Source organism: Dyadobacter jiangsuensis, from assembly GCF_003014695.1.
Lineage (GTDB): Bacteria > Bacteroidota > Bacteroidia > Cytophagales > Spirosomataceae > Dyadobacter > Dyadobacter jiangsuensis.
In genome coordinates this window covers 173,015-288,357 of record NZ_PYAS01000007.1, presented here as the reverse complement: position 1 = coordinate 288,357, position 115,343 = coordinate 173,015, and the positions used below count along the sequence as shown (strand labels likewise).

Here is a 115,343-nt window from a genome sequence, read left to right as displayed (position 1 = left end):
TCTGCATTTCGGTAGGCATGACGCTCATCGTGCTCACGGCGGGGATCGATCTGTCCGTTGGTTCGGTATTGGCCTTATGCGGTGCGATCACGGCGGGTTTGCTCAAAAACGGCATCGAAATACCTTCCCAAAACCTGTACATCGGTTTTACCGTGCTCGGTGCGATTCTCGCAGGCGGTCTGACGGGTTCGGCCCTGGGTGCGTTCAATGGATGGGCTATTACGCGGTTCAATGTGCCGCCGTTTGTGGCCACGCTCGCTATGCTGACCGTCGCGCGGGGATTGACCATGCTCTGGACCGGCGGTTTCCCGATCAGCGGATTGGGGGATACGTTCCTGTTCATTGGTACGGGTTGGTTTTTGGGTATCCCGGTACCGGTTTGGATTTCGATTATCGTGGTGGCATTAGCCGTTTTCCTGACCGAAAAGACCCGGATCGGGCGCTACATTTACGCCATCGGAGGGAACGAAAGTGCTTCTCGCTTGTCGGGGATCAATGTCAATAAGGTTAAAATCATCGTCTATACCATTGCCGGAGCGCTCGCAGCGGTGGGCGGGATCATGGTCACATCACGCCTCGATTCCGCCCAACCCAACGCGGGTATCAGCTATGAACTGGATTCGATCGCGGCCGTCGTGATCGGCGGCACCTCGCTCTCAGGCGGACGCGGGAGCATCCTTGGCACCGTGCAAGGGGCGATTATCATTGGGGTATTAAATAATGGATTGGTACTGTTAAACGTCTCGCCGTTCTGGCAGCAGGTAGTGAAAGGGCTGGTGATTTTGCTGGCGGTGATTATTGATAAGTCGAATGGGAAGGGGGAGTAGGAAGAGTACGTAAAAGCATTGTGCTTAATGCGAGACATGTAAATCTCTTAATCCGATTATCAGCGGCAGCAAGTCAAAATACATGGATCGAAAGCCGTCAGCAGGAACAGGTTCTTCCTCATTGACATATTCAAATCCGTATCGTGAGTAGTATACAGACATGTCATAATGCGGCTCAACATCGGCATCATATAGCGCATCTACTGTCAGGAACCGGGCTCCTATTTTATCAGAAACATTTGACGCTACATATTCCATTGCCCATTTGATCAGCTTCTGGCCCATTCCCTTGACACGCCTGTCTGCTGCCAGCCAACCGATTTTAATGGCTGGGAAAGTGGACCGGGCTACGCCCTCGTTAAGCAGAATCGGGTCTTTTACAACCAGTTTGTCTGCGAGTAGTGTCACGTAGCCAGCCAAATGGCCATCATATTGTACTATAAAACACTTACTCAATATGCTTTCCGACTCTGTTTTTATGAGGTTACCTCCGATATAGCTTTGAAACTCCGGCCTTTTGCACTTGAAACCCCGACACAGGTTTACTATATCGGGGTTCATTTCAACAACGGGAATATCATCGAAGTTTACGCCTTCAAACCTGGTTTTTTGCGGCATCTGGTGTTATCTGCTGTCTTTTGTGATCAAGGATTTGTTGAATAGTTTCCCGGGCAGCCTTATTGGAAACATAGGTACCAGACTTGACAGCTTCTGCGAGCTTTTCCGCCGATTTTCCTGTTACTGGTTTCGATATGGTATTTCCTGTGTACTTCATGTTAGCCCAATTTTGAAATGCATTCTCAAAAATACTTCATATTCAGCTAATCTGTTCGATGATATTAGAGGGAATGAGCAACAAGTAGTCCTTGATGTCTCTGTGGCTAAGTTAAATGTTCAATCGTTTATCAAATTCGTAGATGAGTAATGTTCGCCTGTTGATTACATTTTTAGTTGTTCTTTCCTCCTGCCATAAGCAATCCTACCTCTTCACCTCCTTTCGCGAACCGGCAACCGACGGTCTGCATTTGGCGTACAGCAACGACGGATACCATTGGACCGACCTGGGCGGCGGTTACCTCAAACCGGAAGTGGGCGGTAAGCTCATGCGCGACCCCTCGATTGCCCGTGGGAAAGATGGGATGTTTCACCTCGTGTGGACGACCAACTGGAAAGGCGATAAGGGCTTTGGTTATGCGAGTTCGAAGGATCTGGTGTATTGGTCGGCGCAGCGGTTTCTGCCCGTGATGGAGCATGAGCCGGATGTGGTGAACGTGTGGGCGCCAGAGCTGTTTTATGATGATGAAAACGACCGTTTTGTGATCATATGGGCCTCCACGATTCCTTTTAAGTTTCCGAAAGGAGAGGAGGATGAGCGGAATAACCATCGTATGTATTATGTGACAACGAAGGATTTTCAGACGTTTTCGAAGGCTGCATTGTTCCTCGATCCGGGTTTTAGTGTGATCGACTGCGTGATTGCCAAGCGGAAAAAGAATGATTATGTGCTGGTTTTGAAAGACAATACCCGCCCGCAGCGGAACATCAAAGTCGCATTTGCCAGGGATGTTCTGGGGCCTTACCAACAAGTTTCCGACCCGTTCACGGGTTTCCTGACCGAGGGCCCGACAGTTGCACACGTCGGAGATGAATGGCTGATCTACTTCGATCAGTACCGCGACAAGACCTACGGGGCCGTAAAGACCAGGGATTTCAAAACTTTCACCAATATTTCAAAAGAAGTAACCGTCCCCAAAGATCACAAGCATGGAACGATCGTTCCGATAGATGCCGGTACACTGAAAAAATTGAAGCGGCAGGCAAAACACGATTGATGTTTTTGCATTGATTATCTGTAAATTATCGCATTCACTCAAAATTTGCGTAATGCGAGACCATGAACCCCTCATCGACGAGCTCCTGGGACGATTCAGGCAGGAACTTGGTACCGACTTTGAAAAGTATGCTAACCATGTTCACCGGGTTTTCGAAACCTGCGTCATGCGTGATACCGACCCGGCCAATCGTCATAAATACGCGATCGCAGCCGTGTTTCACGATATCGGCATCTGGACAGCCCACACCATCGATTACCTCCCGCCGTCAATCGACCAGGCCGAACATTACCTGAATACCATGCAGGGCGGCGCGGGTGTTGCGGAAATCACCGCCATGATCTACTGGCACCATAAGATCCGACCCTACCATGGTGCATTTCCGGTAACGGTCGAAACCTTCCGGAAAGCGGACTGGACCGATGTATCGCTCGGATTACTCACATTCGGGGCTGATCCGAGAATGCTTCGAAGCCTGCGCCGGAAGTTCCCGAATGCGGGGTTCCACTGGTTTTTGATTCGGAAGATCGGCGCCAACTTCTTGCGCCATCCGCTGAACCCGCTGCCGATGTTTAAATCCTAACAAACGTTGTTGGCGTATAGGGTTGGCGTTAGTTTGTCGGGTATAATTGTTTGAAGATTAAATGAGATGGATAGTAGTAAGAATGCGCTCGGGATTGCTTTTTGTCTGCAAACCTGGCTAAAATTCATCCATTTTCATGAAGCCTTTAACCCGTTCGGAACTCCGCCTGAGCTTGTATTTGGAAGAAGAGCAGAAGCTGTGGCGGGAAATGCTGGCGGGGGATGTCACCGCTTTTGAACACCTTATCGATCGGACCTACGATCTCCTTTTCCACTACGGGACGAAGTTCAACAGCGACCGCGAGTTGATCAAGGACTGCATTCAGGATGTTTTTCTCGGTGTTTGGGAGAAAAAAGATGCATTGAACCCCGAAATTCCGCCGAAACCTTACCTGCTCGCCTCACTGCGCCGCCGCCTGCACCGGCTTGCGTCGCGCCTGCGTATGGATTGCATGGATTACTACACTGAAACCGACATTGTTTTCGACCTGGAATTCAGCGCCGAATATCAGTTGATTGAGTCCGAAAACGATCGCCTGCTGGCCTCTCGGATGACGGAGATGCTTAATGAACTTCCCAAACGGCAGAAAGAAGCTGTTTTCCTGCGTTTTTACAATGATATGGAGCGCGAAGAGATTGCGCTCGTGATGGACATTCAGCCTCAGTCCGTTTCCAATTTGCTGCAAGAAGCATTCAAGTTTATCAAATTGCATTGGAAGGCCATTGTTTCGCTCGTCCTGGCCCTGCCATTTTGAATTTGAAATACCTCATTTAAAAAATTTCAAAAAAAATCGGAAAAATACAGTATCCCGTTGCGGGGATGGTCTAATGGTGTTTGAAAAGCTAAATTTTAAACATGGACCGTTACCGCGATTTCAGTTTGGGAGAGTTTGTCTGGGATAAATCGTTTCGCAACTGGGTGCTGAACCCCACGCGGGAGGACGACGAAACCTGGCAAAACTGGCTTGCTGCCCATCCGGAAAAGCGCGAAACGGTGGAGCGGGCGAGGCAGCTGGTCCTTTCTATTCGTCCAGCGAACGCATCGCTCAGCAACCCCGAAAAACGAAAAGCAGTGGAGCGGATCGTGGAGAGGCTGGAAGCAAGGAACGCCGACCGCTCCGAAGAAAGACAGTTGCCCTGGTACACAGGCCGTATGGTACGCATTGCCGCGATGCTGGTGCTGTTAGCCGGATTCGCCTGGTTATTCTGGCTGCATCATCAAGAGCCTAAGGTCATCGGGTACGACCAACTTGTAGCCGGCGTGAAAGAGGAAATGCGCGAAACGGTGAACACCACTGGCCGACCGCTGATGATTAACCTCGAAGATGGGAGCAGGATTACGCTCGATCCGGGTAGTAAAATGAGTTACCCGGCCCATTTCAATGGCGGGAGCCAACGGCAAGTGTTTCTTTCGGGAAAAGCATTTTTTGACATCGCCAAAGATCCTTCAAAGCCTTTTTTTGTATATGCCAATGAGTTGGTAACCAAAGTTTTGGGTACGAGTTTTACGGTCAGGTCCTTTGCCAATGAGCAGGAGGTTTCGGTAGCTGTGAAAACCGGTAAAGTGGCCGTTTTTTCGAGGGAAGATCCCGAAGCGGCGGATAAGCAAAGTTCCCGCGAGCTGACAGGCATGGTCATCGAGCCCAATCAGCAGGTGGTATTTGTTCGCAAAACCGTTAAAATCACGAAAAGCCTCGTTCCTGAGCCGGAGGTTGTAGCCGACGCTGGCACAGCACCCAATTTCGAATTCGACGAAGCGCCGGTTTCAACTGTATTCAGCGCGTTGCAGAGCGCTTACGGCATCGATATTATTTACGACAAAAACGTCATGGATGAATGCCCCATTACAGCTACACTCACCGAAATGTCGCTGTATGAGAAGCTCGATCTGATTTGCAAAGCCGTGGATGCGAGCTATAAGAGCATCGACGGGCGGATCGTAGTGGAAGGAAAAGGTTGCAGAAATAACTAAATAAAAAGCCGGCCCATGCGCCAACATGGCCGGCTCAGATATCCTCAGTGGTTAGCAGACCGTCACATCTCATGTAAATGGGATGAGGAGGAAGATTTTGCCAAGTTTCAATTAACAAAACCGTTCAAATTTATGAAAATACCGGTACAGTTCCATCGTAAATGGTTAGTTCTTATGCGGATAAGCGTCGCGCAATTGGTAATGTCGGTTTGGCTGGTCGGGAATGCGTTCGCGGCGGACGTGCGCGCACAGGAGCTGCTTAATAAGCGCATCAGCCTGCAAGCCCAGGACCTGGAAGTGAAGAAAGTCCTGCACCAGATCGAGAAGCAGGCCGGTGTCCGGTTCATTTTCAGTTCCAAGATGATCCAATCAGGCAGGAAAGTGACGATCCAGCAATCGAACCAGGAGCTTTCTAAAATACTGGAAGAATTTCTGGTGCCGCTGGGCCTAACCTATGAAGTTTCGGGAAAAAATATCGTGATCCGCCCGTCGGAAACGCCGAAATGGACTACGGGCGAGCCGGAAGCGTCTGTTAAAAACGGCTGGCAGGCTGGTACGGAGATTACCGTCAAAGGCCGGGTGACGGATTCGGAGAGCAAGGAGCCTTTGCCCGGCGTGAATATCCTTGTCAAGGGTACGCAAACGGGCACGTCCACGGACGCTGGCGGTAACTATACGCTGGCTGTCGAAAATGCCAATATTGTGTTGATATACAGCTTCGTAGGTTATGAGCCGCAGGAGGTGCCGGCAGGTGGCCGGACGGAGATCGATATCGCTCTTAAAACCGATCAGAAATCGCTGGAAGAAGTGCTTGTGGTTGGTTATGGTACCGTCAAGAAAAGCGATATTACCGGCTCGGTTGCGTCCGTCAAGTCGCAGGAGCTGACGGCTTATCCGGCGCTCGGGACCGTGCAGGCATTGCAGGGCCGCGCGGCGGGTGTGCAGATCCAGGCCAACAACGGGGAACCCGGGTCGTCATTCAAGGTACGGATCCGTGGTGGTACTTCCATCAATGCCAGCAGCGACCCGATTTACGTGGTCGACGGGTTTGTAGGCGGCACATTGCCACCGCCCGAGGATATCGAATCCATCGAAATTCTGAAAGATGCCTCGGCAACAGCCATTTACGGATCACGCGGCGCCAACGGCGTGATTATGGTAACCACCAAAAAAGGGACTTCCGGGAAACCGCGTATCGATTTTAACACGTCATTTTCCAGCCAGAAGGAGATTAACCGCCTCGATTTGCTGAACGCCAAGCAGTTTATCGACTACATACAGGAGGCACGGCCGACGGTCGCGCCGCTTGGCGGCGACACCGATTGGCAGGACGAGATTTTCCGTCGCGGTGGTATACAAAATCACCAGCTGTCGGTAGCAGGCGGCAGCGAGGCGGTGAAATATTATGTATCGGGTGCCTATTACGATCAGAAGGGGATTATCCTCAATTCGGGGTACAAGCGGTATTCGGTGACGAGCAATATTGATATTAATGCCACCAAAAGACTGAAACTGGGCCTGAATCTCTTCGCGCAGCGCGTGTCGCGCCAGCAGTCGCGTACACAGGAGGGCTCGGGGGGCCTTACCCCCGGGGTGATGTCGGCGGCCCTGAAATTCGAACCCGATCAGCCGATCCGCGATGCGAATGGCCGCTTCACGGTAGGTCGTCTCAGCGATCCGATCGACAACCCGTACGCGATTGCCACGCAGCTGCAAAACGAGTCGCTGGCCGACCGTATCCAGGGTAACCTTTATGCTGAATACAATATTCTCAAAGACCTGAAGTTCAGAGTTACGTTGGGCGCTACGACCAATAGCGGTCGTACGGGTACATTCACTCCCACCACTTTAAACGACGGCCGCAACGTGGGCGGAGCCGCGACGGTGAATGGTTCGAAAAGTACCTTGCTTTTGAATGAGAACTATTTGACTTACAACAAAAAAATAGGAGCGTTACACGATTTGTCGGTGATGGCAGGGTATTCCTACCAGAAATCATCCAGCGAGACCTGGGGCGGTTCGGGACAGAATTTTATCACGGACGCGGTTTCTTACTGGAACCTGGGTGGTTCGTCGGTGTGGCAAAGCCCGAATTCCGGCCTGACAGAATGGGTACTGGCATCGTACTATGCCCGGTTGACCTATGCTTTGGCTGACAAATACCTTTTTACGGCCAACATTCGCCAGGACGGCTCGTCGAATTTCAGCAAGAACCACAAATGGGCGACTTTCCCTTCCGGCGCATTTGCCTGGAAAATGTCGAGCGAACCATTCATGCAGAACATTTCGGCGATCAGCCAGTGGAAATGGCGCGTGAGCTACGGATTGACGGGTAACCAGGCCATTGAGCCGTATCAAACCATGGCCCGCTTCTCGAATGTGTACGCGATTATCAATGGAACGCCGGTGAATGCGGTCCGTCCAACGACCGTCGCCAACGACGACCTTACCTGGGAAACGACGCATCAGTTCGATGTGGGTGCGGATGTGAGCCTGTTCAACAACCGCATTAACCTCGTTGCCGATTACTATCGCCGTGTGACCAAGGACCTGTTGTTCAGCGTGCAGCTGCCGCAGTATTCGGGTTATACCAACCAGTTGCAGAATATCGGTGAAGTAGAGAACAAGGGTATCGAGTTCACACTGAATACCCGCAATCTGGTGGGGGTTTTCAAATGGAGCACGGACATTAATTTTTCTTTAAACAGAAACAAAATCCTGAAACTGCCGGCTGGAACCGACATTCTGTACGGCTCGGCACCGGGCCACATGGTGGGAATGGGGCAAACGCAGGTCCTGCGTGAAGGTTATCCAGTAGGGAGTTTTTATGGTTGGATCTACGACGGCGTGTACCAGGAAGGGGATAGCTTCATTCCGGGCGGAGGCTTCGAAGTGGTAGCCGGCGGGGAGAAGTTCAGGGATATCAATGGTAAAAAGGACTCGAATGGCCAGCTTACCGGCCAACCCGACGGCATGCTGAACAGCGACGACCGCACTATTATCGGTAACCCGCACCCGAAATTCACCTGGGGAATGAATAACGATTTCAGCTGGAAGGGATTTGACCTGAATGTATTCTTCCAGGCTTCGAAAGGCAACGACCTGCTGAGCTATACCTTAATGGAACTCAACCTGCTTTCGGCGATCAACAATGCTACTACCGAGGCATTGAACCGCTGGACGCCGACCCACACGAATACCGACGTTCCCAAAGCCGCAGTGGGCCGTACGCGCCGGGTATCGACGCGGTGGGTGAAGGACGGCAGCTTTGTCAGGATGAAAAACCTTGCCATCGGCTATAATTTCCCTAAACCCGTGCTCGAAAAGCTCAGGATCAGCAAGCTGCGCATTTACGCCAGCGCCCAGAATATCCTGACGTTCACCAAATACAAAGGTTACGATCCCGAGGTGAACTACTCGTCGGACGGTAATACCGACAGCAACCGTAACCTCGGCCTCGACTACGGTAGCTACCCCAACGCGAAATCGTACACCATCGGCCTGAACCTGGGTTTTTAAAGCATTAAACGGACATCAAAATGAAGCATTTATTCAATAGATCAATATTCCTGACCGCAGCGGTTTCGCTGCTGCTCGGCTGCGCGGACCTGGACGAAAAGCCGGTGGGACTGCTGGCACCCGAGTCGCTGTTCAGGACTTCCAAAGATGTGGAAACGGCCATTATGGGCGCATACGGCTGGATCGCCACGGAACGCCTCTACGGTCGCCAGTTTGTGTCGGCGCTCATGCTGCGCAGCGATATGGAGGACATAGGCGACCGCGGTACGCCTGCCGAGCGCCAGCAGGTGAACGACTTCAATATGGATGATAACAATAACATGGTCAACCAGTTCTGGCCGGTTTGGTATCAGGTGATCAGCTCCACAAATGCGGCCATTTTCGGTGCACAGCAGCTCAATCTGCCTGAAAATACCGGTAACCCGCTCATGGCGGAGGCCCGTTTCATCCGTGCATTTGCCTATTTCCATCTCGTGCAGGTATTCGGCGATATTCCTTACATCGATTATTTCATCAGTAATCCGGAGTCCGTCAAATCGATTTCCAAAGCGCCTGCGGCTACCGTTTACGCCAGCATTATTGCCGACCTGGAATTTGCCAAACAATGGCTGCCGGATAAGCAGCCGTCGGAAGTGCGCAGCCGCGCTACCAAGGGCACAGCTGGTTCCTATCTCGCTTCTGTATACCTCACGATGGGGCAATACCAGAAAGCCTATACCGAAGCTAAATGGGTGATTGATAACAAGGATAAGTTCGGCTACGCGCTTGAAGCGGACTTTCAGACGCTGTTCAAAGCCCCGCAGGCACCGAACATGAAAGAGCACATTTTTGACGTAGACTTCCTGGGGCTGAAATCGGGCGACGGCGGTGCCAACGACGACATTATGGCGCCTATGACGGGCGTACGCGGAGGCGATGCGCCGCGCAGCGGTTGGAGTGTGATCGTGCCGTCGCTGAAAGTATACAGCACGTGGGACGACCGCGATTACCGGAAAGAGGTGAGCTTCGAAGATTCGCTGCTGATCGGCGGCAAACTGGTGCCTTATACCGAGTTTACGAACACCAAACGCCCGCATATTGCCAAGTATGCCCGTTTTGCAGGTAATTCCAATTCCGAAGGGCGCTATTCCGATCACAACTATGCAGCCATGCGCTATGCGGAAATCCTGCTCATTGCCGCCGAGGCCTCTGTGGAAGTGAACGGGCCGAATGCCGAGGCGCTCGGGTATATCAACCAGATCAGGGCGCGGGCCAGAAACTGGGCAGGGAAGCAAACCAATTTCCCGGAAGACGTGAAAGCGGGCCTCGCGAAGGATGCGATGATCGATCTGATCCTGGATGATCGCCGTCTCGAACTTGCGTTCGAATACAAGCGCTGGTACGACATCAAACGGCGGAACCTGGGAGAAAAGGTTTTCAAAGGACCCAACTCGCTGGAACCTCACGAAACATTCAATGCGACCAGGGATTACTTAATGCCCCTTCCGCGCGTGGAATTGCAAGTGAATCCGAATCTGGCGCCGCAGAATCCGGGGTATTAACAATGACTGAATGGTTGAATGATTGAATGATTGACCGGGTCGCCGGAGCGATGTGTGAATGACTGAATGCGGGGGGAAATCGCGTAGCGATGCAACATTGGTAGAAATGGAACGGGTTACGGTTGGATGAAAATCCCGTCAGGGATGTAACAACAGTGCAGTGGCGATGTGGCATGCGATGCAATTGTAGTTGCATGCCCAACGGCATTTGTCTCGTTGTTTACTCTCTGATGAAAATTTTCTTGATTTTATCACTTTCGTTCCGTGATAAAACGAACACGCGTTCATCAAGCTGATCCGTAACTACATTGTCTGAAAGCAGCAGAACTGAAACGCGTTATGGTTAGATGAAAATCCTGTCAGGGATGTAACGACAATGCCAAAACAATGTGCCGGCGACGCATTGTTGTTACATGCCCAAGGGCATTCCCGCGAACACTTATGTTTTGGTTGCTACCGATATTACATGCCTGACGGCATTGTTTTGGCTTTCGACAATTCAAAAACTTTCCGGATTTCATCGCTTTCATTCTTTGCGAGCAAAAACGCCCGCTCTGTCACCCGATCTGTAATTACATTATCGGCGAGTAATAGTCTTAGTTGAATGGGTTGTTGATCGAGCCAGCCTCGCTCGCTATTTCTCAACTCAGCAGGAAGAAGCGGTTCGCTGAAATCGTAGAACGTGCTTTTGAATTGAAATACCAAAACCGGAATCCTGTCTGTCCATTCAACGCGGCATTGGACCTGCGAGGCTTCGCTCAGAAGACCGTCGGGGAAATGGGTGTTTTTAAGGATGATGTCGAGCGAGTTCGCGCTTGAGAGCACGCGTATGTAAGGCGACCTTTCGGGGAGTGACATAATTTTCGGAATTTCTTTAAACGACGAACAAAACCCGTCCTGAAATGATTCAGGGCGGGTTTTTGTGCTTTTGTGACTGCGTTTTGATAATTGTGACGTTTTTGTGACACCGTTTTTTAGGCCTTCGGTGACATCTCATACTTTATTTGTCAACATCCGGGGCGGTATTTTCAGCACCCGTTCAGCCAAACCGGATTTTATACATCTTCTATCATTTACCTATTCAAAAACCTTTCACATTATGGAGAGTTTCGTTGGAGAAATCCGCCCGTTCGCCGGTGAGCGCGTACCAGAAGGCTGGCACCTTTGCGATGGTACCGAATTACCGGTGAGTAAGTATGAGGCTTTGTTTGCATTGATCGGGTTTACTTACGGCGGCAGCGCCGGGGATACCATGTTTCGCCTGCCCGATCTGCGGTCGAGAATCCCGCTGGGCGAAGGCGCCGGCTACAACCTTGGAAGGCCTGGCGGGGAGGAAGGAGTGGCGCTAACCGTCTCAAATTTGCCCAAACACAGGCATCCGGTCGCATGCAGTACCTCTAATGCCGCTAATCTCCCCGATGCCGCGACCGGGCTTTGGAGCGCCTCCGACACGAAGGGGTTTTTGTACAATTCCACTCCAGGAAAGATCGAGATGAACAACGAGAGCATTCAGCCCGAAGGAAAAGGAGAGAAACACGAGAACCGTATACCGATGTTCGCGGTGTCGTTCATCATTGCACTACAAGGCATATTCCCCAGCCGCGGTTGAAATCTTCAAACCTTTAACACAACACTCTTATGTCTCAATTTATATCTGAAATCAGGCTGTTCGCGTTTCCCTTCGCTCCCAGGGGCTGGGCCAAATGTGACGGCGCAACCTATTCCGTTTCGAACAATATTGCTTTGTTTATGATGCTGGGTTACAAGTTCGGCGGCAGTGGGGATAATTTTAATCTCCCCGATCTGAGGGGCAGGGTAATGATCGCCAATGGAAGCCCCCTCCGGCCGGACTTTCTTCGTGCAGGCACGGAAAAACACGCCCTTACCATCAAGGAAATGCCTGCCCACAATCATTCTGCCGTCGCAAGTTCAAATGGGGTAGATACATTCGAACCCCTGGGCCACTTCTGGGCCTCGAATGTAGGTTATGTGAAGGACTCGAATAATTTGATGCACCCTAACACAATCAAAGAGGAGGGCGGTGACCAGGCACACAACAACATGTCGCCTTATTTGCCACTCAACTATTGCATCGCGGTTACGGGTGAGCATCCCGACGGCAGTTACCGCGAGGTAAACGAGTTTACCGGAGCCATCAGGCCATTTGGCCGTGGCGTAGATGAAGGCGTGTGGATGAAATGTGATGGGCGGGAGTTGCCGCTTAGCCAGTATATTGATTTGTTCAAAGTCCTCGGCTACACCTATGGAGGCGTGGAAAACAGGACATTCCGGCTTCCTGACCTGCGTGGTCGCGCGCTGGTTTCCTGCGGCACGCCACCAGGCCTCAGCGCTTACAAGTTGGGGGAAAAAGCGGGCGAAGCGTCTGTGACACTAACCAAAGAGCAAATCCCGACGCATAACCACAAGGCATTGGTGAACGCGCTTTGCAATTCGCAGCAGCCTAACAATTGCGGCTGGGCGGTCAATTCAAATACACGTCCATCCTCCAACAGCTACGCAAAAGAAAAGGGTAATGGATCGGTGATGGGTGTAGGTGCAATCGGAATAATGGGGAACGACGAAGCCCATAGCAATATGATGCCGTACCAGGCAATGGAGTTCATGATCTGCTCACGCGGGGATGATCCGACGATCGGATAGACGTTTGCGCTGCCGGAAAATCTCCGGCAGCGTACCCTCCTTTTATTTCCCTTTTTGAACATTCCTATGAAATTGATATTTACCAAACGACTGCGATGGTCGGCCATCATGTTGGGACTGCTTTTGACCAGCCTGGGCTTACCGGTTGCCGCCGATACCTTCAATGTAACTCAGACGACCGATGGTACCGCCACTTCTCAGCTGCGCGGCGCTATACTGGCCGCTGACGCCTTGGGTGGGGGACCGCATACGATCAACCTTGCGGCCGGCACCTACGATCTTACGCTCGGCCCGATTGTATTCGGGACGCAAGCAGAGAACATATCGATCGTCGGTGCGGGTGCGGGTTCTACCGTCATCAACATGACGACCACGATGCAAGACCGCATTTTCCTGATCAATCCGCCGGGAACAATACACGATGTGCAGGTTTCGATTTCAGGCATCAGATTTACCAATGGCAAGAACCCCGCCGATCACTATGGCGGAGGGGGCATTCTCTGTGGAGGACCAGGCAATGCCATCAGCATAACCAATTGTGCATTTGAAAATAACATGACCAACTTCCTTGGCGGAGGCGCATTAGCGATGTCGGGAGGTGGTACGATGACGGTCGAGAACTGCACATTTACCAACAATGCGGTGCTCATTGATGCGTCGAGCGACGGGGGTACAGGCGGTGCCATTTCCATCGACTACTTTGGAAGCGGATCGGATCCCGTGGCAGGCGGTGTGACGATTTCAAATTGTGTTTTTTCCAATAACACGGTAAATGCTTCTTTCGCGACTTCCGGTGGGGCTATCGGACTAAAAGCGAGCTATTCGGCGGCCAGTCCGTCGTTTTACACGAAAATTGAGAAAAACCGGTTCATCGGCAACAGCGTTGGAGCCAGTGTGAGCGGCGGCGAGGGTGGCGCTATTTCAATATCCAGCAGCTTTGTGGCAGATATTCAGTATAATGCGTTTGCGGGAAATACCATCGATGGAACAACGAAGGAGGCGTTGTCGATTCGCAAGTTCAGCGACGGGGCAATTAATGCCACGAACAACTGGTGGAGCTGCAACACCGACCCACAGGCGGGAGGGACATGCAGCGAAGCCGCGCGGATCGTGGGTGCCGTGGGAGGTGGGACACTTACAACGAGCCCCTGGCTGGTGTTGAAGCCCGCTGTCACGAATGCGGTGCTCTGCGTCGGCTCGCAGACACAGACCCAGGTAGCAGCCAGCTTTTTGACCAACTCGGCAGGGGGAGCCGTTTCAGTCGGCAACCTTACCGCCGTGCTGGGCTTGCCTGTTAGTTTCAGCGCAGTGAACGGCAGTATGTCGTCGGCACAAAGTACGATTCAGGCGGATGGAAGAGCCACCGCCATTTACACAACCAGCGGCCTCGGGAACGGAAGCGTAAACGTCATGGCAGGCTACCTGACCAGCGGGGACGCCAATGCGCGGGCCTCGATCCTGACCGGGACAGCTCCGAGTATCGGGACGCATCCTGTTAAAATCACCACTTGCGCAGGTTCCTCTTCCGTGGCATTCAGTGTGGCTGCTACCAGTCTCGAAACGCCCACCTATCAATGGTACCGCGGTAACACACCGCTTTCGAACGACGGTAAATACGCCGGGACTCAAACAGCAACTTTAACTGTCCACAATATCGTCGCGGGAGACCAGGGTAACCAGTTTAAGGTAAAAGTGACCAATTCCTGCGGGGACGCGACCTCCAACAGCGCAACGCTGAATGTGATCGCCGGCCGGCTGTATGTAGCGCAGGGATCAGCGGGCGAGGGTGCGGGCTGGGACGACGCGCTGGGAAGCCTCAGTGCAGCATTGAACGCGGCCTCGGGCTGCTCAGGAATTACGGAAATATGGGTAAAAGCCGGGACTTATGTCCCGACCGGTACGCCTTATAATACGACTCTTTTCGGGGTGCGGCATTATGCATTCTACCTGCTGGATAATCTGGCGATTTACGGCGGCTTTGCGGGGAATGAAACGGCATTGTCGCAGCGGAATCCCGGGCTTAACCAAACGATCCTCTCCGGAGACCTTGGGGCGGGTGGCAATAGCGATAATTCCTACCACACGGTGGTGTCGGTGAACAATGGCCCCACTGCGCAGTTGGATGGCTTCATTATCCGCGATGGAAACGGTAACGGCACGGGAATCAGCCCCACCATACGCGGCGCTTCGATTCCCGCAACCCAGGGAGGCGGGGTGGTCTTGTACTTTTCTTCGGCAGTGATTTCGAATTGCGCGATCACCGGAAACAGCGCCGAGCAGGGCGGTGGGGTATTCCTGGCTGGTGAAGGAATTGCTCCCGCATTCCGTAATTGTGTTATGAGCGACAATGCCGCTACCAATGGCAGCGGCGGAGGTGTTTTCAATGCATATAAAACCGGAGCCACTTATCTGAACTGCACCGTCGCGCGTAATTCTGCTTCGACGCAGGGAGGGGGCGTTTTTAACTTTCTGTTGTCAAACCCGGTTTTCGTCAATAATGTAATTTGGGGGAATAGCGCTTCGGAAGGTGCCGGGATGTTCGATCAGGTGGCAAATCCGACGGTTTCTTTTAGTTTGGTGCAGGGCGGGCACGCCGGGATCGGCAACCTGAGCTCGGATGTTCTTTTTGCCAACCAGTCGGACCCGAATGGAGACGACAACAAATGGATGACTGCCGATGATGGCCTCCGGCTTTCGCTTTGCAGTCCGGCTGTTAATGCGGGGTTCAACCTGGTCGACCCGCCGATCGATATTACCAGTCAGCCGCGCACCTTCGATCTTACGACCGATATGGGCGCCTATGAGCTGCAATCCTACCGCGACGGAAGTAGTTTGTCCCAAAACGGTGATCAGGTTTTTCAACCCATCACAGCTGGCACAACCAACGGATTCGTGGCCACAGGTTGCCGGGTGATCGCGCAGGTAACGCCGGCGGGAGGCGCACCCGTGAGCGGGAATGTACGCGCGAAGGCGTTTGTGGATGCGGGCGTGCTCACGGCCGGACCTGTAAAATTGGTACAGCGCCATTACGAAATACTGCCTTCTGATAACGCAGCCAATGCAACCGCGCGGGTTAAGCTGTTTTTTAATCAATCCGAATTTGATGCTTTCAATCTGGAAGTCAGCGGGGCAAAACTGCCCTCGTCACCGTCGGACGGCACCGGCGTCGCTAATCTGCTGGTCGTTCAGTACCACGGCACTTCGGCTACCGGGCAGCCCGGATCGTACAGCGGCGATACCACGACGATCAACCCCAACGACGGAGATATTGTCTGGAACGGCAGCCTGAACCGCTGGGAAATCAGTTTCGACGTGACCGGTTTCAGCGGATTTTTTATCAGTAATGCCGATCCGCTGCCTTTAAAACTGGTCAGTTTTTCGGCCAGAGCGGTTGAAAATGCTACGCAGATGGAATGGTTAACTGCGGAGGAAGTCAACACGAGCCATTTCGAAATCCACCGCAGCGCTGACGCCCGTCATTGGGAAATGTTGCCGGAACAACCGACGGCGATGGGAAGCGGAGGGCATCGTTACTATACAACCGACAATGCGCCGATGGCTGGTCTGAACTATTATCGTTTGAAAATGATCGACCTCGATGGTTCGTTTGCATTTAGTCAGATCGTCGTTGCGGAGCATCGCAATGTTGTTCGAATGCAGGTGTATCCTAACCCGGCGAGTACGGTATTGCGAATTGAAACCACGGGCAGCGATCAACTTACAGGCAATGCGGAGTTGTTGAATGCACAAGGGATGGTGATGGTACGCCGAAAGCTCGTAAATGGAAAAGCAGATTTTCCCGTCGGTGATTTAACGAAGGGCTTGTATCTTATGCGTGTTGAGGGCAATGCGGGTATTCCAACTCAAAAAGTGGCGATCGAATAGGTCATATGTGCATGACTACCTCTTCCAGGCTACGGTCGTCGGGCACGTCGATTTTTTTCAGCAGCCGGTACTTGGTGGTGCGCACGGCGTGGCTGCTGATGCCTAGTGTAGCCGACATTTCCTGGTAACCAAGACCCAGTTTGGCCAGTGCGATGAAGCGCATTTCGCCCTGGGTTAGCTCCGGGAATTTTTCGCGCAGCCGGTGAAGATAATCACCATGCACTTTACCGAACAGTTTTTTGAAATAATCCCAATCCTCTTGTGTCAGAATTGTGCTTTCGCGCAGTTTCGTCAGGGCCTCGGCATCGGGGCCCTGCTTGTTTTCAAGCATCTCGATCTGCCTGCTTTTTTCAGAAATATTACGGGCAAATTCATTGAGCTGCAATGCGGCGTTTTCGAGCTCCTGCTCTTTTTGTTTGATTTTCAGCTCTTTCAAATGTTGCTCCTGACGGTGTCGCTTTCGCTGGGTAGTGTACACATACACCGAACCGGCCGCGACGATCAGTACCAGCAGAAGTGAGAGGTTGCGTTCGGTGGTTTTGAGTTTTTTCTCCGAATCGGCTTTCTCCATTTCCGAGCGATGCTCCTGCAAATCGATTTTCTGATGGGCGCGCATCATCAGCTTGGCATTGTACTTGGTAGTCAAGCTGTCGCGGGCAAACAATGCAGAGTCCAGGTAAGCTCCGGCAAGCCGTGCCTCGCCGCGCGCTGCATGTACTTTCACAAAAATCGGGTAGAGATCCTGGAAGTGCCGGTAACGATCGGGGTAGGTGTCGCTCAGGTACCGGCGGGCGAGAATAGCCAGCTGTTCAGCTTTGTCGAATGCGTTGTTTTTCAGGTAGATATTGGCCTGGATAATGAGGGATTCGGCAGCCAGACCAAAGTCCTTTTGGGCGACAGCCTCATCGATGTTGGCCTGCAATAATGGCAAAGCGGTTGCGTAATTGCCTTGGATATAGGCGTTTTCGCCTAGTCCGCCCTTCGCGATAGCTGCCCAGAATTTGTAGTTGCCCTCCGATTCCCTGCGGATCACCCGCCTGAAATAGTGATCGGAAGAGTCGAGATTACCCTGCTGGCGAAAAATAACGCCGATCGTGTAAAGTGCCGAATTGTGCCCGGCGTGCATGTCCGGGTTGATTTTCAAAGTCAAAACCTGCCTGAACATCGACAGCGCCTTTTTGTAATCCGAAAAGTTATGGTAAGCATGGGCAATGTTCGTCAAATGGTAAGTCTTGTCGGGAAGCTCTTCGCTGCTGACTGTGTTCAGCAGCGCTTCCTGTTTGATGAAGGTCTCAAACGCCAGCTCGTAATTCTTGACGTCCGCCCAGTAGTAATCCCCCAACACTTTGTGCGCCCGTGTGTTGATCTGGACGTTGTTTTGTGCGGCAGCTCTTGCCGAGAGATCTTGCAGCATCGCAGTGATGCGTTCCGTCTGGCCTTTGTACCAATAGGTAAGGTAGTAGGCTTTGAGCAGATCGGCCTCCAATTCGAGGTCGCTGTCATGATTCTGCACCGCAAATGCCCGCATAGCGGCAACCGACGCGAACGCGGATGCCGTATCCCGCATATTGAGGGTATTGATATAGACGGTATCCAGGCTTCTGAAACGCTGGGGGTAGGTTCTATGAAGTAAATGATCCCATTGAGCGAATGCAGGGACCGCATTCAGTGCCATCGGTACCAGCAAAAACAGGAGGGGACGGAAGAGCTTCATGATTCATTAAATGCGAATGCCTTAAGGCAGAAAGGCGATCAGCGAGTAAAGGTTTATCGGAGTAAATCTAATACTATTCACTTTCGGATACATGCATGTCTGTTATAGAATTAGTTTGCGGATATGACCTCGGTCGGATAAGTTTTTCAAAACGACCGCTGTAAAAGGGATTATTTATGGATTGATTTAAATGAAATGAATAATTGCTACAACGAATGATGCGGTATTCTTGTAGATTTAAGGTACATCTCCCTGTCTATGAAAACCGTTGCCAGCCTTGGCCTGCTAGTACTGCTGCTATCCCACTCGCTGGGATGGTCGGTGGCTGTGCTCTTTGCAGGTAAAACGGCCGGGGCGACAGAACGAAGCGAGGCTTTACAGTCGGAAGCGTCAGCCTGGCACCGGTTTGCCGAATTGTCGGAGCGTGTGCAGGAAATGCAGCTTGCCAAAACGCCGCTCACGCCCCTCGGAAGCGTGTTGAAAACGCTGGGTGACCTGGCGAAGACTTATTTGCCCGGAGCGAATATCCACAGTAAATGGGTTGGGGAAATCGATCTTCCTCGCGGGAAGGTCCGTTTTGCGGAGCCGCTGCTCATTGCCACAACTGGCTCGCCCAACTTCATCACGCCCCCACCGGAAATGATTGGTTAACACATTTTGTAATGCATTGCCACGGCCGGCTACCGTACCGGCGGTGGTAGCGCGTATGTATGTACCTAATCATTCACCATATCATTTCCGCAAAATGGCAACTATACCTACCGAGCCGATCGGAAGCATTCCGCGGCCCGCTTACCTGCAGCAAGCCATGCAGGCATATACCAAAGCAGAGATTTCCTCCGACGACCTCTCCCGGCTTTTTTCGCAGGCTACCCGCGAGACCATCATATCCCTGGAAGGCACAGGCTCGCCGGTCATTTCCGATGGGGAACAGAGCAAGCCCAGCTTCGCCACATACCCGATCCACGGTTTACTGAACCTGGGTAGCAGGGGCGTCGTGATCCCGTTTGAGGATGGGCATACGAGGCAACTGCCAGTATTGACGTCAGGCCCGTTCCGTTACCGTAACTTCGCTGTGGATTACCTTCGGGAGGCGCGCAAGCATACCGCATTGCCCGTCAAGCAAGCCGTTATCTCAGCTTCGGCGATGAGCCTGTTATACCCCGCCTCCGGCATCGACGGTTACCCGCAAAGCCAGTTCATTTCCGATTTGCTCGATCAGGCCGAGGCCGATATCCGCAAGTGCCTCAACGAGCAGGCCTACAATGTCCAGATCGATTTTACAGAAGCAAGGCTTGCGCTGAAACTCGATCCCAGCCAGGGGCTTTTGCAACAGTTTATTTCGCTTAACAACCAGGTACTCGATCGCTTCACGGCCGGGGAACGGAGCCGGATCGGCATCCATACCTGCCCGGGAGGCGATCACGATTCGACCCACAGCGCCGATGTGCCTTATTCGGATCTGTTACCCTTGTTTTTCCAGCTGAATGCGGGCAACTTTTACCTGGAATATGCAGGGGAGAAGGATAAGGTGTCCGTTCTGGAATCGATCCGGCAGAATATCAGGCCGGGGCAGCGCGTATTTCTGGGGGTGACGGATGTTTTGAATCCCAGAATCGAAACGCCGGAAGAAATCCGCGATCTGCTCCTGCAAGCCGCGGAGTACATTCCGCTCAATCAACTCGGCTCCACCGACGATTGCGGCTTTTCCCCTTTTGCCGACGATATCTCAACGGCCCGGGAAATTGCATTCGAAAAGATCCGCGCGCGCGTGGAGGGGACGAAGCTGGCGGGAGCGAAGCTTTAATCTTTGATTGTCATGTGTTGTCAAGTATTGTCATGTTTTGTCATGTTTTGTCAAGTATTGTCAGGTGTTGTCATGTCTTGTCAAGTATTGTCATGTCTTGTCAAGTATTGTCGGATCCTGATTTGACGCTACGTCTGACAATGCCTGACCACACCTGACCATTAATGACAATGCCTGACCACACATGACCACATCTGACCTTATCATTCAATCATTAACTTTTACCAATGCCACATATCGAATTTGAGAAAGGTTTCCCGGGCATTTTGGGTCCGATGCGGTTCAGCCCTCACACGGCCGAGCCGATGAATGCGCTGGCTAATGCGCTGATGTGTTCCGACGAAGGGTTGAGCCGCGGCGAGCGTGAGCTGATCGGGACTTACGTATCATCCCAAAACGACTGTTACTTCTGCCAGACCATCCACGGCGCCATTGCCAGTGCTTACCTGGAAGACGAGGACTGGTCGTTTGTCAAGAGTGTCAAAGAGAATTTTGGCGAAACTGCGCTTTCGGAAAGAATGAAAGCGCTGCTATCCATCGCGGGCAGCGTCCAACGGGGAGGCAAGCACGTGACACCCGAGCAAATCGCCCGCGCCCGCGAGCACGGTGCCGACGATCGCCAGATCCACGACACCATCCTCATCGCCGCTGCATTCTGCATGTTCAACCGCTACGTCGACGGGCTTGCCACCACCGCCCCGACCGACCCGGATGTGTACCGGGCGCGGGCCGTGAATGTGATGAAGAATGGGTATTCGGCGGTGAAGGGGTATGAGTGATGAGTGAAATGTAACCGAGCGACCTGATCAGGACGCTCGGTTAACTATCTGATATCAGATTTGCTACAACAACTGTTTAAGCGAGTTTTCATCCACATATATATGCGAATAATGGTAGAATTTAGGATGCGATTGATTGTATTTACTATCGCCAATAGGGCTAATAAAGACTCGGACTTCGTCCTTTGTAGGTTCGAAAAATATTGTTGTACTTACCCACTCCGCCTCTTTTTTGTCCAAATCAATTTTTGTGTGACTGGGATTAGTTGTGTTGTCGAAAAAAATATCGATGGCTCTACCATACTGCGTAGTATTTCCATTTAGAGAAGCAATGGTGGTCGCTCCATAGAGCTTAATGGAATATTTTTTTCCGGGAATTAGGTTCTTAATAGTCGTGTATACTTTTGATTGGGTTCCATTTGCAACAGTGAAGTTTTTCTGCAGCGTGAATGTTAATATACTTGCCGCGTTGGGTGTTGGCTGGGGCAATGGTTTCAGCCATGGCTTGGATGGATCGCCCCATAAATAGGTTAGGGAAGAAGTACCAATCGCGTGCCCTGCGGGATCGTAGGGGACGGGGTTGTTGTAATCAAGCCAACCGGTTGGTAAAGAGTTACTTCCCTTGCTTCCGAATGTGCTTGGAAATATGGGAACAGTAGATATTCCATGAGCCGAACTAAAACCGTTACTTGTCTTTTCCTTTTCCGGCTCCGCCGCATCCTCCTGCGAACAGCTACTCATCATCATGCAAGCAGCAAGCGCCAATCCCAATGGTAATTTTTGAATTAAAGTCATTTTTTGAAAATTGATTTACGTGAAAAAATTGATTTTAACTGGCTGCAAAACAATGCTCTTTCGATGATAGTGATCGTACGGAATGAATGGGCGGTAGGGTATGGTTATTGAGCGGAAGGTGGTCGAGCTTTGTAGGTATTACAACCCTAATTACTTCTGTGATCTGCATGAAAAGAAGTTTAGTATGCTTTGATTTTCGTATCTTTAACCTATGTCATTATTCCTCGAACTCAAATCATTTTACAAGCATATCAACCGCGCGCCGGAGAGTGGGGAGAGCGGGGTGGGGCATTTTAATATTTTCAAGGTTGAGGATCTGATGATTTCCCGGGACAGGCCGGCAACGTACAGCAGAAGGAATTTCTTCAAAGTGAGCTTGGTGAACGGGCATAGCAGGATCCATTATGCCGATCAAAGCATTGAGGTGACGGGCTCGGCATTGGTTTTTACAAATCCGTTGATCCCCTATCACTGGGAGCGAATGGATGAGCAGCAGAGTGGGTACGTTTGCATTTTTACGGAAGCGTTTTTCAGTCGGTTCGCGAGTGTAAAAGACTATCCGGTGTTTCAGTCGGCGGATGCGGCAGTGGTTAATCTTAGGGCCGACGACGTTTTGTTTTTTAATGAATTGTATGAGAAGATGTTGGCAGAGCTAAATGGGGATTATGCATTTAAATACGACTTCCTGCGGACAATGCTAATGGAACTCGTACACAGCGCCCAGAAGATGGTTCCCGCTGCCGGCCAACAGCAGGCCGGATCAAATGCAGCCGAACGCATTACCGCTTTGTTCGCCGAGCTGCTGGAAAGGCAGTTCCCGATCGAGCTGAGTAATCAGGTGATCCGGCTGAATTCTCCCTCGGCGTTTGCAAAACAACTTAATATTCACGTCAATCACCTCAATAAGGCATTGAAGGAAACCACCGGGCAAACTACTTCACAGCTCATCAGTGAGCGCATTGCGCAGGAGGCGCGGATACTCCTGAAAAGTACCAACTGGACGGTCAACGAAATCGCCTGGGGACTCGGCTTCGAGGAGCCCAACCACTTTTCCAGCTTTTTCAGGAATGCGGCCGGTATGACGCCCCGGCAGTTTCGGCAGGTAGATGTGGATTGATTTTTGTAGGTTTTGACTTCGAAATAGTAGCTGTCACCGGCAGCTTTTCCTGAATTTTGTCCCATTAATCATTCGTATTATGTGGACAAAAAAGAACATCGGCGATCAGACTGGCAAGACGGCGATCGTAACCGGGGCAAACACCGGAATAGGGTATGAAACCGCATTAGCACTTTTCGAAGCTGGCGCACACGTCGTGCTTGCGTGCAGGAGCGAGCGCAACGCAAAGGATGCGGAAGCGCGTTTGCGTGTGCATGGAGGCACGGGAAGCCTGGAAACCGCCATTCTGAATCTCGCTAACCTGCAAGCAGTGCACGATTTTGCTTATGCATTTATCCAAAAACACAACAAGCTCGACATCCTGATCAACAACGCAGGCGTGATGACGCCGCCCGCTTCCCAAACCGACGACGGTTTCGAGCTGCAATTCGGGGTGAATTTTCTGGGGCATTATGCATTGACGGGTCATTTGTATCCGCTCTTGAACGCCACGCCCGGTTCGCGCATTGTTACCGTGAGCAGCATGGCGTACCTGCGTGGACAAATCGATTTCTTGAACCTGCGTTCGGAGCATTCCTATGATGCATTTCGGGAATATTGCCAAAGCAAGCTGGCGAATGTCCTTTTCGCGGTGCAGTTGCAGCGTCGGATAGAGGCGGCGGGCGATCAGGTGATTTCAGTTGCTGCGCAGCCGGGGGCCAACAAGACGGACCTTTCGCGCTTTATGAGTGAGAGCGAATACAATGCGGCGATCGACCGTATCGGCGCGTTGATGGATCCGTGGCAGGGTGCATTGCCGTCGTTGTACGCGGCTGTGGCTGATGATGTTAGCGGAGGTGATTTTTATAGTCCGGATGAGCCAGGCGGATACCGGGGTTATCCGGGTAAACTGGGCCTCGAGCCGCACGCGATGGATAAAGCCACGGCAGAGCAGCTATGGCACTGGGCTGAGGATGCTGCAAAAGTTGTTTATCCGGCTAACAATCCGTGAATGTTATGAAAATAGCTGGTTTTTATAGATTTTGGGCGATTCATTTAGTACTTACATCAAGAACCCTTAACAATTTAACCAGTTATGAAAAGACATTTCTCCGCAATGCTCCTGGCCGCTTCGATGCTGACGGCCTGTGGAACCCCGGAAACCCAACAAGGCGCCAAAGAAACTCCCAACGCACTCGAAGGTACGTGGAAACTCCTGAGCGGTACATTGATCGAGAAGGGTGACACCACAGTAACCGATTATACGCAGAAGGTTTCCTTCATTAAGGTGATCAACGGCAGCCATTTCGCCTTTTTGCAGCATGATTTGAATAAAGGCAAGGATTCTACCGCAAGCTTTTCCGCGGGTGGCGGCGCATACACCTTGAAAGACAGTGCCTACACCGAAAAACTGGAATATTGCACCGCGCGCGATTGGGAGGGGAACGAGTTTCACTTCACGATTTCGATTCAAAACGATACGCTGGTGCAGCGCGGCGTCGAAAAGGTAGAATCGGCTGGTGTGGAGCGATTGAATATCGAGAAGTACGTCCGGGTGAAGTAGTATTGAAATAAAAAGCCGGAAGCAGTGATGCTTCCGGCTTTTTGAATGATTTGCCAAACTGCTATTTCGCGGGCTCTTTGGTAGCCGTGATCGGGAATTCGCCGTCTTGCGAGACGATTGTGCCGCTCAGCTTCTCGCCGTCCTGCGTCATAGTCACGGTGAGGATGCCGCCCTGGAAGTCGAGTTTGAAGGTTACTTTACCCTGGTCGACGGTCAGCTCCTTCATTTCCATACGTTCCTGCTGGCCGAGGTAACCGGTGGTTTTGTCGTCTTTTTGTTCGAACGTCATGAAGCCGGTTTCGTACTCGGGCGGTACGTTGGAAACCGTATATTTCCAGGTTCCGATAAGATCGTTGGCTGTTTTAAGGTTTTTGGCAGTTACGGCAAAGATTGTAACAGCCAGGATCATGGTTAGCAAATACTTTACTTTCATTGTGTTGATGGTTTTTGCGATTGGTTACTAAATGGAATGGCTTCAAATTTAGAAAAAAGCAAATAGGTTGTGATCCCGGCAATGTTATATTTTCAGTAACTAAATTACCATCGGTATTAACGGCTGATTAACGGTAATACGTTACTTACTTGTCGTGAATTTGTTTTTGCCTACCTGTTGCATCCGCATTTCACCTACTTTTGATGCATGAAGGTCATCGTTGCATATCTGTTGGCGTTTTACGTGCTCGCGCTCTCCTGCATTCCTTGCGGGGACGAGGCTCGGCCGCTGCACGATGGCAACGGTACGAAAGCCGTTGCGACCGAAGTGGCGTCTGCCGCAGGCGCGCATCAGGAGGCGATAGACCTGTGTTCGCCTTTTTGCATATGCGCATGCTGCGCGAGCGTGACGATCAGCGCCACCGTCGCCGCCCTGCCCGAAAATGCCGTGTCCCGGCTGATACCGCCGGCAGGTTTCTCCTATCTCCAAATTCTGTACACCGGCGACATGGCCGGGATCTGGCAACCGCCGAAGCACAGGGTATAATCCGCGCCCGTTATGGGCAATTTATCGGACAAGTCGTTCACCAGGTGCAGTCAAGCATCCGGTGTAACGCGGTATATCCATTCTTTTTAAATCAAAAATGTTAGATAAAATCATTCATTTTTCGATCCACAATAAGCTGGTGGTCGGAATATTCACGCTTGCACTGGTGGTCTGGGGGGCTTACTCCCTCACCCGGTTGCCCATCGATGCGGTGCCCGATATTACCAATAATCAGGTGCAGATCATCACCACAAGCCCGTCGCTGGCTGCCCAGGAGGTGGAGCGGCTGGTTACTTTTCCTGTCGAAACGGTGATGGCGACCATCCCGCATACCGAAGAAATCCGTTCAATCTCGCGTTTCGGACTGTCGGTAGTGACCATTGTTTTTGAAGATGATGTGGACGTTTACTGGGCACGTGCACAGGTATCGGAGCGGCTGCACAGTGCGGTGGAACAGATTCCGCCTGGCTCGGGAACGCCCAGTCTGGCGCCGGTTACCACAGGTTTGGGGGAAATCTACCAATATGTTTTGCACACCAAACCGGGTTTTGAAAACAAATACTCACCTATGGAGCTGCGCAGCATTCAGGATTGGATCGTGCGGCGGCAGCTGCTGGGTACTTCCGGAGTAGCGGATGTAAGCAGTTTTGGTGGTTTTCTGAAACAATATGAAATCGCTGTCGATCCGTTGAGGATCCGGAGCGCGGGAATTTCCATTGCCCGCATTTTCGAAGCATTGGAGCAAAATAACCAGAACACCGGCGGCGCGTACATTGACAAAAAGCCTAATGCCTACTTTATCCGGAGCGAAGGCTTGGTAGGTTCCCTGGACGATATTCGCAAAATCCAGGTCGGAGAAACTGAGACAGGCCTGCCGGTACTCATTCGCGACATTGCAGAGGTAGGTTTCGGCAGCGCCGTGCGGTATGGCGCCATGACGCGCAACGACGAGGGCGAAGTGGTAGGAGGGCTGGTATTGATGCTCAAAGGTGCCAATTCGTCGGAAGTGATCGGTAATGTGAAAGAGCGCATTGCACAGATCCGCAAGAGCTTGCCCGAGGGTGTGGTGATTGAGCCGTTTTTGGATCGTACCAAGCTGGTCAACAATGCAATAGGTACAGTTTCGAAAAACCTGATCGAAGGTGCGCTGATCGTCATTTTTGTGCTGATACTATTGCTGGGAAACATGCGGGCCGGACTTGTAGTAGCCTCGGTAATACCGCTCGCGATGCTTTTCGCCGTCAGTATGATGAACCTTTTCGGCGTTTCGGGGAACCTGATGAGCCTGGGAGCGATCGATTTCGGGCTGATCGTCGACGGTGCGGTCATTATCGTAGAAGCCACCCTGCACCACATCGTTTCCAAACGTTACACGCACCGTCTCACGCAGGACGAAATGGACCGCGAAGTGTACGAATCGGCTTCCAAAATCCGGAATTCGGCCGCGTTCGGGGAGATGATCATCCTGATAGTCTACCTGCCGATATTGGCGCTGGTCGGAATCGAAGGTAAAATGTTCCGGCCGATGGCACAGACGGTTAGTTTCGCCATTCTTGGCGCATTTATCCTGTCATTAACTTACGTTCCTATGATGTCTGCGCTGTTTTTGAGCAAGAAAAACGAATACAAGCCGGGTATCTCCGATCGGATCGTCGGCTTTTTTCGTCGCATTTACCTGCCGGTGCTGGATTTTTCGCTGCGCAAAAAATGGCTGGTTTCGTTGGTGGCAGTCGGGCTGCTCGGCGGAAGCTTCTGGCTCTTTTCCCGGATGGGGGGAGAGTTTATCCCGCAGCTGGATGAAGGTGATTTCGCGGTCGAACTCCGGGTTTTGACCGGCAGTTCACTTTCCGAAACGATCGACGCCACGCGAAAGGCAGCCGCCGTGCTGCAAAAGAACTTCCCCGACGAAATAGTGGAAGTGGTTGGTAAAATCGGCTCTTCGGAAATTCCTACGGACCCGATGCCCGTGGAAGCCGGAGATATGATGGTGATCCTGAAAGAAAAATCACTTTGGAAAAAGGCGGAAAACCGGGAAGAGCTGGCCGAGAAAATGCAGGCGGTGCTCAAGGAATCCATTGCCGGGGTTACGTTTGGTTTTCAGCAGCCTATCCAGATGCGTTTCAATGAGTTGATGACGGGTGTAAAGCAGGATGTTGCCGTTAAGATCTTTGGCGAAGACCTCGACGAACTCGCGCGTCAGGCTGCGCGTATCGGCAAGCTGGCGGGTGCGGTGCGTGGTGCGGAAGATGTTTACGTGGAGTCCGTAACAGGCCTGCCGCAGATCGTCGTCCGCTTCGACCGGGACAAACTGGCGCAGTTTCACATTCCGGTCGCCGACGCGAATCGCACGCTCAATGCCGCTTTCGCCGGTGCGGGTGCCGGGCTGGTTTATGAAGGCGAGAAGCGATTCGACCTCGTAGTCCGCTTGCAAAAAGCCGATCGCCGGAGTATTGATGACGTCCGGGGCCTGTTCGTTACCAATGCGGAGGGCCAGCAAGTGCCGCTTGGGCAGATTGCTGACATCGAAATGCAGGCCGGTGCCAACCAGATCCAGCGGGAGGATGCCAAACGCCGCATTACTGTCGCATTCAACGTGCGGGGCCGGGATGTGGAAAGTATTGTGAATGAGCTGCGCGGGCGCATCGATCGGGAGATCAAATTGCCGCCGGGGTATTTTGTGACCTACGGCGGACAGTTCCAGAATTTGCAGGAAGCCAACAGCCGCCTGGCCGTAGCCGTACCGGTGGCATTGTTGCTGATTTTCGTACTGCTCTATTTTACATTCCACTCGCTGCGGCAGAGCTTACTGGTACTTACGGCCATTCCGTTTTCGGCGGTTGGCGGTGTATTGGCGCTATGGGTACGTGACATGCCATTCAGTATTTCGGCCGGGATCGGCTTCATCGCATTGTTCGGGGTGGCAGTGTTGAACGGGATCGTGCTGATCGCGGAGTTTAACCTGCTTCGTAAATCGGGCGAGAAGGATTTACGTAAAGTGATTTTCGAAGGGACCGATACGCGTCTTCGGCCGGTATTGATGACGGCCCTGGTGGCGTCACTCGGGTTTTTGCCGATGGCGCTGTCATCGAGCGCGGGAGCGGAGGTGCAGCGCCCGCTTGCGACCGTGGTGATCGGCGGGCTGGTGTCGGCTACCTTGCTGACGTTGCTGGTGCTTCCGGTTTGGTACGGGATCGTCGAAAGGCGCTGGGGATCGGGACGCGGTGGTAAAATGGCCGCAGCGGCAGCAGTTATTGCCCTGCTAATGCTGCTGCCCGATCGCGCGAGCGCTCAGCAAGTACCAGCACGAAAGATCACGCTCCGCCAGGCCGTCGACGAAGCATTGGATCATAATCCGTTGATTAAAGGCGATTTGTATCGCATAGGCTATCAGCAAGCGCTGATGAAAACGGCCGGCGATCCGGGTAAAGCGGATTTGGCCTGGATGGGCGGGCAGTACAACAGCGTCAAGTTTGATAACCATTTCCTGTTATCCCAAAACCTGCCGAATCCGGCGGCCGTGGGAAAACGTAAGGCGCTGTTGTCCGAGGAAGTGAATGGGGTAAAGGCGGCCATGGAAGTTACCAAAGCGGAACTGGTGAAGGAAGTTAAAATCAATTACCAGCAGCAGGTTTTGCTCAAATCGCGGCAAAAACTGCTGGATGCGGAACTCCTTCGTGCCGAACGATTTGTGAAAGCAGCCGAAATGCGTTTCAAAACCGGAGAAACGAATCAACTGGAATATGCCACCGCGCAAAGCCAGCTGGGGGACGTCCGTGCGCAGCGGATACGGAACGAGGGCGACTTGCGCAATTTGCAAAGGGCATTGCAGACTTTGACAAACAGCAGCTCGCTGGCCGAAGCCGAAACCGATTCGCTTATGCGCAGGGGCCTCGCAGTACCCGCTCCCGACACAGCCGCATTGAGCGCCAATCCGTATCTGCGCTATCTCGTACAGCAGGTGGCAGTAGGTAGCAGACAAACTGCCGTGCAAAAGGCCGCCCTGCTGCCGGAGTTTAATATCGGGTATTTCAATCAGTCGCTCACGGGCTTCCAGAACACGGGTAATGGTGAAGTTTTCTACGGCTCCGGCAAGCGCTTTCAGGGCGTGCAGGTAGGCGTGCAGCTGCCGATTTTCAATGGTGCGTCCAAAGCGAGGATCAAGGCCTCGCAAATAGGAGAGCAGGTGGCGAAAAACGAAGTTGAAACGGCGCGTTTACGGCTGGGCAGCGACCTGGAACAGGCTATCCGAAGCCTGGAAACAGCCCGGCAAAACCTCGACTTGTACGAGGCCAGTACGCTGGTGCTGGCGGGTACCATTCAAAGCAATGCTACCAAAGCCTATGAATCAGGTGAGATCGGGTATATCGAATACGGGCAGGCGTGGAACCGCGCATTGAGCATTCGCCTCAACTGGCTCGATTTGCTGAGCGTTTACAATCAGTCGGTTGTCCAAATAGAATATCTTTTAAATGAGCAGTAATCTGAATAAATCGATGAAAAATATAGCATTAGGCCTGGTACTTTTCCTTGGAATAGTTGCCTGCAAGCCGGGGAACGAAAATGGGGCCGCTGAAAACGCGGCGGAGCATGCCGAGGAGGAAACCAATCACGTAGAACTCACAGCTGCCCAATATGAAACCGCGGGCGTTGAAACAGGCGGGTTTTCGGTCCGGAAACTGAGCGGGACGGTAACAGCGAACGGGGTAATTGATATTCCGCCGCAAAATCTGGTGAGTATTTCAGCGCCGCTGGGCGGGTTTGTCCGCAAATCGGAGCTGTTGCAGGGGATGAAGGTGCAAAAAGGAGAAGTGCTCGCGGTTATCGAAAACCCCGATTTTATCCCTATTCAGCAGGATTATCTCGAAACGCGCAGCAAACTGGAATTTGCCGAGCAGGAATACCAGCGCCAGAGCGATCTCAGCAAGGAGAATGTGAATGCGCAAAAAGCATTGCAGCAATCTGCTTCGGAGCTGAAAATGCTGCGGGCAAGGCTGGCAGGTTTAAAGGAGCGCGTCCGCACAGCGGGGGTGGATCTGGCCGGTTTGGAAAAGGGGAGTATTACGAGTGTTGCGTCCATTCGCTCACCTATTGCAGGTTCGGTGACCGTCGTGAACGTGAACCTGGGCAAATACGTGAATCCTACCGACGTGATGTTCGAGATCGTGGATACGGATCACCTGCATGTGGAACTGTCTGTTTTTGAGCAGGATATTCCAAAGGTTAAGCTGGGGCAACTGGTGCGGTTCCGCGTGAGCAACAACCCGGGGCAGGAAGATCTGGCCAAAGTTTACCTTATCAACCAGAAAATCAACGACGACCGCACGGTGCGGGTACATTGCCATCTCGAAAAAGAAGACAATGATTTGCTGCCGCAGAATTTCGTCAAAGCCATTATCGAAACCGGCGCTAACCCGGTGAATGCCTTACCGGACGAAGCCGTGGTCGATTTTGAGGGGAAATCTTATGTTTTTGTAAAAGACTCCAAAGGCGAAAGGAGTTTCGACATGGTGGAGGTTACCAAAGGCATTTCCGAAAATAGTTTTACCGAAGTGAAAATGCCGTCCGGAGGCAGTGAAAGTCCTCAATTCGTGCTGAAAGGCGCCTATGCATTGCTCTCGAAGCTGAAAAACTCGGAAGAAGAGGAAGGACACTAGGTTATTGGTCAAAGGGTAGTCGCAACTGTGACTGCCCTTTGGTTATGCCTTGATAACCCTCACGAGTGCCTGCACCGTCGCCAATACGTGGTCCATATTACCGTAGTCATTGGTGACCTTTGAAAACATGACCCCGCCCTCGATCAATGCAATAATGGAAACGGCCATTTGCTCGGCATTGACGCCCTGGCGGAATTCACCCGCTTCGGCCCCTTTTTCGATGATATGGACTATGCTTTTTTTCCAGCTGAAAAGCGCTTTGGCCGCGCTTAGTTGCAGCGGGACATTGGTGTCGTCGGCTTCCACGGCCGTATTCAGGATTGGGCAGCCGCCGCGATTGCCCACACTCGCGATCACATCCCTGTACACGTGGCCGTACACCATCAGTTTTTCAAAATAAGTCTCTGCTTTTTCCAGTTGCGCCTGAACGGTATTGAATACCAGTGACCGGTTATATTCAAATACGGCCAGGGCAACTTCTTCCTTATTCTCGAAATTTCCGTAAATGCTGCCCTTCGTCAGGCCGGTCGCTTCGGTAATGTCCGACATCGAGGTGCCCGCATAGCCCTTCCGATTGAAAATCTCGGCAGTTTTTTCGATGATGAAGTTCCGGGTGCGTTCGGCTTTGGTTGTTCCTACGTTCATATAACAAATATACCAATTGGTATTTATTTTTACAAACATGAAGGGCAGGTATTTTACTTTAACATGTCAACTGAAAAAAGCTAGCTGAGTGCGGGGAGTATTTTTCCCCTCAACTCCCCGAATCCGACGCGTATGTCGCCCCTTTGCCCAAAACCGCGCATGATTACCTCATCGTGATCTTCGAGAAATCGCCTCTCGATGCCCTCGCCGAGCTTTACAGGTTTCGTACCATTGAGGGTGGCTTCGAGCAGGCAGCCTTTTTGGGAAATGCCGCTTCCGCTGATGGTTCCGGTGGCCAGCAGGTCGCCGGTTTGCAGGTTGCAGCCGGTTATAGTGTGATGAGCGATTTGCTGCGCGGCTGTCCAGTAAATGCCGCTCGCATTGGTTTGGCATATCTGAAACTCCTCCGAGCCCTCGGGTTTAATACTGACCGAAAGCGAAAGGTCGAAATTCTGCAGTGGGTGGTGGGTAAGGTAAGGAAACGGTTCGGGATGTTGTGCCGGCGCGGGTACGCGGAAATGCTGCAATGCCTCCCACGTAACGACCCACGGCGAAACGCCGGAAGCGAAGTTTTTGCTCGTAAATGGCCCCAGCGGCTGGTACTCCCATCGCTGGATGTCGCGCGCCGACCAGTCGTTCAAAAGCAATGTGCCGAAAATGTAATCTTCTGCTGCTTCGACCGAAATGGGCTGGCCAATAACGGAGTCCTTGCCAATCACAAATGCCAGTTCGAGCTCATAATCGAGTGCGCGGGTCTGTTTGAAAGCCGGTGTACCATCCGGTTGGCCGGTTTGGCCCGAGGGCCGTATTATGGGTGTGCCCGAAACCACGATAGAAGACGCGCGGCCATGGTAAGCGACGGGCAGATGCTTCCAGTTGGGAAACAGCGGATTATCGGGCCGGAAAAGCTGTCCGACGCTGAATGCATGCTCCTCGCTTGAATAGAAATCCGTGTAATTGCCGACTTTGACCGGCATATGCATTCGTACTTTTTCTTGCGGGATCAGCAGGTGGTCGGCAAGTTGTCTCAGGTCCGACTGATGATCACACAATGCCGTTTGAATGATTTTACGCACGTACTCCGAAAAACCGCGGCCGAGTACCATCACGTCATTCAATGCTGCCTTGCGGAATGCATTCCCAGCCTCGGGATATTGCGGAAACATATTCAGCGCATAAGCAGCGGCCAGGTCCACGACCCAGTTGCCAATGGCCATGCCCACGCGGGCAGGACGTTCGTCACTGAATATGCCAAAGGGCAGGTTATAGATCGAAAAATCGGAATCAGGCGGGACCGGAAGCCAGGATTGTAGCATTGTGGCGGAGATTTTAGGCTTGTTGTGCCAGATAGGCTTCCAGCAACGGTTCTATACCGGTTACCGACTCATAAAGCTGGTCGTACGACTGGATCACGAAATAATGGTCCTGGTAGCGATCGATATGGTACGGCGTGTCGAGAACGAGGGAAAGGTCGAAATCGATTTTCGGCACATCACGCCCCAGGCAGTAGCGGCTTTCACCCGAAGAGGAAATAATGCCGCCGCCATAAATCTTTAACGCACTATTTTCGCGGATCAGCCCGAATTCGACGGTGTACCAATACAGCCTCGAAATGCGTTGCAGAATTTCCTCCTGATCGATATGCTTCAATGCGACCTCGCTCAAATGCGCCATAAAGTCGCAAAATGCCTGGTTACTCAGCAGCGGTACGTGCCCGAATGTGTCATGGAACATGTCGGGTTCTTCGAGGTAATCGATCTGTTCGGGCTTTCGGAGCCAGCTTGTCGCCGGAAATTGCCGGTTGTACAAATGGGTGTAAAACTCGCGGTGGGGAATGAGGCCGGGGACGACATACACTTCCCAGCCAGTCAATGCGCGCAGGGCCGGATTGGTTTCCCGTTCAAAATGGGGGATATGATCGGCCACGAACCGCACCTTGTCAATCCCGTCGAGGTAAGCCCTGCTGGCGATGGTAGGTAGTTGCTCCATTTGCCTTTCAAAAAGCTGTTTCCACATCCGGTGGTCAGCTTGAGTGTATTGCTCATACGCCTGGTTCATGGTTGAAGAAGGTTTGTATTAAAGTGTACCCCTGAGCATCTGCTCGCGTTCGATCGCCTCGAACAATGCTTTGAAATTGCCTTTTCCGAACGATTGCGCCCCTTTTCTTTGAATAATCTCAAAAAACAGGGTAGGGCGCGGCATCACCGGCTTGGTGAAAATCTGCAAGAGGTAGCCCTCGTCGTCGCGGTCTACAAGGATGCCGAGTTCGCGCAAACTGGCAAGGTCCTCATCAATATGCCCCACGCGGCGGAGCAAATCGTCATAATAGGCAGTAGGCACGCGCAGAAACTCCACGCCCCGGTCGCGTAATGCACGCACAGTGTCGACGATATGGTCCGTGGCAACGGCAATATGCTGCACGCCGGGCCCGCCGTAAAAGTCGAGGTATTCTTCCACCTGTGATTTCTTTTTACCCTCGGCAGGTTCGTTGATCGGGAACTTGATCCGCCCGTTGCCATTGCTCATGACTTTGCTCATCAGCGCTGAGTATTCGGTAGAAATGTCCTTGTCGTCGAAGGAAACCATCATTTTGAACCCCATCACATCCTCGTAAAATTTCACCCACCGGTTCATTTCGTTCCAGCCCACATTTCCCACCATGTGATCGATATACCGCAGCCCGACAGGCTCCGGGGAATGTTCGGGCTGCCAGGCCACGAATCCGGGAAGGAAAATACCGTCGTAATGCTTTCTTTCCACGAAAATGTGTACGGTATCACCATAGGTACATATGCCCGATCTCACGGTCTCGCCATGGTGGTCTTTTTCCGTAACCGGTTCGAGAAATGGTCGCGCGCCACGGGTGACCGTCTCCCGGTAAGCCGATTTAGCGTCGTCTACCCATAATGCAATGGCTTTTACACCATCGCCATGGCGGTCGATATGCGCGCCGATGGCCGTTCCGCCGTGTAATGGCGAAGTGAAAACGAGCCGGATTTTGTCTTGCACGACCACATAGGATTCGCGGTCGGTAAGCCCGGTTTCGAGCCCCGCCATGGCGAGCGGCTGAAATCCGAATGCATTCCGGAAATAGTGCGCCGATTGCAATGCGTTGCCTACGTAAAGTTCTACATAGTCCGTACCGTTAATCGGCAGGAAATCGGTCGCGATGTTGGGAGTAATGGGTGCTGTTAATGTGGACATGGTGTGGTTATTGATCGGTTGTCAGTTGTTGTCAAGAGTTGTCAGGTGTGTTCAGGTGTTGTCAGGTATGGTCAAGAGTTGTCAGGAGTAGTCAAGAGTTGTCAGGAGTAGTCAAGAGTAGTCAGGTCTTGTCAAGTATTGTCATTTTGGTCGGGAATAGGCATTGAAATGGAATATTTGGTAACTATATGACAGTCCCTGACTACTCCCGACTATTTCTGACCACACTTGACAAAATCCGACCACTTCGTTACCCCTCCGCCCAACTCGTAAAGTACCGCCCGTCGTCGATCGCTATTGCTTGTTCGGTGAGCATCAGGGGCCGGAAGGTATCGACCATTACGGCCAGCTCCTGGGTTTCTTTTTTGCCGATGCTCCGCTCATATGCGCCCGGGTGCGGGCCATGCGGGATTCCGCCCGGATGCAGCGTAATGTGCCCCTGCGCGATGTCGTTGCGGCTCATAAAATCGCCGTCGACGTAATACAGCACCTCGTCGGAGTCGATATTGCTGTGATTGTAGGGCGCCGGGATGGCCAGCGGATGGTAGTCGTACAGCCTGGGACAGAACGAGCAGACCACGAATGCATCGGTCTGGAATGTCTGGTGCACGGGCGGCGGCTGGTGAATGCGGCCGGTAATGGGTTCGAAATTATGGATCGAAAAAGCCCACGGATAATTGTATCCATCCCAACCGATGACATCGAACGGGTGGGTTTCGTAGGTTACGGGGTGGATATGGCTTTGTTTCTTGATTTTGATGATAAATTCTCCGTGCTCGTCATGGGTTTCCAGGTCGCGCGGGAGAATGTAATCGCGCTCGCAATACGGCGAATGCTCGGTGAGCTGCCCGAAATGGTTGCGGTACCGCTTGGGCGTGTAAATCGGTGTGTGCGATTCGAGGTAGAGCAGGCGGTTGTCGGGCCCGTCGAATTCGATCTGGTAAATAGTACCCCTGGGAATCAATACATAATCACCATAGGTAAATGGCACCTGCCCGAAAGGTGTCCGCAGCTTGCCGGAGCCCCGGTGGATGAAAAGCAGCTCGTCGGCGTCGGCATTCTTGTAAAAATAGGACATAGGCGCCCCGGTAGGAGCAGCCAGGCCCAGAATGAGGTCGCGGTTCACGAGCAGGGGCGTGCGGCTGTCGAGGTAGTCGGCAGCAGGCTTTACGTCGAAGCCAATCAGCTTCCGCATGGTCATATTGTTGGCCACCGCAATGCGCGGCGCCACGTCGTAAGGCTCGCCGAGCGATTTCACTTGCGTGGGCCGCCAGGTGTGATAGAGGAGGGAAGACATGCCTTCGAAACCGATGGTTCCAAAGAGTTCTTCATAGTAAAGCCCGCCGTCGGTTTTGCGAAACTGCGTGTGCCGTTTGGGCGGGATGGTTCCTAATTGTTGATAGATCGGCATGTGCTTCGCGATTGTAAGTTAGCCAATAGTTGTTTATGCAATTATAGGAAAAACAAATCAATATTTAAATAAATTTTTGCATTATTTTTAAAATGAAAAAAGTCTTTCCGGTTAATAAATTCTATGCTATACTCTTATTTGTTCTATAAAATATTAGGAATAAATTTGAATGCATTTCGGCTCCACCTGCGCGGAAGACGCTGAAAAAGACTCCCATCCTAGTTGAAAAGGGCATTTTGTCCGCTCTGTTGCTATTCCTGACACAGCATTTTCATTCAAATCAAACCATTCAGCCATGAGGAAACATTACCTCCATTTACCTGGGAAGGGTATTCTTGCATTTTTACTATGCCTGATGCTGTCCGTGCGGGGAGTCGCGCAGGTCAGTCCGTTTATTCACGTCGATCAGTTCGGGTATGCACCGGCGGCGGAAAAAGTAGCGGTACTCAGTAACCCGGTCGTGGGATACAATGCCGCATTGAGCTATACACCGCCCGCGACAATGGAAGTACGCAATAGTATCACCAATGCGGTGGCGTTCACCGGGCCGATCGCCGTTTGGAATAGCGGCGGTACCCAGGCCAATTCCGGTGATCAAGGCTGGTGGTTCGATTTTTCGGCGCTGACGGCCACGGGCAGCTATTATGTATTCGATCCGGTCGGTAACCAGCGTTCCGCGGTTTTTGAGATTACCCCCAATCCATACGGCAATGTGATGCTGGCGGCTGCAAAAATGTTTTATTACAATCGCTGCAACATGGCCAAAGCTGCGCCGTACGCGCAAAGCAAATGGACTGACGGAAATAATTTAATGCATGCATTGCAGGATCAGCAATGCCGGTACGTGTACGACCAGGGCAATGCCGCGATGGAAAAGAACCTGACCGGCGGGTGGTTCGATGCCGGTGATTATAATAAGTATGTGTCCTTTACGCACAGCCCTTTGCACGACCTGTTGTATGCCTACGAAGATAATCCGACTGTTTTTACAGACAATTTCAATATCCCCGAAAGCAAAAACGGGATTCCCGACCTGCTCGATGAAGTGAAATGGGAGCTTGACTGGCTTTTCAAAATGACGAATGCCGATGGCAGCACGCATAACAAAATGGGGAGCCGGAATTACAGCGAGAACATTTCTTCGCCTCCGAGCGTGAATGTAGACGGCCGCTACTATGGCCCCACGTGTACCTCTGCCTCGGCCACGATTGCATCGGTGTTCTCGCACGCTGCCCTCGTGTATGCGGGTATTCCCGCGCTCGCGGCCTACGCGGGACAGTTGGAAGCGAAGGCCGTGAGCTCCTTCAATTATGTACTGCCGTTTTTTAATGCCAATACCCTGCAAACCAATTGTGACGACGGAAGCATTGTTTCCGGTGATGCCGACGTGGACGTTGGTCCGCAGCGGAGCATGATGGTGATCGCCGCTATTTACCTTTTCGAACGAACCGGCAATCCCGTTTATAATCAGTTTGTGGTTAATAACTACTCGGGTACCGATGTCATGAGTTCCGGTTTCTGGGGAGTGGATGCTACCGAATTGCAGGATGCACTCCTGCGCTACGCAAAGCTGCCCGGCGCTAATACGACCGTGGCCTCTGCCATCCTGAACTCGGCGGGAGCAGCCGTGAATAACAACTGGAACGACTTCTTCGGTTGGACAACGGCCGATCTCTACCGGGCATTCATGCCCGACTGGTCGTACCACTGGGGCAGTAATATGCCCAAAGCCGATTACGCCAACGTGAACCGCAGCATGCTCAAGGCCGGGTTGGGCAATGCGGCCAGCCTCACGCGCAAGGCCGCGGAGCAGATCCACTATTTTCACGGGGTTAACCCGCAGGGAATGGTGTATTTGTCGAATATGTACGGGATAGGCGGTGACCGGTGCGCCAATGAAATTTACCACACCTGGTTCAATGACGGCACTATTTACGATAATGCTTTGACGTCGCCCAATGGTCCTGCGCCTGGTTACGTGGTGGGCGGCCCCAATGCCGACTACACGATCAGCGGCCAGTCGCCGCCATTTGGTCAGCCGCGCCAGAAAAGCTACCTCGATTTTAACACGGGCTGGCCGACCAACAGCTGGGAAATCACCGAGCCGGCCATTTATTACCAAGCCGCCTACATTCGTTTGCTTGCCCATTCGACGTTACCCGTCGAGGACCCGCTGCCCGTGGAACTGGCCGATTTTTATGTGAAGGATCTGGGCAAAAGCCAGGCGCAGCTTTATTGGAAAACCGTATCGGAAACAGACAATGAGCGTTTCGAGGTCGAGCGTTCCACCGACGGTGCCGATTTTCGCATGATAGGGGAATTAAAGGGGCAAAATACCACCGCCGCGGCACATTATTATACCTTTACCGATACCGAAGCGCCGGCGATTACCGCCTATTATCGTTTGAAACAGGTTGATTTCGACGGGCAGTTTGAATATTCCAAAATCATCGCATTGTATCGCAATGGCGATGTCGCATTCCGCATCGCACCGAATCCGCTGAGCGATTACGTGGATTTGCAAATGCCTCCCTACACAGGTGTTGCGACCGTGAAACTGATCAATATGGCCGGGGTGGAAGTAATGCGCCGCGATATGGATGGCGGCGGCCGGGTGCCGATACCCAATGTGGCCAGAGGGCTTTATCTCCTTCAAGTGGAGAAGGGGAGTGAAAGGCTTTTTACGCAGAGGATTTTTAAAAACTAATGCGGGTAACGGGCGGCTGCAAACGAATGCAGCTGCCCGTTGTTTTTCGCGCAGGATTAATGCTGTCCTGGTGCGGGATTTCTTTTCGGCATGACGAGGCTGTCGGCCGGATATTTCGCCTTAAGCGTATCCATTTGTGCCTTCGCCCATTGAATGAGGCGTTCGCGTTGCGCTGTGGTCAGTTTTGCCTCTGCATGCATGCCCAATGCGGTGTACGATTTGAGCGGCATTGCGTCGTCTTCCACCATTTCCACCGTCTCTTCCAGCTTGTGGTTTTGCCGCGCGATGGACAGGCTTGTGAATGTCGAGAAGTTCAGGTGCCGCTTGCCGTCTTCGACATGCTCATTCATCCACCATGCCACAGGCTGGATGTTGTAGTACCATGGATAAACGGTTTTGTTACTGTGGCAGTCGTTACAAGCTACTTCCAGGATGTTCTTCACATCCACCGGGACGTCATACTTCGTCGCGATGTTCATCGACTGGTCGTCGGAAAGGTTTTTTTCGGGGCGGATGAACTGAATGATGATGAAAACAGCCAGGAGGGCAAGCAGGATTTTTTTTAACATGTCCGATGGTGATTAGATTAGGTCTTAATATGTATAATAATTCTGATATGGCCGCTTTTTACTGCCGTTCGATGCCCTTATTTTTTCGGTAATGTGCCGGCGACAGGCCCATTTGCTGTTTGAAGAGCCTCGAAAAATAGAAAGGATCGTCGATTCCGATGGCGGAAGCCACCTCATTGATCCGCCAGGTATTGAAATGGAGCAGCTGGCAGGCCTTCTGAATGCGGAGGTAATTGAAATACTCGATCGGCGCATAACCTGTATCTTTTTTGAATTTCCGGGAAAAGAAAGAGACGGATAAATTTACCGAACGGGCAATATTATCCAGCGAAAGGGAATTTGACAGATTGGCCTGCATATACCTGATCGCCTTTTCGGTGGGGCTTGCGCCCGATACCGAAGGTTGATGTGAGCCGAAATGTTCGGGCGCGATGAACGAGGATAGGTAATGTGGTAATGCGAGGTTGGCTTGCAACAAGTTAGAGGCGCTGTATCCTTTAAGAAGAGTGCTCGCAATGTGGGTGAAAAGTGCGTTGCGTTCGTCCGAAAACCCCACCTGGATGGCCCTGAATGCTTCGCTGTCGCGTTCCATGACCGTCGTTGCCGCCGCGCCGCAATGGGTTCCGTTGAGATGAAGCCAATAAATACTCCAGGGATTTTGCAAATCAGCTCCATAGGAATGGGGCATGTCAACAGGCAGAATAAACACCTCGCCCGCGTGTACCTGCGTGACGTTACCATTGAGCTCTATCCATCCCTGACCATCAGTACAATACAGCAGAATGGCCTGCGAAATGCCGTTGGGCCGCTGATAGTAATGATGCAATGCTTTGGGGTAATAACCCATCCGGGAGATGAACAAATGACTGATCAGCGGCAGCTGCTCGCAATGGGACGTGGCCACTTTGGGTATTTCGATGATAAGCTCGCCTTCGAAGCCTCTGCTTTTGCGCATAATGTGTGTTTTGAAGAAATGTAATGAATAGAATAAAGGTAAAATAATCCATGTTTTGGACAAAATCGTTCATTCGTTTATTTCCCGGAATAGCTGAATTTTGAAAGGTTAAAGTACTATTCCTAATCCCATTCTCATGACTAAGCAACTTTTGACACACGCGCAAATTCAGCAGTATCATACGGACGGCTACCTGATCGTCCGTGGGTTTTATGACAAAGAAGAGGTTTCAAAGCTGTACCGTATCGCGCTCGATGATGCCATGATCAGCAAGCATGCGATCGACGTCAACGATAGTACCGGCAAGCGGAGCAAGCTTTCGTTATGGTATAAGCCGGGTGACGATGTTTATGGCTTGCTGACGAGGGGTAAAACGCTCGTAGGCTCGGTGGATCAGCTGTTGGCCCGCCAACCTGGCGATGACGGTCATTCGGTTTGTCATTACCATTCCAAACTCATGCAAAAAGAGCCGCGTGTGGGCGGGGCTTGGGAATGGCACCAGGACTATGGATATTGGTATAAAAATGAATTTCTCTATCCAGAACAGCTGATGTCGGTGATGATCGCCATTACGGATGCCAATGTTGAAAACGGCTGTCTGCAAGTGATCAAAGGCTCTCACAAAATGGGCCGGGTGGAGCACGGTTTCTCGGGCGAGCAGGTAGGCGCGTCGCAGCGTTACGTGGATTTGGCGCTGAGAACAATGGAGCATGTGTTTGTAGAACTCAATGCGGGCGATGCGCTTTTCTTCCATAGCAATATCCTGCACCGGTCGGAGGCTAACTTGTCGGAGCATCCCCGCTGGTCGCTGATTTCATGCTACAACCGATCGACCAATATCGGTTATCACGAATCGTCGTCGTCGTCATCCAGCATCACGCCGATCGATATCGTCCCGGACGAAGCTTTGCTCACCTGGGACACCGCCGGTCTGACGGAGTCGGAAGCTGATTTTCTGAGTAAAGAGGCAGACGTATCACTAAAATAGATACCCATCATGGCACAAGCCCCAGGTACTTTTTCCAATTTGGACAAAACAGGACTGAATACCTCCGGGCTGAGTGGTCCCGGGCTTGTTCAGATTAATAAGGGGTATGTTTACCTGCTCAGCGCTATTGCGGCGCTGGGCGGGATATTATTCGGGTTCGATCTGGTGATCATTTCCGGGACGGTCGGGTTTTTTCAGGCGCATTTCGGGCTGAACGAACTGGAAACGGGCTGGGCCGTGGGTTGCATCAATCTGGGCGCTGCCATAGGCGCCGTCCTGGGAGGCTGGCTCTGCGAGCGGCTGGGGCGTAAGAAACTGCTGATGATCTGTGCCATACTATTTGCAGTTACCGGCGGCGGCACCGGCTGGGCCGAGAACTTTCCGATGTTTATTGGTTTTCGCATGCTGAGTGGTGTGGCGGTAGGAGCGGCAGCACTTGTTTGCCCGATTTACCTGGCCGAAATTTCTCCCGCACCCATGCGAGGCACCACAGTGTCGTTTTACCAGCTTTCCATCGTGGTGGGGATATTGCTGGCCTACTTTTCAAACTATATGCTGCTGGACGTCGAGGATAACTGGCGATGGATGTTTTCTTCTCAGTCGATTCCGGCACTGCTCTTTTATTTTAGTCTTTTCATGGCCTCCGAAAGTCCGCGATGGCTGATACGTGCCGGTCGGGAGTTTGAAGCGCATATCGTTCTCGAACGTGTGGGCGGGCTGGATTATGCATTGGCGGAGCAAGAACAGATTGAACAAAGTTTCGCAGATAAAGCCGAATACAACGTCACCGACCTGTTCCGCAAGGATGTCGTGCATATTGTGTTTATCGGGGTGATGATTGCCGTATTTTCGCAGATAGTTGGGCAGAATTCGATCTTTTCCTATGCGCCGGAGCTTTTCAAAAAGGCGGGTATGGCACAGAACTCAGCGTTTTTGCAGTCGATTATCATCGGTGTAACCAATTTCGTATTCACATTTGTCGCCATCGGCGCGATCGACAAGGCTGGTCGCAAAAAACTTTTGCAGTACGGTTCATTTCTCCTGTTTCTGGATGCCCTGGCATTGTCGGCGGCATTTTACCTGCAATGGTCGGGCCTGTGGGTACTGGTTTTCGTGCTGGCATTTGTGGGAATTTACTCGGCTACGCTCGGTCCTGTGACGTGGGTGGCACTTTCCGAAATCTTCCCCAACCGCATCCGCGGTAATGCTATGGCGGTGGCTACACTGGCGTTATGGATTGCCAATTTCTTCACCACGGCGCTGTTTCCGGTCATGAATCAGTATTTTGGCATACCGGTCACCTTTTTGATCCACGCGGCGGTATGTCTGGTCTACTACTTTTTTGTCCGCACCAGCGTCCCCGAAACCAAAGGCCGGTCTTTGGAAGAAATTGAAAAACTATTGCAAAAAAGCTGACTACCTATCCAATGACAATCCAATTTTACGCGCCGGAGTGGGGGAACACCCTTCCGTTCGATACCTTTTGCAAAAATGTAAAAGCTGCTGGTTACGATGGTGTTGAAATGGCATTGCCGTTCGATCCGACAGAAAAACGGGTTATCCTCGATACGCTGGCAGCCCATGATCTTCGGCTGATTGGTCAGTACTGGCAGTCGTTTGAAAAAGATATTGACGAGCACGCGGCGAATTATGAAAAGTATTTACGAAACCTGATCGAGGCCCGGCCGGTGTTGATTAACTGCCAGACGGGCAAGGATTATTTCAATACCGCACAAAACCAGCGGCTCTTTGCGCTGGCGGCCAAGCTTTCGGCCGAATCCGGCGTACCCATCATCCACGAAACACACCGTGGTAAGAGTTTCTTCGCAGCCCATGTCACGATGGGCTATCTGCAATCCGATCCCGGCCTCCGCATTGCGCTCGACATTTCGCACTGGTGCGCTGTTCACGAATCACTGCTTGCCGACCTCCCTGACGAGGTTGCGCTCGCTGTTTCGCGTACCGATCACATTCACAGCCGGGTAGGTCATCCTGAAGGCCCGCAGGTGAACGACCCTCGTGCGCCCGAATGGGAGGAAGTGCTGAACGCACACCTCGGCTGGTGGGACCGTGTGGCGGCATCTCACGCGCAAAACGGAACCACGCTCACCATTACTACCGAATTTGGCCCCGCACCTTACATGCCCGCGATGCCCTACACACAAATGCCGCTCGTGAGCCAATGGGATGTGAACGTACACATGATGAAACTTCTCAAAGACCGCTATCAGCGGATTTAAGCGGCGGCTCTAATTATTTTTTAAGAATTTAGGTGAAATAGGTTTTACCGTTAAATAAAATTTTTGTCATTAAAATACTGACAATGAGTTGGTTTTAGCTACACGGGTGTGAAATGTGATACCTTTGGGAATTTGACAGGGCTTTCGGTTGTTCTACGCAGTCCGGGATTTTGTTCCGGGTAATGAGTTAATTCATAAATTTGCTTTGTAGTAACCCCGATCGATCTAATAACTATGAGCATCCTTTATGTTGACCATGAAATTAATAATCTGAATTCCTTTAAAGCGACTTTCCGGAGAGACGCCCAGATTTATCTGGCCAATTCAACCGAAGAGGCGTTGAAAATCCTCGACGAACATAAAATCGACGTCATTTTCGCTGATCACCAGATGCCCGAAATGACAGGCCTTGAATTTCTCAAACTGGCTTCCAATCAGTATCCTTCCAGTATGCGTGTGCTGCTCACGGGCAATGCGTATACGGATGAGTTTCGTTGGGCCGCCGGGAAGGGATATTTTCATAGCTATGTCAACAAACCCTGGGACGAACAGCAACTGCGTACGCTGATGATATCACGTTTGTATTAGGTTAAGATTATCAAAATACCATATGGGACGCAGTGTTCTGTATGGCCCGAGTGCATTGCGGTCCGCGATCGCACCAGAAGAGCGCCGAAGTTCCGATAACTTCCGGCGCTCTTTTGTTTGGTACAAAAAAATTGCCACACGAATATTTGTTGAGGATATATTGACTACATTGGAGATTCAATATCCGACCTTTTAACCAAATGAAAAGAAGACACTTCATGCAGATGTCGGGCCTTGGCTTGGGCGCAATGATGCTCTCCGAGGTTCCGGTCGTCGGGAGTCCTGTGGCCGAAGCGCAGCTGCTCGCCCCGTGGCTCGATGCCGCTACCAAGAAAAAACTCGCCGAAACTGCGCTGAATGCCGCCCGCGACAAGGGTGCTACCTACACCGATGTCCGTATCGGCCGCTATTTGCAGCAATACCTGTTTACACGTGAGAAGCAGGTGCAGAACATCGTCAATGCAGAATCCTACGGCATCGGTATCCGCGTGATCGCCAATGGTACCTGGGGTTTTTCGGCTACGAGCGATGTGACGCCGGATGGTATTGCCAAATGTGCCGCCACGGCCGTTGCGATAGCCAAAGCGAATTCGAAATTCCAGAAAGAGCCGGTGATGCTTGCCGCGCAAAAAGGCGTAGGCGATAAGACCTGGAAGACGCCGATTGTCAAAAACGCTTTTGAAATACCGGTCAAGGAAAAAATTGACCTGATGATGAAGGTCAACGGCGCAGCCATGGATAATGGGGCCAATTTTGTAGCGTCGAGTCTTTTTTTCATCAACGAACAGAAATATTTTGCTTCTACCGACGGTTCGTTCATCGATCAGGACGTTCACCGGATCTGGCCGACTTTCACGGTAACGGTAACCGATAAGGCGTCCGGTAAATTCAAAACCCGCGACGCGATCAGCTCTCCGATGGGCATGGGCTATGAGTACCTGGATGGCCTGGCCAGTGAGAAAATCGCCGGCCCGAACGGCCTGGTGGGCTACCGCAACTCGTACGATATGGTGGAGGATGCGATTATGGCCGCCAAGCAGGCGAAGCAGAAAGTCACTGCCAAATCGGTAGAGCCGGGCAAATATGACCTTGTTCTGGATCCCAACCATTTGGGACTCACTATCCACGAATCGGTGGGACACCCTACCGAGCTCGACCGTGTGCTGGGTTATGAGGCCAATTACGCCGGTACCAGCTTTGCGACGCTGGACAAATGGAAGACGAAGAATTTCAATTACGGCAGCAAGCTCGTCAATATCGTAGCCGACAAGACGCAGCCGCATACGCTCGGTGCGGTGGGGTATGACGACGAAGGCGTGCCCTGCAAGGAATGGGACATTATTAAGGATGGTATACTGGTCAATTATCAGGCGATCCGCGACCAGGTGCAGATTTTGGGTGAAAAAGAGTCGCATGGCTGCTGCTATGCCGATGATTGGAGTTCCGTTCAGTTCCAGCGTATGCCGAACATCAGCCTCAAACCCGGAACTGAGAAACGGAGCGTGCTGGACATGATCAAAGGCGTTGAGAAGGGCATTTATATTATCGGAAGAGGTTCTTATTCGATCGACCAACAGCGCTATAACTTCCAGTTTGGAGGCCAGGTTTTCTATGAGATCAAAAACGGCGAAATCACCGGCATGCTTGACGACGTCGCCTATCAGTCGAATACCCAGGAGTTCTGGAATTCGTGCGTGCAGCTTTGCGATAAGGACGATTATCGGACATTCGGTTCGTTTTTCGACGGAAAGGGTCAGCCCTCGCAGATCAGCGCCGTTTCACACGGTAGTTCGACGACGCGGTTCAACGGGGTGAATGTTATTAATACTGGTAGGAAGATTTAGGATGAAAGGGAGAAAAGGATGAAAGGGAGGAAGGAGGAAGGGGAGGAGGGGAAATCCTTTGTCCCTTTCCTCCTTCCTCCATCCTCCCATTGACAAACGATCATAATCAAGGTTCAAATGGCTATTTTAACAAAAGAAGAAGCTAAAAAAATCATAGATAAAGTCCTGGCGTTTTCGAGGGCTGATGAGATCAGCGCGTCGCTTTCGGGGAGCCGGACAGGTAATATCCGTTATGCGCGCAATTCGGTGTCGACCAGCGGTGAAACCACGGATATGTCGCTCTCTGTCACAGCTGTTTTTGGTAAAAAATCGGGGACGGCTACGATCAACGAATTCGACGATGCCTCGCTCGAAAAAACCGTGCGACGCGCCGAGGAAATCGCGAAGCTAGCTCCCGACAATCCTGAATACATGCCGGTGCTCGGTGCGCAGCAATATGTGAATACCAATGCGTTTGTGGCCGGCACTGCGGATATCAACCCGGAGTATCGGGCAAAAGCGGCATTCGGCAGTATTGATCCTTCTTCCAAAAAGAACCTGACCGCCGCCGGTTATATGGAAGATACAAGCGGTTTTACAGCATTGGGGAATAACAAGGGTCTTTTTGGTTATAACAAATCCACTTCCGTAGACTTTTCCGTAACTGTCAGAACGGCTGACGGCACAGGCTCTGGCTTCGTGCAGCGGGACTACAACGACGTTTCCAAGCTGAATACCAGCACCGCTACGGAAATCGCGATGCAAAAAGCATTGGCGTCGGTGAATGCGAAGGCCTTGGAGCCGGGTAAATACACGGTCATCCTGGAACCTACGGCTGCACATGATCTCATTCTCAATATGATGCGGAATATGGACGGGCGCAGCGCCGATGAAGGCCGGAGCTTCCTCGGGAAGAAGGGCGGACAGACACGCCTGGGCGAGAAGCTTCTGGATGAGCGCGTTACCATCTATTCCGATCCTGCGAACACGGAAGTGCCCGGTTCGCCATTTGCCGCCGATGGCCGCCCGCAGGAAAAGGTAACCTGGTTTGAAAACGGCGTGGTGAAAAATATGTATTACTCGCGTTTCTGGGCTGATAAGAAGGGGGTTAAGGCGGTGCCCTCCCCGGACGGCATTATTTTTCAGGGCGGTAACGACTCGCTGGCCGACCTGATCAAGAGCACCGAGAAAGGTATTCTCGTGACCCGCTTCTGGTACATCCGTACCGTCGACCCACAAACGTTGCTCTATACGGGCCTCACGCGCGACGGTACTTTTTATATCGAAAACGGGCAGATCAAATATCCGGTCAAGAATTTCCGGTTCAATGAAAGTCCGGTAATCATGCTCAACAACGTGGAGGCTATCGGGAAACCGGTGCGCACCAACGGCAGCCTGATACCGCCATTGAAAATCCGCGATTTTACGTTTACAAGCCTTTCAGACGCGGTTTAGCGGAAAACGTAATCCATTTAAACCGCTATCCTGCCATCCATAACAGGTGAGTTGAAACAAGTGCAGCCATTCATTAACTTATGAATTGCACTTTTTTGACTCACCCAATCAATTCTATTAGCTAAACATCTACACTTTGAAACGACGAGATTTCATTCAAATGGCCGGGCTCGGAACGGGAGCGTTCATGTTGCCGGGCTTTGCAACGGGCCGTCCCGTATCGCCGGAGGCATTTCTGGCGCCTGGCGACGATGTGGCGGTTAAGAAACGGCTTGCCGACGCAGCTCTCAATGCCGCCAAATCCAAAGGCGCCTCCTATGCCGATGTGCGGATTGGCCGCTACCTTAATCAATATGTGACGACCCGGGAAGACAAGGTCGAAAATATCGTCAATACCGAATCCTATGGCGTGGGGGTACGTGTCATTGCCAACGGCTGCTGGGGATTCGCTGCGGTGGTGGATGCTAAAAGTGAAGCGCAACTGGCGAAAGCAGCGGAGGAAGCCGTAGCCATCGCCAAAGCCAATGCGAAGCTCATGAAAGAACCTGTGCAGCTTGCACCACAAAAGGGCTTCGGGGAAGTGAGCTGGAAAGCGCCATTCAAGAAGAATGCATTTGAAGTGCCTATCAAGGAGAAGGTGGACCTGCTGCTTTCGGTGAACGACGCGGCCATGAAAAATGGGGCAAATTATGTCAATTCGATCCTTTTTCAGGTGAATGAGCAGAAATATTTCGCCTCGACCGACGGTTCCTATATCGACCAGGACGTTCACCGTATCTGGCCGCTTTTCAACGTGACGGCCATTGATCCCAAAACGGGCAAGTTTGAAACACGTCGTTCGCTGAGCGCGCCGATGGGCATGGGCTATGACTATTTGCAGTCGAACCCGGCCGACAAAGTGACCGGCGTGACGACCCGTTATAACAAAGGTTACGACATGCTCGAAGATGCCACTGCGGCATCTCAACAAGCCAGGGAAAAGCTGACGGCCAAATCGGTGGAAGCGGGTAAATATGATTTGGTACTGGATCCTTCGCATTTGTGGCTGACGATCCACGAGTCGGTGGGGCACCCGCTGGAACTCGACCGGGTACTGGGTTATGAAGCCAATTTTGCCGGAACCTCGTTCGCAACGCTCGATAAATGGCAATCCAAAAACTTCCAGTATGGCAGCAAACAGGTGAATTTGGTCGCCGATAAGTTGCAACCGGGGTCGCTGGGTGCCGTAGGTTGGGATGATGAAGGGGTTAATACCAAACAATGGGACCTCGTGAAGGACGGTGTGCTGGTGAACTACCAGGCCATCCGGGACCAGGCACATATCATCGGCGCCAAGGAATCGCATGGCTGCTGCTATGCCGACAGTTGGAGCTCGGTGCAGTTCCAGCGTATGCCGAATGTCTCACTGGCGGCAGGCAAAACGCCGTTGTCTGTGGAGGAAATGATCAAGGATGTTAAGAAGGGCATTTATATTATTGGTGACGGTTCATTCTCGATCGACCAGCAGCGCTATAACTTCCAGTTTGGTGGCCAATTGTATTACGAAATCAAGGATGGAAAGATCGCAGGGATGCTGAAAGACGTGGCATATCAGTCGAATACCCAGGAATTCTGGAACTCGTGCGTGCAGGTGTGCGATGAGCGCGACTACCGCCTGGGCGGCTCGTTCTTCGACGGCAAGGGTCAGCCTATGCAATCCAGCGCCGTATCGCACGGAAGTTCGACAGCAAGGTTTAACGGCGTGAATGTTATTAATACCGCGAGGAAGATATAAGGAGGGAGGAAAGGAGGAAAGGGAGGAAGGAGGAAGGAGAGAGTGATGAATGAGAAGAATCCATCCTCCCTTTCCTCCTTCCTCCACTTCTCCTAAAATAAAAACGACCATCAAAAAAGCATTACGCAAATGGCCATCATACTAACAGAATCAGAAGCAAAGGCATTGTTGCAAAAAGTGCTGAGCTATTCCAAAGCAGATGAATGCGAGGTGAATATCCTGGGTGAAGAGCGGGGGAACCTGCGCTATGCCCGCAACGAAGTATCGACGAGCGGCTCGCTCATTAACCAGAATTTGCAGGTGCAATCCGCTTTCGGCAAGAAAGTGGGCGTTGCCACGATCGATGAATTCAGCGACGAGTCGATCGAGAAGGTCGTCAGAAGATCGGAGGAGCTGGCCCGGCTGGCGCCCGAAAATCCGGAATATGTAGGGGTACTGGAACCGCAGACTTATTTGAAATCCAACGGTTTCTTCGAATCTACGGCCGGTGTTAATCCCGCCTATCGTGCCGACGCCGTCGCCAAGAGCCTCGACCTGACGCGCACCCAGAACATGACCGCCGCCGGTTTTCTCGAAAACCAGAAGGGCTATTCGGCCATGATGAATTCCAAAGGGTTATTTGCCTACTACCCCAGCACGAGTGTCAATTTCTCGCTCACCGTGCGCACGCCGGACGGTAAGGGCTCGGGTTACGTGGCCAAGGGTTATAGCGATGTGGCTAAACTCGACACGGCCGCTGCTACGAAAATTGCCATTCAAAAATCCAAAGGTTCTGTCGATGCGAAGGCATTGGAACCCGGTAAATACACGGTAATCCTCGAACCGACCGCCGCCGCTGTGCTTTTGGAAAACATATTTTTCAATCTCGATGCGAGAAGTGCCGACGAGGGGCGCTCATTTCTGAGCAAAGCGGGCGGGAAAAGCAAACTGAACGAGAAGATCGTCGACGAGCGCGTCAATATCTACTCAGATCCTACCCATCCGGACTTGCCGGCATCACCCTGGGCAGGAGATGGCCAGGCTGCAAACAAGATCAACTGGATTGAGAAGGGGGTGGTCAAAAACCTTGTTTACTCACGCTATTGGGCGCAAAAGAACAATGTGAAACCGGTGCCGTTCCCGACGAACGTAATCATGGCGGGCGGTACGGCGAGTATGGAAGAGCTGATCAAATCCACGCAACGCGGGATATTGGTCACCAAGCTTTGGTACATCCGCGAAGTAGACCCGCAGACGCTCCTGCTCACGGGCCTTACGCGCGACGGTACTTTTTACATTGAAAACGGCGTGATCAAACATCCGATCAAAAACTTCCGTTTTAATGAAAGCCCGGTAATTATGCTCAACAACCTCGAGACGCTCGGCAAACCAGAGCGCGTAGTAAGCACCGAAAGCAACAGCAATTACCTGATCCCGCCGATGAAAATCCGGGAGTTCACATTCTCATCGTTATCTGACGCAGTTTAGTATTGAAACCTTTTTTCTTCACCAGAATCCAATACACCTCCGGTAACTGGGATACCGACCAGCGAATGCCGTCCAATTTGCTGCATTCGCTGGTTGAGTACACCACAATACCGGTCGACGAGAAGGAAAAAGTAGTCCAGCTGAGCAGCAACGAAATATTCAAAAGCCCGTTCTGTTACCTGAGCGGGCACAAACTGGTGGAATTTTCGGCCCAGGAGCGTGACCATTTCAAAAGGTACGTGCAGAACGGCGGCTTCGTGTTCGTCGACGATTGCAACCACGACATCGACGGGCTTTTCGCCAAATCGTTCGAGCAGGAAATGGCCCGGACATTCGGCCCGAAAGCTTTGCAGAAAATCCCGAACAACCATCCTATCTACCACAGTTTTTTCAAATTCGACGACGGCCCCCCAACCACCTCCTTTGAGCTGAATGGCTGGGGTGACGATCTCGTGCATGATTACCTCAAAGCCATCACCGTCAACGGCAGGATCGGCGTTCTGTACAGCAATAAGGATTACGGCTGCGAATGGGACTACGATTTCCGGAACAAACGATTCCTGGCGGTTGATAATACGCGGTTTGGGGTGAATATTGTGGTGTATGCATTGACGGGGTAGGGGCGCCTGCGGCGCGACCGCCGACCATGGACCGCCGACCGCCGATATGGTGGAGTTTGGGTGTGGAATTGGATAAGAAAGAAGGAAATTATTGTAAATGATCGCAAATAGGTGATCGGCCGTCGGCGGTCAGCGGTCGGTGGTCAAAAAATATTCAAACCTTGGAAACCTCAACGACAACGTCCCATTACCGGGCATTAGTAGCCAAACTCCCACTCCTTAAAGCCGAAATAGCGAAAGTGATCGTCGGCCAGCAGGATGCGATTGAAGAAATATTAATTGCATTGTTGGCATCGGGCCATTGTCTTTTGGAAGGCGTGCCGGGTTTGGCTAAAACATTGATGGTCAAAACCATGTCGGAGGCGTTGCATATGAGCTTCCGGCGGATCCAGTTTACGCCTGATCTGATGCCCGGCGATATTGTGGGTACGGAGATATTGGAAGAAGACCATGAAACCGGCAGGAAGTTTTTCAAATTCAACAGGGGGCCGCTGTTCGCGAACGTGGTACTGGCCGATGAGATCAACCGGACGCCGCCGAAAACGCAGGCTGCATTGCTTGAAGCGATGCAGGAGAAAAGCGTAACCTATGGCGGCGAGAATTATCCGCTGCCTGATCCGTTTCTGATCATCGCCACGCAGAACCCGATCGAACAGGCGGGTACCTATCCGCTCCCGGAAGCTCAGCTCGACCGTTTTTTGCTTTACATCAAGCTCAGCTACCCCAGCGAGCAGGAGGAACTGGACGTTTTACGGACTACTACGGGCACCGCGCGGCCGGAAATCGGGCGGATATTGTCGGATACGGAAATGGCCGACCTGCAAAAGTTGACGCGCCAGGTGCATATTGCGGATGACTTATTGGTGAAAATTAATGCGTTGGTGCGGTCCACGAGACCCGAAACGACTACTTCCGACTACGTACGGGAATGGTGCGACTGGGGTGCCGGCCCTCGCGCAGGGCAGGCGCTCGTATTATGCGCGAAGGCACGCGCGGTGCTGCACGAGCGGTTTTCGGTCGTGCCGGAGGATATCCGTTCGCTGGCGTTCCCGGTGCTGCGGCATCGTATCGCCATGAATTTCCGTGCCGAGGCCGAAGGTATTACCAGCGATCATGCCATTCAGGAATTGTTGAATGGCTTGTAGTTCGATTTAACAAATGACGCCTGATGGCAAAAACAATAGCATAAACAATGCAAAAAACAACCGGCCTGCTGGCGTCCAGCCTGATCAAGCTCAAAAACCTGCAACTTACCGGGAAACTGGTAAGCGAGGAGCTGATGCTCGGGATCCATTCCAGTAAACGGTCGGGAATAGGCATTGAATTTGAACAATACCGACATTATGAACTCGGCGATGATCCGAAACGGATCGACTGGAAATTGTTCGCGCGGACAGATAAACACCTCGTCCGCGAGTCGTCGACGGAAAGCGACCGGCAAATCAGGTTTGTGCTGGATTTGTCGGGATCGATGAATTATACCGAAAACGGTGTGAGCCGGCTGCAATATGCGCAAATCCTCCTGGCGTCGTTGGCGTACTTGTGTTACATTCAGAACGATCAGATGAGTTTGTACGGGTTGACGCAGGGGCGCGTGGAGACGATCAGCGGAACGGGTTCGGCGTCATCGGCGCGGCAGGCATTTCAAAAGATATTGGTTGGATTAGAAAAAGCTACGGCAGCCGGTCCCTGGGGAGCGTCGGGGATTCGCTACTCGGAATTTCAGTCCAAAAAGAAAGAGCAGCTGATTTTTGTCAGCGACTTGCTTCAAACTGACGACGAATGGCTGTCATGGATACGCTCACTGGCCGGGCCTCATCGTGAGATCGTGATTTTCCAGATACTCGGCGACCAGGAAATGGAATTTGATTTGAAAGGGTTTTATCGCTTTAAAGATTTGGAAAGCGGCAGGGAAATGGAACTGGACGCGGAAGCCGTGGATACCCAGTTCAGATCATCGATGCAAAGTTACCTGGCGGATTTAAAAAACGCATTGCAAATCCCGCACGTGCGTCTGGTACGGGCGCGCATGAGCGACCCCGTGGGAATGGTATTGAAAGCATTTTTAACGAGAAGAAAGGGCTGATGGCATTCTTGCAACCATATATGCTTTGGGGAATGCTGACCGTGGCGGTGCCGGTAGCGATTCACTTCTGGTATCAAAAACGGGGCAAAACCATGGAATGGGCTGCCATGCGCTGGCTTGGCGAGCAAACCACCCTGCAACACCGGGGTCTCAGGCTGCACGAAATGTGGCTGATGATCCTGCGCTGCCTGCTGGTGATACTCCTCGCCCTGATACTGAGCAAACCGGTTGTCGACTGGCTCGCCAATGCGGGCAAGCCGGAAGTAGTGCATCTGGTCCAGGCTGACGGGCTGGTTACGGAAACCTTTCGTTTCGAGCTCGAAAGAGCAGAGCGCCGCGGAGAACCCGTCTACTGGATGGGCACGACGCCGGAAAAGGCCGGTAATCTTGCCCGGCCGGAGGGTGTTACGGCCTCGATAGCGTATTTACAGCAGAATATCAATGCACTGGCAGATGGCAATGCCAGGGATTTCAGAATGTATTTCCTGAATGACGGTAGCCTGAACGCCCGGGTGTACGTACCGGGCACATACCAGCTTTTCCCGGCCACTGATTCGTCGGGAACAAGGCCGATCGACCTTTTCAAAAACAAGCCGGCTTATAAAGGTACTATCCAAGTATTGCTGGATTACAGGAATGCGGCGGAAGCGCAAACCGTAAGGGCAGCGCTGGCTGCATTGGCAGAGGTTTACGGCTTTGCATTTGAAATACAGGAGAAAATTAATCCGGCAAGCCACTATGATTTGGTTTTTGCCGATCACGCGTGGACCGCTGCGCAACCGGGAACGACTTATGTGATTTCTGGTAATGCGCCGCAGTGGAATATGCCCGCACAGGTCATTCAACTGCGCGACACGCTGCGGATCGCGGATTCGGAATGGGTTGAAAACGGCAGGCTGCCGGAATGGCTGGGAGATTTGGTTGTGAAACAGCTGGGTTTACAGACCAACGCTGCACCTTTAAGCAAAAGCCAGTTGAGTACATTTTTTGAAAAAATAAAGCCGCCGCGTGGACAGGAACAGGTCGCATTACGCCCCTGGTTGGTGCTGGTTTTCATATTGTTAATGGCCGCGGAACGCTGGTGGGCACTGCACAAAACGGTAAGGAGCGATGGCTGATGTAAGAAAACTGGTCAAATCGGTTAATACGCATTTGCAATGGCTGGCCATTCTCAAATCGTTTTTGCTGACCCTTGCATGGGATCTGATTGCTAAGGCATTTGTTCCCGATAACCGCTGGCTGAGTTCTGCCATTGGTTTGATCGGCTGGTTTGTCGCATTTTGGATCACAAAGGCCTTTACCGATAAGCGAAAGGTTGCTATTTCGTTGATTCACACCCATAGTGCGGACGTAGAGTACAGTCTCGACCTGCTCGACAGGGACGACCTGAACATAGCCGAGCAAATGCAGCTCGAACGCATCAGCGCACGGAGCATCACATTTCCGCGCCACGTATTGTACCGAGGTATTTGGGTTTATTTCGCCGCGGTCGTATTCGCTGCCTTTATTTACCGCGGCACGCTTGCGATTCGTGACCGGAATGCCGTGCCAGGTAAGCCTCTGCCGGCAGCGGAAATAGGCGCGAAGATTCCGGCGAAGGTTATTCCGAAGTTTGCGTCCTCGGCGGTGAAAATAGTGCCGCCCGACTATACCGGCTTGCCAGAAAGACAGTCGGGTGATCTGAATATCAGTGCGATCGTCGGATCGCAGATTGAATGGTCGGTGTGGTTTGATCAGCCGGAACAACTGTCGGTCAGGATTGCCAACAGCCGGGGTGAAGAGGTTAGTATGCGGGAGGTGAACGGGGTATTCAGGCACCAGGACCGCGTTTCCGGTTCTGGTTTGTATGCTATTAAAGGATATTTCAAGGATTCGCTGATATACCAATCCGATTTTTACAAACTCGAAGCATTACCCGATCTCGCGCCCCGCATTGAGCCTGGTTCGAAGGAACTGTATCGTTACCATTTTCTCAAAGACTCGCAAAGCATCACCGTATCGGCCAGAATATCAGACGATTTCCGGGTGAAGCAGGCATTCATTGTTGCAACCGTCGCACGTGGCTCCGGCGAAAATGTAAAGTTCCGTGAAATACGCATGCCGCTTAGTCAGGCCAATTTTGAGGAAGCAAACATTCGGAAAACCATCGATTTAAAAGCATTGAATTTTACACCTGGCGACGAGCTTTACTACTATTGGGCGGCGGTCGATAACCGGCAGCCGGAGCCTAATTTTAGCAAGTCGGATACGTATTTTATTGTGTATAAGGATACTGCGAAAATCGAGGAGGCTGAACTCGCAACCATGGCGGTGAACATTATGCCCGAGTATTTCCGCAGCCAGCGGCAAATCATCATCGACACCGAAAAGCTGATAGCCAAACGCAAAAAGCTCAATACCAAGGATTTCAATGCAACTTCGAACGAGATCGGGTTTGACCAGAAAGTGCTTCGGCTGCGTTACGGGCAATACCTGGGCGAGGAGTTTGAGACCAGCATTGGTGGGGCGCCCCATGGAGGTGACAGTCCGGCAACGGATAACGGCAATATCATCGACGCATTCACGCACCATTCGGACGGCCAGGGCGAGGGGGCGGAGTCGCGTGCAGGAGAGCCCGCACACGGGGACGAACACGCGCACAAGCACGAGTCCGCAGGAGAAAAAGACCCATTGGCCGCGTTGATGGAGCAATACACGCATGCGCACGACGATGCGGAAACGAATACATTTTACGAACAATCGACGCGCAGCTTGCTGAAAATGGCTTTGGAGCAAATGTGGCAATCGGAGCTGCATTTGCGTATGTACGAGCCTGAAAAAGCGCTTCCATTTGAGCATAAAGCATTGGAATACCTCAAAACTGCCCAGCAAAAGGCGCGAACGTACGTGAAGAAAAGCGGTTACGACCCGCCGCCGATCAAGGAAAAGGAAAAGCGACTTACAGGGGAACTCAAAGACCTGGCAACAAAGTGGGAATTTGAAAAGGAGTTTAAACAAAAACAAACGGCCTCGCTGGTCGCTGCATTGTTGGGTTGCTTGGAAAACAGTAAGTTAACGAAAGTAGAGCAGGCCAAACAGGCTGCCTTGAGTGCGGAAATAGCACAGCGACTGGCAGAAAGCGGGCCGTTTAATGGCGGGTTGCAAAACTGGAACATGCTCGCGGCATTGCAAAAGCTCGCGGGGAGAAGGGCATTGAGCAATGCCGAAATGGCCGGTTTGAAGCGCGATTTGTACAAACGTACCGATGCGTCGTTGCAAAGCCGCCCGACGTGGTCGGGAGAGAAAAAGTTGGAGGCGGCGTTCCAAAAAGCATTGCGCCAGCCTCTTTAAGATTTTAGCAAGAATAAAACACCTGAATGATCCATACCGATTTCAACTGGACCGAACCTTTGAACATTCTGCTGCTGGTAGCGGCACTGGCGTTGTTCGCGCTGCAATGCGTATTGCTGTATACGCGGCATCGCCATTCGGGAAGGTTTGGTATCCGGTTGATTTTGAATGTTTTGCTTTGGGTTAGCCTGGTGATGTGGCTTCTGGATCCCTATTTTCAATCCAATGCCACGGCGAAAGCCGGCCTGCTGATCGCCGGAAATGTACCTTCCGGGGTTGCCGGGCGCATCAGGGATAGTCTGGCCGGGGTGGAACTGATACGTGCAGACGAAATCGCCGACCGGCCGGTGGATACACTGGTGATAGTAGGGCAGGAGTTTAGCGAACAGACTTTTGCTGCCATCGGGCAATTGAAAATTGCACCCTTTTTGCATTGGGAGCCTTGGTTTGCACCGGATGCGCTTCGCGACCTGTATTGGAAAGGCGTACTGCGAAAAGGTGAAATGCAGCGGATCGACGGGAGCATTCAAATTGCCGGTAACAGGACATTGCACGTGCGGTATGCGGGCCAAACGCTAGATAGTACGGTACTGAAAGCAGGTGAAAACCGTTTCAGGCTTGCATTTCCCGCATTCAGCGAAGGCAGGACGACAGTGACCGTTGACCTGGATGGGCAGACGATCGATACACTCCGGTTTTTTACCCAGCCTGAACAGCCGCTGACGGTCCGTTTCCTGCTCGATAACCCCGATTTTGAAACGCGAAACCTCGCTACATGGCTTGGAAAGCAGGGCCATTCCGTGCTGTATGAGTCATCATTGTCAAAAAACATCCGGAACAAGTTGAATATCAACCGCGCTACTGAACCGGATTTGCTGATAACAACCGCTTCAAATGCCGGGAACCCGGCGGTGAGAAAGGCCGTGAATGCGGGAAAAAGTGTGCTGTTTCTACAACTTGGCGACCCGGCTACCGAACTCCGGGCAATCAATCATGCGTTGGGTACGCGTTTTCAGGTGGTGAAAATTTCCAATGAAGAATCGGTTGCGGTTTCGAATTCATTGACCGCATTGCCTTTCCGTTTCGAGCCGCATAGCTTCCAGGTGCAGGCGCCGCATTATCCGGTGGTAACGGAAAAAGCGACCGGCAAAGTCGCTGTGAGTTTACTGAACGAGACGTTCCCGATGCAACTGTCGGGTGATAGCGTTGGTTACGGGAAGGTCTGGAACGAAATCCTCGCATACGCACGCCCCGCACTGGCACCCGTGATCGAATGGGATGCACCTGTTTTTCAAAATGTGCCGGTGGGCATACATTTGAATAACTTTCAGCCGGCTCCGCGGTATTTGGTAGTAGGGCAGGATACTGTCTGGACAGTGAATTCCGCATTGAACGACCGTTCGGCTACTGCTGCTTTTTTCCCGGACAAAAACGGCTGGTTGCCTTTACACGATTCCTCGCAAACAGCGCTTTATGTGCAGGACTATTCTCCGCTGCTGTATGCTTCGCGGATGCAGCAATTTATCCAATCAACCCAAAACACAACCCGCATTGTCAGTCCGAAAGAACACGCAGTTGCTACCAGAAAGTTGCCCGGCTGGGTATGGTTTGCCTGGCTGATGGTTGTGTTCGCAGCGCTGTGGATCGAGCCGAAATTGTAATGGCCTGTCGGGCCTTATCGAAATAGGTTTGTTCGCGCTGATTATCAGTGATTTTTATCATCATGAGTAATTGGCCAAGGGGGTTTTACTCAAATAATTGGAAAATTACTCCGATTGCAACGATTGCGTGGGGTTTGTCAGTGCCGCGCGAACGGATTGGAAACTGATGGTGGCCAGCGTGATAACGATTGTAGCTAACGCGGCTCCTGCAAATATACCGGCTCCAATGGTGGCACGGTACGCGAAGTGGTCGAGCCAACGCTGTGTGAGCCACCATGCCAGCGGGCAACCCACAGCAATGGCAACTGCGACGAGCACGAGAAATTCACGCGAGAGCATCGCTACCACGCTGCCGGTGGAGGCTCCCAACACTTTTCGCACCCCAATTTCCTTGCGGCGACGCTCCGCAGTGAATGCAGCCAGGCCGAAAAGACCGAGGCAGGATATCAATATAGCCAGCACGGCGAAATACCTGGCTAGTTGCGCCACCAGTTGCTCCGATGCATACTGAATCTGATAGTCGCGGTCGAGGAACTCGTAGTCGAATGCGTAGCCCGGATTGAAGCTGGCGTAAAAGTCCTGTATCCGGGCAAGAGTGGCAGGTACCTGCCCGGCCTGGATTTTGACAGTCGCGAGCATGGTTTCTTGTGGTGATAGTTTGAAAATGAATGGTTTGATGGCTTCGTGTAAGGAATTGAAGTGGAAATCCTGCGCGACGCCGACGATATTAGCCTTAAAACCGTCGACCATGATCTGTTTGCCGATCGGGTCGGCGATGCCCATCTGCCGGATGGCCGTCTCATTCAATATCACCGCTGCCGTATCCGAACCGAAGTCCTTTGAAAAGCTCCGGCCCGCGACCATCTGAATGCCTAACGTTTCGGTGAGGCCGTAGTTGACGGGCATTTTGAAAAAGCGGATCTCGTCTTTCCCGTTTTTGCCGTCCCAGCGCACGCCGGCGGATGGCAGGAATGCCGGCAGAATGATTTTTTGCTGGATACTCGATGCGTTCACGACTCCCGGCACCGTTTTCAGCCTTGCCAGAAAAGCCTCTGTTTGCGTTGCCGCGCGCCCCTCCATTTCAAAATACACGATGTTATCTTTTTCGTAACCCGGATTTTTGGCCTGCACGTAATCGATTTGCTTGTACACCACCACGACCGAAATGATGAAGATCACCGAAACGGCAAACTGGAACACTACAAGCCCTTTGCGGACCCAGAGTTCACCCATCCCATGCAATAGTTTGCCTTTGAGCGTGAGGGCAGGGTTGAAGCGGGAAAGGTACAATGCAGGGTAGCTGCCTGCGAGCAAGCCGGTGAGCAGCAGAATAGCGGCCAACGCGGTGATGAACTGCCCGCTGAAGTGCAATGCCAGATGTTTGTTGGTGATAGTATTAAAATAGGGTAATGCAAGCCAGACGACGCCTAATGCGATGATCAAGGTAATAAAACTCATCAGGGTGGATTCGCCGAGGAACTGAAATACCAGCGTTGCGCGGCCAGCCCCTAATGCCTTCTTGACACCCACTTCTTTCACCCGAACCGACGCCTTGGCCGTAGAAAGGTTCATGAAATTGATGCAGGCAATGAGCAGGATAAACACGGCGATCGCGCTGAACAGGCGCACATACTCGATTCGCCCGCCCGATGGTACGCCGTTTTCATATTGACCGTAGAGGTAGCCGTCGGCGTATTTTTGGATAAATAATGTTGCATTCGGGTCATTGAAGCGCTTTTTCGCATAATCGGCCAGCTTCGCTTCCAGCAGATGCGCGTCGGCACCGGGTTTCAGGACGAGGAAGTTGCGGAACGGGCCGGTCGCCGTGTTAGGCATGCTGCCCTGGGGTAATAGCTCGTCCCAGGCGCTCAGGGGGATTAGTAGCTCCGATTGTTCGCTGGAATTGTGCGGCTGATCTTTGAAAACGCCGGTTACCAGGCACTTCCGTGAAAATGCCTGCCATTTCCATTCTACGAGCTGATTCGTCGCCTTTTCGGCCGATCCGAACAGGCGGACGGCCATTTGCTCCGATATCGTAACCGTGTTTTTGTCGGTCAGTACCGATTGGGCATTGCCTTGTATCAATGGAAATGAAAATGCTTTGAAATAATCAGTACTCACGAAATTTCCCGCCGCGCTCACAGTGCGTCCTTCTGCCGAAAGGCTGAATTTCTGAAACCAGGCAGGAGGTGTGGTACAAACCGCCATTTCCACTTCGGGCATGTCCTTCGGCAGCATTTCCCTTAAAATTCCGCCGGTGCCGTCCGATGTTACCAACTTGTCGCCGCCTTTTTCGTGGACCATTACTTTATAAAGACGGGCACTTTTTTCATGAAACCGATCGAAAGCCAGCTCATCGGCTACCCATAGGTAAATGAGCAGTGTGCAAATGAGGCCGGTAGTGAGCCCGACGGCATTGAGGAATGTAAACTGGCGGTTTTTGGCAAAATGCCGCCAGGCATAGGTAAGGTAATGGTTCATCATGGCTGGGCTCAGGTTAGAAACGGTGGGGTATGGGCTGGGACTTTTTTTCGTGAAATAGGGTGTGAGGTGCCGCACGGCCGCCCATGCATACTCGCGCCGTGCCCGCGCTACGCCCGCCTCCCGTACGCGGCGCAGGAAGACCTCTTCCAGGTTGCCCTGAATGTCTTCCAGGAAACGCGGGTTTACAAACTTTTCGAGCAGATAATCGGCCCAGCGGGGCGGACGGTGTTCAGGCATTTCCGGTTTGTTTGAAATGATCCAATAGTCAACAAGGCATTATTCAGACCGCAGGCTGCGAATGGGGTTCATCGTGGCCGCTTTAATGGCCTGGAAGCTCACCGTCAGCAAGGTGATGAGCAGTGTGCCGAGGCCCGTGAGGGCGAATATCCACCACGAAATGGTCGTATGATAGTCGTATTTCTGCAACCAGCTATTCAGGAAATAATAGGCGCCGGGTGTGGCAACCAGGAATGCAATGCATACCAGGATGACAAAATCGCGGGAAAGCAAACCCCATACATTAATCACAGTCGCACCCAGCACTTTCCGGACGCCGATTTCCTTGGTCCGTTGTTCGGCGATGAACGACGCTACCCCGAACAGTCCCAGGCAGCTAATCAGCACGGCCAGTATGGAGAAGAACGTCGTTAGCTTGCCGATGCGCACCTCGTCAAAGAATTTCCGGGCGTATGCTACGTCGTTGAATTCATATTCGAACGGGGAGCCCGGATCGTGTTTTTCGAAAACGGATTTGATTTTTTCGAGCGAAGCCGACGAGCCGGCGGCTGGGTTGAGCCGGATATTGATCACATTGCCCTGGCCGGGTGAAAGGCAAAAGAACTGCGGCCTGGCAGGAGCATAGGGCGAATTCACGACGATGTCCTTGATCACCCCGATGATTTTATAAGGTTTTTTGAACCAGGTCATCGGCTCGTCGACGGGGTGTTGCAGGCCCATGAATTTTACCGCCGTTTCGTTCACGACCAATGCTACTGAATCCGTTGCAAACTCGCGGGAAAAATCGCGGCCCTGTACGAACTGCCAGCCGACGGTTTTGCCATAATCATGCGAAACTTCATCGAACCAGAAATCGACCGACTGCTCCGGGTCTTTGCCTTTCCATTCAAAACCGCTTGTGGACGACCAGGTTTCGGTAGTAGGACTGCCCGATTCGGCCATTTCGGCAATGGCCCCGTTATTTTTCAGTTCCTGACGAACAGCTTCAAAATGTTTGTGAATATCGCCTGTGGCCATAAAAACGGAAACGAGCCCGTCGCGGCTGTAACCTACCGGGCGGTTTTTGGCGTGCTGGATCTGCCGGAATACCACGGCGGTTCCGATGATGAGGATGATTGACACTGCAAATTGCACTACTACCAGCACTTTTCTGGGTACGGCTGCGAAGCGGCCTGCCCGGAATGTTCCTTTCAATACTTTCACTGGCTGGAAAGAAGAGAGGTACAATGCAGGATAGCTGCCCGCGATAATGGCTGTAATTATGCTGAAACCAACGCCGGCCAGCCAAAATTCCGGCCGCGACCATGGCATGGAAATCTTCTTGTCTGCCACCTCGTTGAAAACCGGTAGGCATAGTATGACCAGCACGATCGAAAACACGAATGCAAAACCGACCACCAGAAATGATTCGGAGAAAAACTGCGTGATCAGCTGGTTACGCACCGAGCCTACTGCCTTGCGGATACCCACTTCTTTTGCACGCTTTTCGGAACGTGCCGTGCTGAGGTTCATGAAGTTGATGCAGGCGAGCAGCAATACGAACACGCCGATGGTACCGAATAACCATACGAATTCGATGCGCCCACCCACACGGTGGCCTTCTTTGAATTCCGAATAAAGGTGCCATTTGCTCATCGGATTCAGGAATACGTCGGGCTTGTATTTCAGCTGTTCCTTATTAATGTTCCTTTTTTTGATGTCTTTAATGCGCGCCGTAGCGTGGTCGATATCGGCTTTGTCGATCAGCTGCACGAAGGTCATGTAGGCATTGGGCCGCCATGGATCTTCCATCGTTTTGAGCCATGGATTAGCGATGATCATCAGTTGCCAGGGCATCAGGAACGACGCCTCGCGGAAAGTGGTATTGTTCGGGAAATCTTCATAAACGCCTGTGACCTTTACATTCAGGTTGTTATCGACCTTCATGGTTTTGTCGAGCGGGTTGGCATCGCCGAAATAAGCCTTCGCGACCGATTCGGAAAGCATGATTGAATACGGATCTTTCAGGCCCGCCCTGGTGCCGTGGATCATACGCAGGCTCAGCATTTCAGGGCCGTCGGGCTCGATGTAGCTGCCGTTTTTGTTGAAATTACGGTCACCGGCTGCAAGGATATGCTTGTTGGTCCACGAAGCCATCACCACATATTTGAAATCCGCCCCGTAGTTCCGCCTGATCTCGTCGCCGATGGGGAAGGGCAGGGATGTCTGCGTGCCGACCTGCCCGTTGAATGTCTGGTGCTGCCATACCTGGGCAATGCGGTCGTGGTTTTGGAAATACCTGTCAAACGAAAGCTCGTCGTAGATCCACAGGCCAATCAGGATGGCTACGGCCATTCCCATGGCCAGTCCGGTGATATTGATGAAGCTGTAAGCCTTGTTTTTGCCCAGCGTTCGGAGCGAGATTTTGAGATAATTTCTGATCATGGCAGGACTGAAAATATAGGTGGGGGAATAGGTGCGGGGTTTGCGCTTCATGAAATAGGGCCTTATGTAGCGCACGGAGGCGAGCAGGTAACGCATGCGCGCCGTGCGGGTGTTGCCTTGGCGGGCGTGCAATGCATATATCTCATGCAGATCCCCCAGTATATCTTCCAGGAAATGCGGCGCGATGATGATCGTCAGCAGCCGGTCGATCCAGCGGGGCGGGCTATGGTGTTGCGGTGCCTTTTCCATATCACGAAAAGCTGAGTTTAGGTTGCAGCTTTTCCGCGGGGATGGCTTGCCAGAGCTGCTGGCGGATCTCGTTGATTTCCTGCAATGCACGGTTACCGTAGTTGGTAATGCTGAAAAACCGTTTTCGCCGACCGCCACGCTCGGCGGTGGCGCCGCCCATTTCGGAGGTCAGGAATCCTTTTTCTTCGAGGCGGTACAAAGTCGCATGCACCGCGCTCAGCGATACCGACCGGCCCGTGTATTCCTGCACGCGCTCCCAGATCGTGACGCCGTAGGCTTCTTCGGTGCAGCCGGCTACCACCAGCAGGACGATTTCTTCAAATTCCCCAAGAAAAGTTCTTTTCATAACCAGCAAGCTTATTAGTTATAATAATGCAAAACAAATACTTTGCCAAAGCTTCGAAATGCTGTTTGCGAGCATTAAGGGTATGTTTTCGATCCGGCTGCTTGTCCGAAAGCGAACAGTTTTGTCCGGCGCTGGACGGAATAGGAAAATTTTTTCGTAAATCCTGTAACGTTTCCGCAAGCGGGTCGTCTATGCCATTGAATATGGATTTACAAGCCTTCAACCAACGCATTCTGCCCGTTCAGGGGCGCCTGTTCCGACTGGCGCAAATGTTTCTTCGCGACCGCGAGGAGGCAGAGGATGCCATTCAGGATGTGTTCCTGAGGCTTTGGACTAACCGGCAGCAGCTGGAAAGTTACCAGAGCGTGGAGGCGCTGGCGGTGCAGATGACCAAAAACCTTTGCCTCGACAGGCTGAAATCCCATCACAAACAGAAGACGAGTCACGAAACGGATATGTTAGCTATGCAGGCAGCGGACGTATCGCCCTACCGGCAGGTCGAGAATAGCGACAGCGCCGGCCTGATGCACCGACTCATCGGCGAGCTGCCCGAGCAGCAGAAACTGGTGTTGCACTTGCGTGACGTGGAGGAATATACTTTGGAGGAGATCGAGGAGGTAACCGGGCTGAGCAATGCGAATATCCGTACCATCCTTTCGCGGGCAAGGCAGAAGTTGCGTGAGAATTATTTAAAAGCAGAGAATTATGGCACTGGATATTGAGAAGCTGTTAGAAAAATATTACGAAGGTGAAACGTCGCTGGAGGAGGAACGCGCTTTGAAGCAGTTTTTCCAGCACGGCGAGGTGCCGGAGCATCTGCAAAGCCACGCGGCACAGTTTGGCTATTTTGCGAATGCACGGAAGGAGCAGCCTTCATTGAATTTTAACCATGAGCTGGCATTGATGCTCGACCCGCCCAAGCAGGGGCCGGTACGAAGGCTGGGGACCTGGCTAATGCGCATTGCAGCAGGCTTGGCGCTGTTGATTATCGGGTTTGGTGCGGGCTGGATGTTTCAGGCTAAATCGGAAAATGGCGCCGCTATGGCGGCCTTCAATGCAAAAGAGGACGGTGAGCTGGCGGAAATGAAAAAGGTGCTTGCATTCGAACAAATGAACAATACCTCGGCAAGTGAACGCATTCAGGCTGTGAATCATAGCTACGAAATCACGGATGCCGACCGCGATATTACGCAGCTGTTGATCAATACGCTCAATTTTGATCCTAACGTGAATGTAAGACTGGCGGCTTGCCAGGCATTGACGCACTTTGCGGAGGAAACGGAGGTGAAGGAGGCATTAATCCAGTCGCTGGCGATCCAGACGGATCCTAATATCCAGATCTCGCTCATCGAAACGCTGGTGGCGATCAAGGAGAAACGGGCGGTGGATCAGTTTCAGCAGCTCGCGCGCAACCAGGAGGTGCTCGATGTCGTACGGCTGAAAGCGACCGAAGGCATGGACCGTCTAAAGGCCGACGTCTGACAGGGCCTTGTACCAGGGAATGAATTCCCTGGTTGGAAATATGGTTCGGGCCTCTGGCCCTGGCGCAACGATATTTTGGCCAGGGATTTCAATCCTTATTTTGGCCAGGGATTTCAATCCCTGGTTCCCGGGCCTTTTAAAAAGCAATTAGTTAATTTTTATATATCAAAACCATGAAAAAAGTACTGTTAATCAGTGCGGGCTTCCTTTGGAGCCTGAGCATTGCGTGCGCCCAAAACCTCGAATACAAAACCAAACTGGCCAATTCGAAAGATAAAAAGGTAGTGTTCGAGCTTTCGGCCAGCACGGTGAAGATCGAGGGCTATAATGGCGACGAGGTCATTATCCAGGCATCGTCCGGTTTCGAGGCGCCGCCGGATAGGGCGAAGGGGCTGAAACCCTTGTATTATACGGCGGTTGATAATTCCGGCATTGGCTTGTCGGTAACGCCCGATGCGTCTGGGCTGAAAATCGAGAAGGCGACTCGCAAATCGATCAAATACACGGTTAAACTGCCGCGGCAGGTTGCGGTGAAGTTCGTGGAAACCAACTGGCAGGGCGGATCGGGGCTTTCGATCTCGAATATGGACGGCGACCTGGAAATCAAAACCAACAATACGAACATTGTCCTCAACAACATTACCGGTCCCGTGGTGGCGAATACCACGAGCGGAGAGGTAACTGCTACGTTCACGAACCTCGCGCAAGGCAAGCCGACGGCCATTTCGTCGATCAGCGGAGACGTTGATATTACCTTACCTGCGACGGCGAAGTCGAACCTGAAACTGCGGTCGATCAATGGGGAAATGTACACGGATTTTGATCTAGGCGTAAAAAACAGCAAAGACGGCATGTCGAAAGTAGGCGGTATGGCCAATGTCGACGGGGCGATCAATGGCGGGGGCGTAGAAATGACGCTCAACACGATCAGCAGCAACATTTATATCCGCAAGCAGAAATAACACCCAAACCTGCATCTATTACCATGAAAAAGATATTGTTATCAGCCATTCTGGGCGTGATATGCGCGCCCTCTTTTGCCCAGAAAATCATCGATAAAAGCCTGCCGTACCAGTCGGGCAAGACCGTGAACCTCAATTTGCGCTTCGGCGACAGCATTCGGGTGCGTTATTGGGACAAGCAGGAAGTTTCGGTGCATATGTCCGTGAAAATCAATCAGAACAAACTGAATGATGCATTCCGGGTTACCGATATGACTACGGCCGACGAAATTGTCCTTAAAACGGATATTGATAAGGAAAAGATAAAAGAGGGCAAAGGCGAGGACTGTCCGGGAGAAAAAAGCACATGGAGCTCCGATGACGGCAAGAACCGCTACTACGTTTGCAGCGAGATCAACTATCAGGTAACCCTTCCTCGCAACGCCAAGCTGAAACTCGAAACCATCAATGGGAATATCGATATTCAGGGCGCTACTGCGGCGGTGGCCGCCAAAACGATTAGCGGGTTTGTGGATATGAGCTGGCCGAAATCCAAAGGCGCCAATGTTGCCGTGAAAACTGTTACCGGTGAGGTGTATTCCGACCTCGATATCGACTTCGGTAACAAAAAGGAGAAAAACCCGATCGTGGGTTACCTGCTGGAAGGCAAAATCAACGGCGGTGGACCGGACGTGAAACTGGAATCGATCAGTAACAATGTGTACCTGCGCAGGAAAGACTAATCAGGAATGTTGTAGTGAAGGGCGTCGCCGGATTCCGGTGGCGTCTTTTTTTGTCAGGTGTAGTCAGGAATGGTCAGGTGTTGTCAGGTGTTGTTGGGTATGGTCCAGGTTTGTCTGGTGTTGTCAGGTGTATTCGATATATTATTTCAACTATTTTATAAAAATCATAATTATACTAATGTATTTATTTGAATTGCAAAATTAATATCGTATCAAATTTTAAAACCTTGAAATTTTAATGAATATGTGCCTAAATTAGGGAAACGATATTTGGCGGTATAAAAGACAACCTCAACGATGGACGCGCTCGAAGAAACTGTTTTGCTGAAAGACCTCGCTTCGGGAGACAGCAAGGCTTTCGACGAGGTGTACCATTACTATCGGGGAGAAATAAACCGTTATGTTTTCAAATTTGTCAAATCGACCGAGCATACCGAAGACCTGTGCCAGGAGATCTTCCTGAAAGTATGGGAAAAGCGGGAGACGCTCGCCAACCTGCACTCATTCCGGGCTTACCTGTTTACGGTGTCCAAAAACCGTGTGCTCGATTTCCTGCGTCATGCGGCTACTGAGCGCTCGGTGCGGGAAGAGGTAATCCGAGCGTCGCTGCAACATGCCAGCCATGTGGAAGAAGCATTGCAATCGGAAGAATATCAGCATTATCTGCAAAAAATACTTCACCAGCTCTCCCCGCGCGACCAGGAGGTGTTCCGCCTCTGCCGGGAAATGGAGCATTCCTACGACGAAGCCGCCGAAGTACTGGGCGTCTCGCGCAATGCGATCAAAAAGCACATGGTCAAGGCGATCAAATTCCTCAAATACTCGGCACATAAGAGCTTTGGGTTGTCGTTCAACTCGATCGTTGTTTGCGTAATGGTGGTTTGGTGAATAAGGATGGTCATGTGTGGTCAGGAATTGTCATGTATTGTCAATAGTAGTCAGGAGTAGTCATGTATTGTCATTTGTAGTCATGTATTGTCATATGGTGATTAACCCTGACCACACCTGACCACACCTGACAATTCCTGACCAAAAATGACAAAAAATTTTTGACCGAGGGGGTACCCTAACACCCGCCTCGCCCGTCTTCACCATAAATAGCCGGAAAAATGGAGGACAAGAGATTCCTGGAAGAACTCGTCAAACGTTATGTTGCCAATGCGTTGAGCAGGGAGGAGCTGGATATTTTCTTCCGTTTGATGGCCGAAGGTAAACTCGACGAACCGCTTGCCAAGCAACTCGACCAGGAAGCCGGGGCGGAAACGGAAAGTGTGATACCGCTGCGGCGACAGCCGTGGATAGCTGTTTCCCGGACATTCCGCATTGCGGCATCGGTATTGCTGGTGCTCACATTGTCGTTCTTCATTTGGAAACATAATGCCTTTCAGCTCTTTGGAAATACGATTTCAGTAACCACTGATAAAGGCGAGCGTAAGGAAATAAAGCTTCCGGACGGTTCGACGGTCTGGCTCAACGAATCGAGTAAAATGGAGTATCCAAGGCATTTCGCGGAGCACCAGCGGAAAGTTGTCCTGCTCGATGGTGAGGCTTACTTCGATATCAAAAGGGACGAGTCGAAGCCATTCTTCGTGGGAGCTTCCGGTACTACGACCCGCGTTTTGGGAACGGCATTCAATATCCGGTCCTATCATTTTTTGAAAAGTATATTGGTTACCGTTACTCGCGGAAAGGTGGAGGTGGAACGGGCGGGAGGTGCGGCCGCGCCGGAGCGGAAGATATTGTTACCCAATGAGCAGGTGTCTTACGATGTGAGGACCCGCGAGATTAAAAAAGTGAACGTAAACAGCGCCAATGCCGTGGCGTGGAAAGAAGGCAGGCTGCTGTTCGACAACGAGAGCTTCGCCAACGTGATCGCCATTCTGGAAAACAAATTCGATGTAAAGATTCAGGCAGAGGAATCGATACGGGAATACCATATGTCTGCCGAATTTGCCTCTACCGACTCCCTCCCTCGCATACTCGATCTGCTATCGCTCGCCAACAACCTGGAATACCGTTTGGAGAACAATCAGATAACGCTTAGCAAAAAAAGAAGACCCATTTGAACCCGGTGCCTATGTAATGAACGACTGCCCTTCAATGCAAAAAATCCGGCAAGCCTGAGCCTGCCGGACCGAGTGATAGTGAAAATCAGAACGTAACGCCAATCACTGACTGATCTTGCTATCCGGAAGCTGGAATTAATGTTTCACGATTAACCCCAACTCATTCAAAGGTATGAAAAATTGTACCAGAAGTTTACTGTCCATGCACAAATGGACACGCCTGACCACGTTCTTCTTACTTTTCGTGCTGCTGGTAACACTGCCCACCGTGCGGGCGGGAGTGGATGCCAGGCAAAGTCTTCAGGAAGTGACGATCGACCTCACACTCCGCGACCGGAGCCTGAAAGAGGCATTCAATCTGATCAAGAAAAAGACCGGCTTCAAGTTTGTGTATAATGAAGAACTCGTGGCGCCGTACCGCGTCAATATCGCCGTGAGCCGAAAGCCGGTGGACGAGGTGCTCGACGAACTCCTCGGCCCTACACGCCTCGATTACCGCGAGCAAAGGGGCACGGTGGTGATCGTGGAAAAAGACGCGAAGACAACCGGCCAGATCCAGAAAACGGAAATCCTGCTGGCGTCGCTTGTGCGCCCTGCCGACCGCGAAATATCGGGTGTGGTTACCGACAACGACAATGGCGAGGCATTGCCGGGTGTGGCGGTGTTGGTGAAAGGAACGTCCACCGGTACGATTACCGATATGAATGGCAAGTATATCATCAAGGTCTCCGATTCCGGTGCACCGGTGCTCGTGTTCTCGTACGTGGGTTACGTGGCGCAGGAAATGGCCGTAGGTGGCCAGTCGGCGATCAATATTAAGCTGGCGAGCAGTACCAAGCAATTGAATGAGCTCATGGTTGTCGGGTATGGTACGCAATCCAAGGAGGAATTTACCGGTTCGGCGGCGCGGGTTTCGGGGGATAAATTGAAGGATATGCCGGTGCAAAGCTTCGACCAGGGACTGGCCGGACGCGCTACGGGCGTGAGTATCGGTCAGCCGAACGGCGTGCTGAACAACCCGCCGGTGATCCGGATACGAGGCATTAACTCCATTTCGCTCAGCTCGTTTCCGTTGATCGTGGTAGATGGTATTCCTATTAACACCGGTGACGTTTCGGCTAACTCCACGGTAGCGAATAACCCGCTGGGGGATATTAATCCGGCTGATATTGAATCCATCGACGTGCTGAAAGACGCTGCCTCCACTTCCATTTACGGTTCACGTGCGGCTGCGGGTGTGCTCCTGATCACGACGAAAAGCGGCAAAACCGGGAAGGCGAAAGTGACCTACGAAGGCTGGACGGGGATGACCAAAGCTACCCGGCTGCCTACGATGCTGAATGCGCAGCAGTTTATGGATATTAAAAACGAAGGTGTGATGAATGCCAAGATCCTGGGCGGCAATGCGAACAACGACGCCGTGGCTTCGGCGCTTTTCTTTCCGATTATCCAGGAGGACGGCTCCATTGTGAATACCAACTGGTACGACAAAGTGTACCAGACCGGCGTTTCGCAAAACCACAGCATTAGTGTTTCCGGCGGCTCGGAATCGACGAAGTATTACTTTTCCACGAATTACAGCAATCAGAAAGGTATCCTGAAAACCAATCAGTTTACACGGAAAGCGGCCCGTTTCAATATCGATCACAAGCTCAATTCGTGGTTGTCATTTTCCGGAAATATCAACTATAATACAAGCCTGAACGCATCGCCGAACACCGGTTCGCTGAGCGGTAATGCATTTGGATTGGTAGGTTCCGCCCGTCTGGCCTGGCTTTCGGCCCCGAACGTGTACGCGGTAAATCCCGACGGCTCTTACAACCTCAGCGCTTCCAACACGCTGGGCATGGGCAACAACAAGGTGGCGAGTAACTTTTACAACCCGGTTCCATTGCTGGATTTGAATAAATACACCTCCGAAAACGATCGCATTATTGCCAATTTCGGCGCTACTGTCAAGATTTTCAAAGGCTTGCAATACAAAATGAGCTACGCCATGGACCGTCTGAAAGTCGAGAATGTGAGTTTCAACAGCCCGGTACATGGCCCCGGAAACTCTTCCAACGGCAGCGCGACCAATAGCAGCAGGCTGATCAGCAACTGGAACTGGACGAATACATTGAACTACCAGACCACGATTGCGACCAATCACAACATTTCACTACTGGCCGGTTATGATGTGCAGAAATTCGGTACATCGAGCTGGGGCGCGACGCGCACGCAGCTCTCGGACCCGTTCTTCGACGAGTTTCAGGGTAGTTACGGACAAATCTCGCCGACTGCGAATGTGTTGACGGAGAGTGCATTGGTTTCGGTATTTTCCCGGTTTACCTATGATTTTAGCAAGAAATACTTTTTCACGCTGAACTACCGCCGCGACGGTAACTCGGCGCTGGGTAGCGGCAAGAAATACGGGAATTTCGGCGGTGTATCGGCGGGATGGAGCATTTCGGAAGAGGATTTTTACAAACAGTCCAAACTGGCCGATATCGTGAGCAGCGTGAAACTGCGCGCCAGCTGGGGACGCGTGGGTAACTCGGGCGTGAGCGCATACGGCTCGCTCGCATTGTACGAGTCGAACCTGTATGCCGCCGTGCCTACGTGGAATTTCAGCCAGGGCGGTAACCCCGATCTGGGCTGGGAAACGAGCAACCAGACCAACGTAGGGGCCGACGTGAGCTTCCTGAGCGACCGTATTACCCTCGAAGCGACTTATTATGCCAATAGTGTCAACGGGTTGATCCTCAACGTGCCGCAGTCGCCTTCCAAGGGTATCCCGGGCGATGCGATATTCATGAACATCGGCGCGATGTACAACCACGGTATCGAGCTGGGCCTGAATGCCAACATTATCCGTAAAGGCAAGCTGAGCTGGAATGCGAGTCTCAATTTTACCCATAATAAAAACAAGGTCACCGAGCTGTACGGGCAGGGTACCGAGCTGGTGGGAACCACTTCCACGGCAGCGGAGGCGACCAACATTACCCGCGTGGGCTATTCGGTAGGGAGCTTGTACGGGGCGAAAACGGACGGTGTGAATCCTGAAAACGGTCAGCGCGTCTTCATCAACAAGGCGGGCGAACGTGTGCAGTACAGCCACGTGGTACCTGCGGGGGGCAGCCGCTGGACTTATCTGGACGGCTCTCCCGCACCTGCCATTGCGGTGGACGATTACTACTTGCTCGGTAATGCACTGCCGACCTATTATGGTGGTTTTATCAATAATGTCAAATATGGGCAGTGGGACTTGGGCGTGAACTTCACCTATTCCGGTGGTAACCTCGTGATGAATGGTACCAAAGGAACCTGGCGCGACCAGCGCTTCTGGAATAACACCACCGAGGTGCTCGACCGCTGGACTACGCCGGGGCAGGTGACCAACATCCCGCGCGTCGTGTACGGCGATTTGCTTTCGAACGGCTCGTCGTGGCCGATCTCGGAAAATGCCGAGAAGGGCGACTTCCTCCGGTTGCAGTCGGTTTCGCTGGGTTACCGCGTGCCGGGGCCGGTGCTGAGCAGGCTGGGTCTGAGCTCGGTGCGGTTGTATGCGCAGGTTTTCAATGCATTCATCCTTACGAAATACACCGGAACCGATCCCGAGATTTCGGTCAATGGTAATTCCAACACGACCCCGGGTGTGGAGAAAAACTCCATTCCACAGGGCCGCACATTCACATTTGGTTTAAACCTCGGTTTCTGATTATGAAAAATATCCTCAAAAACACTCCTATGAAGCCTGTGAATACGCTGCTGTTCCGGCTGGCCTGCATGGCATTGCCACTGGCGGCCCTGATGACCTCATGCGATGAAAAGGAACTGTTGAACCCGGTACCGAACATTGCCTTGCAGGATGCCTACATTTTCGACACGCCCGCCCGCGTGCTGGGGCAGGTGAATGGCTTGTATGGTGCGATGAAAATTGGTGGCCTGTATGGCGGCCGTTACCTGATGCTGGCGGACATTCGCGGGGAGGAGTTTATCAACCGTACGCAGAACGTCTTTACGGGTTATGATGCGTGGAGCCATACCGTTACTTCCGGTTCGAATGATGCTTCTTCTGCATGGGGCACGTCCTACACCGCCATTAACTCGGCCAATCTGCTGATCGACGGCCTTCCGAAACATCCCGATGTGGTGGATGCGGCTACGGCTGCGCAATACATAGCCGAAGCGAAGTTTGTGCGGGCATTCTGCTATTTTGGATTGATTACCCGCTATGCGCAGCCTTATGTGAAGGACAAAGGTGCCTCGCCGGGTATTCCGCTACGCTTGCAGGGCGAGAGTACACCGGCCAACAATGATCTCGCGCGCAGCACGGTGGCCGAAGTGTACGGCCAAATCCTCAAAGACCTCGATGATGCGGAGGCCAGCTTGCCCGCCAACTATTCGACGGCGCTTCTGAATACCACCCGTGCGCACAAAAATACCGCTGTTGCCCTGAAAACGAGGGTCTACCTAACCATGGGCGATTACGCCAAAACGGTTACGGAAGCGAAGAAGATCGTATCGGATGCTGCGCCATTCAGTGCACCGGCCGGGGTGAAACACCAGTTGCAAGCGAACATTACCACGGTGTTTTTTACGGATTATACCACTGCCGAGTCGATTTTTTCAATGCCGATGACCGCCCTCAACCTGGTAAGCGGCCAGAATTCGCTTGCCTACGAGTATAACCTCAATTTGGAATACAACCTGAACCCGACGGGCATTCTGGGTGAACCGACCTGGCCGGCTACCGACGTGCGCAAGTCCGCATTTACGCGGGTAGCGGGCGGACTGACGTATTTGAAAAAATACAACCAGACCAACCCGACGACTGATTATGTGCCGCTGCTTCGCTATTCGGAAGTGTTGCTGAACTATGCCGAGGCGCTTGCCAAAACAGGGGACCTGGCCAAATCGGCAGAGCTGCTGAAAGCGGTACGTACGCGTTCGGATGCTGCCTATGTATTTCCGGCAGCAGATATCGCCACCGCCGACGCATTGGTGAAAACGATCTGGACCGAACGCCGCATCGAGTTCCTGGGCGAAGGCTTGCGCTCGAACGACTTGCTGCGCAACCTGCTCACCATTCCCGCGAAAGGCAGCGGCGGACTTTCGGCTCCGTCCATAGCTCCCTCGCAGCCGGAGTACATCTTCCCGATCCCGAATGCGGAATTGTCAACCAATAAATTAATCTAGTACTGTGATAGTGTCGTCAGACATGCCCTTCGACTCCGCTCAGGGTGACAATGCTTTTTGTCACGCTGAGCGCAGCGGTCCGCCGCAGCGGTCGAAGCACGGTGCAAAAACGTAACACGCAATGAAGACATATAGATACATAACCAAATGCCTGGCAGCGTTAGCATTGCTCCCTGCCCTGGCAAATGCCCAGGTAAAACTTACCCCTGCCAAAATCGACGCACTAAAAACCGAGCTCGCCAAAGACATCGATGGCCAGAAGAAGTTCACGCAGGAAATGGTCGACATGATTTTCAGCTTTGGTGAGCTGGGTTTTCAGGAAACCGAAACTTCGAAATACCTGACAGATATTCTCCAAAAGAACGGATTTACGATCGAGCAGGGCATTTCGGGCATTCCTACTGCCTGGACGGCCAAATGGGGATCGGGGAAACCGGTGATCGCGGTAGGCAGTGATATTGATTGTATTCCCAAAGCATCGCAGAAACCCGGCGTGGCTTACCATGACCCGATCATTGAAGGTGCTCCGGGGCATGGTGAGGGGCACAACTCGGGTCAGCCCCTGAATGTGACAGCGGTACTGGCATTGAAAAAGATCATGGAACGTGAGAAAATCCCCGGTACCATTATGCTCTGGCCGGGTGTGGCGGAGGAGCAATTGGCTACCAAAGCCTACTTTGTCAGAGATGGTTATTTCAAAGACGTCGACGCGTGTATTTTCACGCACGTAAGCAGTAACCTCGGTACTTCCTATGGTGATGGGGGCGGCAATGGGATGATTTCCGTCCGCTTCGATTTCGAAGGTCAGGCCTCGCACGCAGGTGGCGCACCCTGGCGCGGGAAGAGCGCATTGGATGCGGTGGAACTGATGAATATCGGCTGGAACTACCATCGGGAGCACATGGAAACCACCCAGCGCTCGCATTATGTGATCACCGACGGCGGCGACCAGCCCAATGTGGTGCCGTCCAAAGCATCGGTATGGTACTATTTCCGTGAGCGCAGCTATCCGAAGATCACGCAGATGTACAAAGACGGCATTCGCATTGCCGAGGCGGCAGCGAAAATGACCGAAACCAAAATGACCTACGAAGTGCTGGGCAGCGCCTGGCCGGGGCATATGAACCAGCCGATCGCAGAGGCGATGTACGAAAACATTAAAGGTGTGGGCCTGCCGCAATGGAGCGAGGAGGACCAGAAACTGGCCCGCGCATTGCAAAAAGAGGTGGGGAGCCCTGCTGTCGGCTTCGGTGGCGAGCGGGCGAACGATGGGTTGAGCACTTCGCTCAGCCAGTTGAGGAAGCCGATGGCGACCGCGTCGTCGGGCGGGGGAGGGTCGGATGATATTGCTGATATTTCCTGGAATTTGCCGACAATTGTCCTTGGTTACCCGGCCAACATTCCGGGTTTGCCCGGACACCATTGGGCCAATGCCATCGCCATGGCAACGCCTATCGCGCACAAAGGAGTTACCGCAGGCGCCAAGGCGGAGGCCATGACTTTGCTCGACCTTTTTGTAAAGCCCGAAATCCTGGCGAATGCCTGGAAGTATTTCAATGAGGTACAAACCAAGGATACGAAGTACACGGCCCTGATTTCGAAGACCGACAAACCGGCTGTGCACCTGAACAAGAAGATCATGGAGGAGTTCCGGCCGGAGATGAAGAAATATTATTACGACCCTGCCAAATATCCCACCTACCTCGAACAGTTAGGTATTAAATATCCGACGATTCGCGGGGAAAGTAATTCAGGTACAGGTAAATAGGTTAATACTCAAACGCTTCCAGATATGCTTTTAAAAACAAATGGTTTGTTCCGGAGAATGCGGCATTGGGGATTGGGCTGTGCGGCATGTGCGATGCTGGCTTTACCGGCGGAAACGAGGGCGCAGGTAAAAATGCACCCCGCCAAAATAGACGCGCTGAAAACGGAGATGGCCAGGGAGATCGACAGCCAGGCGAAGTTCACCCAGGAGATGATCGATATGGTGTTCAGCTTTGGTGAGCTGGGTTTCCAGGAGTTCGAAACTTCGAAATACCTGACGGATATTCTGAAGAAAAACGGCTTCACCATCGAGCAGGGTATTGCGGGCATTCCTACGGCCTGGACGGCCAAATGGGGATCGGGCAAGCCGGTGATCGCCGTCGGCAGTGATATTGATTGTATTCCAAAGGCTTCTCAGAAGCCCGGTGTCGCTTACCACGACCCGATTATTGAAGGCGCGCCGGGCCACGGCGAAGGGCACAATTCAGGGCAGCCGCTCAATATTACCGCGGTGCTGGCATTGAAGAAGATCATGGAGCGCGAGAAAATACCGGGTACCATCATGCTCTGGCCGGGTGTGGCCGAAGAGCAGCTCGGTACCAAGGCATATTATGTTCGTGATGGCTTTTTCAAAGGTGTGGATGCCTGCATTTTCACCCACGTGGCCAATAACCTCTCGGTTTCGTATGGCGACGGCGGGAACAACGGGATGGTGTCGGTGCAGTTTAACTTCGAAGGACAAGCCTCCCATGCGGGTGCGGCACCCTGGCGCGGGAAGAGCGCGCTCGACGCGGTGGAGCTGATGAATATCGGTTGGAACTTTCACCGCGAGCATATGGAAACCACGCAACGGTCGCATTACGTGATCAAAGACGGCGGCGACCAGCCGAATGTGGTGCCTTCCAAGGCGTCGGTGTGGTACTATTTCCGGGAGCGGACCTACCCGAAGATTACGCAGATGTTCAAAGACGGTATCCGCATTGCCGAAGGCGCTGCGCAGATGACCGAGACCAAAATGACCTATGAAGTGCTCGGGAGTGCCTGGCCGGGGCATTTTAATCAGGCCATAGCCGAAACAATGTATGAGAATATCAAGCGGGTAGGCTTGCCGAAATGGTCGGAAGACGACCAGATCCTCGCCAAAGCGGCCCAAAAGGAAATGCAAAACCCGGAAGGCGGCGCGCTGGAAACCAATGGCCTGGCTACTACATTGAGCCAGCTCTCCAAACCATCGGCTACACCCAACACGGGTGGCGGTGGCTCGGACGATATTGCCGACATTTCCTGGAACCTGCCGACGGTCGTATTGCGCTACCCGGCCAACATTCCGGGTCTGCCGGGCCACCATTGGGCCAATGCAATCGCCATGGCCACGCCCATCGCTCACAAGGGCGTTACCGCAGGGGCCAAAGTGGAGGCAATGACCTTGCTGGACCTGCTCGTGAAGCCCGAAGTGCTGCGCTATGCCTGGGATTATTTCAATAATGTCCAGACCAAAGACGTGAAATACAAAGCCCTCATTTCCGACACCGACAAGCCGGCGATCCATCTCAACGAAAAGATCATGTCCGAATTTCGTCCGGAAATGAAGAAGTACTATTACGATCCGACGAAATACGCCACCTACCTCGAACAGCTCGGGATCAAATATCCGACGGTGCGGGAAGCGGGTGGGACGGGGAAATAGGTTTCGGTATTGCCGGAAGCGATCGACGTTAGTCGATAGGCCAAAGCCAGCCACGGAGTGGCTTCCTGTTTGTAGCAAGAGATTTAATGCCAAAGCGCCAGACTCCGTCAGGAGTCGCCTGATGACGCACCGCCTGTGCCAAGGAGGCACCTACGGAGCCTGGCGATTGATTTGCAATGCAGTTTCTATAAACAGAGTGCTCCTCCGGAGCCGCGGCTTGTGTTTTGATTGATCATTTAAAATACATTTCCTGTTGACTAGCGCCTAACAGCCAAGCCGGATAGGGCCTGACCATACTAGACCACATCTGACCATTCCTGACTACTAATGACAACACCTGACTAAACTGCCCAATGCTGCAAACATCCCTTTTGACCAAAACCTTCGCGAACGGTACCACGCTCCGCTTCCCCGACTGGAAAGTCGCTCGCGGCGAGCAATGGCTATTGCTGGGCGAATCTGGTAGCGGAAAAACGACTTTGCTGCATCTGCTCGGCGGATTGTTGCGGCCCGCATCGGGACGCGTGACGGTGAATGGAACCGATTTGTACGCACTGCCCTCGCGGACGCTCGATCGCTTTCGAGGGCGGCATATCGGGATCGTTTTCCAGCAGCCGCATTTGATCCGCAGCATGACAGTGGAGGAGAATTTGCTTCTCGCGCAAAGTTTCGCGGGAATCGGGAAGGACGTTGTGAGAATCAGGGAGGTGCTGAATGCGTTGGATATGGACCACAAGCGGCGAGCCTACCCGCAGGAGCTCAGCCAGGGGCAGGCGCAACGCGTGGGCATCGCGCGGGCGCTCGTGAACCGGCCGGCATTGCTGCTCGCGGATGAACCTACGAGCAGTCTGGACAATCGCAATGCCGATGCTGTGATTCGCCTGCTGTCGGACCTGGCCGCTTCGCAAGGTTCCACACTCATTATTTCCACGCACGACGACCGGGTTAAGGAGGCTTTTTTCAGGGATTTTATGTTTGAACTCCACCATGAACGCATTTCAGATCAGTTGGAAAAATCTTAAAGCCAATCGGCTGACGCTCGTATTGAACCTGCTGCTGATCGCATTTGGTACGGGCATGCTGGCGATGCTTTTACTGGGCATGAACCAGGTGGGCGAGCGGCTGCGCGACAATGCGCGGGGTGTGGATCTCGTGGTAGGGGCGAAGGGTAGTCCGTTACAGTTGATATTAAGCAGCATTTACTTGATCGATTTCCCCACCGGCAATATCAGCGAAGAAGACGCGCATTCGCTCTCCGCTCATCCGATGGTGAAAAAGGCAGTACCGCTGGCATTGGGCGACAACTACGCCGGGTTTCGCATTGTGGGGACCGATACAGGTTATGTGAGCCTGTATGGCCTGGAACTGGAAGCAGGGCATTTCTGGGTAAAACCGTTTGAAATCGTCATCGGGGCCGAAGTAGCCCGGGCTCAAGGACTGAAAGCCGGCGACCGCATTTACGGGTCGCACGGGCTGACGTCGGACGAGGATCTGCACGACGACCATCCTTATGTGATCACAGGGGTATTGAAAAAGAAGGGGAATATTGCGGACAATCTGGTGCTTACCAGTCTCGAAAGCGTCTGGGAAATGCACGGGACGGACGGGGCGCGCGAGATTACGTCCATGCTCCTGCAATACCGGTCGAGAATGGCGATGGTGGCGTTGCCGGCGATGATCAACCGCTCGACGGCCATGCAGGCGGCCTCCCCGGCAAAGGAAAGTGCGAGGCTGTTTGCCTTGATCGGCGTTGGTGTGGACGCGGTACGCTGGTTCGCGGTCGCACTAATGCTGCTGGCGGGCGTAAGCGTTTTTGTGAGCCTTTACAACTCCCTGCGCGAGCGTGTGTATGACCTCGCGGTCATGCGGGTAATGGGGGCGTCACGAGAGGCGATTTTTGCTATGATCATGCTCGAAGGGACGTTGCTGACCACTTTGGGCTCTCTTGCCGGGATATTGTTGGGGCACGTTGCATTGCATGCGATAGGCCATTGGCAAGGCTCGCCGCAGGCACGGATGGACGGACTCTATTTTTTACCGGAAGAAGCCTGGCTGCTGGCCGCGGGCCTGCTCATCGGGCTAGTGGCGGCATTGTTGCCGGCCATACAAGCCTACCGGACCGATATTTCTGAAACCATGTCGAAAATTTGAAATGATTTTTACAAAAAAATGGCTGTTGTTGATTTTATTGCTGTCGGGATACGCCGGTGTGGCCCAGCCGCCGGCGCATATCCCGCTGATGAACGACACGTGGAAGCTCATCGCACAACGTACCTACAAGAAGAACGCCGACTTTAAGATGGTCCCTGCGTTTCCGGCCCGGCTGGAAGCATTGCAGAACAAGGCCGTCGAACTGCCCGGCTATATGATCCCGATCAATGCCGACCTGAACCACAATGAGTTTATGCTCGCCGTGGTGCCTATGGACCAATGCCCTTATTGCGGGCAGGGGGATATTCCGTCGATGGTAGAGGTCAAAATGGTGAAAGGACTCGGCTATACCGACAAGCCGGTGAAGATCAGGGGTAAACTGATGCTGAACAAGACGGGCGACTACCGGTCGGAAGTGTTCCTGCTTCAAGCGGAGCAGGTGAAATAGTATTTAAATCATTCATCCATAACCCGATTCCTATGAAGTTGAGATTCTATGCATTGGCTGTATTAATGGCAGCCGGTACCCTCGGTTTTGCACAAAATCAAGGCGGATCACCCGGTCAGCGAACGGCCGCCCCCGCCACGAGCATCGCATCTGCCACCCAGGGCATGAAGAAGTATGAAGGCTTTTTTAATTTTTATTATGATGAAAAAACCGGGAAAGTGCTGCTCGAAGTGGACAAGCTCGACAAGGAGTTCCTCTATTTCGCCTCGCTTTCGGAGGGGGTAGGGAATGGCGGCCCCGAGCGCGGGCAGGCGTCGTCGGCACTGGCTAAATTCGTTAAAGTCGGGCCGAAGGTATTGCTGGTGGAGCCGGTAACTAACTACCGGGCCATTACGCAGAATGCCGACGAGCAAAAAGCCGTGGAGAACGCATTTGCCAAATCGGTGATCTGGGGTTTTGCGCCGGTAGCCGTGGAAGGAGAAAAGGTACTGGTGGACCTTACGCCGTTCATTATCCGCGATAGCCAGAACATCGCTGCGCGCCTGGGTGTGCGGCGTGTGAGCGGGCCCGTGAGCGTAGCGCAGCCAAGCGGCGGAGGCGGTACTTACCGGCTCGACGAATCCCGGTCGGTAGTGTACCTCGAAAACACCAAGAACTTTCCTAAAAACACCGAGTTCGAAGCGATGGTCACTTTTACGGGCGGCTCGCCGAATGTGAACCGTTTTGGCGGAGGGGGCAGCAGCCTTGCGCCGGACCCGACCGCCGTGACGATCAATATGCACCAGTCTTTCGTGGAGCTGCCCGATGGCAATTACAAACCCCGGCGTTTCGATCCGCGCTCCGCATTCGGGATGTTCAGCTACATGGATTTTTCGGCGCCGATGACCGAGCCTATCGTGAAACGGTTCATTCGCAGGCACCGCTTGGAAAAGAAAACCCCCGGTAATGCGCCGAGCGAAGCGGTAGAACCCATTGTGTATTACATTGACCGCGGCGCACCGGAGCCGGTGAAAACTGCATTGATAGAAGGCGGGGCATATTGGAACGAGGCATTCGAAGCGGCGGGTTTCAAAAATGCATTTCAGGTGAAAGAATTGCCGGTGGGCGCCGACCCGATGGACATCCGGTATAATGTGGTGAACTGGATCAACCGCACCGGTTCGCCGCGCGGGTTCTCGTCCGGCGCTTCGTATATCGACCCCCGGACAGGTGAAATCATCAAAGGCGTGGTGACACTCGGCTCGGATCGTCACCGTCAGGATTACCTCATCGCCGAGGGACTTTTGCAACCTTACGAGGATGGCAAGAAAACCACCAACGCCATGCAGGAACTTGCTCTGGCGCGCGTGAGGCAGCTTTCCGCGCACGAAATAGGGCATACGCTCGGTTTCAACCACAATTTTGCCGCCAGCCCGAAAGACCGCGGCTCCGTCATGGATTATCCGTTTCCGAGATTTTCCCTGAAAGCGGATGGTACGGTCGATATCTCGGACTCGTATGCGAAAGGCATTGGCGCCTGGGACAAGCGCGCCGTGATGTGGGGTTACACCGAGTTTCCGAAAGGGGCCGACGAAGAAGCCGGGCTTGAAAAAATCATGCAGGAGACGCTGAAACAGGGCTTCTTGTACATTCCAGACATTGGCGGCAATGCACATCCTACGTCGCACCAGTGGGACGATGGTGCGAACCCGATCGACCAGATGACGAACATCATGAAGGTCCGCAGAAAGGTGCTCGACAATTTCTCTGAAAAGGCTATTCAAAAAGGCGAGCCGATGGCGACCATCGAGGAAGTGCTCGTGCCGATTTATCTCCTGCACCGTTACCAGGTAGAAGCCGTGGCGAAGTCGGTAGGCGGTCTGTATTTTACCCATGCGGTGAAAAACGATGGCCAGGTGACGACGCGCATGGTGGAACCGAAGGAACAATGGCGTGCCCTGGAATCGCTGCTGGGTACAATTACCCCGGAGGCGCTGGCATTGCCGGAGGCGCTGATCAGCAAAATTCCGCCCCGACCGAGCGGCTATCCGGCCAGCCTGGAAACTTTCACCGGGCACACCGGCCCGACATTCGATCCTATCGCGGCAGCCGAAACCGCGGCCGGTACTACGCTTTCCTACTTGCTCAATCCCGAGCGCGCAGCACGCCTGATCGAGTACAATGCACGCGATGCGAAGCAGCCCGGACTGATGCCGGTGATCGACAGGCTCTTTGAGAAAACCTGGAAATCATCCCCGCTGGACGGCTATAAGGGCGAATTGCAAACACTGGTCAATAACCTTTCACTGAAATACCTGCTGATGCTCGCAGCGGATTCCAAAGCACCCGAAAATGTGCGTGGCGAGGCGTTGCTGAAAGTAGGGGAGCTGAGCGACTGGCTGAAAGGTCAGCTTGCCGCTGCTGCGCCCAAACAGAAGGCGAATATGCTGTTCGCATTGGCGCAGATCGACGAGTTTGGCAAGAACCCGATCAAGTTCGAACCCGGCTCGGTGCTGGACATGCCTCCGGGCGCGCCGATCATGGGCCATATGGATTTCATGGGATGTTCGCAGACGCATTCCGGCGACATTTCAGAGTAAAACTGATACCTTCATGACCCTTCGTCGACGGCATTCGAGCCGCTCTCCGGAGGGTCATTTTTTTGTGCTTGAACTCAGCTACAAGCCGGTATCGTAAATGCTATAAGTTTCCGGTAGCGTGCCTTGGGTAGTGCTTTGTAGTAAAAATTTAGTGGCCACTGAAGGGATTTGATAGGGCGATTTCCTCCCCCCATCGAGGGCTCGTTACACCCTAGAATTCAGCGTTCTCACCCCAAAAGCGAAAACGGAATAATGGGAAAGGGTTATGTTTGCACAGTGATACGAAAATCACGCACTTGATTGAGTATCAGAATAATTCTTTATTTGTAAAAACACAAAAATCCTCTCATGAAGACGCAAAGCAAATATTTGGAAGAGATCAACAGGCTTCTGGCTGATTATCTTCTCGAAATCGAAAAATCGGATTTGAAACCTCTGTCAGCCCAGGTCTATCAGGTACAATCCAAGAATTTTGTAAGGTGGATTAACGGGGAGTTTACGCCAGGTGAAGTGAAGAAATCCAAGAAGCAAACGCAGGACAAACCGGGTAAGTAATACCAGGTCCACACAACCCACAAGTCGTTATTTACCACGTTCCTCTTTTTCATCATCATTCAGGCCAGCGGCCAACCAGATTTCCCATTAAAAGCATTGATAAACAAAACACCTTCTCGGCAGAACCGGAAGGTGTAAGTTATACTCAACGTTTATTAACGTACTTCATACGTTCAAGTCCAGGGATCCTGCACACGGCTCCGCAATCATTCATTTGCAGGATTTTACAAATGTAGCATCGGCCTCAAAAAGCCATTGTAGATTGCCATTGTTTTGCTTGTGGCAATTTCTCTACACCATCTGTTGCGTATTTTAGGTAGATTTGGATCTTATCGCATCGTCCGACCCCGAAGACGAACGGCGGTTTAGAAAACGTGAATACATGATCCGATCGATTCTGGAATGGCCTGTCCGAAAACAGTTAGTAGGTGAAACGAGTATCCTTAACCGGGCGCGCATCAAAGTACTTTCTTACGCACTTAATCTGAAAATTCTTACCACAACGCTGCTGCTGATTTTCTACCAGTTGGAGCATTACCGTTTGCAAGCGATACGGGCCGCTGTTTTGCTGGGTATTGTTGTGATTTATTATATCGCCGTAGCGAACGGGTTTCAGTGGCGTAAAGCGGCCCACTCAGCTATGCTGATCTTCATGGCCATTATCTGGACCAACCTGTATTACTTTCAGAAAGGCTTCGACCTGGTGACTTTGCAATACCTCGTGGTGGTCACGGTGGCTGCCTTCTACGGACTGGGTAACCGCTGGGGCGTTATTTATTCATCACTGGCTGTGGTGCCGTTCATTGCGTATGTGCTGCTGGGGCACCATCTGGCGGGTTACATTTCATGGGGGCCGCAAGGTTCCGGGCGGATCACGATTGCCATACAACTGTTCCAGAATTTTACACTGATCGTGTTGATCAACTACTTCTTTTTCAGTTCATTCTACGATACGATCAACGACCTCGATTCCAAAACGGTTGAGCTGCGATCAAGCCTGGAGTACCTGGAAGATTCCCGGAGGAAGCTGGAAAGAGAGCATACGCATCAGAAACATCTGATTGCGAGTATTTCGCACGACATCAAGAGCCCGCTGCGCTTTCTGATGACGACCACGGGCCGCCTCGCACGGAACCATCCCGATCTGTCGACGGTGCGGGCGATCAGCCAGTCGAGCTACCGGCTGTATCACTTCATGAAAAACCTGCTGGAATACACCGAGTTCCGTTACAAGAATACCAATGTTCATTTCACGTACCTCGATGTGAATGAAATGGTTGAGCAAAAGTTCGCGATTTTTACGCAGGATGCGGAGGTGAATGCCAACCGCTTTGTGAATGGGGTCACGCCGGGGGTGATCATCAAGAACAACGCGCAGCTGGTGAGCATTATCCTGCATAACCTGATCGACAATGCGAACAAGGCAACCAACGGCGGCACGATCAGCGTTACCTATCAGGATTTCCGGGAAGAGCTGCACCTGATCGTGAACGATACCGGACCGGGTATGGAGAGTACCGTGAGCGACTGGATCAACAGCGAGGCCAAGCAGCTTCCTGCCAACGAAAATGCATCCCAGAACTTCGGAATGGGGCTATTGATCGTCAAAGAAATCAGTACGCTCATCCGCGCGCGCCTGCACGTGAAGCCCAACCAGCCCATCGGGACTTCCGTTCACATTATTTTTTCAAAATAATTTAAGTGTAGTCAATTTTCTACACAAAATTTCATTTATATTAAACTACTTTTAAAACTGATTTGAAGTAAAGGTATTATTGAATGAAAACAGTTTTGCTGGTAGAAGACCATTCCATTGTGCGAATGGGCGTTAAAATGCTGATTGAAGATTTTTTACCCTCGGTAACGGTTATCGAGGCAGCTACTTTTAGTGAAACACTCAAACTTCTCCAATCCAGATTCTTTGATCTTGTTATCCTGGATATCAAAATTCCGGGTGGGGAAGCTTTTAATATGATCGGCAGGATCCGCGACATTCAGAACAAGGTAAAGATCCTGATATTCTCCTCGCAGGATGAAGAATTGTACGCGATTCACTATGTTAAGGCCGGCGCAAACGGCTATTTGCCCAAAGATACCTCGAACGAAGAACTGGAAAAGGCGATCACTTCGGTGCTCGCGGGTGGGACCTATATCAGCAATGTAATCCAGGACCAGCTCGTCAATAACACGCTTCTCGAACGCGAGAGCAAGGAAAGTCCATTGGAAATCCTCTCGAACCGTGAGCTGGAAATCATGGACATGCTGCTCACCGGCAAGTGGACGAAAGACATTGCGATCGATCTCAATATTAAAGAAAGCACGGTGTCGACTTACAAGGCGAGGATCTTCGAAAAACTGGAAGTGACGAACATTCTGGAGCTGTTTAAGAAGGTCGAAATATACAAGCGACGCAAGACCGGATTCAGCTGAGTAAATCGCTGATTGAAATTGTACTATATGTGCGTAGAAGTGCTACTAAATGCCGTCGATATATTAGTAAACTACAATTAAAGTCAGACTACTTACCATTTCATTTTGAATATTTACTTTTACTGATGGAACTGCAACAGGCATGTCGCAGGGCTTAGACCTCTATCATAAAAAGTTGTTATTTAGAATGGAAAGATCGGTAAAACTTTCAAAATCAGCTGAATTGCCGTTTCTGTGTGGTGTTATCATTACCATTACCGCGGGTTCGCTACTCTGGAGCTCACTTATTTATTGCATTTCCCTGCTTTTCTGACGAAGGCTGGCTGCTCAGGTTCGTGTCCTGTTAAATAAAGTTAAAGCTTCATTATCAGCTACTTTTGTTAACTTTTTTTAAGAGCGGCGGCGCAACGCCCGTGTATCGTGTTGAATAGTTTTGGTCCTTCATCCAAAACACCTTCAAACATGATTTCCTTAAAAAAATGGAACGATCTGGCGGGGTGGGCCGTGTTGGCTGTCAGCCTGATCACCTACGTCCTCACCATGGAGCGGACCGCCAGCTTCTGGGACTGCGGCGAGTTCATCGCCTGCGCATTCAAATTGCAGGTACCACATCCACCCGGCGCACCGCTTTTCTTATTGATCGGACGGCTGTTTGCCTTGCTGGCCCTCGGCGACGTCATGAAAGTGGCTTACTGGGTCAATATGGTTTCCGTGCTGAGCAGCGCGTTTACCATTTTTTTTCTCTTCAAAACGATCAGTTTGATTGCTTGGAAACTGGTAGGGAAGAAGCCAGAGGATGGTAACACCGCAGACGTCTTGCTCGTGACGGGCGCAGCGGTGGTGGGCGCGCTCGCCTATGCGTGGTCGGATTCGTTCTGGTTCTCGGCCGTGGAAGCTGAGGTTTACGGCTTGTCGTCGTTTTTTACCGCCATTGTGATCTGGGCCGTGTTTAAATGGGAATCCATCGACGACCCCGCAGCGGCAAACCGCTGGTTGATCCTCACCGCTTACCTGGTGGGGCTTTCTATCGGTGTTCATTTGCTGAACCTCGTGACCATACCGGCGTTGGCATTGGTGTATTATTTCAAGAAATACCCGAAACCCCGCTTTTTGGGTGCGTCAATCGCATTTCTATCCGGTCTTTTGATTCTGGGCATCATCAATGCCGGTATTATTCCGGGGCTGCCCGAGCTTGCCGGGAAATTCGAGATTTTCTTCGTCAACTCGCTGGGCCTGCCTTACAACACGGGCATTGCATTTTTCACGATCCTCTTTTTGGGCGGGCTTGTTTGGGGGATACGTTTTTCGCACCGCACCCACCGCGCATTGTTGAATACGGGACTGCTTTCGCTTGCGTTTATCCTCATAGGTTATGCCTCCTACTCGCTGGTATTGGTGCGGTCGGGCTACAACACGCCCATCAATGAGAACAATCCCAGCGATGTCCTCCGGTTTGTGTACTACCTCAAAAGGGAACAGTACGAGAGCCGCCCGCTGCTGTACGGGCCTTCGTTTGTTTCGAGGCCCGTCAGCCAGAAGCGCGGGGCGCCTGTTTACGCCAAAAAAGATGGTAAATATGTATTGATCGACTACAAGCCGGTATATGAATATGAGCCGGGCAGCAAAATGCTCTTGCCAAGGATGTACAGTTCCAATCCGGGGCATCCGCAGTTGTACCAGCAAATGACCGGCGTGGCAGAGGGGCAGAAGCCTACCATGCGGCACAACCTGTCCTACCTGTTTTCGCATCAGCTTGGCCACATGTACTGGCGGTATTTTCTGTGGAATTTCGTCGGGCGCGAAAGCGACAGGGAAGGGGCAGGTATTCTGATGCCCTGGCAAACCAGCCATTCGTTCCCGAAAAGCATTGGGCACAACCGCGGGCATAACAACTTTCTCATGCTGCCGTTCCTGCTGGGGATCGCAGGTATTATGTACATGTACTATCACCGGCGTAAAGACCTGCTGGTGCTGGGATTTCTGTTCATTCTCACAGGCGTAGCGCTCGTGATCTATCTCAACTCTCCGCCGACCGAGCCGCGCGAGCGCGATTACATTTACGTGGGGTCGTTCTATGTTTTCTGCATGTGGATTGGCTTCGGCGTGATGGCCGCGGCGAAGTTTCTGGAAAAGCTTATTCAAAAACCAGCATTGCGTGCCGGAATCGCGGGGCTTGTGTGTTTTTCCGTTCCGGCAATCATGGTGGCGCGTGGCTGGGATAATCACGACAGGGCCGACCGGTACCATTCCGTAGATTTTGCCCGTAACCTGCTCAACTCCTGCGCACCGAATGCGATCCTGTTTACCGGTGGGGATAATGATACCTTTCCATTGTGGTACGTGCAGGAAGTGGAGGGTTTCAGGACCGATGTGCGTGTGTGCGTGCAGACGTTCCTGGGCGCTGACTGGTACATCGAGCAACTGAAACGGAAGATCAACCAGTCGGATGCATTGCCGCTTTCGCTGGATTCGGGGAACTATCAGTTGGGTAAAAATGAATATCTGCCCTTCTACGAGATACCTTCTGTGAAAGAGGGTATTAACCTGAAAGAATACCTCGACCTGATCCGCCAGGACAACAAGGCGATCCAGGTACCGCTCACCAGCGGTGATATGACTTCGATCCTGCCATCGGCGACGCTGTTTCTGCCCGTGGATACGAAGGAGGTGAAGAAAATGAATATTGTCAAAAGTGAGCTGGTGCCGTATCTGAGTGACTCTATGAGCTGGAAAATCGGCGAAACCGACTTGCTGAAAGGCGATCTGGTGATGCTGGATATTATTTCGAGCAATAACTGGAAACGACCGGTGTATTTCTCGTCGACCATGGGTTCGTCGCATAACCTTGGATTGCAGAAATACCTTCAGCTCGAAGGCTATGCCTACCGCTTGCTGCCCGTGCGAGTGCCGGGAGCGTCGGACGGTTACGTCAATTCCGACATCATGTACAACAACATGATGAACAATATGCAATGGCGGGAAACGGACAATCCCGAAGTGTACTACGATGATACCTACCGGGGGGCGCCGGTGATTACGGCGAGGCTTTCGTTCCTGCGGCTCGCACAGCAGCTCATTGCCGAGAACAGGATCGACAAGGCCCGGAAGGTTGTGGACAAGGGGATGGCCGTCATGCCCGACGACACCATTCCGTACGATCAGATTTCCGCGGGTTTTATCGGGGTGTTGTTTGATGTGGGAGAAAATGAAAAGGCGCTGGATTCCGCGCGTGCGATGGCCATCCGTTCGGATGAGAATCTTTCATGGATCAGGGAAAAGGACAATGGGCGTAGCCGCGATGTGAATACCGATCTTTTCATCCTGCAAAGCATCGTCCGGGAATGCCGGAGGGCAAAGCAGGACAAGGACGCCGACCGCTTCGAAGCGATTTTCAAGAAGCATCTGGTCGCTTTTAATGTATACGGAGGATGAAATTCTTTGGGCAAGGCGGGTTCTTGAGAGTGACCGCTTAGTAGAAACTCTTCTGCCTCAATGTGAAGCGATTGTTAACTTTTTATATTTATATATTAATAAATCATTAAGTTAATCAACGTTCGTTTATGGCCTCTATTCTACAAGCTCTCCGGATCCGTTGCACCGGCTGTTTAATGCTGATACTTTACGGAGTCACCAGCCTTGCCCAAACCTCTATCACGTCGAACCTGCCCATTGTTGTGATCAATACGAATGGCGCGGTTATCGAGAACGACAACAAAATCACCGCATCATTCAAGATTACCCAACCGAACGGCAGTGGTATTCACTCGTACGACATTAACTCCGGCTCGAACGTGTTCCAGTTTCAAAGTGATATCGGCATTGAAATCCGTGGGAACACCTCTATTTTCTGGGACAAAAAATCTTACAGCGTCGAAATCAGGGACGCCGGCGGCAATGGCGTGGACGCTTCGTTGCTCGGTATGCCCGCCGAATCGGACTGGGTACTGAATGCCTGCTATGGCGACAAATCGTTCATCCGTGATGTGTTTGCGCATGAAATGTACACGCGCACGGGCCGCTACTCGCCGCGGACGCGTTATGTGGAGGTGTTTAAGAATGAAATCGGCGGAATGTCCTACCACGGGGTGTATATTCTGATGGAAAAGGTCAAACGGAATTCCAATCGGATCAATATCAAAAAGCTATCCGAAACAGACACTGATCCCACCAAAATCAACGGAGGCTATCTGTTGCAGGTGGGGGAAGATGAAGACATGAAATGGACATCGGGTTTTGCCGGCAACAATGCGCCTGCACAGCCGCATCCTTTTTTCCATGTTGAATATCCCAAGCTGCACAACTATACCAACATTGCGAACCGGGATTTGCAGTTCAACTACATCAAAAACCACATTGATAATTTCGAGCAGATACTGGCAGGGCCGAATTACAAGGATGCCGTAAACGGTTACCGTCCGCTCCTGGACGAAGATGCGGCCATCGATTATCTGCTGTTGCAGGAAATCACCAAGAACTCCGACAACTGGCGGGCGAGCACGTTCCTGTACAAACAGCGGAACGACGAAGGCGGCCAGATCGTCATGGGGGCCCCCTGGGATTTTGACAAATCAATGGGGAACCAGCAGTGGTGCTACGAGCTTTCGGTGCTGCCGACGGGGTCCTGGGCCTGGCAGTTCAATATCTATTGTACGGATCGTCCGCCTATGACTGTTTTCTGGCCTGCGCGCCTGCTTACCGACTGTTACTTCAAAGGTAAACTCATGGGCCGTTACCAGCAACTCCGGCAGACGCAGTGGAGCGACGCATCGATCTCCGCTTTTATCGACCAGAAGCAGGCCGAATTGACGGCACAGAATGCTATGCAACGTAATTTTTCGAAGTGGAATATCCTCGAAACGGCCGTGATGTTCAACGAGCATTATACATTGCCCGGTAATACCTATGCGAAGGAGGTCCAGTACCTGAAAACCTGGCTGCTCGGTCATTTGGCCTGGATGGACGCCAACATCACCTCCATTTCAACGGAAGATTGTGCAGTACTTCCTGTGACATTTAAAGAATTGGAATTGAAGGAAGTGGAGCAATCCGCAGTGCGTGTGGGCTGGTCTACGTCCGAAGAGGTACGCAACGATTACTTTGAAGTCGAAAGAAGTGCCGACGCACGGAATTTCAAAGCTTTGGGTAAGGTAAAAGGAAAAGGTGATGCATCCATCGAGCAGCATTACGACTTCCTGGACACCACACCGCTTCCGGGAATTTCCTATTACCGGATCCGCCAGGTTGATACTGATGGTACAATCAGCTTTTCCTCGATGAAGTCGATCACAAGGGCAGGAAACGAGGCAGCCATTGTATTTCCGAACCCGGCACGTGAGCGCGTCGTCCTTAAAAACATCCAGCCCGGCGCAATCATTCTGATCCGTGATAGCGCCGGACGAACCGTGAAGCGCACCACCGCCACCGGTAAACAGATGGAAGTGGCGACGAACGCGTTGCCGCTTGGCAGTTATGTGCTCACGGTCACTGGCCCCGACGGGAAGGTTGAAATGCAAAAACATATCACCGTAGACAGATAGATAGGCCTTAAATGGTCGTTCGTGGTTCGGTGAATCAGGAAGCGGCAAAGACAATGCGAGAAGGCACTGGTCCGTTCAAAAGGCCGGTGCCTTTTCTGATTTCAGATGCGTGGAAGCAATGCGGATACGGTCAGTAACCGGATTTTGTATTTTATTCAAAAACACACTAATTGTCTTATGTTTCAGCTGCTACCAAACCGAACTTATGAACACGACCGATATCATCCCTCTCACAACCGATCCGGCCCCGGAATATTACGAAAAGCAAGCCGCGGCGTTGGCAGATGCCTGCCGGTCCGTCCATAAAGATTCTGTTAAATACATTCGGAAATACCATCCCGAACCGGAGCGACTAACGCAGCTAAACCGCCCGGATACCAATTTCGGTCTTGATGATGCCCGGGCAGTGGTGGCCAGAGAGCATGGTTTCGAGGACTGGCCGGCGTTTCTGCGGCATATGGCCGACCTGAAAGAGCCCGGATCGCAGATTGCGAAATTCGAACAGGCAGTAGACGCCGTTGTGCAGGGAGATTTGCCCCTGCTGAAATCCCTTTTGGAAGCGAATCCTGCCATTGTACACGAGCGCTCGTCGCGCGGGCACAAGGCTACGTTGCTGCATTATGTCGCTGCCAACGGGACGGAGAATTTCAGGCAGGTAACCCCGCAGAACGGGCTCGACGTTGCAGAGACGCTACTCGCGGCAGGGGCAGTGCCTGATGCCCTGGCGAATACCTACGATACCAAATGGGGTACGACGCTGGAATTACTAGTATCGAGCGCGCACCCCTCCCAGGCAGGCCTGCAAACGGCGCTGGCGGAAAAGCTGCTGGATTATGGTGCGGCGATCAACGGTGTCCGCGACGATTGCGGGCCGCTGATGACGGCCATTTACTTTCATTATCCAAAATCGGCGGAGGTGCTGGTGAAGAGAGGCGCCAGGGTGGATAGCGTGGTAACTGCCGCCGCGATGGGAAAAACGGCTCAGCTCGCGGGCTATCTCGGCGACGACGGCAAACTGAAAGCCGACGCGCCGCTAACCCGCGTGGAATGGCTGAAAATCGCCCCGACACCCGAAGCCAACCTCGCGCTTGCATTTGTGTGGGCCGCTATGCTCAACCGGGTGGAAACCGTTCGCTTCCTGCTCGAAAAGGGCGTGAGCCCTGCTTCTAAAGACCATCGCGACTGGACTGCATTACATTGGGCGGGCTATTTCGGCTACCCCGAAGTGATGGACCTGCTGCTCTCGCGCAAAGCCCCGCTTGAAGCCCGCAATGAGTTTGGCGGCACGGTGCTTGACCAGACACTTTGGGCCACGGCTCACGAGGGCGCACGCGAACACCATCTCGAAGTAGTCCGGAAGCTGGTCGATGCCGGTGCCAAAATACATACCTGGTGGCTGCTTGCCGATTTGCATCCACCGTTACAGGAAAGCGTGGTGAAGATTTTGCAGGAAAAAGTGTCATAAAAGGCAAAATAACGTTGCTTGATAATTCATCCCGGTTACTTGATCATCGGCGTTCCCTTCCCAATTGGTTTGAAAAAAATATCCATTTAATTCGAAGAACAATGGTCGGCGTATAGCCGGGCACATACCTACTCCGTTCCTGCCGTGGCTCGCTACGGGTCCTTCTCGATATGTTTTTTCTGGAACTTAAACAGAACAGGTATGCGTATGGACTTTCTTCGAACAAATGATTGCGTATTGCGTTTCCGCGTTTTTGCGGTATGGCTGGGCTGCATAACCATTGCGTGCGCATCGCTCACACGCGCCTGGGCGCAGGAATCCAAAGATCTGCTATTGCCGGGGAAGCCGGATTATGAAAGCCTTTCCAGAAACGGCAAAGAGCGGTACGACGGCCTGACTAACAACAGGCGGTATTCGGGAGAAACGATTATAGTGCAAATGCGGCCCATTGCGGAAGCGCTATCCAATAATCGCCTGACGATTACGATCCCGGGCACCGGGGAGCAATATGAAGTCCACATCAAAACCATTGAATACTCCGATGCGGAGAATTACAAGGTGTACGGAACGGTTGGGGAGAGCCTGCTATCCGTACTACTCACCTCCCGCAGCGGCATGAAGGGAGGCATAATCCAGGGACCGGAGCGTTCCTATGAAATCTGCGACCTGGGCGATGATGGTCAGCTTTTGCTGGGACATGAAAACGATGCCGGTAAAGCAAACTTTTGCGGATCTGGGATTGGCTCGGCAATGCAAAAAATCCAACCCGAGGTTGATCCAGACAAAAGTGGAAGAAAGCCGGGCGACAATGCGAAGATCGAGCCGTGTACGAGTAGCATTCGGGTGCTCTTTCTGTATGGCAACAATGTGAGCCCGGTTTCGGCCAGCAACCATGCGTACAATACCATTGATGTTTTCAATCAGACGGTAACAAATAGCGGGGTGGCGGGTACTGCGCTTATAGAACTGGCTGGGGTGGCACAGACTACTTTCTTAAGTAAGGATAATAATATTCTAATTGACGCCCTGGCTCTGAGTAATACCGCTTCCGTGCAGAACTTATGCAATCAACATAAAGCAGACCTTGTATTATTGTTCTGCTGGGAGGGACACAAAGAAGCGGGAGGAGTTCCGGACCCAACCATTTATCACCATCCTAATAGTAGCCGAAGTTTTGCAATTGTAGGCTTGTCGAACCCAAACATCCCGGTAATTGGAGCGCATGAGCTAAGCCACTTGTTTGGGTGTAATCACGAGAATGAAAATTTCGGATTACCGTATGCGCAGGGATATATATTCTCTGGCGTCAATACGCTAGTAGCGAGCGGGACTGCGCCGGGAAGTAAAATCTTCTACTATTCTAACCCGAACAAAACCTTTGCAGGTTCACCAATGGGGGATGCCACCCACAACAACGCGAAGGTGATGAATGACAAAGCCTCGATTGTGAAGGCGTTTCGCCCCGAGCCCAATGTCCTGAACGGTTGGGTTTATGGGCCGTCGAGCGGGTATGAATATCAGGTCTATACGTATGAGGCCGTTGCAAGGTGTGGAAAGGCACCTTACACCTACTTGTGGAAGGAATCTACCGATGGTATTAACTACTCGGGCAATGATACGGGAGAATTTCATAACGTCGGATTGTACCACAATGGAAACCATCAGTTTTATCTGAAATTGAAGATTACTTCTTCGGACGGACAGACCGTCGAGAACTGGATGCAAATCTGGGTAGACGACGATCCTAACGGCGGATATCGAGAAGGACAAAAGGAGAATGATTCACTTGAAATTGAAAGTGGAGAAGCTGTCGTGCAACCCAATCCCACTTCCGGTCGGGTGGAGCTCATTTTTAGTGCCGAAAAAGCTACGGAGGTTGGTGTTAGCTTAGTAGACCTTGGTGGACGAGTGCACGTTCAAAGGCAAATTTTTCGGTGTTCTGCGGGGCGAAATGTGATTGCGCTCGATTTGGCGGACAAGGGGCTGGCGCAAGGAGTATACATCGTAACCGCACAATTTGGGAGTCAGGTTATTCGAAAAAAGGTCATATACCAACCCGCATCAAAGCCATGAAACGATACAGCTATCTACTTACACTATTGCTTTCAGGCCTACTGTCCTGTGAAAAGCAGCCCCCTATGGATCCATGGATGGTGAATCAAGTATTTATGGGCGAAGTAAATGGGGTGCCTTTCAAAATCGGGATGACGGTTTCTCATGGTGCTTCTATAACGACGGATATGTGTGATAAGCACGTGATAGGCATGAGTTTGGTTAGGAAAATTGATGACGACGAATATGCGATCGTGCATTTGAATTTTTTTCATACCAAACCAGGAAACTACGTATTAACTGACAGTGCCAATAGTCATCGCGACAAGCAGGTTTGCACCTTGGATTCGATCACAACCAGTTTAAGTTTCGATTCATTCCCGGGAGACGATGTCTCGATGGACAGTTATCGGCTTCTCGAAGGACCATGGAACTACTTAAAGGTTTTGTACTATGACTCCCAAAAGAATGAGATGCAGGGGTTGTTCGGAGCAAGGTTTGTGCGGATTAATAAACGCCAGCATGCGAGAGAGGCAGTAGACACGATTACGTATACAAACAGCAAATTTATTCTCTCAAATATCCACGTCCAAGAAGTCTTCACCGAGCCACGGTAGGGGATTTACATAGGAGATACAGTCGCCTGAACCCAAACGGGCGACTGTTACTAGCTTTTTCAAACCATTATAGATTCGTTCCGACATTCAGGTCTTAAATGACCCGTTGCATGGATATAGCCTATTAAAATGATGAAACGACACAGTTATATTCTTATACTATTTCTTTCCGGCTTGCTATCCTGTGAAAAAGAGCCACCCATAAAGCCACATATGGTAAATCAGGTGTTTATGGGCGAAGTAAATGGTGTGCCCTTCAAAACGGGGATGGCGGTTTGGAATGGTGCGATCGTGCGGCAAGATCTTTGTGAGGGCGACGTGATAGGGCTGGCTTTGGTGAGAAAAATTCAAGAAGATGAATATCAGCTTTTGTATCTGAATTATTTTCATACCAAATCCGGTAGTTATTCGCTGACCGACAGCACGGTTAGCCATCGCAAAAACATGGTATGCGCTTTGGATTCAATCACTGCCAGCCTGAATGTTAGCTCTTATCCCGGGGACGATGTCCGGATGGATATTTACAGGCTTGTGGAAGGCCCGTCGAACAATTTCAAAGTCTTGTACTACGATTCCAAGAAGAATGAGATGCAGGGGCACCTAGCGGCAAGATTTGTGCGGATCAATAAGCGCCAACATGGTAGGGAGTCAGTAGACACCATTACCTACACTAACTGTAAGTTCATTCTCTCAAACATCTACGTCCAGGAAGCTTTTACGGAGCCGCGGTAGCGCATCTTAGAACAACAGCCGCCGCCCGTTAACGCCGGACGGCGGCTGCTTTCAAATTCCCGAAAACCTACAATCCAAATCCAACCGCCAGCCCCTTAACCGGCCCGCTGAATGGAAACTTATGCGTAGTGGCGCCGGATGAAAGGTCGATGGTGTAGAAGCTGGTGGTGCCTGCTACGGTGAAAAGACCGTACCCTTTGCCGGAAACATTACCGATGTCGAAGCCGATGCCCGGGGCCACGTCGATGCCGAGCGGCTTAGGATCGGTTTGAACGCCGTTGTTTGGTGGTGTCTGTATGTATAGCGTGTTGGATTGGCTGTCAATGTCGAAGAGTGTCGTGGCGGTTGTGCCCGGGTAGCTGTTGGTGTATGCTACCGCAGTAATGAACGGGGTAGGACCGGCCATACCGATTTTGAGCGGTTGATCCACGATTGTGACACCATCATTCACATTGATGCGCAGGTTCTGCCCATTGTCGCTCACCACACGCAGACGGTCGGCTACCGGATTGAAATCGACGCCGAAATAGGTTCCGCTGAGCATTACGGGGGTGTTGTCTGCCAGTTTCAGACTTGCCAGTTCAGTAATAGCTCCGCTGCCGAGGTCGATGCCGTAAATTTTGCTGTTGTCGCCCAATGCGTACAACCTGCCGTTGGCCGGCCGGATGTCGATGCCTTGTAATGTTACGCCAGGAATGGCCGGGATTGCCTTGGTGCCGTACTCCATGCCGTTTTCCGGGTTGAAGATTTTCAGCATGCCGCTGTCGGTCAATGCATAGGCCACCGGTAGCGGCGGAATGGCGATTCCTGTTATATTCACATTGGTCGGGAAATCCCCCAGCTTCTGGAGTTTTCCGGTAGCCAGATCTACGAAATCCAGTTCCCATTTATCGCCGAATTTTACGGAGGCAATAGGGTAAACGTCCGAAGGGCTTACGTCGGGAGAAATATCAAAACCGCCTATTTCCTGGATGTTCAATCCCAGCGGGCCAACCGGAACCAAACCACCGGGATTGGGCGGGTTTTGTATATACAGCATATCGGTATTCGGGTCAATGTCATAAAGCGTCGTCCCAGCGCCCCCGGGAGCGGCCGTAACGCCTGCGCGACTGTTAGTATAGGCTACCGCGCCGATCATCGGGTTAGCGTAACCATTCAATGGCGAATCACCCGGAACAATGGCGCCGGTTTCAGGGTGCAGACGTAGATTTTGGGCGGAAGTCGTCACCACGCGGATGCGGTCGACGGTCGGATTGAAGTCGAAACCCACGTGGCCGTTCAGCACGGCGGCAATGGGTGCACTACCGATGCGGGTGGCTTTCCCTTCCTGATCGCCGGATTTGGTATTTACCTGGTAAAGGTTGTTCATCGAACTGATCGCGTACAACTGTCCTGTTGCGGGTCGAAAGTCGATCCCTTTGAGCATATCGCCCTGTTCGAGGCCGGTTATGGCAAATGAGCGCAACGGTGCAGCGGTGTTTCGGATGTTGATCTCGTGTAGCTGGTTGTTATCCGACAATGCGTAGAAAATCCTGTCGGGAAGTGATGGGCCGGCGGGCGGTACGCGGTGATCGTCGCAGGAATACATCGAGAGCAAAAGGATGAAGGCAAGGGCAGTAACTACCGGCCTCGGGCAAAAGTCGAGTAATTTCATAGGAACGTGATTGAGTTATGTAGTTTGATACACCACTTACGTCCAGGACAGCCCTTTGGATTGACAGTTATTAAAAAACGGATGGCGTGATTCAGATCGCGAGTGGGCACGAAACGTTTTGGTAAAGGACATGCCATAAAAAAAACAGCATCAGCCGTAAACTCTTCCTGATGAGGAAAAATAATGCAGGCATTACATTTAATTAATAATCAATTACTTAGTTTGATGTTGCAGACTTTTGACGCGCTGGATGGTAAGATGTGGAGATAAACTTGAACTATCCAGTTAAAATGTGAACTGTGCGCCAGGATCAGTGGGCGCCTTCATTCATAAATGATATATTGCCGGCACTTGTCTCAACGTATCTTAATTTTCTACACATGCTAACATGCTCATTATCATCATTAAGGTCGGTGCTCACATGCGTTCTCATCGCCGGCTCCGTCAGCACTTCCCTCGGCCAGGGGGCGAATGTGCTGAGTACCTACGAGCTGGTTCAGGACGGTGTCAATAACAGCTATCCGCTGCCAGTTCCGAAAGGGCCTACTTCCATTCCTCAGACCATGTCTTTCTTTTACAATAAAAATGGAAGTACCGACGAGGGGATTTATTTCCAGAAGCTGAAATCGGAGTTGTCGGTCACGTTCAGTTTCGATGATCAGCTGTACATTAATGTGCCCCAGCACGTAACGGGCATGACTTTCGGTGCAGCATCGGGCGCTAGCAGCACGCATGTGCGTTCGGTACCGGTGATCAATACCAACTACTATTATGCCGATACGGCGCGGAAAATCTTCACAGCCCATCCGCAGGGGCCCATGGGGAAAGGGGTCAATCTCTTTATGAATGCGGGATTGCAAATATTTCTCTCAGCGAAGCCACTGCTCACTGCCAATGCGCCCAGGGCCGATACCAGCCGTTACTATTACGGGAAACTGCGGCTGCAATTCAGCAAGCCGGTGGACGATCCGGTGATTTCGTTCATCGGCCTCGGTGCAACCACTAATTTCAGTGATAAACGCCTCGGTTTCGCAACTGAGCTTGAATTGCAAACACCATCGCTGAGCCTGACGAAGCTGTCGGGCAGTGAAGAAATGCAGATCGACATGACGAAAACGAAAATACTGCATTCCAAAACACCGATCACCGGCAACTGCGATAGTGGCGCGGCTTGCGGTAGTGTGCTCGTTAAAGGCTCACAGATCAGCACACTGGTGTTCAATGTCTACCTGCGACCTGACGGCGGCCCCGGAGTGTGGGGGACGGAAAAAGTGAGTAATTCGGGCGATATGTGGCACATTACAGTATCTCTGCCAGAGCAGTAGCGTTTTTTTCTTCCGATTTCTCTGCGTGCATGATCCGTTGGCGGTGCATTTCTCCCCAGTTGATCAGCGACTCGATCACCGGAGACAGCGTGTCACTGTAAGGCGTCAGTTCATACTCAATCGAGACCGGGAAGTCGGTATACACTTTTCTCGTGACGAATCCGTTGATTTCCAGTTCTTTCAATTCGTTGGAGAGTACCCGCGCCGATATGCCGTTCATCGCACGCTGGATTTCATTGAATCGTTTATGCCCTTCGGAAAGCGCGATGATGATCCGTAATCTCCATTTGCCCCCGATGACATATAGTGCATCACCTGCCGCATTGAGTTTATTGTAGCATTGCGCCGGGCTGGGCCTTTCTCCGTTGTGATGAGTGAATGCCATATTGATTTTTTGCTAACCAAAAGGTTATTACTAACCTTTTGTATATTACTATCATTTGTATAGTAAAGGTAGATAGTTTTGGCAAAAAATCAAAACAGACATGAAAGCGGAGAGTCTTGCCCACATGATCGTGTCACGGTAACCTGAAAGCCATCACCGACCCTGATGGATTTCCCTTCGTGCCGCCGACGGACAGTGCCACGTACTGCTTGCCGCCGCTCATGTATGTGCAGGCGGTTGCGTTGGCGACGCCCGGGAGGGTGGTTTGCCAGACGAGCTTGCCGGTTTTCTTGTCGAATGCGCGCAGTTTGCGGTCCTGGGTGCCGCTGATGAAGATCAGGCCACCGGCGGTGACGATAGGTCCGGCAGAGCCTTCCTGGCCGGTTTCGGGTCCTCCGTTTTCCTGGCGCTTTTCGTCATTACCGAGCGGAATCTGCCATTCGTAGTCGCCCGTGCTGAGGTTGATCGCATTGAGTGTCCCCCAGGGTGGGCGCAATGCCGGATTCCCTTGCGGGTCTCGGAAATGGCCATAGGCAGTTAGATTCAGGTATTTATCGGCTCCCTTTAGGGTTTGGCCGGTTTCTTGCTTGGTTACTTTGGCTGAGTTTTGCGGGCGGTCGAACAGGAATGCGATCATGCCTTTTTCCTTTCCTTTGATCGCTGAGGCAAATGCAGGCATCTTGCCGCCTCCTTTTTTGATTTTGTCGAGTGCAGCTTCGCGCGTCATACGGTTACGCAGACCGATGAGCGAGGGGTAATTCGGTTCATCGCCATTTTTGTCCTTGCCGTGGCAAGCCACACAATAGGTCATATATAATGTCTTGCCCTGATCGTAAACCGTCTGGTCTTTGGCCTCCTGTTCCAGGTCCACTTTTTTCATCGACTGGATCTCAGGGGAGTCATTGGATTTGATAAAAAGCACGGTGGAAGCCGGGTCGTATGCGGCACCGCCCCATTCCGCACCGCCGCGGGAGCCAGGGAGCATCAACGTGCCTTTGAGATCGGGCGGGGTGAACAAACCTTCGTAACGCATTGAACGGAATTTCTTGGCGATCGAATCGTGGCCTGCATCGGTGTAATGCGTCAGGTCCGCTTCGGTCATCCATTGCCGGGCAAATGGCTTCGGTTTTAATGGAAAGGGCTGGGTAGGGGATGCGACTTCTCCCGGTATGCGGGAGGCCGGCACTTTCCGTTCCTCGATCGGGAACAGCGGCTCGCCGGTTTCGCGGTTAAAAACGAATACAAACCCATGCTTGGTGACCTGAGCGACGGCGTCGATCTGTTTTCCGTCGCGGTTGACGGTTACCAGATTAGGCGGTGCGGGCAGGTCGTAGTCCCACAAATCGTGGTGGACGAGCTGGTAATGCCAGATGTACTTGCCCGTTGCGGCATCGAGGGCCACCACACTATTGCCGTAAAGATTATTGCCTTTTCGGTCGGCCCCGTAAAAGTCGTAGGATGGTGAACCCAATGCGAGAAACACAATGCCGCGGCGGGTGTCGAGGCTCATTCCGGCCCAATCGTTGACGCCCCCTGCATATTTGTAGGCGTCTTTGGGCCAGGTTTCGTAACCGGGCTCGCCGGGTAGCGGGATAGTGTGGAAGGTCCATTCCAGTTTCCCGGTTTTGCAATTATAAGCGCGGATATAACCGGGCTGAGCGCCGTACAGTTCGGAAACTTCGGCGCCCATAATCAGCAAATCTTTGTAAACGATACCGGGCGAAGTCGGTATGACCGAAATAGTCGCCGGATCATCACGAAGGCCGATATTCATGCTCACACGGCCATTCTCCCCAAACTCCGGAATGGGTTTGCCCGTACGTGCGTCGAGCGCGAAAAGATTATCGCCTCCGGTGAAGAGGATACGTTTATCCGGCGTGCCGGATTGCCCCGTATCTTCCCAATAGGTAACCCCGCGGCTTACTCCGCCGCCCTCCGCTCCATCGAACGGGTCGAACGCCCATAGCTCCTCGCCGGTTTGAGCGTTAATGGCATAGGCCCAGTGTTTCGCGGATGTGGTGTACATCACGCCGTCGACGATAATCGGGTTGCATTCGCTGCTGCCGGCACGGCTGCCGTCCTTCATATCCTTGTAGGGATGCGTCCAGGCGAGTTGCAGGCGGCCTACATTAGTGGTGTTGATCTGATCCAGAGCGGAGTAGCTGGTACTCGCGGCGTCGGCTTTGTAAATGCCCCAGGAGCGGTCGGTTTGTTCCCGGTTCTGATAGGCTACCAGTCCGGCAAATGCAGCGATAGCAGGAAGAATGATCAGGCTCTTCCTGTGTTTTTGGAGTTGATTAATTCCAAACATAAAAGGGTGAAGCAATGCTTCTTCGTAAGGTTTAGGATGTATGAGATATCACTGATTCTCATGCTGTAAAGGCATTTTGCATTGCGTTTTACTATTGTGATGGAGGAAAGGGAGAAAGGAGGAAAGGAGGAAGGGGAGGAAGGGGAGAAAGGAGGAAGGGGAGGAAGGGGAGAAAGGAGGAAAGGGAGGAAGGGGAGGCAAAAGGAAGTTAGAGCGCTCCTGTTAGTTTCAGGAGCGCTTCGAGTATTCTGACCATTACGTAGCGTAACAGGAGGGGTAAACTGCTGTTAATGGCAGCAGCTGCCCTGATCGCCTTTGAAATCTTCATATTTGTCGTGGTGGCGCATCCAGTCCATAGTACCGTCTTCATTTCTCCCCTTGGGGGTGAGATCGAGGTAGTTATGTGCGCCGATGAGGATATCGCCGCCTCGGGAATAGCTGGAATAGGTGTGGAAAATGTTGCCTGCCCGGTCTTTGTAAAACACGCTGGTTCCCGGTGATTCGGTGCCTTCGTCGTGCTTGGCATATTCGAAATTATAGTAAATCGTGCCGTTTTTGAGCTGCTCGCTGGTGAACGATACATGGTAGTCGTAATTAAAATCGCTGCCATAGGATGATATCCAGTTGAATTTCCATCCCATCCGCTTTTTGAAAGCAAGGAGCTTTTCGAGAGGGGCGCGGGAGACGACTACCACCGAGACGTCGTGGTGCTGCAAATGGAGGTTGGCACCGTCGATATGGTCGGAAAGAAAAGAACAGCCCGGGCAACCTTCTTCCCATTCCGGGGCGAACATGAAATGGTATACGATCAGCTGGCTCTTGCCGTAAAAAAGGTCGGATAACCAGAGTTTTCCCTCGGTGCTGTCGAAAATATAGGATTTGTCGACCTTCACCCAGGGCAGCTCCCGTCGCTGACGGGCAAGTTCATCGTTGAGGCGGGTAAGTTCCTTTTCCTTTTTGAGCAGATCCTTCCTCGCTTTCGTCCATTCTTCCTGGGATACGATCCGGTGGGTGGCGAGGCTTTCCTCCAAACGGCTGGCCATGGTGTCCAATTGCTTTTCCATTCGTTTCTGGATTTAGTTTTATACAAAACTCACGAATAAATCGTGGAAAGAAAGAGTGTAAAAGCGTCTATTTTCGGGGGTGTTTGAGACAAACTGAGCGCCCCCGAAATGCGTAAGGGCGGCTGCAAACTGGATGCCTGCCAGGATGCTTCTGGTACGATTCTTTTCCGAATACGACCACGTAACGAAAAAAGATTCATCAACTAAATATAGATCGTCATGCAAGCTTTAAAGTTGAATATCATCGCATTGGCTATTATCGGAGGAGCGGCCTTCGGCAGTACCACGGCTTTTGCACAAACCACCACGCCGGCAACGACGCCGGGCGCCGCTGCGCCTTCGAGTACCCAACCGGCTACGGTTCCGAGTACCACGCAGCCTTCGACTTATCCGGGAAATACGACGCAGCCTAAAACCGTCCCAGGTGCCATTGTACAACCATCCGACCTGCCGGGTGCTGCAAGGCCGGGAAGCACGGCAACACAACCGTCACCCACAACGCAGCCTTCGACCGTACCGTCGAGCACTGTACCCAGCAGCGTGACTACGCCGAGTACGACGCAGCCATCGACGGTTCCCGTAACCCCGACCGACCCGAACGCCGTACCGCGTACCAACACTCCGGGTAACTTGCAGCAAGGCTCAAACCCGAACAATAGCAACGTGCCGAGAAGCACCATCCCCGGTACAACCACCGATCCTACGCCGGTACCTCAAAGCACAACCATACCGTCGTCGACCGTGCCCGGCAGTTCCACAACGCCCGGCAAAATTCCGTAAGGGTGTGCAAGCAGCACGAAGAGATCACTTCACTGGAAGCAGAGCCGGGCATTTGGGTGTCCGGCTTTACTCTTTGCATTGGTAGTCAGTGGATGGCGGATAACCTTTTGATATGAGCTCGTCGCGTATATCTATGAACGCGTGTTTAATGGATATTAAGTCTGGCGAGCTCGACGGTACGAACAGGCAGATGTGCACATTAGAATAATCGTCGTCGGAAGGGATTGTCAGGGATAACCGGGTGATACGAAGATTCGAGATCGCGCAAAATTCTTTGAACCATTTACCAAATACTACCTTGCGATGACGAGGCCTGCGATCCCGGGTATCGAACATGATAAAAATGCTCCGTTCGGGATGCAGTAAAGTTGATTTATAAAGTATATCAAAGATGGTATCGCGGATGCGAATGTCGTATTGGGGCCTGAAAAATGGAGTCGGTTGCACCACACGAAAGCCAAATGTTACCACATTGCGGGCAATAGCCGGGTAATTCTCGAAATAACCGGACGCATCCAAGAAGTAGCAGCTGTATTCGACACTGGTTGTTGTAGAAAACCGATAGGAAACCTCGCCGCCGGATTGCGTTTCCCAATAGCTATAAGGCTTTAATAAATTTAATCCCTCGTGCATGTAGTTGTTCTCCGGATATTTCGCCGTCTAAGAACCGGTTAACAGCATCTTTATCATCCATCATTTTTTGGATAATATGCTGAAAATGGCGCTTTTTTTCTAACACGGCGGGACCCGGCGTGGTGACAGCTTGTTTCTTCATAATACTTTGATTAAAAAGGCCGGACTTTCGGCTAACGATGGAGAAACGTTCCGGAAACACTTATCTGCAATGGGTTTCCAAGTCAAATATAAAGAAAAAATCTGCTGTCAAATAATCTGGCACAGTTTTAAAGCCACTTCCCAACCAAAAAACAACGAACCATGCCTAGCATAACAAATCTTGACGAGACAGGTCGGCTGGAACCGGGAGTGATTCTGGCGGTGTCGGGAGCGGAGTCGGAGAACGACGCCGTTCTGGCGATTGAAAATTACCTGCGGGTGAACCGGAAGGAACACCTCGAACTGGCTGTGCCGGAGAAATGCGGGAACGGCAACTATGAAGTGAGACTGGAATAGCGACTACAAAGAGGAAGAATCAGGTGGTTCTAAGGTTTGGAATTATCCCTAAGTGTTGATTCGATCTGTTCTTTTTCGAGGTCCATTGCCCCGAACTCTATCGAGGGGTTGAACCAGTTTTCGCCGGAGACGTCGGCAATAGCCACGACCCGGCCGTGTTGGACTTCAACCAGTACTTTCGAGCTTTTCAGCTTATCCCAGTTGTCGACCCGGCACACTTGCATACACCGGAACAGGAATCTACCCAAATACGGGGCATCTGAGGATTCGCCGCCATTCATGCCTGATAAAAAGACATCGTGCCCACCAAATGTATAATTCACTCCTTTCAGGTTCAATTCCAGCTGGGCCGTAACATATAATCGTCGGTGGGTAAATATATGTACCGCCTTGATTGTTCCGATTTCCATCATGCGTTCCTTTGATGTAGGCCAAAACGGGCACCAAAACCGTGCCGATGTCGCCTTTTTATCAGTTAAATAACGTTGGTTGCCATTATTGGGCCGTTTGAACGGCAATATATACGTTTCGAAATGTATATGTAGTACTAATATTACTAAAAATTTAGAATATTGCTGGGTTTTCAACAATATGTTGTAGAAAAATTCTTCAAAATGTCTTTTGTAAGTCTGGAAAAGTCACTGCGGTAAACTTATTGCAAAAAATAGGGCACTTTTAAGGGTATGGAAATGAGTGGATAACATCTTTTATACGGAAGTTGTATCACAAATGGCTAACCTGAAACCGCTATGAAAACCGTACTGCTTGCTTCTCTGTTAATTCAAACGCTATCCGTGAACGCGCCGTTAAACGTCGGCCCTCGGAATGCCGCTCCGGTGAGTGAAAATGCGCAGGAGAAAAGGTCTGCCGCTTACTTGTTTCCCGCATTCGTAAAAGGGGTGGTTTATTTCAGGAACGGTACAAAACAAGATGCGCTTCTGAACTATCATTGTCGGGATGGGCAGATGCAGTTTTTGAACCCGCAGTCGGATACGCTGCTGTTTACGGGTAAATATCTGATTAACTATGTCGAAATAGGAGAGCGTCGGTTTGTTCTTACCGAGACGCATTCGGATATGGAAGTGATAGGAGCAGCGGGACGGACACAGTTGGCTGCACGGACGCAGCCGGAAGTAGTAGGAAATAGCCTCAGCTATTCCGGTCAGCATTTTTCTGCTTCGGAAGGGAGCGCTGCGCACGTGCAAATGATATCCAACAATGGTGGGCACGTGCAATGGGAAAACAATGCGTCCGGCCACCGGTGGAGAGTGAAGACCACCTACTTCCTGATCGATCAGAACCGTGTTGTACATCCGGCTTCGAGGCGTGCGTTCCTGCATGTGTACGGGCGTAACAGGCGCCAGCTCACGCGTTACCTGCGCGAGAACCGGATTGATTTCGCCCGTGCGGAGGATTTGCAGCGGCTAATCGGATTTTGTAACAGCCTGACCGCCCTTTGACGGAAAGCCGCCATTTGAACATTTGGCGTGAAAATAGGAGAGAATTGTTTTCAATTTGGTTAAGTTAGTGTACTGGTTGTGATGTAATTACACCTAACTGAGCGCTATGAAAACACCTTTCCTGCTATTCTTTTTGCTATTCACGGTGCGGGCAATGGGCCAGGAATCTCCTGCGGATTTTTCTACTTCCGATATTGCCGTGTTCGAAAGCCGAAGCGCCGGGCTGCGGCTGAATGCACCCGGACTGCGCGTCATGGCCTCCAATAATTTCGATGTGAAGTACTACCGCTGCGAATGGGAGGTGGACCCGGCGCTGAACAATATCAAGGGCGTTGTGACGCCGTATTTTGTTATGACCACGGCTGGGAACAGTATCACGCTCGACTTGTCGAGCGCGTTGACGGTGTCTTCGGTGCAGCAACACGGAAGTAACATCGCCTTCACACATGCCGCAGATGCGCTGACGATCACGCTGCAAAGTCCACTGGGTATTGGCACAAAGGATTCGGTTACGATCAGCTATGAAGGCACCCCGCCGCCAACGAATGCCGCTTTCGTAGTAGCAACACACGGACCGTCGGCAACACCCGTGATGTGGACGCTGAGCGAGCCTTATGGCAGCCGTGACTGGTGGCCGTGTAAAAACGGCCTCGACGACAAGGCGGATTCCGTGGATATTTACATTACACATCCTGCTGCCTACAAGGCTGCTTCGAACGGCTTGCTGAAAAGCGAAACGGCGGTGGCAGGCTCCAAAACCCGGACGTATTGGAAACACCGTTACGCGATCGCGAGTTACCTGGTGGCTATTGCTGTTACAAACTACAATGTGCTGGACAATAGCGTGCTGATTGGCAGTACGAATGTCCCTTTCAAAACTTATTGCTATCCCGAAAGCCAGGTTACTTTTCAAAACGGAGTGCAGAACGCGCTCAATGCAATGGTGCAGTTCAGCAGCCTGTTTGGCGATTACCCGTTTAAGAATGAAAAGTATGGACATGTGCAATTTGGCTGGGGCGGTGGAATGGAGCATCAGACGTGCTCGTTCATGGTCAATATGAGCGAGACGCTCATCGCGCACGAGCTGGGACATCAATGGTTCGGGGATAAGGTTACCTGCGGAAGCTGGCAGGATATCTGGCTGAATGAAGGCTTCGCGACGCACCTCGCCAGCATTTATGCAGAAGCAAAATACCCGGCCAACACGAAAACGACGCGTACCAACGAAATCAACACAATTACTTCTCAGCCCGGCGGTTCTGTGTGGGTGGATAATGTGAACGATGTGAACCGGATTTTCAGCAACCGCCTGAGTTACCTCAAAGGCTCGCATTTGCTGTATATGCTGCGTTGGATACTGAGCGACGCCACGTTTTTTACGGCAGTTCATAACTACATCAATGACCCCGCGCTGGCTTATGGTTATGTAACGACGGCCAATCTGAAAGGTCATCTGGAAGCGGCCAGTGGGAAGGATCTGACCTATTTTTTCGATCAATGGTTTACTGGCCAGGGGTATCCTTCCTACCAGGTCGAATGGTACCCGGTGGGTAGTTCGGTGCAGGTGAAGCTGAATCAGACTCAGTCACACGCGTCGGTGAGTTTCTTCCAGCTGCCGGTTCCGTTGCTTTTCCGCAATGCGAATACCAATCAGGAGAAGCTGGTGGTGTTCAATAACACTTCCAATGGCCAGTTTTTTACTGATAACCTCGGTTTCGAAGCCACCGAAGTGATTTTCGATCCCGACGTGTGGCTGATCACGCGAAATAATACGCTCACCAAAAGCCTGGGCCCACTGCCCGTCGTATTTAGCAACTTCAGCGCAGCGTGCCGGGGAAACGATGCAAGGCTCAGCTGGCAGACAACCGAGGAGGTGAATGCGGATTATTTTGAAATACTGGCGAGCAACGACGCCCAGCATTGGGAAGCGATCGGCAAGGTGCCGGCAGTGGGAAATTCAAAGCAAGCGAATTCGTACATCTTTGATGTGGAACAAGTACTAAACCAGGGTTATTACCGCATTAAAGAATACGATGCGGATGGTAGCACGCAGGAAACACGGGTTGTAGTGGCTAATTGCGGGAATGAAAGGGCCTGGAAAATTTATCCGAATCCGGTTGCTGATTTTTTTACACTTGAAGGTTCGGAAAATGGCGTGTTTTCTAACAATGCTTCAATCCAAACGCTATCGATATACAACGTGAAAGGAGACCGATTTTTGCTTGAACCTAAAAGCGAAAACGGTAAGACACGCACATTTGATGTTCGCCAGTTGCCGCCTGGGTTGTATTACCTCACAGCCGGTAAAGGGCAAATCATTTTGAAGTTATTAAAGAAGTAGATTGCCGGATCTGAATTGACGCACACTATTAACAAATGAAAAATGCAAGTATTACTACTGTCTGCATTCCTTGCGGCGCATTTTATCCCAGGACTTTTAAGAGGCCCCTATCTTCAATCCGCCACATCTACCAGCATTGTAATCCGCTGGCGTACGGATGTGCCTACGGACAGTCGCGTAGCATTCGGCCTTGCGGCCGGTTCACTTATAGTGCATGTCGATAGCATGACGTTGGTTACGGAACATGAAGTGAAATTAACCGGACTTCAACCGTCGACGCGATATTACTATTCGATAGGCACCTCCCAGCAAGTATTGCAGGGCGATTCCGATAATTATTTTGAAACTGCGCCGCCGCCGGGCCAGCCGGGAAAATACCGGATAGGGGTGTTTGGTGACTGCGGCAACAATTCCATAAACCAAATTAACGTGCGCGACAACCTGGCCGGTTTGCTGGGAAATGCGTATATGAATGCCTGGTTGCTACTTGGCGACAATGCGTATCAGACAGGTAGCGACGCTGAGTATCAAAGTGGTTTTTTTAATGTTTACAAACAGAAATTTTTAAAGCAATCGCCGCTCTATCCGTGTCCGGGAAATCATGACTATGCCAATAACGTCCAGCGCCAGGTTGATCACGCGGTGCCCTACTACGGGATTTTTACCGTCCCGGAGGCCGGTGAAGCGGGAGGGACTGCATCTGGAACGGAGGCTTTTTATTCATTCGACTACGGTAATATCCATTTTCTCTCCCTCGACTCTTATGGCAAAGAGGAAGGCACGACCCGGTTGTACGACACGCTGGGTACCCAGGTTCAGTGGATCAAGTCGGATTTGGCAGCTAATACGAATAAAGAATGGATAGTGGTTTACTGGCACCATCCACCATTCACGAAAGGCTCCCATAACTCAGACACAGAAGCAGAGTTGGTGAAAATCCGTGAGAATTTTATCCGGATTCTGGAAAGAAACGGTGTTGACCTGGTACTATGCGGTCACAGCCACGATTACGAGCGTTCGAAGTTGATGAAGGGGCATTATGGGATGGAAAGTTCGTTTGATGCAGCGGTTCACAATGTCAGTCAATCGTCAGGGAGGTACGACGGTTCCCCTGACTCATGTCCCTATGTGAAAAAATCACCTGAAAATGAGGGAACCGTGTATGTCGTCACTGGTTCGGCAGGTCAGTTGGGCGCTACGCAGGCGGGTTATCCGCATGACGCGTTGCCGATGGCAGATAATCAACACGGCGGAGCATTGCTGCTGGAAGTGGAAGGCAAGCGGCTGGATGCGAAATGGATTGCGTCCGACGGGCTCGTTCGTGACCAGTTTACGATTGTGAAAGATGCTAATGTCAAAACGTCGATCGGGATCGAAAAAGGTCAAAGCATCAATTTGTCCGCTTCCTATGTAGGTGATTACTTGTGGAGTAATGGCGAAACAACCCGTGAAATTACTGTAAGCCCGGCGGCTACAACCGATTACTACGTTCACGATGCGTACGCCTGCCTTGCCGATAGCATCACAGTGGAAGTTACCAACCCACTGCCTGTGCGATTGATCAGTTTCTCCGGCTCATTCGAGCATGGCATTGTAGCTTTGCATTGGCAAACGAGCGAGGAAATCAATGCTGGCCATTTTGTCATCGAGCGCTCGCTGGACGGGCGGCATTTCGAACCCATTGGCGAGGTTGCCGCGGCAGGCGACTCGCGTGAAACGAGGAACTACTCGTACCGCGATGCCGGAATCTCGGGAAAAGCATATTACCGGCTCGTAGAAGTAGATTTGGATGGCCGTCAGGAGACTTCAAAAATCATTTCGATATCAACAATCAATGCAAATGACGATCGGCTTCGTGTGCAACCTAATCCATCAAAAGGAAAGGAAATAGTTATTCAAATCGCTGAGTTGCTAGGTAATTGTGATTTGACTTTATCAGATATTGGTGGGCATTTGCTGGAAAGACGGAATGTGTTTTCAGGCAAAGATCCTCTTGATATTTCTTTCGGGATGAGAAACGCGGGGATATACATTATTACTCTGGTTATTAACGGTGAAAGTATTACGCGTAAAGTAATTGTTGAATAAATTCGAATATTCAATCACATAATTCCACAAAATCAATTTCATTAGCGTAAAATGATTTGAAACGATTCAGCAAACTAAATTTCAAATCCAATGCGCTATCCGTTCTATTCTTTTTTATTCCTTTGTTTTGGCCTTTTTCTGATATCCGGTTGTGATCAAAAGAAGAATAATTTGGTCAGGATATCCATTAACCATTTAAAGGCGGCCGGGGATACGATCGTGATCGCCAGGACGAATATGGTCAATCTGGATAACATTGAGCTGGGGAAGGTCGTGCTGGACAGCGCGGGAAAAGGAACCGGTGAATTTGAACTCGATGCGCCGGTTTTTGCCCATATTGTCGCCGAAGACCTCGCAGCGGCCTTTTTTATTTCACCCGGTGCCGACCTGGCGATCGTGCCCGTGAAAGAAGGAGCGAAGGTTTCGATTGGTTTCGAAGGCGACGGGGCGGCAGTCAACCAGTTCATTATGGAATCCCATCAGATCCGGAACGGGGTGGAGAAATGGAATGGAAAACATGCTATTCATTTAAACAAAGCGGAATTCACAGAAGCGAAAGATTCCTTGCAGAGAGGGTTTGATCGATTATTGACCAGTTTGAAATCGGACGCGAGGATATCGGCGGAAATGCACGACCTGATGAAACGGTATGCGGGAATGCAGGCTTTATTTTATCAATATAATTTTTCAATAGGAAAAGACTCATCCGAAATCCCGGCTGCTGTTTCACAGGATATTAAAAAAATGCCCATCGATACGGTTGCTTTGAAATTGGGTATGTTTGATTATGCTTTAATCGCTTCCTTTTTTTGCCAGCATAAAATATATAATGCGGTGTACGAAGAAAACGAAGCCATCGATTGGGATTCATTGGGGCCAATATACCCGAAGTTGGTGGAAGCGAAAATCAAATCCGGCAAATATCCCCGATCAATCGAAGAATATTTTCGCGTAAAAGCCGCCGATTACCAGATCAGATCCGAAGGCCTCAGTCCTGAAATGATAAACCTGGCAAGTTTGCTGGAAAAGGAAATTACTTCCGACGAATATAAAAAAGTCATTCGTGAAGATATTGCCCGTTGGGAAAAATTGGCGCCGGGCAAACCCGCGCCGGATTTCGGCGGTATGACGCCCGATGGAAAGAAAATCTCATTATCGGATCTGCGCGGCAAGGTGGTGTACGTGGATATATGGGCGACGTGGTGCGGGCCCTGTGTGGAAGAGTTTCCGTATTCCAGAAAGGTGCAGGCCGATTTGAAGGATCGCGACGACATAGCATTCCTGTATGTATCGGTGGATAGTGATACGCTCGCATGGAAAAGAATGGTAGCCAGCGGCAAAGTGCCCAGGGGGACCCACATCATCGACCACGCTGATTCTCCTAAATCGGCCTGGAACCAGTATTACGTATGGGGGGTGCCGCGTTATTTGCTGATCGACGCCGCCGGGCGGATGGTTGCTACGCACGCGGTCCGGCCTTCATCGGGGAAAGTCACGGCGGAGCTGCGAAAACTCCTGGCTGCCAACAAGCTGGCGCGAAACTAACCTAGCAGGCAGTCGCCAGGCCGAATTCGGCCAGCGCCCGCGGAAAGTTACGCCCCTCATGTCCCGAGCGGCTGAGCTTTACCAATGCGAACCGTTCGAGGACATTCAGCTGCGTCCATTGGCTCGCCGAAATAACAGGACAGTTCCATTCCTGCGTCCGCTCGTGCACCTCCGCGGGTACGTGCGCGTTTACCCATGCAGGATCGAGGTTTTTGAGCAGGCTTGGGGCTGTGTTTGTGTATTTCCAAACCAGTTCGTTCAGGTAATCGGTGTAGATTTCAATTTCCAGGTCGGTATGGCACGGCATTTCTGCCAGCAGGTCCTTCTCGTCGTAATTGAACTTGGCCCAGTCGGAAAGTTGCAGCTTCACGCGGCAGGTATCGAGTTTGTAGCGCACGATCATCGGAATGCAGCGCAGGCTGTCGACGAAATCGCTTTCAAATGCAAAGAACCGGGTTTCGATAGCGGGTACGGATGTCATGGTCAGGCTGGTTCGAGGTTAGATGATCGGGTTAGTTCGACGGCCACGAAAACGGCTTTGCCGCTGTCGCAGGTAGGGCAGCAGTAGCTTGCCGGAAGGTCTTCGAAGGCGGTCCCGGGTGGGATATCGCCGAGCATGTCGCCATACTCGGGATCATAAATCGTCAGGCAATCGGGGCATTGGTGCACCGTCTTGGCCGTTTTGACGGCCGCTTTGGCTTCGTCGGGCTCGGACAGCATAGTTTTCAGAGTATCCCTCGATCGCTGATTGTTAAACCGCCTGCAAAGACGTTCCAGCTGGGCAGGCAAATGTATTTTAAACAAACCCCTCTCAAACAGCACTTGTGCACGGCTATTGGGGTTGAAATTCTCGGTATAGTAAAGGTCGTAAACGCTGAACAGCGGCAATTGCCCGATCCGTAGCAACGGACGTTTCCGGATGAGCACCGAACCGAAAACTTCGGATTTAGGGCGGGTCTGGATCCCGAAGCAGAGCCCGAAAGTGCGGGTATCGTTTTTGGAAAAATACCGGATCAGTTCATTTTTGAGTTCGGCGCCGTCGCCGTTGTGATCCTCGGTCTGCCAGGCCAGCTCGTTGGCGGCGTGGCGGACGTTGATATTATGTTTTCCCAGGATGTTGCTCCAAGCTTCACGGTATTGGTCCTCTATTCCTTTAATAACCAGTGATTTCCATGGCGTGGAGCAGATCTCGCCGACGCGTGTTTTGAGGCATAATGCACAAACATCGAGCAGGAATTCGATCGTAAATTCCTCATCGCGGCGGTAAAGTCCCAGCCAGGTACGCGATTCGTAACGGTTGAAGCCTTCATAGTATGGCAGCGAAAAAGAAGGTAATTCGAGTTCTTGCTGCGACGATTGGAAAACATAGCGAATGCGCTCTGCAACAGCCGCTTTCAACGCATTTTCTTCATTCAAACCTTCTTCCAGCATACACTCTTCCACCACTTTCGACAGCCGCCCGATTTCGTTGGTATAAATCAGCCCATCCCATTTGAAAACCGTGTTAGTTTGCTTTAAACGCACGTACAAATACCAGAAATGCGGTTCGGGCGAAGAGATGAAGTTGAGATTACCGGTAAAAAACGGTGTGAAACTCTGGTTTGAATCGGAGATATTGACTTTCAGACCCGGCTCGAAGTCGAAACTATCCAGCACGGAATGGTACTCGCTCGCATTGAGCCATTGCCCGGTCCGGAAAACTTCCTCGCCACAATAGGAACTCACGATATTGGGACGGCGGTCGGTGTTGACCTCGTAAAAGATGCCAAGTTTTTTAAAATCACGTTCTAAAAACCGCATGTCCTCGTAATGGGCAGTCATGAGCAACTGCTGCCGCGATCCGAACCGGACCTTGCGGACGTTCGCATTCCACGCCGCCGAAAGAATGTCTTTCAGGTACCCCGGCGAAGCAATGCCCCCCGGCAGGTTGATTTTGATGTGGTAATAGTCGCGCATCTCGTATTACGGTTTTTGTGGTCAGTGATTGTCAGGTGTGGTCAAGTTTAGTCATGTATTGTCATGCGTGGTCACGTTTGGTCAGGAATTGTCAGGTGTGGTCAGAATAGTCATGTGTGGTCAAGAATAGTCATTTACAGCTTTAAAAAATCATCACGACCAATGACAAAACTTGACTACACATGACCAAGCATGACAATACATGACCACAAATGACCACACATGACAATACCTGACAACATCTGACAATTCCTGACCTAATTTCAATTCGGTACCAAACTAACTTCAAGTGCCTTTTCAAGAATCGATCGTACCTCGGGTCGGCACGAGCCGCAGCCGGTTCCGGCGCCTGTTGTCTGACATAGTTTCTGAAAATCGCCGCAGCCGCCGGCAATGGCTT

At 51.8% G+C, this 115,343-nt stretch carries 90 protein-coding genes (2 of these 90 running past the window's edge); 64 read left to right on the top strand and 26 right to left on the bottom strand.

What is annotated here, in order from left to right:
* A protein-coding gene (locus tag CLV60_RS16400) for an ABC transporter permease (protein WP_229210997.1) crosses the window boundary here: on the top strand, positions 1 to 827 show its 3' portion. Its footprint begins 223 nt before the window's first position; the window shows 827 of its 1,050 coding nt (coding positions 224-1,050); its start codon lies beyond the left edge, outside the window; the stop codon is at positions 825 to 827.
* A gap of 24 nt (positions 828 to 851) precedes the next feature.
* On the opposite strand, the gene CLV60_RS16395 is transcribed toward CLV60_RS16400, so the two are convergent.
* On the bottom strand, positions 852 to 1,445 hold the full coding sequence (locus CLV60_RS16395; protein ID WP_106596450.1) for a GNAT family N-acetyltransferase: 594 nt from the start codon (positions 1,443 to 1,445) through the stop codon (positions 852 to 854).
* Positions 1,423 to 1,602, bottom strand: coding sequence for a hypothetical protein (locus tag CLV60_RS16390; RefSeq protein ID WP_106596449.1), 180 nt, complete (start codon positions 1,600 to 1,602; stop codon positions 1,423 to 1,425). The genes CLV60_RS16395 and CLV60_RS16390 overlap by 23 nt, the downstream gene beginning before the upstream one ends.
* A 142-nt stretch (positions 1,603 to 1,744) precedes the next feature.
* Here CLV60_RS16390 and CLV60_RS16385 point away from each other — a divergent pair, with 142 nt between their 5' ends.
* The 6 genes from CLV60_RS16385 to CLV60_RS16360 all read left to right on the top strand — a co-directional run bounded on the left by CLV60_RS16385 (position 1,745) and on the right by CLV60_RS16360 (position 10,273).
* Entirely contained in the window at positions 1,745 to 2,659 is a 915-nt protein-coding gene (locus CLV60_RS16385) for a glycoside hydrolase family 43 protein (RefSeq protein ID WP_106596448.1), read from the top strand.
* A 52-nt stretch (positions 2,660 to 2,711) separates the two neighbouring features.
* Positions 2,712 to 3,242, top strand: coding sequence for a hypothetical protein (locus CLV60_RS16380; protein WP_106596447.1), 531 nt, complete (start codon positions 2,712 to 2,714; stop codon positions 3,240 to 3,242).
* Positions 3,243 to 3,378: 136 nt separating this feature from the next.
* Complete coding sequence (locus CLV60_RS16375; protein ID WP_106596446.1) at positions 3,379 to 3,996, top strand: RNA polymerase sigma factor; 618 nt, start codon at positions 3,379 to 3,381, stop codon at positions 3,994 to 3,996.
* 101 nt (positions 3,997 to 4,097) lie between these two features.
* Positions 4,098 to 5,213, top strand: coding sequence for a FecR family protein (locus CLV60_RS16370; protein ID WP_106596445.1), 1,116 nt, complete (start codon positions 4,098 to 4,100; stop codon positions 5,211 to 5,213).
* Between the two features lie 201 nt (positions 5,214 to 5,414).
* Positions 5,415 to 8,732 (top strand): TonB-dependent receptor, encoded by a 3,318-nt coding sequence (locus tag CLV60_RS16365; RefSeq protein ID WP_374755649.1) that lies wholly within the window; start codon positions 5,415 to 5,417, stop codon positions 8,730 to 8,732.
* 20 nt (positions 8,733 to 8,752) lie between these two features.
* Positions 8,753 to 10,273 carry a RagB/SusD family nutrient uptake outer membrane protein gene (locus CLV60_RS16360; RefSeq protein WP_106596444.1) on the top strand — a complete coding sequence of 507 codons (1,521 nt, stop codon included), beginning with the start codon at positions 8,753 to 8,755 and terminating at the stop codon, positions 10,271 to 10,273.
* Between the two features lie 462 nt (positions 10,274 to 10,735).
* Here the strand turns inward: CLV60_RS16360 and CLV60_RS16355 are convergent, their stop codons facing one another.
* Complete coding sequence (locus tag CLV60_RS16355; RefSeq protein ID WP_106596443.1) at positions 10,736 to 11,131, bottom strand: hypothetical protein; 396 nt, start codon at positions 11,129 to 11,131, stop codon at positions 10,736 to 10,738.
* Positions 11,132 to 11,372: 241 nt separating this feature from the next.
* On the opposite strand from CLV60_RS16355, the gene CLV60_RS16350 reads away from it, so the two are divergent.
* From CLV60_RS16350 to CLV60_RS16340, 3 genes are all read left to right on the top strand, one after another.
* A complete protein-coding gene (locus CLV60_RS16350) occupies positions 11,373 to 11,882 on the top strand; it encodes a phage tail protein (protein WP_106596442.1) in 510 nt (169 codons plus the stop codon).
* A gap of 29 nt (positions 11,883 to 11,911) precedes the next feature.
* Complete coding sequence (locus CLV60_RS16345; RefSeq protein ID WP_106596441.1) at positions 11,912 to 12,934, top strand: phage tail protein; 1,023 nt, start codon at positions 11,912 to 11,914, stop codon at positions 12,932 to 12,934.
* Between the two features lie 66 nt (positions 12,935 to 13,000).
* Positions 13,001 to 16,819 (top strand): T9SS type A sorting domain-containing protein, encoded by a 3,819-nt coding sequence (locus tag CLV60_RS16340; RefSeq protein ID WP_106596440.1) that lies wholly within the window; start codon positions 13,001 to 13,003, stop codon positions 16,817 to 16,819.
* A 1-nt stretch (position 16,820) separates the two neighbouring features.
* Here the strand turns inward: CLV60_RS16340 and CLV60_RS16335 are convergent, their stop codons facing one another.
* Positions 16,821 to 18,533, bottom strand: a complete 1,713-nt coding sequence (locus tag CLV60_RS16335; RefSeq protein WP_106596439.1) for a tetratricopeptide repeat protein — start codon at positions 18,531 to 18,533, stop codon at positions 16,821 to 16,823.
* 258 nt (positions 18,534 to 18,791) lie between these two features.
* Between CLV60_RS16335 and CLV60_RS16330 the strand changes: the two genes are divergently transcribed.
* The 3 genes from CLV60_RS16330 to CLV60_RS16320 all read left to right on the top strand — a co-directional run bounded on the left by CLV60_RS16330 (position 18,792) and on the right by CLV60_RS16320 (position 21,119).
* Positions 18,792 to 19,184, top strand: a complete 393-nt coding sequence (locus CLV60_RS16330; protein ID WP_106596438.1) for a hypothetical protein — start codon at positions 18,792 to 18,794, stop codon at positions 19,182 to 19,184.
* A gap of 94 nt (positions 19,185 to 19,278) precedes the next feature.
* A complete protein-coding gene (locus CLV60_RS16325) occupies positions 19,279 to 20,340 on the top strand; it encodes a cobalamin-independent methionine synthase II family protein (RefSeq protein ID WP_106596437.1) in 1,062 nt (353 codons plus the stop codon).
* Between the two features lie 227 nt (positions 20,341 to 20,567).
* The gene (locus tag CLV60_RS16320) at positions 20,568 to 21,119 is read left to right on the top strand and encodes a carboxymuconolactone decarboxylase family protein (protein WP_106596436.1); all 552 of its coding nucleotides are present in this window, start codon (positions 20,568 to 20,570) and stop codon (positions 21,117 to 21,119) included.
* 63 nt (positions 21,120 to 21,182) lie between these two features.
* On the opposite strand, the gene CLV60_RS16315 is transcribed toward CLV60_RS16320, so the two are convergent.
* Positions 21,183 to 21,914, bottom strand: a complete 732-nt coding sequence (locus tag CLV60_RS16315; RefSeq protein WP_106596435.1) for a hypothetical protein — start codon at positions 21,912 to 21,914, stop codon at positions 21,183 to 21,185.
* 211 nt (positions 21,915 to 22,125) lie between these two features.
* Between CLV60_RS16315 and CLV60_RS16310 the strand changes: the two genes are divergently transcribed.
* The 3 genes from CLV60_RS16310 to CLV60_RS16300 all read left to right on the top strand — a co-directional run bounded on the left by CLV60_RS16310 (position 22,126) and on the right by CLV60_RS16300 (position 24,574).
* Positions 22,126 to 23,031, top strand: a complete 906-nt coding sequence (locus CLV60_RS16310; protein ID WP_106596434.1) for a helix-turn-helix domain-containing protein — start codon at positions 22,126 to 22,128, stop codon at positions 23,029 to 23,031.
* Between the two features lie 79 nt (positions 23,032 to 23,110).
* Entirely contained in the window at positions 23,111 to 24,022 is a 912-nt protein-coding gene (locus CLV60_RS16305; RefSeq protein WP_106596433.1) for an oxidoreductase, read from the top strand.
* An 84-nt stretch (positions 24,023 to 24,106) separates the two neighbouring features.
* Positions 24,107 to 24,574: a hypothetical protein gene (locus CLV60_RS16300; protein WP_106596432.1), complete on the top strand. Its 468-nt coding sequence runs from the start codon at positions 24,107 to 24,109 to the stop codon at positions 24,572 to 24,574.
* A 61-nt stretch (positions 24,575 to 24,635) separates the two neighbouring features.
* Here the strand turns inward: CLV60_RS16300 and CLV60_RS16295 are convergent, their stop codons facing one another.
* Positions 24,636 to 25,007, bottom strand: a complete 372-nt coding sequence (locus CLV60_RS16295; RefSeq protein WP_106596431.1) for a hypothetical protein — start codon at positions 25,005 to 25,007, stop codon at positions 24,636 to 24,638.
* 207 nt (positions 25,008 to 25,214) lie between these two features.
* Here CLV60_RS16295 and CLV60_RS16290 point away from each other — a divergent pair, with 207 nt between their 5' ends.
* From CLV60_RS16290 to CLV60_RS16280, 3 genes are all read left to right on the top strand, one after another.
* Positions 25,215 to 25,553: a DUF6660 family protein gene (locus CLV60_RS16290; RefSeq protein WP_106596430.1), complete on the top strand. Its 339-nt coding sequence runs from the start codon at positions 25,215 to 25,217 to the stop codon at positions 25,551 to 25,553.
* A gap of 97 nt (positions 25,554 to 25,650) precedes the next feature.
* Complete coding sequence (locus tag CLV60_RS16285; RefSeq protein WP_106596429.1) at positions 25,651 to 30,033, top strand: CusA/CzcA family heavy metal efflux RND transporter; 4,383 nt, start codon at positions 25,651 to 25,653, stop codon at positions 30,031 to 30,033.
* Positions 30,034 to 30,046: 13 nt separating this feature from the next.
* Entirely contained in the window at positions 30,047 to 31,207 is a 1,161-nt protein-coding gene (locus tag CLV60_RS16280) for an efflux RND transporter periplasmic adaptor subunit (RefSeq protein WP_229210996.1), read from the top strand.
* A 42-nt stretch (positions 31,208 to 31,249) separates the two neighbouring features.
* Here the strand turns inward: CLV60_RS16280 and CLV60_RS16275 are convergent, their stop codons facing one another.
* The 5 genes from CLV60_RS16275 to CLV60_RS16255 all read right to left on the bottom strand — a co-directional run bounded on the left by CLV60_RS16275 (position 31,250) and on the right by CLV60_RS16255 (position 36,467).
* The gene (locus CLV60_RS16275) at positions 31,250 to 31,852 is read right to left on the bottom strand and encodes a TetR family transcriptional regulator C-terminal domain-containing protein (RefSeq protein WP_106596553.1); all 603 of its coding nucleotides are present in this window, start codon (positions 31,850 to 31,852) and stop codon (positions 31,250 to 31,252) included.
* Positions 31,853 to 31,932: 80 nt separating this feature from the next.
* A complete protein-coding gene (gene fahA, locus CLV60_RS16270) occupies positions 31,933 to 33,168 on the bottom strand; it encodes a fumarylacetoacetase (protein ID WP_106596427.1) in 1,236 nt (411 codons plus the stop codon).
* Positions 33,169 to 33,181: 13 nt separating this feature from the next.
* Complete coding sequence (locus CLV60_RS16265) at positions 33,182 to 33,910, bottom strand: phenylalanine 4-monooxygenase (protein WP_106596426.1); 729 nt, start codon at positions 33,908 to 33,910, stop codon at positions 33,182 to 33,184.
* A gap of 18 nt (positions 33,911 to 33,928) precedes the next feature.
* A complete protein-coding gene (gene hppD / locus CLV60_RS16260) occupies positions 33,929 to 35,056 on the bottom strand; it encodes a 4-hydroxyphenylpyruvate dioxygenase (RefSeq protein ID WP_106596425.1) in 1,128 nt (375 codons plus the stop codon).
* A 250-nt stretch (positions 35,057 to 35,306) separates the two neighbouring features.
* Entirely contained in the window at positions 35,307 to 36,467 is a 1,161-nt protein-coding gene (locus tag CLV60_RS16255) for a homogentisate 1,2-dioxygenase (RefSeq protein WP_106596424.1), read from the bottom strand.
* 295 nt (positions 36,468 to 36,762) lie between these two features.
* Between CLV60_RS16255 and CLV60_RS16250 the strand changes: the two genes are divergently transcribed.
* Complete coding sequence (locus tag CLV60_RS16250; protein WP_106596423.1) at positions 36,763 to 39,174, top strand: glycoside hydrolase family 9 protein; 2,412 nt, start codon at positions 36,763 to 36,765, stop codon at positions 39,172 to 39,174.
* A gap of 56 nt (positions 39,175 to 39,230) precedes the next feature.
* Here the strand turns inward: CLV60_RS16250 and CLV60_RS16245 are convergent, their stop codons facing one another.
* Both CLV60_RS16245 and CLV60_RS16240 read right to left on the bottom strand, forming a co-directional pair.
* Entirely contained in the window at positions 39,231 to 39,743 is a 513-nt protein-coding gene (locus CLV60_RS16245; RefSeq protein WP_106596422.1) for a heme-binding domain-containing protein, read from the bottom strand.
* 58 nt (positions 39,744 to 39,801) lie between these two features.
* Positions 39,802 to 40,698, bottom strand: coding sequence for an AraC family transcriptional regulator (locus tag CLV60_RS16240; RefSeq protein WP_106596421.1), 897 nt, complete (start codon positions 40,696 to 40,698; stop codon positions 39,802 to 39,804).
* Between the two features lie 136 nt (positions 40,699 to 40,834).
* Between CLV60_RS16240 and CLV60_RS16235 the strand changes: the two genes are divergently transcribed.
* From CLV60_RS16235 to CLV60_RS16170, 14 genes are all read left to right on the top strand, one after another.
* Positions 40,835 to 41,686 (top strand): phytanoyl-CoA dioxygenase family protein, encoded by an 852-nt coding sequence (locus CLV60_RS16235; RefSeq protein WP_106596420.1) that lies wholly within the window; start codon positions 40,835 to 40,837, stop codon positions 41,684 to 41,686.
* Positions 41,687 to 41,695: 9 nt separating this feature from the next.
* Positions 41,696 to 43,102, top strand: coding sequence for a sugar porter family MFS transporter (locus CLV60_RS16230; protein WP_106596419.1), 1,407 nt, complete (start codon positions 41,696 to 41,698; stop codon positions 43,100 to 43,102).
* A gap of 11 nt (positions 43,103 to 43,113) precedes the next feature.
* Positions 43,114 to 43,926, top strand: a complete 813-nt coding sequence (locus CLV60_RS16225; protein WP_106596418.1) for a sugar phosphate isomerase/epimerase family protein — start codon at positions 43,114 to 43,116, stop codon at positions 43,924 to 43,926.
* Between the two features lie 234 nt (positions 43,927 to 44,160).
* Entirely contained in the window at positions 44,161 to 44,514 is a 354-nt protein-coding gene (locus tag CLV60_RS16220) for a response regulator (RefSeq protein ID WP_106596417.1), read from the top strand.
* Positions 44,515 to 44,714: 200 nt separating this feature from the next.
* Positions 44,715 to 46,358: a TldD/PmbA family protein gene (locus tag CLV60_RS16215; protein WP_106596416.1), complete on the top strand. Its 1,644-nt coding sequence runs from the start codon at positions 44,715 to 44,717 to the stop codon at positions 46,356 to 46,358.
* A gap of 117 nt (positions 46,359 to 46,475) precedes the next feature.
* Complete coding sequence (locus CLV60_RS16210; protein WP_106596415.1) at positions 46,476 to 47,792, top strand: TldD/PmbA family protein; 1,317 nt, start codon at positions 46,476 to 46,478, stop codon at positions 47,790 to 47,792.
* Between the two features lie 136 nt (positions 47,793 to 47,928).
* A complete protein-coding gene (locus CLV60_RS16205; protein ID WP_106596414.1) occupies positions 47,929 to 49,566 on the top strand; it encodes a TldD/PmbA family protein in 1,638 nt (545 codons plus the stop codon).
* Positions 49,567 to 49,695: 129 nt separating this feature from the next.
* Positions 49,696 to 51,033, top strand: coding sequence for a TldD/PmbA family protein (locus CLV60_RS16200; RefSeq protein ID WP_106596413.1), 1,338 nt, complete (start codon positions 49,696 to 49,698; stop codon positions 51,031 to 51,033).
* A gap of 2 nt (positions 51,034 to 51,035) precedes the next feature.
* Positions 51,036 to 51,653, top strand: a complete 618-nt coding sequence (locus tag CLV60_RS16195; protein ID WP_106596412.1) for a DUF4159 domain-containing protein — start codon at positions 51,036 to 51,038, stop codon at positions 51,651 to 51,653.
* Positions 51,654 to 51,814: 161 nt separating this feature from the next.
* Positions 51,815 to 52,798 carry an AAA family ATPase gene (locus CLV60_RS16190; RefSeq protein ID WP_106596411.1) on the top strand — a complete coding sequence of 328 codons (984 nt, stop codon included), beginning with the start codon at positions 51,815 to 51,817 and terminating at the stop codon, positions 52,796 to 52,798.
* Positions 52,799 to 52,845: 47 nt separating this feature from the next.
* Entirely contained in the window at positions 52,846 to 53,739 is an 894-nt protein-coding gene (locus tag CLV60_RS16185) for a DUF58 domain-containing protein (RefSeq protein WP_106596410.1), read from the top strand.
* Entirely contained in the window at positions 53,739 to 54,857 is a 1,119-nt protein-coding gene (locus tag CLV60_RS16180) for a BatA domain-containing protein (protein ID WP_106596409.1), read from the top strand. The genes CLV60_RS16185 and CLV60_RS16180 overlap by 1 nt, the downstream gene beginning before the upstream one ends.
* The gene (locus CLV60_RS16175) at positions 54,850 to 57,069 is read left to right on the top strand and encodes a hypothetical protein (protein WP_106596408.1); all 2,220 of its coding nucleotides are present in this window, start codon (positions 54,850 to 54,852) and stop codon (positions 57,067 to 57,069) included. The genes CLV60_RS16180 and CLV60_RS16175 overlap by 8 nt, the downstream gene beginning before the upstream one ends.
* 26 nt (positions 57,070 to 57,095) lie before the next feature.
* Positions 57,096 to 58,730, top strand: a complete 1,635-nt coding sequence (locus CLV60_RS16170; RefSeq protein ID WP_106596407.1) for a hypothetical protein — start codon at positions 57,096 to 57,098, stop codon at positions 58,728 to 58,730.
* 105 nt (positions 58,731 to 58,835) lie between these two features.
* Here CLV60_RS16170 and CLV60_RS16165 read toward each other — a convergent pair whose 3' ends face one another.
* Genes CLV60_RS16165 through CLV60_RS16155 form a run of 3 tightly spaced genes read right to left on the bottom strand, consistent with a single transcriptional unit; the run spans position 58,836 to position 64,470 of the window.
* Positions 58,836 to 61,451, bottom strand: coding sequence for an FtsX-like permease family protein (locus CLV60_RS16165; RefSeq protein ID WP_106596406.1), 2,616 nt, complete (start codon positions 61,449 to 61,451; stop codon positions 58,836 to 58,838).
* A 39-nt stretch (positions 61,452 to 61,490) separates the two neighbouring features.
* Entirely contained in the window at positions 61,491 to 64,124 is a 2,634-nt protein-coding gene (locus CLV60_RS16160) for an ABC transporter permease (protein WP_106596405.1), read from the bottom strand.
* Position 64,125: 1 nt separating this feature from the next.
* Positions 64,126 to 64,470 carry a PadR family transcriptional regulator gene (locus tag CLV60_RS16155; RefSeq protein WP_090156215.1) on the bottom strand — a complete coding sequence of 115 codons (345 nt, stop codon included), beginning with the start codon at positions 64,468 to 64,470 and terminating at the stop codon, positions 64,126 to 64,128.
* 203 nt (positions 64,471 to 64,673) lie between these two features.
* Here CLV60_RS16155 and CLV60_RS16150 point away from each other — a divergent pair, with 203 nt between their 5' ends.
* From CLV60_RS16150 to CLV60_RS16035, 23 genes are all read left to right on the top strand, one after another.
* Positions 64,674 to 65,192 (top strand): GFO_1088 family ECF-type sigma factor, encoded by a 519-nt coding sequence (locus tag CLV60_RS16150; RefSeq protein WP_106596552.1) that lies wholly within the window; start codon positions 64,674 to 64,676, stop codon positions 65,190 to 65,192.
* Positions 65,176 to 65,952, top strand: coding sequence for a HEAT repeat domain-containing protein (locus CLV60_RS16145; protein WP_106596404.1), 777 nt, complete (start codon positions 65,176 to 65,178; stop codon positions 65,950 to 65,952). The genes CLV60_RS16150 and CLV60_RS16145 overlap by 17 nt, the downstream gene beginning before the upstream one ends.
* A 173-nt stretch (positions 65,953 to 66,125) precedes the next feature.
* Positions 66,126 to 66,914 carry a DUF4097 family beta strand repeat-containing protein gene (locus CLV60_RS16140; protein ID WP_106596403.1) on the top strand — a complete coding sequence of 263 codons (789 nt, stop codon included), beginning with the start codon at positions 66,126 to 66,128 and terminating at the stop codon, positions 66,912 to 66,914.
* A 23-nt stretch (positions 66,915 to 66,937) separates the two neighbouring features.
* Complete coding sequence (locus CLV60_RS16135; protein WP_106596402.1) at positions 66,938 to 67,636, top strand: DUF4097 family beta strand repeat-containing protein; 699 nt, start codon at positions 66,938 to 66,940, stop codon at positions 67,634 to 67,636.
* Positions 67,637 to 67,933: 297 nt separating this feature from the next.
* Positions 67,934 to 68,524: an RNA polymerase sigma factor gene (locus CLV60_RS16130; protein ID WP_106596401.1), complete on the top strand. Its 591-nt coding sequence runs from the start codon at positions 67,934 to 67,936 to the stop codon at positions 68,522 to 68,524.
* Positions 68,525 to 68,745: 221 nt separating this feature from the next.
* Positions 68,746 to 69,702 carry a FecR family protein gene (locus tag CLV60_RS16125; protein ID WP_106596400.1) on the top strand — a complete coding sequence of 319 codons (957 nt, stop codon included), beginning with the start codon at positions 68,746 to 68,748 and terminating at the stop codon, positions 69,700 to 69,702.
* A 172-nt stretch (positions 69,703 to 69,874) separates the two neighbouring features.
* Complete coding sequence (locus CLV60_RS16120; RefSeq protein ID WP_106596399.1) at positions 69,875 to 73,402, top strand: SusC/RagA family TonB-linked outer membrane protein; 3,528 nt, start codon at positions 69,875 to 69,877, stop codon at positions 73,400 to 73,402.
* Positions 73,403 to 73,404: 2 nt separating this feature from the next.
* Positions 73,405 to 74,883 (top strand): RagB/SusD family nutrient uptake outer membrane protein, encoded by a 1,479-nt coding sequence (locus tag CLV60_RS16115; RefSeq protein WP_106596398.1) that lies wholly within the window; start codon positions 73,405 to 73,407, stop codon positions 74,881 to 74,883.
* Positions 74,884 to 75,004: 121 nt separating this feature from the next.
* Positions 75,005 to 76,651 carry an amidohydrolase gene (locus tag CLV60_RS16110; RefSeq protein ID WP_106596397.1) on the top strand — a complete coding sequence of 549 codons (1,647 nt, stop codon included), beginning with the start codon at positions 75,005 to 75,007 and terminating at the stop codon, positions 76,649 to 76,651.
* Between the two features lie 93 nt (positions 76,652 to 76,744).
* Positions 76,745 to 78,337, top strand: coding sequence for an amidohydrolase (locus CLV60_RS16105; protein ID WP_106596551.1), 1,593 nt, complete (start codon positions 76,745 to 76,747; stop codon positions 78,335 to 78,337).
* A gap of 353 nt (positions 78,338 to 78,690) precedes the next feature.
* Positions 78,691 to 79,359: an ABC transporter ATP-binding protein gene (locus CLV60_RS16095; RefSeq protein WP_106596396.1), complete on the top strand. Its 669-nt coding sequence runs from the start codon at positions 78,691 to 78,693 to the stop codon at positions 79,357 to 79,359.
* Positions 79,325 to 80,488, top strand: a complete 1,164-nt coding sequence (locus CLV60_RS16090; protein ID WP_170118788.1) for an ABC transporter permease — start codon at positions 79,325 to 79,327, stop codon at positions 80,486 to 80,488. Before CLV60_RS16095 ends, CLV60_RS16090 begins: the two co-directional genes overlap by 35 nt.
* Position 80,489: 1 nt before the next feature.
* Complete coding sequence (locus CLV60_RS16085; RefSeq protein WP_106596395.1) at positions 80,490 to 80,936, top strand: hypothetical protein; 447 nt, start codon at positions 80,490 to 80,492, stop codon at positions 80,934 to 80,936.
* A 32-nt stretch (positions 80,937 to 80,968) separates the two neighbouring features.
* Positions 80,969 to 83,515: a zinc-dependent metalloprotease gene (locus CLV60_RS16080; RefSeq protein ID WP_106596394.1), complete on the top strand. Its 2,547-nt coding sequence runs from the start codon at positions 80,969 to 80,971 to the stop codon at positions 83,513 to 83,515.
* Between the two features lie 348 nt (positions 83,516 to 83,863).
* Positions 83,864 to 84,070, top strand: a complete 207-nt coding sequence (locus CLV60_RS16075; protein WP_106596393.1) for a hypothetical protein — start codon at positions 83,864 to 83,866, stop codon at positions 84,068 to 84,070.
* 382 nt (positions 84,071 to 84,452) lie between these two features.
* Positions 84,453 to 85,766: a sensor histidine kinase gene (locus tag CLV60_RS16070; RefSeq protein WP_106596392.1), complete on the top strand. Its 1,314-nt coding sequence runs from the start codon at positions 84,453 to 84,455 to the stop codon at positions 85,764 to 85,766.
* An 83-nt stretch (positions 85,767 to 85,849) separates the two neighbouring features.
* Positions 85,850 to 86,500, top strand: coding sequence for a response regulator transcription factor (locus tag CLV60_RS16065; RefSeq protein WP_106596391.1), 651 nt, complete (start codon positions 85,850 to 85,852; stop codon positions 86,498 to 86,500).
* Between the two features lie 462 nt (positions 86,501 to 86,962).
* The gene (locus CLV60_RS16060) at positions 86,963 to 89,932 is read left to right on the top strand and encodes a glycosyltransferase family 117 protein (RefSeq protein ID WP_106596390.1); all 2,970 of its coding nucleotides are present in this window, start codon (positions 86,963 to 86,965) and stop codon (positions 89,930 to 89,932) included.
* Between the two features lie 176 nt (positions 89,933 to 90,108).
* Positions 90,109 to 92,037 (top strand): CotH kinase family protein, encoded by a 1,929-nt coding sequence (locus CLV60_RS16055; RefSeq protein WP_170118787.1) that lies wholly within the window; start codon positions 90,109 to 90,111, stop codon positions 92,035 to 92,037.
* Positions 92,038 to 92,242: 205 nt separating this feature from the next.
* The gene (locus tag CLV60_RS16050; protein WP_106596388.1) at positions 92,243 to 93,502 is read left to right on the top strand and encodes an ankyrin repeat domain-containing protein; all 1,260 of its coding nucleotides are present in this window, start codon (positions 92,243 to 92,245) and stop codon (positions 93,500 to 93,502) included.
* Between the two features lie 207 nt (positions 93,503 to 93,709).
* Complete coding sequence (locus tag CLV60_RS16045) at positions 93,710 to 95,575, top strand: T9SS type A sorting domain-containing protein (RefSeq protein WP_170118786.1); 1,866 nt, start codon at positions 93,710 to 93,712, stop codon at positions 95,573 to 95,575.
* Positions 95,572 to 96,171, top strand: a complete 600-nt coding sequence (locus CLV60_RS16040) for a hypothetical protein (protein WP_146151560.1) — start codon at positions 95,572 to 95,574, stop codon at positions 96,169 to 96,171. Before CLV60_RS16045 ends, CLV60_RS16040 begins: the two co-directional genes overlap by 4 nt.
* 231 nt (positions 96,172 to 96,402) lie before the next feature.
* Entirely contained in the window at positions 96,403 to 96,903 is a 501-nt protein-coding gene (locus tag CLV60_RS16035; protein WP_146151559.1) for a hypothetical protein, read from the top strand.
* Positions 96,904 to 96,970: 67 nt separating this feature from the next.
* On the opposite strand, the gene CLV60_RS16030 is transcribed toward CLV60_RS16035, so the two are convergent.
* Positions 96,971 to 98,557 carry a DUF4394 domain-containing protein gene (locus tag CLV60_RS16030; protein WP_106596384.1) on the bottom strand — a complete coding sequence of 529 codons (1,587 nt, stop codon included), beginning with the start codon at positions 98,555 to 98,557 and terminating at the stop codon, positions 96,971 to 96,973.
* Between the two features lie 413 nt (positions 98,558 to 98,970).
* On the opposite strand from CLV60_RS16030, the gene CLV60_RS16025 reads away from it, so the two are divergent.
* Positions 98,971 to 99,882: a hypothetical protein gene (locus tag CLV60_RS16025; RefSeq protein WP_229210995.1), complete on the top strand. Its 912-nt coding sequence runs from the start codon at positions 98,971 to 98,973 to the stop codon at positions 99,880 to 99,882.
* Here CLV60_RS16025 and CLV60_RS16020 read toward each other — a convergent pair.
* From CLV60_RS16020 to CLV60_RS16010, 3 genes are all read right to left on the bottom strand, one after another.
* On the bottom strand, positions 99,857 to 100,267 hold the full coding sequence (locus tag CLV60_RS16020) for a winged helix-turn-helix transcriptional regulator (protein WP_106596382.1): 411 nt from the start codon (positions 100,265 to 100,267) through the stop codon (positions 99,857 to 99,859). The two genes, CLV60_RS16025 and CLV60_RS16020, sit on opposite strands and share 26 nt — an antisense overlap.
* Before the next feature lie 133 nt (positions 100,268 to 100,400).
* Positions 100,401 to 102,578 carry an outer membrane protein assembly factor BamB family protein gene (locus CLV60_RS16015; protein ID WP_106596381.1) on the bottom strand — a complete coding sequence of 726 codons (2,178 nt, stop codon included), beginning with the start codon at positions 102,576 to 102,578 and terminating at the stop codon, positions 100,401 to 100,403.
* Between the two features lie 287 nt (positions 102,579 to 102,865).
* Positions 102,866 to 103,642, bottom strand: a complete 777-nt coding sequence (locus tag CLV60_RS16010) for a DUF899 domain-containing protein (RefSeq protein ID WP_106596380.1) — start codon at positions 103,640 to 103,642, stop codon at positions 102,866 to 102,868.
* 219 nt (positions 103,643 to 103,861) lie between these two features.
* Here CLV60_RS16010 and CLV60_RS34255 point away from each other — a divergent pair, with 219 nt between their 5' ends.
* On the top strand, positions 103,862 to 104,422 hold the full coding sequence (locus tag CLV60_RS34255; RefSeq protein ID WP_170118785.1) for a hypothetical protein: 561 nt from the start codon (positions 103,862 to 103,864) through the stop codon (positions 104,420 to 104,422).
* 66 nt (positions 104,423 to 104,488) lie between these two features.
* Here the strand turns inward: CLV60_RS34255 and CLV60_RS16000 are convergent, their stop codons facing one another.
* Positions 104,489 to 105,055, bottom strand: a complete 567-nt coding sequence (locus CLV60_RS16000; protein ID WP_146151558.1) for a hypothetical protein — start codon at positions 105,053 to 105,055, stop codon at positions 104,489 to 104,491.
* Complete coding sequence (locus CLV60_RS34250) at positions 105,021 to 105,197, bottom strand: hypothetical protein (protein ID WP_170118784.1); 177 nt, start codon at positions 105,195 to 105,197, stop codon at positions 105,021 to 105,023. The genes CLV60_RS16000 and CLV60_RS34250 overlap by 35 nt, the downstream gene beginning before the upstream one ends.
* 161 nt (positions 105,198 to 105,358) lie before the next feature.
* Here CLV60_RS34250 and CLV60_RS15995 point away from each other — a divergent pair, with 161 nt between their 5' ends.
* Positions 105,359 to 105,553 (top strand): hypothetical protein, encoded by a 195-nt coding sequence (locus CLV60_RS15995; protein WP_106596378.1) that lies wholly within the window; start codon positions 105,359 to 105,361, stop codon positions 105,551 to 105,553.
* 29 nt (positions 105,554 to 105,582) lie between these two features.
* On the opposite strand, the gene CLV60_RS15990 is transcribed toward CLV60_RS15995, so the two are convergent.
* A complete protein-coding gene (locus CLV60_RS15990) occupies positions 105,583 to 105,966 on the bottom strand; it encodes a hypothetical protein (protein WP_106596377.1) in 384 nt (127 codons plus the stop codon).
* A 336-nt stretch (positions 105,967 to 106,302) separates the two neighbouring features.
* Here CLV60_RS15990 and CLV60_RS15985 point away from each other — a divergent pair, with 336 nt between their 5' ends.
* The 4 genes from CLV60_RS15985 to CLV60_RS15970 all read left to right on the top strand — a co-directional run bounded on the left by CLV60_RS15985 (position 106,303) and on the right by CLV60_RS15970 (position 112,987).
* The gene (locus tag CLV60_RS15985) at positions 106,303 to 107,013 is read left to right on the top strand and encodes a hypothetical protein (protein WP_229210994.1); all 711 of its coding nucleotides are present in this window, start codon (positions 106,303 to 106,305) and stop codon (positions 107,011 to 107,013) included.
* 106 nt (positions 107,014 to 107,119) lie between these two features.
* Complete coding sequence (locus tag CLV60_RS15980; protein ID WP_106596376.1) at positions 107,120 to 109,354, top strand: M1 family aminopeptidase; 2,235 nt, start codon at positions 107,120 to 107,122, stop codon at positions 109,352 to 109,354.
* Between the two features lie 42 nt (positions 109,355 to 109,396).
* Positions 109,397 to 111,442: a metallophosphoesterase gene (locus CLV60_RS15975; RefSeq protein WP_106596375.1), complete on the top strand. Its 2,046-nt coding sequence runs from the start codon at positions 109,397 to 109,399 to the stop codon at positions 111,440 to 111,442.
* Positions 111,443 to 111,613: 171 nt separating this feature from the next.
* Positions 111,614 to 112,987: a TlpA family protein disulfide reductase gene (locus tag CLV60_RS15970; protein ID WP_229210993.1), complete on the top strand. Its 1,374-nt coding sequence runs from the start codon at positions 111,614 to 111,616 to the stop codon at positions 112,985 to 112,987.
* A 1-nt stretch (position 112,988) separates the two neighbouring features.
* Here the strand turns inward: CLV60_RS15970 and CLV60_RS15965 are convergent, their stop codons facing one another.
* From CLV60_RS15965 to CLV60_RS15955, 3 genes are all read right to left on the bottom strand, one after another.
* Positions 112,989 to 113,468, bottom strand: coding sequence for a nitrate reductase associated protein (locus CLV60_RS15965; protein WP_106596373.1), 480 nt, complete (start codon positions 113,466 to 113,468; stop codon positions 112,989 to 112,991).
* Positions 113,469 to 113,470: 2 nt separating this feature from the next.
* A complete protein-coding gene (locus tag CLV60_RS15960; RefSeq protein WP_106596372.1) occupies positions 113,471 to 114,943 on the bottom strand; it encodes a rubredoxin in 1,473 nt (490 codons plus the stop codon).
* Positions 114,944 to 115,206: 263 nt separating this feature from the next.
* Positions 115,207 to 115,343: the 3' portion of a nitrate reductase gene (locus CLV60_RS15955; RefSeq protein ID WP_106596371.1), read on the bottom strand. It continues 3,406 nt past the right edge of the window; only the last 137 of its 3,543 coding nucleotides appear in the window; its start codon lies off the right edge, out of view; its stop codon occupies positions 115,207 to 115,209.

What these genes read in the sequence shown, in the direction of transcription:
- CLV60_RS16265 (WP_106596426.1), bottom strand. Translation starts at nt 33,910, where the DNA reads ATGAACCAGGCGTATGAGCAATACACTCAAGCTGACCACCGGATGTGG.
- CLV60_RS16395 (WP_106596450.1), bottom strand. Translation starts at nt 1,445, where the DNA reads ATGCCGCAAAAAACCAGGTTTGAAGGCGTAAACTTCGATGATATTCCC.
- CLV60_RS34255 (WP_170118785.1), top strand. Translation starts at nt 103,862, where the DNA reads ATGCAAGCTTTAAAGTTGAATATCATCGCATTGGCTATTATCGGAGGA.
- CLV60_RS16360 (WP_106596444.1), top strand. Translation starts at nt 8,753, where the DNA reads ATGAAGCATTTATTCAATAGATCAATATTCCTGACCGCAGCGGTTTCG.
- CLV60_RS16390 (WP_106596449.1), bottom strand. Translation starts at nt 1,602, where the DNA reads ATGAAGTACACAGGAAATACCATATCGAAACCAGTAACAGGAAAATCG.
- CLV60_RS15985 (WP_229210994.1), top strand. Translation starts at nt 106,303, where the DNA reads ATGAAAACCGTACTGCTTGCTTCTCTGTTAATTCAAACGCTATCCGTG.
- CLV60_RS16145 (WP_106596404.1), top strand. Translation starts at nt 65,176, where the DNA reads ATGGCACTGGATATTGAGAAGCTGTTAGAAAAATATTACGAAGGTGAA.
- CLV60_RS16050 (WP_106596388.1), top strand. Translation starts at nt 92,243, where the DNA reads ATGAACACGACCGATATCATCCCTCTCACAACCGATCCGGCCCCGGAA.
- CLV60_RS16275 (WP_106596553.1), bottom strand. Translation starts at nt 31,852, where the DNA reads ATGAACGTAGGAACAACCAAAGCCGAACGCACCCGGAACTTCATCATC.
- CLV60_RS16310 (WP_106596434.1), top strand. Translation starts at nt 22,126, where the DNA reads ATGTCATTATTCCTCGAACTCAAATCATTTTACAAGCATATCAACCGC.
- CLV60_RS16340 (WP_106596440.1), top strand. Translation starts at nt 13,001, where the DNA reads ATGAAATTGATATTTACCAAACGACTGCGATGGTCGGCCATCATGTTG.
- CLV60_RS16210 (WP_106596415.1), top strand. Translation starts at nt 46,476, where the DNA reads ATGGCTATTTTAACAAAAGAAGAAGCTAAAAAAATCATAGATAAAGTC.
- CLV60_RS16160 (WP_106596405.1), bottom strand. Translation starts at nt 64,124, where the DNA reads ATGGAAAAGGCACCGCAACACCATAGCCCGCCCCGCTGGATCGACCGG.
- CLV60_RS15965 (WP_106596373.1), bottom strand. Translation starts at nt 113,468, where the DNA reads ATGACATCCGTACCCGCTATCGAAACCCGGTTCTTTGCATTTGAAAGC.
- CLV60_RS34250 (WP_170118784.1), bottom strand. Translation starts at nt 105,197, where the DNA reads ATGAAGAAACAAGCTGTCACCACGCCGGGTCCCGCCGTGTTAGAAAAA.
- CLV60_RS16320 (WP_106596436.1), top strand. Translation starts at nt 20,568, where the DNA reads ATGCCACATATCGAATTTGAGAAAGGTTTCCCGGGCATTTTGGGTCCG.
- CLV60_RS16075 (WP_106596393.1), top strand. Translation starts at nt 83,864, where the DNA reads ATGAAGACGCAAAGCAAATATTTGGAAGAGATCAACAGGCTTCTGGCT.
- CLV60_RS16170 (WP_106596407.1), top strand. Translation starts at nt 57,096, where the DNA reads ATGATCCATACCGATTTCAACTGGACCGAACCTTTGAACATTCTGCTG.
- CLV60_RS16200 (WP_106596413.1), top strand. Translation starts at nt 49,696, where the DNA reads ATGGCCATCATACTAACAGAATCAGAAGCAAAGGCATTGTTGCAAAAA.
- CLV60_RS16140 (WP_106596403.1), top strand. Translation starts at nt 66,126, where the DNA reads ATGAAAAAAGTACTGTTAATCAGTGCGGGCTTCCTTTGGAGCCTGAGC.
- CLV60_RS16000 (WP_146151558.1), bottom strand. Translation starts at nt 105,055, where the DNA reads ATGCACGAGGGATTAAATTTATTAAAGCCTTATAGCTATTGGGAAACG.
- CLV60_RS16115 (WP_106596398.1), top strand. Translation starts at nt 73,405, where the DNA reads ATGAAAAATATCCTCAAAAACACTCCTATGAAGCCTGTGAATACGCTG.
- CLV60_RS16010 (WP_106596380.1), bottom strand. Translation starts at nt 103,642, where the DNA reads ATGGAAAAGCAATTGGACACCATGGCCAGCCGTTTGGAGGAAAGCCTC.
- CLV60_RS16135 (WP_106596402.1), top strand. Translation starts at nt 66,938, where the DNA reads ATGAAAAAGATATTGTTATCAGCCATTCTGGGCGTGATATGCGCGCCC.
- CLV60_RS16220 (WP_106596417.1), top strand. Translation starts at nt 44,161, where the DNA reads ATGAGCATCCTTTATGTTGACCATGAAATTAATAATCTGAATTCCTTT.
- CLV60_RS16335 (WP_106596439.1), bottom strand. Translation starts at nt 18,533, where the DNA reads ATGAAGCTCTTCCGTCCCCTCCTGTTTTTGCTGGTACCGATGGCACTG.
- CLV60_RS16285 (WP_106596429.1), top strand. Translation starts at nt 25,651, where the DNA reads ATGTTAGATAAAATCATTCATTTTTCGATCCACAATAAGCTGGTGGTC.
- CLV60_RS16250 (WP_106596423.1), top strand. Translation starts at nt 36,763, where the DNA reads ATGAGGAAACATTACCTCCATTTACCTGGGAAGGGTATTCTTGCATTT.
- CLV60_RS16380 (WP_106596447.1), top strand. Translation starts at nt 2,712, where the DNA reads ATGCGAGACCATGAACCCCTCATCGACGAGCTCCTGGGACGATTCAGG.
- CLV60_RS16165 (WP_106596406.1), bottom strand. Translation starts at nt 61,451, where the DNA reads ATGCCTGAACACCGTCCGCCCCGCTGGGCCGATTATCTGCTCGAAAAG.
- CLV60_RS16130 (WP_106596401.1), top strand. Translation starts at nt 67,934, where the DNA reads ATGGACGCGCTCGAAGAAACTGTTTTGCTGAAAGACCTCGCTTCGGGA.
- CLV60_RS16240 (WP_106596421.1), bottom strand. Translation starts at nt 40,698, where the DNA reads ATGCGCAAAAGCAGAGGCTTCGAAGGCGAGCTTATCATCGAAATACCC.
- CLV60_RS16095 (WP_106596396.1), top strand. Translation starts at nt 78,691, where the DNA reads ATGCTGCAAACATCCCTTTTGACCAAAACCTTCGCGAACGGTACCACG.
- CLV60_RS16295 (WP_106596431.1), bottom strand. Translation starts at nt 25,007, where the DNA reads ATGAAAGTAAAGTATTTGCTAACCATGATCCTGGCTGTTACAATCTTT.
- CLV60_RS16020 (WP_106596382.1), bottom strand. Translation starts at nt 100,267, where the DNA reads ATGGCATTCACTCATCACAACGGAGAAAGGCCCAGCCCGGCGCAATGC.
- CLV60_RS16280 (WP_229210996.1), top strand. Translation starts at nt 30,047, where the DNA reads ATGAAAAATATAGCATTAGGCCTGGTACTTTTCCTTGGAATAGTTGCC.
- CLV60_RS16085 (WP_106596395.1), top strand. Translation starts at nt 80,490, where the DNA reads ATGATTTTTACAAAAAAATGGCTGTTGTTGATTTTATTGCTGTCGGGA.
- CLV60_RS16060 (WP_106596390.1), top strand. Translation starts at nt 86,963, where the DNA reads ATGATTTCCTTAAAAAAATGGAACGATCTGGCGGGGTGGGCCGTGTTG.
- CLV60_RS16350 (WP_106596442.1), top strand. Translation starts at nt 11,373, where the DNA reads ATGGAGAGTTTCGTTGGAGAAATCCGCCCGTTCGCCGGTGAGCGCGTA.
- CLV60_RS15995 (WP_106596378.1), top strand. Translation starts at nt 105,359, where the DNA reads ATGCCTAGCATAACAAATCTTGACGAGACAGGTCGGCTGGAACCGGGA.
- CLV60_RS16255 (WP_106596424.1), bottom strand. Translation starts at nt 36,467, where the DNA reads ATGCCGATCTATCAACAATTAGGAACCATCCCGCCCAAACGGCACACG.
- CLV60_RS16040 (WP_146151560.1), top strand. Translation starts at nt 95,572, where the DNA reads ATGAAACGATACAGCTATCTACTTACACTATTGCTTTCAGGCCTACTG.
- CLV60_RS16300 (WP_106596432.1), top strand. Translation starts at nt 24,107, where the DNA reads ATGAAAAGACATTTCTCCGCAATGCTCCTGGCCGCTTCGATGCTGACG.
- CLV60_RS16245 (WP_106596422.1), bottom strand. Translation starts at nt 39,743, where the DNA reads ATGTTAAAAAAAATCCTGCTTGCCCTCCTGGCTGTTTTCATCATCATT.
- CLV60_RS16230 (WP_106596419.1), top strand. Translation starts at nt 41,696, where the DNA reads ATGGCACAAGCCCCAGGTACTTTTTCCAATTTGGACAAAACAGGACTG.
- CLV60_RS16235 (WP_106596420.1), top strand. Translation starts at nt 40,835, where the DNA reads ATGACTAAGCAACTTTTGACACACGCGCAAATTCAGCAGTATCATACG.
- CLV60_RS16120 (WP_106596399.1), top strand. Translation starts at nt 69,875, where the DNA reads ATGAAAAATTGTACCAGAAGTTTACTGTCCATGCACAAATGGACACGC.
- CLV60_RS16065 (WP_106596391.1), top strand. Translation starts at nt 85,850, where the DNA reads ATGAAAACAGTTTTGCTGGTAGAAGACCATTCCATTGTGCGAATGGGC.
- CLV60_RS16015 (WP_106596381.1), bottom strand. Translation starts at nt 102,578, where the DNA reads ATGTTTGGAATTAATCAACTCCAAAAACACAGGAAGAGCCTGATCATT.
- CLV60_RS16225 (WP_106596418.1), top strand. Translation starts at nt 43,114, where the DNA reads ATGACAATCCAATTTTACGCGCCGGAGTGGGGGAACACCCTTCCGTTC.
- CLV60_RS16150 (WP_106596552.1), top strand. Translation starts at nt 64,674, where the DNA reads ATGGATTTACAAGCCTTCAACCAACGCATTCTGCCCGTTCAGGGGCGC.
- CLV60_RS16030 (WP_106596384.1), bottom strand. Translation starts at nt 98,557, where the DNA reads ATGAAATTACTCGACTTTTGCCCGAGGCCGGTAGTTACTGCCCTTGCC.
- CLV60_RS16110 (WP_106596397.1), top strand. Translation starts at nt 75,005, where the DNA reads ATGAAGACATATAGATACATAACCAAATGCCTGGCAGCGTTAGCATTG.
- CLV60_RS16290 (WP_106596430.1), top strand. Translation starts at nt 25,215, where the DNA reads ATGAAGGTCATCGTTGCATATCTGTTGGCGTTTTACGTGCTCGCGCTC.
- CLV60_RS16370 (WP_106596445.1), top strand. Translation starts at nt 4,098, where the DNA reads ATGGACCGTTACCGCGATTTCAGTTTGGGAGAGTTTGTCTGGGATAAA.
- CLV60_RS15975 (WP_106596375.1), top strand. Translation starts at nt 109,397, where the DNA reads ATGCAAGTATTACTACTGTCTGCATTCCTTGCGGCGCATTTTATCCCA.
- CLV60_RS16090 (WP_170118788.1), top strand. Translation starts at nt 79,325, where the DNA reads ATGAACGCATTTCAGATCAGTTGGAAAAATCTTAAAGCCAATCGGCTG.
- CLV60_RS15960 (WP_106596372.1), bottom strand. Translation starts at nt 114,943, where the DNA reads ATGCGCGACTATTACCACATCAAAATCAACCTGCCGGGGGGCATTGCT.
- CLV60_RS16375 (WP_106596446.1), top strand. Translation starts at nt 3,379, where the DNA reads ATGAAGCCTTTAACCCGTTCGGAACTCCGCCTGAGCTTGTATTTGGAA.
- CLV60_RS16355 (WP_106596443.1), bottom strand. Translation starts at nt 11,131, where the DNA reads ATGTCACTCCCCGAAAGGTCGCCTTACATACGCGTGCTCTCAAGCGCG.
- CLV60_RS16125 (WP_106596400.1), top strand. Translation starts at nt 68,746, where the DNA reads ATGGAGGACAAGAGATTCCTGGAAGAACTCGTCAAACGTTATGTTGCC.
- fahA (WP_106596427.1), bottom strand. Translation starts at nt 33,168, where the DNA reads ATGCTACAATCCTGGCTTCCGGTCCCGCCTGATTCCGATTTTTCGATC.
- CLV60_RS15980 (WP_106596376.1), top strand. Translation starts at nt 107,120, where the DNA reads ATGAAAACACCTTTCCTGCTATTCTTTTTGCTATTCACGGTGCGGGCA.
- CLV60_RS16070 (WP_106596392.1), top strand. Translation starts at nt 84,453, where the DNA reads ATGATCCGATCGATTCTGGAATGGCCTGTCCGAAAACAGTTAGTAGGT.
- CLV60_RS16365 (WP_374755649.1), top strand. Translation starts at nt 5,415, where the DNA reads ATGTCGGTTTGGCTGGTCGGGAATGCGTTCGCGGCGGACGTGCGCGCA.
- CLV60_RS16305 (WP_106596433.1), top strand. Translation starts at nt 23,111, where the DNA reads ATGTGGACAAAAAAGAACATCGGCGATCAGACTGGCAAGACGGCGATC.
- CLV60_RS16185 (WP_106596410.1), top strand. Translation starts at nt 52,846, where the DNA reads ATGCAAAAAACAACCGGCCTGCTGGCGTCCAGCCTGATCAAGCTCAAA.
- CLV60_RS16385 (WP_106596448.1), top strand. Translation starts at nt 1,745, where the DNA reads ATGAGTAATGTTCGCCTGTTGATTACATTTTTAGTTGTTCTTTCCTCC.
- CLV60_RS16330 (WP_106596438.1), top strand. Translation starts at nt 18,792, where the DNA reads ATGAAAACCGTTGCCAGCCTTGGCCTGCTAGTACTGCTGCTATCCCAC.
- CLV60_RS16155 (WP_090156215.1), bottom strand. Translation starts at nt 64,470, where the DNA reads ATGAAAAGAACTTTTCTTGGGGAATTTGAAGAAATCGTCCTGCTGGTG.
- CLV60_RS15990 (WP_106596377.1), bottom strand. Translation starts at nt 105,966, where the DNA reads ATGATGGAAATCGGAACAATCAAGGCGGTACATATATTTACCCACCGA.
- CLV60_RS16045 (WP_170118786.1), top strand. Translation starts at nt 93,710, where the DNA reads ATGGACTTTCTTCGAACAAATGATTGCGTATTGCGTTTCCGCGTTTTT.
- CLV60_RS16345 (WP_106596441.1), top strand. Translation starts at nt 11,912, where the DNA reads ATGTCTCAATTTATATCTGAAATCAGGCTGTTCGCGTTTCCCTTCGCT.
- CLV60_RS16180 (WP_106596409.1), top strand. Translation starts at nt 53,739, where the DNA reads ATGGCATTCTTGCAACCATATATGCTTTGGGGAATGCTGACCGTGGCG.
- CLV60_RS16105 (WP_106596551.1), top strand. Translation starts at nt 76,745, where the DNA reads ATGCTGGCTTTACCGGCGGAAACGAGGGCGCAGGTAAAAATGCACCCC.
- hppD (WP_106596425.1), bottom strand. Translation starts at nt 35,056, where the DNA reads ATGTCCACATTAACAGCACCCATTACTCCCAACATCGCGACCGATTTC.
- CLV60_RS16175 (WP_106596408.1), top strand. Translation starts at nt 54,850, where the DNA reads ATGGCTGATGTAAGAAAACTGGTCAAATCGGTTAATACGCATTTGCAA.
- CLV60_RS16080 (WP_106596394.1), top strand. Translation starts at nt 80,969, where the DNA reads ATGAAGTTGAGATTCTATGCATTGGCTGTATTAATGGCAGCCGGTACC.
- CLV60_RS16315 (WP_106596435.1), bottom strand. Translation starts at nt 21,914, where the DNA reads ATGACTTTAATTCAAAAATTACCATTGGGATTGGCGCTTGCTGCTTGC.
- CLV60_RS16215 (WP_106596416.1), top strand. Translation starts at nt 44,715, where the DNA reads ATGAAAAGAAGACACTTCATGCAGATGTCGGGCCTTGGCTTGGGCGCA.
- CLV60_RS16055 (WP_170118787.1), top strand. Translation starts at nt 90,109, where the DNA reads ATGCTGATACTTTACGGAGTCACCAGCCTTGCCCAAACCTCTATCACG.
- CLV60_RS16035 (WP_146151559.1), top strand. Translation starts at nt 96,403, where the DNA reads ATGGGCGAAGTAAATGGTGTGCCCTTCAAAACGGGGATGGCGGTTTGG.
- CLV60_RS16325 (WP_106596437.1), top strand. Translation starts at nt 19,279, where the DNA reads ATGGCAACTATACCTACCGAGCCGATCGGAAGCATTCCGCGGCCCGCT.